Source organism: Rhodococcus sp. APC 3903, assembly GCF_030407755.1.
In the GTDB taxonomy this organism is placed as follows: Bacteria; Actinomycetota; Actinomycetes; order Mycobacteriales; family Mycobacteriaceae; genus Rhodococcus_F; species Rhodococcus_F erythropolis.
Map to the genome: position 1 here is coordinate 113,809 of NZ_JASDCV010000004.1, position 113,303 is coordinate 227,111.

Consider the following 113,303-nt stretch of genomic DNA (forward strand, 5'->3'; position numbering starts at 1 on the left):
TGTCGCAGCCGCAGAGCAGTACGACGCCGTCGATCGGATTGGCTCGAATCGACTCCTCCACGTCCATGCTGACGAGGTTCCGATAGAGCATCGTGGTGGGGCGGATGATCGTCTCACCCAATGACATCACCGGAAACTCAACTGGAAATCCGCCCGCTTCGATGACACCCAGTCGCACCTGCTCGGCCAGATCTCTGAAGTGAGCGTTGCACGGCGTGAGCTCGGAATACGTGTTGCAGATACCGATAACCGGTCGGCCGTCGAACATCCGATCAGGGATACCCTGGTTCTTCATCCACGAGCGGTGGATGAATGCATTGAGATCATTGCCTCCGAACCAATCCTGCGAGCGAAGTGTTCTACTCGTCGGTGTTCTACTCATCCGAACCCTCCAAACCAAGGATTGCCCTTGCCTCCCCAGGTGTTGCAGGCTGCATTCCGAGTCGCTGGACGATGTCGACGATGTTCTCCACCAAACGAACGTTCTCGGCCGGCTCCCCATTCGCGAGAAACGGATAGTCTTCGATTCCCACACGCACGTGCCCACCGAGCACGAGTGCATGAGTCAGACCACGCAGTTGATCTGGCCCGCTGATGCTCACGGAGAAGACCGATTTCTCCGGTAGGTGTTCCACCATCTGCTGCAAGATCTGCGGGGAGTACGGCATCGCATTCTGAAAAGTTCGATCAAGTCCCAGTACAAGATTGACGAGGTGCGGGCCAGGCTGCTCTTCGGTCAACGTACGTATCTCCTGGAGCAGATGTGACGGGCTGAAGGCCTCCCATTCAGGTTTGATTCCTAGTTCGCGCATTGACGCTGCCAGTTCGGCGGCACGACTGGGCGGCGTGTCCATCAGTACCTCACCGACCGGTGATGTCACATAGGCCGTGATGGCATCGAGCGTGCATGTGTCTGCTCCGCCATGCAGGCCCTGCAGCCTCGCGTCCCAGTCCACGACGCGCGTTCCGTCACTGCGAACACTCACCATGTCACCGTTGACTCCGCCGCCGGTCGAGTTGTTGATCACGATGTCGCAGCTTTGGCGGACAAGCGTATTCATCCGCCGATAGATTGCGGCATCACAGGTCGCTTGATCGTCCGGTCGTCGAGCATGAAGTGCTGCCACGCTGGCTCCAGCGCTGTGGCAGCGTGCCACATCCGCCGCAATCTGCTCAGGCTGAGTCGGAATGAACGGATTGTCGGCAACAGTGAGGAAGCCACCCGTCGGGGCAACTGTGACGATGACCTTGTCTCGCAGATCGCTCATGCCGGAACGCTCTTGTAGCTGGATGCGGCGAAGAACATGGCAATCGCCGATGCCCCAGGGTCCTCGACGCCCCTGGCGTGTTCTCCCACGTAGGTCGCGCGTCCGCGGCGGGCGAGCATCGCGCGAGTCGATTCGGCGCCGAGCCTCGCAGCCGTGGCCGCAGAGCTCAAGGCAGCAGACAAGGTTGCCCCGCTGACTGCCGCCTCGGTCAATGCGCTGGTTGCGGGGACCATGGCGTCGACCATGGTCTTGTGACCCACCTGGGCATTGCCGAGACGCTGCACCGCAGCTGTCGCCGTACCTAGGGCAGAAGCCAAGTCTGTTGCGGTCACTTCAACTCCAGAGACTGCTCCGATCCGGCCGAACCACAGACCGAGAAGTGGTCCGCTTGTCCCACCGATGCCGAGAAACGCATCCGACGTACGGGCGAACACTTCACCAGGACTGGTCGGCGGGTCGGAACGAAGTCGTTGCACCGCACTTCGCAGGCCCGTCCGCAGATTCATTCCGAAATCGCCGTCTCCGACAAGCCGGTCCAAATCTGTGAGGGAATCGAATTGATCTTCGGCGGCGTCGGCAAATCGATCGATCCACGCCCGAGTGTCCCCAACGCTCAACGTTGTCATCATGAAACTCTTTTCAGTAGTGCATATTCGAGTTACCAAGCGAGAGCGGGAGTGCGTACCGTTGTATCCCAGAGATCCACAAACTCCTCGGTCGAACGGAGAAGGGTGATAGAGAGCCCGTGCATATCCAATGCAGTGACGAAAGAACCTGCAATCACCCGATCCAAACCGATACCGGCATCCCCGAGGAAAGACTTCAATTCTGCAGTGGCAATCGATAATTCGAGTCCATGTGTTGCCCCTAGCCCATTCACTATCGCTATCACACCATCCCCGCGCTCCACCCCGACAGCATCGAGGATCGGCTCCGACAACTGCGCCACGAGTTCGGCGGCAGGAACCGTCGGACGCGTCTCACGTCCACGCTCGCCATGGATTCCGATGCCGAACTCCATCTCCCCCGGCGCCAGTTCGAAGGACGGACGATCCTGTCCGGGAGCCGTGCACGAGCGGAAAGCTGCACCCAACGTCGCCGACGCCGCCACCACCCGGCGCCCCAGGTCAGCGATCTCGGAAAGCGCCCAGTGCCGTTCCGCGGCCGCCCCACAAATCTTCTCCACGGCGATTACCGCAGCGGTACCACGACGTCCAGGTCCACCCTCGTCTGCAGTCGTCGTCGCGAGGTCGTCGTCGACCATCACGATCTCCACTTGCCGCTCAGTTCCGAGTAACTCGGCCGCGATCGAGAAATTCAGTTTGTCTCCGGTGTAGTTCTTCACGATGAGAAGTGCACCCCGTCCGGTCTCGACAGCATTGACCGCAGCACGGATCTGAAAGGCTGTGGGACTGGCGAAGACCGACCCAGGAACTGCGGCGTCCAACATGCCGGATCCGACGAACTCCGCGTGTAACGGCTCATGCCCGGCCCCGCCACCTGAGACCAACACAACTTTGTCTCGGGCGACAACCGCGCGAGTCACAAACAACGGATCTCGGTGGTAGGAGAGCATTTCCGGGTGCAGGATCTGAAGTCCTTCGAGCGCTTCGCGGACTACATCCTCGGGCCGGTTGACCACATGGCCGATCATGACGAACTCTCGGACGCCGACATTGGGCCGACAGGGAAGCGAACCGCAAACGCACTCACACACGTGCGAACGTTGTCACCGACCCGTATCCCAGCCGCCGCTGCGGGCTCGTTGACATACGAAACAGTTCCGTTGTGCCACATATCCATTCCATTGCTGATCTCGGCAGAGTCGTGACTGACCGCTACGCCGGCAAGTCCCGAATCTCCCATGCGGACGATTCCGATGATCCCCGCGTTGTCCTTGCCGATTCCGGCATCGTTCAGCACAGCCAACGCACAGCCCGTCGCAATCGCCATCCGCCCTGACTCTTGACCTCCGTTGGATGCCGCAACGACGATGCGGTCGCGGTCCGACCGTTCGATCTGCGACATACTGTCCATGACGACAATCTGTCTACCGTTCTCCACACCGACAATGTTCCGAAACATCAGTCGACGCTCCTCTCTATCAGTGCCAGCACTTCTTCGGAAACGCGGCTGCCCACACGCACACCCGCTGCGACTGCAGTCGGATTGGCATACGTCACGATGCCGCACTCCCACACGTCCTTGCCATCTCCGATACGCGAACTCTCGTGTCCGACTGCAATGCCGACGATCTTCTGGGCGTCGATCGCAGCCAAACCTGCGATTCCTGCCTTGTTCTTCCCTATGCCGGCGTCATTGCACACCACAACACGAACCCCGAACCCGACGGCGTACTCTCCAGCACTCGTCCCTCCGTGTGATCCGGTCACGATCACATCACCGGCCTGAGCCGAGGAAGCAAACGCAATCGAATCCATGATCCACACTCTCTTTCCGTTAGAGGAATGAACCAAAGTAGGTTCGGCACCTTCGGTTTCAACTACTCGCATGGACATCCACCCCTAGAATTCGACGTGCCTGATCAGGACTTGCGGGTTCACGCCCGTACCGCCGAGCGATCGAAACAACTTCGGCGACCAGATCAGGTGTGGAGGGGTATCCCAGTTCTTCGTAGTGGTAGTCACCGGCACCGATTGCTACATGGCCCCCGCGCTTGATCGACTCCTCCGCTGCTGCAAGAACATTGCCTCGGTAGGCCGAGACGATCCACTCCACTGGAAGATCAGTCGGCAGGAGGTCCAGTTGCGCACGTAGCCCTGCTGCTGTCGCCGGATGTGCAGCCGGAAACTCGTCACCACCGAGAATGAAAGCGATCACCAATGGTGACGACGGATTCCGCACCCTTGCGTGGGCGAAGATCGCGCGCGTCCAACTCACGTTGAATGACGTCTGATACGGCACCAGACCCAATTCACCAGCGCGCGAAAGTAACTCGATCTGTGTTCGAGTGTCGTTGACGAAGACCCTGGAATCGGTTGCGAACAAGCCTGTCGTCGCATCGATCAAGTCCATCGCCGCACAGCCCATATCGACGACCAAGAAGTCGGAACGTCGTTTCGGATCACTTTGGTTCGGGGCAAGATTCGACAGCCGCTCATCTATCGTGTAGCCGGGAACATTGGCCATCGACGGCGCAAGCAGCAGATTCGATACCGCCCGAACCCGCTCGACGATCTCTCCGTAGGTCGCCGCCGAGTGATCCACGCCGCCGTCCACGGCTCGACCGTGAAAATGCATCAACGACGCCCCCGCATCCTCACAAGCGCGAGCAGTGTCGGCTATTTCGCTGGGCGTCCACGGAATGTGGGGATTGGGTGCGCGCATGGTGTTCTCGTTGACGTGCACTCCGATGATTACCGGTTTCTCCGTTGTATTGGACGTTGCGTCAAGAGTCATGTCGCTCCTTCGCAAGATTCCAACCGGCTGTCATCGACTGACCTCCGTCGACCGTCCACGTCTGACCCGTCACGAAACCGGCGCCGGGACCAGCGACAAAGGTCACGACTTCGGCAATCTCAGCCGGCTCCGCGTAACGGCTCAACGGGATCGACTGCAAGATGGCGCTCTGCATTTCAGGGCTCTGGGCCCGACTTGCAAGCGGTGTCCGCGTCGAACCCGGTGCAACACAATTGACTCGGATCCCCTCGCCGGCGAGCTCGATCGCGAGTTGTGTGGTCAACGCGACCACGCCACCGTTCGAGGCGGAATACGCGGCACGGTCTACGCTGCCGCGTAGGCCGGAAACCGAGGCAATTGTCACCACCGATCCGCCGCCATCTCCGGCGAGCAGATCCACGAACTCCCTGACCACCGCAAACGTGGAAACGAGGTTCAGCTCGAGGGTTCGCCTGAATCGATCGGGTGTGGTGTGCCGGATCGGCGCGTTGTCCGCGGTTCCCGCCGAGGTCACAACCGTGTCGACACGACCGAACAGCTTTTCGGCGACGTCGCGAAGCCGTCGGATATCCCCCTCATCGGTGACATCCACTCGAACGCCGACTGTCCGTGTATCTGGTTCTGGCGCAGTGTCTCCGGATGTATGCGACAGGTCGGCAGAGATGACATTCCAACCCAAGTCGGCGAATCGTTTGCACGTTGCCAGGCCGATCCCCGATGCGCCACCAGTGACGATCGCTACCTTCCTACTCACGACTACAGCACCTTCCTCATGTCGCGAATGGGATTCGACCCGTCCCACTCCTTCGATGCAGCCTCGACTGCGCGAAACAGATCACCCTTCCTTCCGCTGACCTCCGAGATTTCGATGACTGTTCCCGGATACGGGCCGTCCTCGTAGTACACGAATCGCTCGTCCGGAGCGCCACTACCGGACCTACCACTCTGCAATTCGACGAGCCCTCGGTTCTTGGATTCCTCCATATATCGATCGAAATCCGTTGTCCAGTAGGCAACATGTTGAAGTCCTTCGAGCCCGCGATCGGCGAACTCGCGAAATGCCGACGGCTCATCGTTGTGTTGTTGAATCAGCTCGATCTGCGCGCTTCCGCTGTGCGCGAGCGCCACACTGAATCGAGGCGCACTCGACTTGCCACGGAAGACGAAGTCGTTCAACGGTTGGTCCTCCACGAAGAAGAAGGGGCCAACGCCGACAACGTCGATCCAATGCTTCAGCGCACTGTCGATGTCGTTGACCACAAAACCCAATTGGCGCAAAGGCCCGAAGTATCTACTCACGAAGTCCTCGTTTGTTCGTTGCCGACGAAACCACGGTCGACGACTGTGATCCTGATAAGTGATGATGTCCTGCGCATGCTCGCCTGAAGAATGAAGAATTCCCGTTGATCGGGAATCTTCCGGGCCGAGACTCGGCTCAAACCTGCTCAGGTGCAACCAAGGTTCCGGCGTCGCGCTCCGCCCGGTAATCCAGAGTCAGTTGGGCGTTGGCCTTGTCGGCCTTTCTGGTGATCACCTTGAGCAGCAGCACGATCAATGCTGCCGTCGCCAGCACCGCGGAGTACACCCCGATTGCCGGTGTGAAACTGTTGGTCGCGTCCTTGATCCAGCCGGTGACCTGTGGACCGAAATAGCCTCCGAGGTTACCCATTCCGTTGATGACACCGAAACCTGCCGCCAAGGCAGCGCCGGTAAGGAAGCTCGAAGGCATGGTGATGAAGATGCTCATCGAACTGTAGAGACCGATCCCGGCGATGCAGAATCCGAAGATGGCGACAACCGGTGTGGTGAAGAACAGCGCAGCAATAGCAAAACCGAGTGCTGCGACCGATGCGGCGATGGCGAAGTGCACGGGGCGCTCTCCGGCGCGGTCCGAATGGCGCGTCCACCAGATCATCGGTCCGATCGCAATCAGTGCAGGTAGTGCGGCAACCCATCCGATCTGATTGGTGCTCATCCCGAATTGCGCGTAAATCTGCGGCATCCAAATCTGGAAACCGTTGAGGCTGAAGGTGAAACAGATGAACACGGCGATCAACACCAGTACTCGTGGGTGCACGAGTCCCTGGAGGAAGCTGTGCTTACCGACGACCGCTTCGCGCTCTTGCGCCTCCGACTCGAGCGTATCGGTGAGCCAACCGCGTTCTTCCTCGGAGAGGAACTCCGCCTCGGAAGGCTTGTCCCGCAGAACCTTGTAGATCACAAACGCCATGACCACGGCGGGGACGCCGGTGAGAATGAATACCCATCGCCATCCGGAAAGCCCGAGAAAGCCGTCGATAGCCATCAGGTGTGTGGTGATCGGAGTACCCAGGCCGGAGATACAGATGAAGGTCACGATCCACGCCATTGCTTTGCCTCGATCCCGATTCGGGAACCACTTCGAGACGAAGAACAGCATGCCGGGCGAAAAGCCGGCTTCGGCAATACCCAACAGGAATCGTGCTGCCACCAATCCGCTGGCACCCTGAACGAACGCGGTTCCGATGGTGACCACGCCCCACGTGATCATGATTCGTGTGATCCAGCGCCGCGCACCGACCTTTGTGAGGATGTAGTTGCTCGGGGGTTCGCAGATCGTGTAACTCCAGAAATAGATTCCGGCCGCAAACCCGAACATCGAGGCCGATATTCCGAGTTCTTTGTTCATCGTCAATGCTGCAACGCCGATGTTCAATCGGTCGAGATACAGGACGATGTATGCCAATCCGATGACCGGCATGAAGCGGAGCATGACCTTCCGGACGGTCCTGGCCGGAAGGGGAAGTTGCTCGGTGACTGTTCTTTCGTGACGCATGATTCACCTCGTACTCATTCGAACACATCATTGTGATGGCTGACACAGAGACGATGCGGGTCGCGATTCGAACTTCACAGACACGATTCCCGATGATCGGTACTCGATTCGTGAGCAATCGACCGGCCGCGGTGACAAGAAGGCGGAGTGCCTGTCGGTTTCGACAGGCACTCCGCGCGGTGAAACATAGGCGTTCCGGGGGTATTCAGCCAGTCAGCTCGCTCTTGATCTCGTTCTTGAGAACTTTGCCGACCTTGGAGCGAGGTAGATCGTCCCAGACGATGACTTGCTTCGGAGTCTTCACACTTCCGATGCGAGACTTCACGAAAGCCATCACCTCGGCGCCGTCGATGTCTGCGCCGAGGTGTGGCTGCACCACTGCCACAACACGTTCGCCCCACTTGTCGTCCGGCAACCCGATCACTCCGCAGTCCTGAATCCCCGGATACGCCATGAGTGCCTGCTCCACCTCGACCGAATAGACGTTGAAACCGCCGGTGATGATCATGTCCTTCGCACGATCGACGATGAACAGGAAATTGTCCTCGTCCAGGTACCCGATGTCGCCGGTGTGATGCCAGCCGTGGGCTGACGCTTCCGCGGTTGCGTCGGAGTTCTTGTAATAACCCGCCATCACCAACGAACTGCGAATCACCACCTCACCACGCTCGCCACGTCCGAGCAGCGCGCCTTTGTCGTCCATGATCCCCACGGTCACCAGCGGCGACGGTCGACCCGCCGACGAAAGTCGTGACGTTGCGACAGTGCCGTCCGGGCCGAAATGCTCCTTCGGTGACATCGTCGAGATCATCATGGGGGCTTCACTCTGCCCGAACAGCTGAGCCATGACCGGTCCGATCTTGTCGATCGCCTCCTCTAGCCTGGTCGGGGAGATCGGTGCCGCGCCGTACCAGAAACACTGCAGCGAGCTACGATCCGTTACCGCGAGGTCCTCGTGCTCGAGCAACATGTAGATGAGCGTCGGCGGCAGGAAGGTGTGAGTCACCTTGTGCTTCTGAACGTTCGCGAGGAAGTACCCGAGATCGGGCTTCGGCATGATCACCACTTCGCCGCCGAGGGCCATGATCGGGAAGCACAAAACACCGGCGGCGTGAGTCAACGGCGCCAACGCCAGATACACCGGGCGCCCCTCGAATGGGTAACTCATCAAAGTGATTGCGGTCATCGTCTCGATGTTGTGCCCGGTCAACATCACGCCTTTGGGGCGGCCCGTCGTACCACCGGTACCGACCAGCATGGTGACGTCGTCGGGCGCCGCGACATCGAGTTCTTCTTCCCCGAGCCAGCTTTCGAGGGACTGTGCCGAATCCCATTCGCCGTCGATACAGACGAGCGTCACCAACTGTGGAAGCGCGTCCTTGATCTGGTCGACAAGCGGCGCATAGGACTTCTGGAAGAACAGAGCGCGACAATCGAACAGATCCAACAGGTCTCGGTTCTCCGCAGCTTCGTTGCGGGGGTTGATCGGGCACCAGACCGCGCCAGCCCTACTGATACCGAATACGCAGGAGAACGAGATCGGGTCATTGCCGGACAAAATCGCGACCTTCTCGCCCGCCGCGATGCCCGAAGCAGCGAGCGAAGCTGCGAAGCGTCGGCTGAACTGTTGCACCTCGCCGTAGGAGAGAGTGCGCTCCCCCATCGTCAAACACGGTGCGGTGGAACCAAGAGAGGCTCCCTTGTCGAGATAGTCGGTCAAACGCATGGGGAGCCTCCAGGGCGGGGCTCCCGGCGCGATGCACGCCGGGAGCCGTGAACATGATAACGAGGGCGACGAGCTAGGCGTTGATGGTTACTTCCGGCTCCAGAGCCAGCCCGAAACTACGTAGCGCGCCGAGTAGTTCGCGATGGCCGAACGCCTGGCAGGCCGAGGCAAGCCCGGTCCTCTTGGGCGCCTGCTGAAGCAAGGAATGCGCTGCATAGGCGTGTAGGAGGCCCGTCTGCTTGTAGTTGCAGTTTCCGTGGATCACGACGTGCGAGCGACCCAGCGGACCCGACGCGTAGACCGAGTCCAGTGAGGTGTTGATGCGCGGATTTTCACGAGGGGGCATACCCGCCTGAACCGAACCGGCGATCTCGGCCAAGGCGGCTTCCTGCTCGTCGGCCGGCAGGGTCTTGATCTGCTCCTCCACGATCTTCTGTGTCGCGACAACACCTTCCATCACGGTGCGGTCGAACACCCCGCCCGCAGCCTTGACGTTGGAAACTCGCGGATCGTTCTTGAACCACACGGGGTGGCAAGTTCCGCCCCACGGCAATGCAAGCGCAGTTTCGTGCTGGCCGGGAACGACGACGTCGAAAGTCTGGCCGGGCGCCCACTGCACGTACTTGTTCTGCTCGAGGTAGTACCAGTTCGCCTTGAGGATGGTGAAGATCGTCTGAGTGGAGGCGTAGGTGGGAAATCCCTTCCACAGCACGAGAATGTCGAGCGTATCGAGACCCGGCGTTTCCAGTGCGATGTTGGCCGCGATCTCACCGGTGGTGTACATCTGCGCGATACCGGGCGAGAGAAGCAGACCCTTCTCCTGGTACTTGTCGCCGAATTTCTCCTGGACGTCGAGTACCCAGTCCTGCTCACCGGTGGTGTCCATGTAGTGGCAACCGGCATTCAACGCAGCCTCGACGACGGTGCCGCCAAGCTTGATGAACGGCCCGACCATGTTGCTGACAACCTGTGCGCCGGTGAACAGTTCAGTGAGCGCCTCGACGGTGTGCTCGACCTCGACGACCTCGTGATCGACGGTGTCCAAACCGGGGATCTTGTCGAGGACCTCTTGGATGCGAGCGGCGTCGCGACCGGCTGCGATGAACGGGATGTTGAACTCGCGCAGGTATTCACACACCAGACGGCCGGTGTACCCGGAGACGCCGTAGACGATGACTGGCTTCTTTTCGGACATGTTCGTGGAACCTTTCGAAAACGTGAGGAGGGTGTACGTACGAATGAGGATGGCGAGTTACATGCCCATGCCACCGTCGACCGGTAGGCCGATTCCGGTGATGAATCGTGCCGCGTCGGAGGACAAGAACACCACGGCGTCAGCCATGTCGTTCACTTCACCGAGGCGGCCGAGCGGGGTGAGACCGATGACGTCGCCGACTGCCGCTTCGGCACTGGGCCACAGGCCGAGCTTCTCCATGTCCGCAGCCAGTCCGAGACCCATCTCCGTGGCGACGAGGCCCGGGTAGATGCAGTTGACCCGGACTCCGTAGCCGAGCTTGCCCGACTCGGCGGCGGCAACCCTGGTGAAGCGATCGACCGCGGACTTGGTCGCGGAGTATCCACTGATCCCGGGAAACGGAATGGTTGCGGCCACTGAAGAGATGTTGATGATGGAGCCGCCGGTTCCGGCTACGCCACCCGGACGCATGCTGCGCAGTCCGTGTTTGGTTCCGAGCGCCGTGCCGAGGATGTTGACCTCACACATACGGCGGATGTCGCCCGGATCGAGGTCGACCACCAGCGAGGAAATCTCGATGCCTGCGTTGTTGACGAGGATGTCGAAGCCGCCGAGAGTCTCCGCGGTGGCGGCGACTGCCTCTTCCCAGTTGGCGTCGTCGGTGACGTCCAGCTTTACGAACCCGGTTTTGACTCCGCCCGAACCAACGGCCTCTGCGGTGGCACGACCTTCGTCTTCGAGAACATCGCCGATCATCACCGACGCCCCCGCCTTCGCCAACGCCTCAGCCATTCCGGCTCCGAGCCCCTTGGCACCACCTGTGACCAGTGCTTTTCGTCCCTCGAGATCAAACACGCTCATTTTCGACTGCCTCCATGACTGAAACGACTCCCGCGATGCCACCGTTCACAGCGACGCTGCCAAGTGGTGTGAGTCACAGAGTATTCAACTTTGGACGAGTGTCAAGAGAAATCTTGACGACTGTCAAGATTTTGTTACACGCTCGTCAAAGACCAGGGGTTACACTGATTCGGACGCGGCGATCGTGCCGCTGTGGAAACTGCAGGGAACAGGACGTGCCATCGTGACCACGACAGTCGAGAAGCCAAGTGGGGCAGGAAAAAAGGCGGTTCCTGCCTCTTCGGAGAAGCGGTCCAACGCAGACAAGGTGTCACGTCGTCAGGTCGACAAATTCTCTGAGCGACGTGATCAACTGGCCGAGGCCGCACTGCAAACGCTGGCGGAACTGGGCTACGCACGCACGAGCCTGCGCGAAATCGCCCAGAATTCGGAGTTCTCACACGGCGTCCTGCACTACTACTTCAGCGACAAGGTCGATCTCATCACCCACTGCGTGCGCCACTACAAGGCACGCTGCGTCACCCGCTACGACGGCATCGTCGCCACCGCTCAGACGCCGGAGGAACTGAAAACGGGTTTCGGCGCGCTGCTCGCCGAGACCATGATCGACGAGCCGACGATGCACCGCCTCTGGTACGACCTGCGCGCGCAGTCGATGTTCGAGGAGTCGTTCCGAACCGACGTGGCCGCGATCGACGAGAGTCTCGAAAACATGATCTGGCGCATCGTCTCTCGCTATGCCGAGCTTCTCGACGTGGAGCCCTCTGTCACCTCGCCGGCGATGTACGCGATCTTCGACGGCCTGTTCCAGCAGAGTCTGCTGCGTCATCTGTCCGGTGATCAGACTGCCGCGAACTATCTTTCGGAGAGCGTCCAGCAGATGCTGCCCCTGGTAGTGCCCACACCCTGAGCCTGCACCACGTCCTGAGTCGGCTCAGCGAGCAGCGATGCCTTCCGCGACGTACCTGGCACCGCGATCGAATTCGCCGACCACGTCGTAATCGGCGTCTTGCCGCCAGAAGCGGACCAACGCTCCGTACGTACCGCCGATCATCTGCGCGAGAAACAGCGGCGGGTAGTCCGATCTCACTTCGCCGGCTTCGATACCGGCAGTAACGATCCGCAGAAGTTCCACATGGAACCGATGATCGTGTGCCGCCCCCGCTCCGGAGGAGGCGAAGTCGCGCTCGAGTTCTGCAGTCACCATGCGCAGATAGCGCGGATGCATGATCGCTTGTTGCGCAAAGTCCTGAAAAATCCGGGAGATCCGATCAGAGGTCGGCATCGGCGATTCCATGAGCTGATCCACCAGTGCCGCAAGCTGATCGAGATGATCACTGTGCAGCGCCTCGAGAACCGAGTCCTTGCCCTGGAAGTAATTGAAGAAGGTGGCTCGCGACACCTCGGCTCGCTCGGCGATGTCGTCGACGGTCGTGCTGGCGAAACCCTTTGCCGAGAACAGAATTCGAGCAGCTAAGAGCAACCTGTCGTTGGTATCGCGCTTGTTCTGTTCTCGTTTGGAAATCACGTCGACCTGCCTTTCTCCGCCTCAGGACACAGTCTTCGCCACAGTCCGGAATGTGTCCAATGGCGGTCTCGCCAGTTGACGCACCACCCCTTCGATAGATGGACTACAGTCCAATTATGTCGCCTGTTTCCACAGAACGCCACGACCGCGTTCTCATCGTCAGGATCGAACGCGAAGAACGTCGTAATGCGATCAATCGTGAAACTGCCGAGGGCATCGAAGCCGCACTGAACCTTCTCGACGACGACCCTGCGCTGTGGGTCGGCATCATCACCGGAACCCCCAACATCTTTTGCGCCGGAACCGATATCCGAGAGCGAGCCGACCTTCGCATGCCTCGCGGCGGTGAGTACGGCGTCATTCGGCGTCAGCGAAACAAGCCTTTGATTGCCGCGGTCGAGGGGTACGCGCTGGGTGGCGGCTTCGAAATCGCATTGGCCTGCGATCTGATCGTCGCTTCCGCCACAGCACAATTCGGCCTACCCGAAACCAAACGCGGTCTGGTTGCGACGTCCGGTGCGCTCTTTCGGGCGCCACGTGCCCTTCCGATCAATGTCGCTCGCGAACTCCTGATCACCGGACGCACTCTCGATCCCGATCGGGCCAAAGATCTCGGCGTCGTCAATGCAGTGAGTGCCCCGGGTAAGGCGCTCGACGAGGCTCTGGTGATGGCGGCCGAGATCTGCGAGTCCTCTCCGACCTCGGTAAGCCTGAGCCTGAAGGCAATCGACGCTCTCTACGCCGAGGCCGATACTGCCGGATGGACTATCACCGACGACGCCAAGGACGCGGTGCTCCGATCGCCGGACATCGCCGAAGGACTCGACGCTTTTGCGAGCCGTCGGACGCCGCAGTGGAGCGGACTGCCGCCCACATGAGCGACCACGATCCGAGACGGATTTCCTATAGGGCTGGTCGGAAAGGGTGTGAACCGGTTACAGTCTCTTCCGTGACGGGAATTGGCGCATACGAGACGGGCACGCTGCTGACGCGGCGACGCCATGTCGATTTTGCGCACGTCTGTACATCCGGGTGTCCGATCTACTGATCGGACCTACGACGTGAGCGCCGCTCACGTCGATACTCGTATGTACACCCAGATCAGGGGACATTTCTGTCATGACCACCGCTTCGATCTCGCACCTGAGTTCCGTCGTAGCAGCCAATGCCGACGCCATCGACAAGGACGTAAGCAAAGCGCACGTCGTCTTCAAGGCATCTGCTCAGGCGCACGACGCCGTTGCCAGCACCATTTCTCTCGGTAAGTACACCGTCGAGGTCGACGAGCCGCCGGCCCTCGGCGGCGAGAACACCGCAGCCAATCCCGTCGAGTACTACCTCGCATCCCTGCTCTCCTGCCAGGTGGTCACCTACCGTGTGTGGGCGGACAAGCTCGGTATCGCGCTCGACGACATCTCGGCCAGGGCAGAAGGCGACCTCGACGTTCGTGGATTCTTCGGATTCGACGATGCCGTCCGCCCGGGATTCTCCGAGGTTCGCGTCGTGGTGACCCTGACCGGTCCGGAAACTCGCGAGCGATACCTCGAGTTGCAGGAGACGGTCGACGCCCACTGCCCCGTACTCGATCTCACCCGAAATCCCGTCCCAGTGCATACAGTCGTCGAAACCGCCTGACCCGCACCAACCCACCTTCACCACGGAGTATGAATTCATGAGCGAGAACACCCCCGTCGACACCGATCCGACCGCCGATTGGTCGTTCGAAACCAAGCAGGTCCACGCCGGACAGGGCCCGGACAGCGCTACCAACGCTCGAGCGCTTCCGATCTACCAGACCACCAGCTACGTCTTCGACAACACCGACCATGCGGCGGCGCTCTTCGGCCTCGCCGAGCCGGGCAACATCTACACCCGCATCATGAACCCGACGCAGGACGCCGTCGAGCAGCGCATCGCCGCTCTCGAAGGCGGAGTCGCGGCTCTGCTGGTTGCGTCCGGTCAGGCCGCCGAGTCCTTCGCGATCCTCAACCTCGCCGAGGCCGGGGACCACATCGTCTCCAGCCCCCGCCTGTACGGCGGCACGTACAACCTCTTCCACTACACGCTGCCCAAGCTCGGCATCACCGTCGACTTCGTCGAGGACCCGGACAACCTCGATCACTGGCGTGAGGCGATCCGTCCGAACACCAAGGCGTTCTACGGCGAAACCATCTCCAACCCCAAGAACGACGTGTTCGACATCCCCGGCATCAGCGCAGTCGCTCATGAGCACGGTATCCCGCTGATCGTGGACAACACGGTTGCAACTCCGTACCTCATTCAGCCGCTGAAGCACGGCGCCGACATCGTCGTCCACTCCGCCACCAAATACCTTGGTGGACACGGCACCGCGATCGCCGGCGTCATCGTCGACGGCGGCACGTTCGACTGGACCCAGGGACGCCACACCAACTTCACGACCCCCGACCCCAGCTACCACGGCGTCACCTTCGCCGATCTCGGTGCACCCGCCTACGCCCTCAAGGCACGCGTTCAGCTTCTGCGCGACCTCGGCTCGGCCATCGCACCGTTCAACGCCTTCCTCATCTCGCAGGGCATCGAGACACTGAGCCTGCGCATCGAGCGCCACGTGTCCAACGCCCAGAAGGTCGCGAAATTCCTCGAGGGCCGCGCCGAAGTCACGTCGGTCGCGTACGCCGGACTGGAATCCTCACCCTGGCACGAGCGTGGAAAGCAGCTGGCTCCCAAGGGAACCGGCGCCATCGTCGCGTTCGAGCTCGCCGGTGGAGTCGATGCAGGCAAGAAGTTCGTCAACGCACTGACGCTGCACAGCCACGTCGCCAACATCGGTGACGTTCGCTCACTCGTCATCCACCCCGCGTCGACGACGCACTCGCAGCTCACCCCCGAGGAGCAGCTCGCTTCGGGTGTCACCCCGGGGCTCGTCCGCCTCGCGGTCGGTATCGAAGGAATCGACGACATCCTCGCCGACCTCGAAACCGGTTTGGCAGCAGCAGCTTCCTGATCGAGCATACGAAAAAGCTCGGTCCCGACAGGCGTCGGGACCGAGCTTTTTTGTTGCGTCAGAACTAGCTCTTGGGAGTGAACGCGGCCAGCGGTTCACTGTCGGACCAGTCATGGCCCCAGTAGCTGTCCGCCGTGATTTCCTCAGCGGTGTAGAAGGTTTCGTCGACAAGCGTGCCTTCGCAACCGAACTCGAGATCCCAACCACCGGGTGCGCGCACGTAGAACGAGACCATCTTGTCGTTCGTGTGGCGACCCAACGTCGAGGAGATCGAGAAGCCGAGCTTGGCAACACGATCGAGAGCCTGACCGACCGCGTCGAGAGTCTCGGCTTCCATCATCAGATGCACGAGACCGGGTTCGTCAACCGGCGGCGCCGGGCACAGCGCCAGGCTGTGGTGGCGCTGATTTACACCCATGAAGCGAACGCGGCGAGCCGGCGGCGGCGCATCGATTCCGCCGAGACGGATGGAACCGCGCGGAAGGAATCCGAGCACCTCGGTGTAGAAGGTGTACGCCTCGTCGAAACGCGTAACCGGAAGCACCACATGGCCGAGTCCCTGATCACCGGTGACAAAGCGGCCGCCGTGCGGGGTGACCAACGGGCTGTGGTCGAGTACCGGTCCGAAGAAGACCTCGACGCGGTTGCCGTTGGGATCGTCGAATGCGATGACCTGCTCGGCATCGCGGTAGCTGGCGTCGACCTCGGAAAGAACCTCGACCTCGACTCCGGCCTTCTCGACCTCTTCACGAACACGCTGGAGCGCGAACTGATCTCGCACTTCCCAACCCACTGCGAGAGCCTTGTCCGTCTCACCGGGCAGGACGATCAGTCGCGCACGACGCTCGTCCAGGCGCAAGTAGAGGCCGTCGGCTTCCGGGCCACTACCGACCGCGAGGCCGAGTCCGTCGACCACGAGCTCGCGCCAGCGAGCCACGTCCTGCGTTTGGATCCTGAGATACCCCAGGCCCCGAATTTCAGTCATGCCTAACCGTCCTTGCTTCGAGAGTGATTGTGGGACTAGATCATCGAGCGGTGGATGCCCTGCGGTTCGCCACCGAGCTGCGAGAGCGTCGACGCGTGGAAGATGGAACCGGGTACGTGGATCGCGTGCGCGAGACCGGCATGAGCGTCACGCCAGAACCGCTGCATCGGCGTGTTCAACTGCAACGCGCCACCACCGGAACGAGCAAAGATCTCGTCCACCGCCCGCACCGCACGCCACGCCGCAGCAGTCTGCGTACGCCGACCGATCGCACGAAGCTCGAACGAAACTTCCTGCCCCTTCTCGGTCATGTCCCAGAAACGATCCACCGTCTCCAAGATCGCAGCCCGAGAAGCAGCGATCTCGGCCGCAGCCTCACCGATCGCGAACAGCACGTACGGATCTTCCTTGATCGGAACACCACTGACCGTCACACGCTCACGCTGCGCCGCCATGTTGCACGCCAACGCACCCTCAGCGATACCGATCAACGACGAGGTGATCCCCAACGGGAAAATGCAGGAGAACGGGAACTTGTACAACGTCTCCGTACGGCCCGCTTCCTTCCACGCCGTCCCGTCGTACACCTTTCCGGCGTCGATCGTGCGGTAGGTGGGCAGGAACGCGTCCTTGACGATCAGGTCCTTCGACCCGGTTCCGCGCAGGCCCACGACATTCCAGCTGTCCTGGTCGATGTCGTAATCGGAGCGCGGCAGCAGTACGTGCAGGTGCTTCGGCGGCATCAGCGGCTTACCGGACTCGTCACCGACCATCGCGCCGATCATGATCCAGTCACAGTGATCGGTACCGGAGGAGAACGACCAGCGACCGTTGAGGATGTATCCACCCTCGACCGGCCTCGCCACGCCCATCGGCGCATACGGCGACGCCATCCACGTATCGGGATCGGTTCCCCACACCTCTTCCTGAGCCTTGCGGTCGAAGAACGCAAGTTCCCACGGATGAACACCGACGATGCCGCTGACCCAACCGGTGGCACCGTCCATCGCGCCGATAGCCATTGCCGTCTCGGCGAATTCACGCGGATGTGCCTCCAGGCCTCCGAACTCCTTCGGCTGGAACATCCGGATCACGCCGGAGTCGCGCAAACGCTTCGCGCTGCCGTCCGTCAAGCGCATCAGCTTGTCGCCCTCGACTCCGTCGGCGCGGATCTCGTCGGCGAACTGTGAGATGTTGTCCAGAACCTGACCCATGATTTTTCCGGCTTTCTGGTTTCGCTACCCGGCGAGTGCCTGGGCAGAATGAAAATCTGTTGGTGAAACGGTGGCAGGTAGCCCGCCGAAGTGCAGAAACGCTTCCCGGTGAGTGGGAGCACCCCCTGTGCGCCTTTTTGGTAGTGGGAGCTACCAAAAAGGCGCACGGGGGCGAAGCCCCTACTTGCCTTCTGGACGCGTCAGGAATGCCAGAACGGACGCGACCCAGGCGTCACGGGCTTCGATCATCGTCCAGTGTCCGCAGTTGGGGAAGATGTGAACTTCGCCGTTGGGGATGTCGCGCATCGGCAGTATCGCCATGTCCACGGGGCTGACGCGGTCGTCGCGTCCCCAGGTCAACAGCGTCGGCGCCTTGATCTTGTTCAGCTGCGCCCAGTACGGCACGGCGGTCGACGCAGCGGCAGCCGCGCCCATGGCGGCCATGGCCTTGCTGCTGTACATCCGGCGGGCGATCTCGAGCGTCGTCGGCTCGGTGGCCAGGGCCCAGCGCTCTTCGATGAGCTGCTCGGTGACGACCGCGCGGTCGAAGACCATCGAGTGCAGCCACCGGACCAGAGCTTCGCGGGTGGGGTTGTCGGTGAACTCCATGAGAAGTTTGATGCCTTCACCAGGGCCGGGAGAGAAGGTGTTCTTGCCCATGCCGCCGATGGTGACGAGCTTGCTCACCCGGTGCGGTTCGTCGATCGCAACCTTGGTGGCGACGATGCCGCCCATGGAGTTGCCGATCATGTGGACAGGTCCGAGGCCGAGGCCGTCGAGGAACATCCCCACCGATGCCTGCGCCATCATCATCGGGTGGTCGGGGCCGGGATCGCTGACGCCGAATCCGGGGAACTCGAGAACGTAGCAGTGGAAGTGCTCCGCGAAGTCCGCGAGAACGCCGCGGTAATTACGCCAACCCGTGACACCGGGGCCCGAACCGTGCAGCAGCAGGAGCGGCGGGCCGTCGCCGGCTTCGTGGTACCGGAGCACACCGAGATCGGTCTGCAGTTCCTTCAGGGTTCCCTCGTAGCTCAGTTCAGTCGTCATGGTCCGAACGGTGCCATCAGTACCGCTGAGCTGCTATGACTCGTCCCGATCAGCGAGACAAGTCGATCAAAATACGTCAGATCCAGTGGTCGGACGACGCTGCCAGCAGGCGATCCATCGTCTCCGCCGAGAACGTATTGGTCGGAACGGGAGGCGTCTTGCGGCCGCGTCGAGGAGCACCCAGTTCGGGGTACAACGTCCGCGAGACCTCGCGAGCCGCGTCGACGACCAGCGGAGCAACTCGCTCGAGCTGAGCGGTCCGCATGTCACCACACAACGCGATGCTGCCGACGGGACCCTCGTGTCCGCGAATTGCCGAAGCCACACATGCGACTCCACGCGCCGACTCCCCGCGTTCGAAGGCCAGTCCCCGACGCTGACGGATGCGGTTCAGTTCCTGATGGAGCACGGCGACGTCGGTGATGGTGTTCTCGGTACAGCGGGGAAGTGCCGACCCGAACAGAGCGTCGACGCGCTCGGGGTCGATCCATGCCAGCATCGCCTTGCCGCCGGCCGTCGAATGAGCGAGCACTCTGCCGCCGACGCGGGACGGCAGCGCCGCGGCGAATCGTCCGCCGACCTTGTCGAGGTAGACGCTCTCGCGTCCGTCGAGCACCGACAGGTGAACGACCATGCCGGTCTGCAGGTGCAGTTCGTGCAGAAGCGGTGCTGCGGCTTCGCGGATCTGGCTGTGGCCGCCGTCGCCACCACCGAGGCCGAGCGCGCGGCGCCCGAGGCAGTAGCCGAACGATGCGTGATCGACCCAGTCCAGCTTGACGAGCTGATCGAGAATGCGGTGGACGGTGGACCGCGGCAACTGAGTGCGGCACGCGACTTCTTCCAGCGTCAGCCGCGCGGCGCGGCCGTCGAAGGCGTCGAGAATCAATGTCATCCGCTCGACCATCGACGGCGGCAGATCCTTCTTGGGTTGCCCGGCGGCGTTCTGGACGGTGGACAGTGTGTCGTTCATGTCAACGATGGTCATGGACGCCTCCCGAAAACTGGAATTGATTCTACCGACTATAACCCAGGTCACAGTTTCTGGAAAGTGAATCGGTCGTTTCGATCCCGATCAGCGGTAATTCACCCGCCGCCGCGTCGGTGGGAGCGCTATAAACGCCCGATGCACCTGGGAATCGTCACGCCGGTCCTGATTCAGCACCCGAGCACGCGTTCGGAGTGGGAGGCGAGTGCTGACATCGGCGAGATCGCCACAGTGGCTGCCACGGCGGATCGACTCGGTTTCCATCATCTGACCTGCAGTGAACACGTGGCGGTTCCCGAAGAAATTGCCACCGAACGCGGCGGAACCTATTGGGATCCGCTCGCCACGCTGGGTTACCTGGCCGCACGCACGTCGCGGATCCTCCTGGCGACGCAGGTGCTGGTACTGGGTTATCACCACCCCCTCGAGATCGCCAAGCGCTACGGAACGCTTGATCGCGTCAGCAACGGACGCCTGATACTCGGTCTCGGAGTGGGGACTCTGAAACAAGAATTCGATCTCATAAATGCTCCGTTCGTCGACCGAGGAGCACGTGCCGACGACGCTCTGGCAGCACTTCGAGCATCACTGTCGACTCCGACTCCGGAGTATCACGGCGAGTTCTACGACTACTCCGGATTTGTCGTCGAACCCCATGCCGTCCAGAAACGTGTGCCCCTCTGGATCGGCGGCCGGACCAAGAGATCGTTGCGCCGGGCCACCACACACGGCGACGGGTGGGTGCCGTTCGAGCTGCGATTCTCCGAGCTGAAGGAAATGCTCGACGCCACGACGCTCCCCGACGGATTCGACGTAGTGCTTCCCGCCGGTGCTCCGCTCGACCCCCTCGGCAATCGCGAATCCGCCCTTCGCGCCTTGACACGCGTCCGTGACGCCGGGGCGACCATAGCCAGTTGCTCGGTCGGCGCTCGAAGCGTCGAGCACTACTGCGAACAACTCGAAGAACTTCACCGAATCGCCCTCGCCGAGGGCTCTTCTTTCACCACTTCCTGATTTGCCGACAATCCAATGCAAAGGACGTACCGATGACCGACTCGACCGCCCTGATCGAATCTCTGCTCGCCCGAGTGGAATTGCTCGAGGACAAGCTCGCGATCACCGAACTGCTGACCACGTACAGCCCTGCCGTCGACAGTGGATCAGCCGACGAGGTCGCGAACCTGTGGCTCGAGGACGGTGTCTACGACGTCGACACCGGCGCGATGCACGGCCGCGGCGAACTGCGCGCGATGGTTCACAGCGCCTCTCACCAGAACTGGATCATGAACGGCGCGGCTCACATGATGACGCCCGCGCACATCCGCATCGACGGCAACAAGGCCGTCGCGACCTGCCATTCGCAGTTGGTCATCAAGGACCCCGAGAACCCGACGGGGTTCAAGGTCCTCCGCATCACCGCGAACCGCTGGGAACTGATCAAGACCGACGGCGAGTGGAAGGTCGAACTGCGTACCAACGCGCTCCTCGACGGCCGACCCGAGGCCCGCGCTCTCCTGGCCGCCGGGGTGACGGCCTAACCCCTGTGCGCGGTTAGGGACCCTCTGCGGTCGCTGACCGCACACAGCTGTTGAAAGTTCGGTTCCCCGAACTCTATAGTTCACATATTCGAACCAACAGGTCCGAGCACGTGTGACCAGGAGACCGATGAGCACCAGTACGCAAGAGCCGACGACTCCGCGCCGACGACCCACGGGAAGATCCATCGCCCTGCTCGGTCCGGCGTTCGTCGCGGCAATCGCGTACGTCGATCCGGGTAACGTCGCCGCCAACCTGACCGCCGGCGCGAAGTACGGCTACCTCCTCATCTGGGTGCTGGTACTCGCCAATGCAATGGCCGTCCTGGTGCAGTACCTGTCCGCGAAACTCGGGCTGGTCTCCGGCAGATCCTTGCCCGAAATGCTGGGTCAGCGCCTGCGTAAGAACAACCGCCGCGCCTTCTGGCTCCAGGCCGAGATGATGGCGATCGCGACCGACGTGGCCGAGGTCATCGGCGGCGCCATCGCACTCAACCTGCTCTTCAACATCCCGCTCTTCCTCGGCGGGTTGATCACCGGATGCGTGTCGATGGTGATCCTGACGATCCAAAGTCGGCGCGGACAGCGCACTTTCGAGTTCGTGGTCATGGGATTGCTGGCCATCATCACCATCGGCTTCCTGACCGGGCTCGCCTTCACCGACGTCTCCGGCAGCGAAGCGGTCGCCGGACTGGTCCCCCGCTTCGAAGGAACCGAGACCGTACTGCTCGCCGCCAGCATGCTCGGAGCAACGGTCATGCCGCACGCGATCTACCTTCACTCCGCATTGGCACGTGATCGCCACGGCCACATCAAACGCGGGCCACGGTTGCAGCGACTGCTCAAAGTCACCCGTTGGGATGTCGTCGTCGCGTTAATCATCGCCGGCGGCGTGAACATCGGCATGCTGCTTCTGGCCGCTTCGGCGCTGCGCGGAGTACCCGGCACCGACACCATCGACGGCGCGCATGCCGCGATCGAGAATTCACTCGGTCCGGGTGTAGCCGTGGTGTTTGCGATCGGACTCCTCGCCTCCGGACTCGCGTCGACCTCCGTGGGGTGCGCGGCCGGCGCCGAGATCATGCATGGTCTTCTGGCCATTCGCATTCCGGTGATCACACGCCGAATCGTCACTCTCATCCCGGCACTGATCGTGCTCGGACTCGGCGTCGACCCGACGCTGGCACTCGTGCTCAGCCAAGTGGTCTTGAGCCTGTGCATCCCCTTCGCGATCATCCCGCTGGTGCGAATGACCTCGGACTCCGAACTCATGGGCGACGCGCGCAATGCCCCGTTCACGACCGTCGCGGCATGGATTGCGGCCGGCTTGATCGTTGCACTCAACGTCGCTCTGCTGGTTCTGACGGTGACAGGCTAGAGCACCAGAGCCACCCAACGCGTCCCTCACAAACGCGCTGGATGGCTCCGGCCGGACTAGGAAACTTGCTCGGCGAGAGTGGCCTTGGCCCAGCGATAGTCGGCCTTTCCGCTGGGAGAACGCCTGATCGACGGAACATTCATGACGGTGCGCGGCACTTTGTACCGAGCGACCTGCGACGCGCAATGCTCACCGATCTCGGCAGCGTCCGGGACGTCGAAGCCTTCGCGGGTCGTGATGACCGCAGCGACGCGCTCACCGAACTTCGCATCCGGAATTCCCGCGACCAGAGCGTCGAGCACCGCCGGGTGACTCTTGAGTGCCTGCTCGACCTCTTCGGGGTACACCTTCTCCCCGCCGGTATTGATGCACTGAGAACCACGCCCCAGCAGGACGATCGAGCCGTCGGCTTCCACGCGCCCGACGTCGCCGAGCACCGACATCCGCACCCCGTCGATCACCGGGAACGTAGCCGCGGTCTTGACCGGATCATTGAAGTAACCGACCGGCACGTGACCACTGCGAGCGATGTAACCGGTCTCGGGCGATCCCGGCTCCAGCGGCCGCATCCTTTCGTCCACGACGCGGGTCTCGTCGCGAGCGGCGATGCGCATCAGGCCGTCTTCGCCGATCTCGAGATTGCCGTCGACGCCCGACTCCGAGGAGCCGAATCCGTCGCGGATCACCAGGTTCGGAAGTATCGACTTGAGCTGCTCCCGCAGTGAGAGCGAGAACAAGGCCCCGCCGGACGAGACCATGCCGACCGTGCCGAGGTCGTAATCTGCTGCGTTTGCTGCCAATTCGTCTGCGAGCGGACGGGCCATCGCGTCTCCGACGACGGTAATGGAGACGGCCTTCTCACTCCCGGCGAGCTGCAGGGTCGTCTTCGCGTCGAACCGCGCCATGAGAATTGCGTTGGCGCCCATGAAGAATCCGGTGAACAGCGAGTACGACGCCGCACCGTGCATCAGGGGTGCGGTACTGAGCATGTTCATCGCGGGAACGTTCGACACCGCGGCGAACAGAGCCTCAGCGGTCGTGTGCGGCGGACCGAACGGATTTCCGCCGGTGAGCGCCGCGAAGTAGAAGTCTTCATGACGCCACATGACACCCTTGGGCATCCCCGTCGTGCCGCCGGTGTAAATGACAAAGAGGTCGTCGTTGCTGCGGGGCGCGAAGTCACGAGTGGCGGGCTGCTCCGCGGCAGCGTCGGCAAATCGAACGACGTCGACGCCTTCGATATCGCGGACGGCCGACTCGCCGACGACAACGACGTGTTTGATGCCGGGCGCGGCCGGGAGAACCGTCTCCACGACGGAAACGAACTCCTCGTCCACGATCAGTGCCACCGACTGCGAATCGTTGTACAGGTAGGTCAGTTCGGCGTCGACGTAGCGATAGTTGACGTTGATCGGGACCGCACGAATCTTGAGGCAGCCGAGCAAACTCTCGACGAACTCGACGCTGTTGCGCATGTGCAGAGCGACGTGATCGCCCGGCCCGACACCGACACTCGCCAAGTGGCGGGCAATGCGGTTCGATCCCTCGTCCAGTTCGACGTAGGTGCGACGACGACCATCGCACACGAGCGCCGTGCGGTCCGGAATCAGATCCGAAATGCCCTCGTACAGATCTGCCAAATTCAGTGACACTGCTGGTGCCTTCCTTGATGTCCGGCCCGGTGAATTCGGGGCCGACCGTACTGCGTTTTCGGTGAGAACTATCCGACCCTGGAGCCGACGAGTGCGGCCGAGAACTGAGCGGATCGGTGGTGACGCAAACGCGTACGCGGTGGGATCGCCGCGTCGACCCAAGGTGGCATGCAGCGCTCGTGACCCAGATCACCGCTCCCGCTGAGTGAGACTGCTCCTCAGTTGGTCAAACTTCTGCTCAAAACTAGAACTAATTCTGATTTCGTTCGAATGATTTTTTCGGAAAGACTGCCGAACTCTCGACTTCAAATTAGAATGAATACTAATTTTGCTGTACCTACCCGCCAGACCGGATCGAAGGAGCACGACATGACGCAATCACTGAGCTTGGAAGGCAAAGTTGCCGCCGTCACCGGCGCCGGCGCCGGCCTGGGTCGCGCCGAAGCACTCGGACTCGCGGCTGCCGGTGCAGCCGTCATCGTCAACGACATGGGTGCAGCGGCCAACGACGTGGTCGACGAGATCAAGGCCGCAGGTGGACAGGCGCTCGCCATCACCGGCGACGTCTCCGACTGGTCGCTCGGCGGGCGCATCATCGAAGAGGCTGTCAAGAACTTCGGATCCTTCGACATCCTCGTCAACAATGCAGGCATCCTGCGCGACAAGATGATCTTCAACCTGACCGAATCCGATTGGGACGACGTCATCCGCGTGCACCTCAAGGGCCACGCCGCCACCTCGCACGCGGCCGCAGTCCACTGGCGCGCAGCCAGCAAGGCAGCCGACGCACCGGTCTACGGCCGCATCATCAACACCTCTTCCGAGGCCTTCCTCTTCGGCAGCGCCGGACAGCCTAACTACTCGGCAGCCAAGGCCGGCATCACCGCTCTGACGCTCTCGAGCGCAGCAGGTCTCTCCCGCTACGGCGTCCGCACGAACGCGATCTGCCCCCGTGCCCGCACCGCCATGACGGCAGAAGCCTTCGGCGAGAACAACACCGGCGTCGTCGGCCTCGATCCGCTTGCACCCGAGCGCGTCGCAACCCTGGTCAGCTACCTCGCATCCCCCGATTCCGACGAGATCAACGGACAGGTCTTCGTCGTCTACGGCAAGATGGTGGCGTTGATGGAAGCACCCAAGGTCGAGAACCGTTTCGACGCAGCCGGATCCGCGTTCACCGTCGAAGAACTCGGTGGCCAGCTCTCGTCTTACTTCTCCGGCCGTGGGCCGCACGAGACCTACGCTGCCTACAGCATCGCCGGCCTCGAAAAGATCGCACTTGCAGTCGACGAGACCGCAACAGTTTAAGCAGCACTTACGAAGAGGAGCGTTTTCATGAGGTTGAACGGCAAGGTAGCGATCGTCACCGGCGGCGCCGGTGGAATCGGTCGTGCCATCACCCGAGTCTTCGCCCGTGAAGGCGCGAAGGTCCTGTTCGTCGACATCAACGACGAGCAGGGCCAGGCCCTCGAACAAGAACTGGCCGGCTCCGGCAAGTTCCTGAACGTCGACCTTGCTGCCGCCGGTTCGGCCGAGCAGATCCGTGACGCCGCGCTCGAAGCTTTCGGCAAGCTCGACATCCTGGTGAACAACGCTCACGCGTCCCGTCAGGCTCCGTTGCTCGAAACCACGCAGGACATGTTCGACCTGTCCTTCAACACCGGTTTCTACCCCGTTGTCCACCTGATGCAGGCGTGCCACGACGAACTCGCGAAGACCAAGGGTTCGGTCGTCAACTTCGCATCGGGTTCAGGTTTGGACGGAATGCCCACCCAGACGTCCTACGCTGCGGCCAAGGAAGCTGTGCGAGGCCTGACGCGCGTCGTCGCCAACGAGTGGGCGCCGGAAGGCATTCGGGTCAACGTGGTCTGCCCGTTCGCCGCCACCGAAGGCGTCGTCAAGTGGCAGGAAGCCTTCCCCGAGCGCGCAGCCGCATCGGTTGCCAAGGTACCTCTCGGACGCATCGGTGATCCCGAAACCGACATCGCTCCCGTCGTGGTATTCCTGGCGAGCGAGGATTCCAAGTACATGACCGGACAGACGTTGATGGCCGACGGCGGCAGCATCAAATTGCGCTGAGCGAAATACTTCTCGGTGGGCTCAGCTCACCGAGAAGAGTTTCGCAGCGTTGTCGTGCACGACGGCTCGCAGCCATTCGTCTCCGAGATCGAAGCGCGTAACCGCTTGCAAGGCTGTGAGATACGGGTACGGAATGTTCGGGAAGTCGCTACCGAACAGAATCCGGTCCTGCATGTCGACGAGCCGTGAAACGTCTGCCTTCGGGAAGGCGCACTGCTCTTCCGTGAAATCGGTGAACGCCATGGTCGTATCCAGGCGGACGTTGCCGTAAGCCTCTGCCAGATCGAGGAATTCGCTGTACTCGGGCATCCCCATGTGGGCGACGATCAAAGACAGGCGCGGGTACCGTGCGAGCAGCGAAGCAATGCGATCGGGTCCCGTGTACTCCCCCGGCGCCGGTCCCGATCCACAGTGAATCACGATGGGCGTCTCGGAGTCCTCGAGCTGACCCCAGACCTTGTCGAGCAGAGGGTCGTTCGGATCGTAGTTTCCGACCTGGATGTGGGACTTGAAGATTCGCGCGCCCGACTCCAGGGACTTTCCGACGTACGACGCCGCCGACTCCTCGGGATAGAACGTGGCCGTGTGCAGGCAATCAGGTGTTTGCGCGGCAAATTCGACGGCCCACTGATTGAGCCACTCGGCCATCGCGTGCTTGTGCGGGTAGATCATCGACGTGAAAGCCCGGACACCGAACTCGCGGAGACGGTGTACCCGCTCCTCCTCGGCAAGTCGGTACGCGATCGGCCATGGTCGACCGATCATCGGTCCCGCTGAATCGAAGTAGCCCCACACCTTGTCCATGACGCTCTTCGGCATGAAATGGGTATGGACGTCGATCACGCCAGGAACACCCAACTCGCGCCAGAAAGCCCGAACCTCGGCGATCTCCTCCGGTCCGGTCGATGGGACCTCTTCGGTACACACGTCTGACACCCCTTTCGTTCGCTCGACCATACCGAGTGCCGTCGCGCTCACCGGGACAGGTCGTTGACGGCCCGCGCTGAGCACCCGAATGTGAACCCATCTTGCCGATCACCGTTGGAGGTTGAATGTCTCAGGCCGAGTCCGAAGTGGGATCGATCAGTGCCGTCGAGGAACTGCTCGCAATCGAGGAAATCAAACGTGTCTTCGCCGCGCGCCTACGCTGCATGGACACCAAGCAGTGGCATGTCTACCCAACCCTGCACACCGCAGACGTCGTCAGCGAGACGTGGGGCGGACTCCCGACAGACAAGCAACCCAAGACCGGTGACACCTCGAACCAGGTAGTGGGCATCGACAAACTCACCGCGGCAATTCGGAACATGCTCGACGGCGACATCCCCCTCACCACGGCGCACCACGCACACACTCCCGAAATCGTGCTGACCTCACCCACCACCGCAACCGGTATCTGGGCGATGGAAGACATGCTGTGGTGGAACGACGGCGAGAAAGAACTACACCTGCACGGCTACGGCCACTACCACGAGGAATACCGCAAAGAAGACGGCAAGTGGCTGATCAGCTACCGAACCCTCACCCGGCTCCGTGTCGACCAGGACCCCGGATTCTTCCGATTCATGAAAGCGCTGTGACGAAGTGACCAACCCGCTGTTCCAACCGCTCCGCATCCGTTCGCTCGAATTGTCCAACCGCATAGTCATGTCGCCGATGACGCGCACGTACTCCATCGAGGGCGTGCCTGGCCGCGACGTCGCCGACTATTACCGCCGACGCGCCGAGGGCGGTACCGGACTGATCGTCACCGAAGGCGTCGCGATCGATCACGAGACTGCTGTCGACCACGCCAACGTCCCCAACCTCCACACTCCCGCTGCTCAGGCCGGATGGCGCAAGGTAGTCGACGACGTGCACGCTGCTGGCGGCAAGATCGTGCCTCAGCTCTGGCACGTCGGGCCTCTGTGGGGCGCGATGACGCAGATGGACCCTTCGCTCAAGCCGATGCGTCCCTCGGGCGAGTGGGGTCCGCTCGGCGTCACCTCGTACTCCGCGGCCTACGTCGAACGCGCGCAGGCGAGCACCGAAGCGATGACCGAGCAAGACATCCAGGACGTCATCGACGCGTATGTCCGTAGCGCGAAGCACGCCGTCGAACTCGGCTTCGACGGTATCGCGATCCACGGCGGTCACGGCTACCTCCTCGATTCCTTCTTCTGGGAGGGCACCAACCAGCGCGACGACGCGTGGGGCGGCGACCTGGAGCGTCGAACCAAGTTCCCGGCCGCCGTCGTCGCTGCGATCCGCGCGGCCATCGGACCGGATCTGCCGATCATCTACCGTTTCTCGCAGCACAAGCAGCAGGATTTCACCGCGAAGATCGCGGAGACCCCCGAGGAGTTGGGCGTCATCCTGGGCGCGCTGGTCGACGCCGGAGTCGACGTTCTCGATGCCAGCATCAGGCGCTTCGACGTCCCCGCCTTCGAAGGCAGCGATCTCTCGCTGGCCGGCTGGGCGAAAAAATTGACCGGCGCCGTCACGATGGCCGTCGGCAGCGTCGGTATCGGAAAGTCGCTGCGGGACAGCCGTATCGAAGGCGTCACCCCTGTCGTCGACAACATCCCACAGCTCGAGGAACGCATCGGCAGCGGTGAGTTCGATCTGATCGCGATCGGCCGTCTCCACCTCGCCGATCCGGCATTGGCGACAACCCTGCGCGACGGTAGTCCGCTGCCGGCATTCGATCGGGCGGTGCATGAGGGCAGCTTGATCTAGGGGCTCCGCCCTGTGCGCCTTTCCGGTAGTTCGCACTACCGAAAAGGCGCACAGGGCCGAAGGCCTTTATGTTCGACCCATGACTACTTTCAACGCCTGGGTCGCCCGCGAAAGCGACGGCACCATCGACTTCGCCCCCGAAACCGTCGACGAATCCTTCCTCCCGGCAGGTGAGGTCACCATTCGCGTCGAGTATTCGAGCGTCAACTACAAGGACGCTCTCGCGGTCACGCCGAAAGGCGGGGTGGTTCGCGAGTACCCGATCGTCCCCGGCATCGACGTCGCCGGCGAGGTCATTGCCTCCGAGTCCGACGCATTCGCCCCGGGCGACAAGGTCGTCGCACATGGCTACGAGATCGGGACCGCCCGCAACGGCGGCTACGCCGAGATCGCCCGTTTGCCTGCCGAGTGGGTCGTGAAGCTCGACGGCATTTCCACCGCCGACGCTGCTGCAATCGGCACGGCAGGATTCACCGCAGCCATGAGCGTCCAAGCCATTCTGGCCAGCGGAGTGAAGCCCGCCGACGGTCCCGTCCTGGTGACGGGCGCGAGCGGCGGAGTCGGCACCGTCAGCGTCGACCTTCTGGCAAGCGCAGGCTTCGACGTGGTCGCCTCCAGCGGTAAGCCAGGCGCGGCAGACCTTCTGACGTCACTCGGTGCGTCTTCGGTGATCGGCCGGCTCCCCGAAGATCCCGACGCCAAGCCTCGCCCGCTCGGAAAATCTCAGTGGGCGGCGGCCGTCGACTGCGTCGGTGGAAAGACCCTCGCTCACGTTCTGAGCACGATCAACTACGGCGGTGTTGTGGCCGCCAGCGGTTTGACCGGCGGCGCCGCGCTGCCAACGACCGTGCTGCCGTTCATTCTCCGCGGAGTCTCACTGCTGGGCATGGACTCGGTATTGATGCCGATCGACCCCCCGTCGCGCGCTGTGGGCCCGTCTGGGCTCCGACTTGGCCCCACGTCATCTGAAGGAGATCACGAACCTCGTTGCCGTCCGCGATGTCGTCTCGGTGATCGATCAGGTGCGCGAAGGCAAGTACACCGGCCGGGCACTGGTTCAGGTTGCCGACGGTTTCTGAACCGCTCAGAAAAGTGTGAACAGATCTGCCGGTTCTTCGGCCGTCGTGGACTTCTCCTTGTAAGGGGAGTTCACGGCGGTCGGTTCCTTCTTCACCGGGGCAGCAAGCGGGACCGATGCGATGTCCCCCGAGACGATGGCGCGTGCGGCTTCGCCGGCCAGCTTGTCTGCCATTTCGTTGTAGTGGTTGCCGACGTGCCCGCGCACCCAACGAAAGCGCACCGGACCGACCCGATCGGTGATGGCTCGGTCGATGCTCTGCACCAGTTCCAGGTTCTTGACCGCCCCGCCGCTCGCGGTCTTCCAGCCCTTGCGCTTCCAACTCGGCAGCCATTCCGACGCGCACTTGATGGCGTACTGCGAGTCGGATTCGATGAGCAGAGGATCAGCACCGGGATGGGCGACGACGGCCTCGAAGAGCGCACGCAACTCGGCAATCTGATTGGTGCCGGACGCTTCTCCGCCGGACATGCTCGGACCCTCGTGATTGACCCACGCCCAGCCGATAGCCCCGCCGGGGTTTCGCAGACAGGATCCGTCGGTGCTCACGATGATCATGGCTCGGACAATACGTTGCGCCACCGACACACGCCTTAACGGAGGATGGACGGTGGCGATACGCTGACCTCGATGACGCCGCTATCTCCGGTCGACGAAGTCACGGTGACTTCTCAGCGACCGCTCGATGCCGCGCTGACGCTCAGCCCGCATCAGCGCGGACCCGGCGACCCCGCACATCGACGGTCAGCCGACGGAGCGATCTGGCGAGTTTCCCGCCAACTTTCGGGTCCTGTGACCTACCGCATCACGCAGTCGGATCGCCATACGGTCCGGGTACAGGCCTGGGGTCCCGGCGCCACGGAATTTCTGACCGGCGCCGAAGCTCTGCTCGGTCTCGACGACGAGGCCGAAGATTTTGCGCCCGAGCATCCCAAGCTCGCCGAAGCTCATCGACGCTTCCCTCATCTGCGCATCGGCCGCACCGGACGCGTCATGGAAGCCCTCGTTCCCGCGATCCTCGAGCAACGCGTCCACGGCATCGACGCGTTTGCCGCATGGCGCCGGCTGCTGACCAAATTCGGGGAGCGCCCACCCGGCCCCGCGCCCGACGGAATGCGAGTTCCACTCACCGCGGACCAATGGCGACGAATGCCGTCGTGGGAGTTTCATCGCGCAAATGTCGATCCCGCGAGATCCAAGACGATCGTTCAGTGCGCTCGCGTCGCCGACCGCCTCGAGCAGGCGTCATCGTTCCCCAGGGCCGAAGCGACCAAACGATTGCGAGCGGTGCCCGGCGTCGGGATCTGGACTGCCGCGGAAGTGGCTCAGCGCGCCTTCGGCGATTCCGACGCACTCTCGGTCGGCGACTACCACCTCGCTGCGGTCGTCGGCTGGTCGCTCCTGGGCGAACCGATCGACGACGCCCAGATGGTGCAGTACCTCGCTCCCCTCCAACCGCATCGATACCGCGCGGTGCGGCTTCTGCAGGTCAGCGGCCAAGCCGTCAAACCCAAGTTCGGTCCGCGAACTGCCGTTGCCGACCACCGCTGGCACTGAGCACCAGGAGATAAAGAATGTCGACCCGATACGCACACATCGCCTTCTCCCCCGCTGCGGTGGAGCGTCAGCGGTCGACCGGGAGTTTCACCGTCTACGGTTCAAAGCTCGATCAGCCCGACGAAGGCCCGATGGAATTCGATTTCCGCGCTCAGGGATTCGTGAAATCCGTGGATTCCTTCTTCATGTCCACGGTGACGCCCGACGGTTGGCCGTACGTCCAACATCGCGGCGGCCCGCGCGGATTCCTGCATGTGTTGGGCCCGAATCGAATCGGATTCGCCGATCTCCCCGGCAATCAGCAATTCGTGACGCTCGGCAATCTGGAAGAGAACAATCGCATCTCGCTGTTCGTCATCGATTACCCGACGCGAACGAGATTGAAGATCTACGGGCGTGCGCACGTGATCGAAGCGGACGAGGACCCTGAACTGCTGCAACAACTCTTGCAGGTCCCCGGCGGCACCATGACAGCAAAAGCGCAGCGCTCCATCGTCGTCGAGGTCGAAGCGTTCGACTGGAACTGCAGTCGAAACATCACACCTCGCTTCGACAAGGAGCGCATGGACGAATCCCTCGCTCTGGCACGCCAACCCCTGCAAGCCGAGGTCGATCGGCTTACTGCCGAGGTCGAAGAATTGCGCGCGCGGTTGTCGAAAAACGAATGAGACTGGGCGGTTTCAGGGCCCCTGAGTCGGGTAGCCACCAAACACGGCCCGTCGCGCGGAGACGACGGGTCCCGTTGTGCCCGAGGAGGTCCGCACGATCGATCCAGACGGTGGAGTTCTGGTTAACGAACTGCACCGCCACCATTCACGACTGGTTCCACACAGACAGATTGGCCGTCCCCATGAAACTGTCCCGAACTCTCACCATGTCCGTTCTCGTTGTCGCCGCTGTCGGCGCCGGAGCCGGCACCGCGGTCGCAGCGCCCCCGAATGCGGGCTTCGATCCGTCCCAACCCCTACTGACACCGACCGCCGAGTCGAACAGCCAGGCGGCGTTGATGCTCTTCCCCGGTAACGATCCGAAGCAAGCCGCGTTCGACACGATGGCCAACGAGGTCAATATCGGCTGGAACAACGGCGGCGTGCAGTCGACGCTCATCGGAGCCAACCTCGGCGTCGGAATCGGCTGCCTGTCGATCTTCCCGAACTTCATCGCCGGCTGCATCGTCGGTGGAGTCATCGGCACGGTTGCCGGGGTCGGCGCGGGAATCACCAACGGAAACCCGAACGCTGCGCCGGCCGTCGAGAAGTTCTTCGCGACTCCTTGAGAGACGCTCAGCTGTGCGTGTGCCCGGGGGTGGGTGTCTCGTCGTGAAAATGTGTGGCGCCGATCGAATGCAACAGCTGGTGAACGGTGTCGTCCGCCAGTTGGTATCGCATCGATCGGCCGTCGCGCGTCGCGCTCACCCACCCCTGGCTACGCAGTAGCCGCAGCGCATGTGAGACGGCTGTGCCGCTCATCCCCAGCGCCACGGACAGATCCGTGACGCAGATACCCGGTGCGTGGTGAAGGCAGAGCAACAGACGCAGACGGTTGGCGTCGGAGAGAAGCTCGAAGCGACCGGACCAACTGGTGACATCGAGACCCTCGAGTGCAGCCCTGGCGCGACGAACATCCTCGACGCTCAGCGCGCCACTGGTGTCTGCTGCGCCTGCATTCGTCAACCGACTGCCTCCGTAGAACTTCCGATCCCCCGCCGCAAGTGTACCCAGAAGCGAACCTCGTCAGGCAGACTCCACCACGGCTGCCATGCCCTGGCCACCGCCGATACACATGGTCAACAGCGCTTTTCCGCCGCCGCGACGGCCGAGTTCGTGAAGCGCGGTTGTTGCCATACGCGCACCCGTCGCTCCCACGGGGTGCCCGAGCGAGATGCCGGAACCGTTGACGTTCAGTCGATCGAGGTCCTCGAAGCCCCATTCCTTCACTACGCCGAGAACCTGGCACGCAAACGCCTCGTTCAGCTCGACCAGATCGAAGTCGGCAAAGCCTGCCCCTGTGCGAGCAAACAGTTTCGAGACGGCGGCAACCGGTCCGAGGCCCATCAGCGCCGGTTCACAACCGGCCGCGGCCCAACTGTCGAGGAACCCGATGGGTTCCAGCCCCAGCTCGTCCAGACGATCCTCGGCGACCACCAACATCGCTGCCGCAGCGTCATTCTGTTGGCTGGCGTTACCGGCGGTCACGACGCCTCCCTCGGTCACCGCACGCAGCCGTGCCAGGGTTTCGAGTGAGGTATCCGGACGGATCCCCTCGTCAGCACGAAACTGTGTGACATTCCCTTTTCGATCCGTCAGTTCGACGGCGACGATTTCGGCATCGAATCGGCCGGATTCTCTTGCCAGTGTAGCTTTTCGGTGACTCTCGACGGCGAAGGCGTCCGACTCTTCCCGCGTGATCCCGCAGCGTGTCGCGACGTTCTCGGCCGTTTCGATCATTCCGCTGATTCGGCCGAAACGCCACTCGGGTTGCGAGCGCTCTCGACCACGATCGAGGCGGTCGAACAGTTGCAGCCCACCGGATTTGGTGCCCCACCGCGCTCCGGTGGTGTAGTGCTCGATCCCGCTCATCGATTCGACGCCGCCCGCGAGAACCACGTCGGCAGCACCCGTCTGGACCATCATGGCCGCGGTAACGATGGCCTGCAGACCCGTTCCGCATCGGCGATCCGTCTGGAAGCCGGCTACCGAAATCGGCAACCCTGCCTCGAGCGCCGCCCACCTTCCGATGCACGGTGCTTCCGAATTGGCATACGACTGCCCCATCGCGACGTCGTCGATGCGGGACGGATCGATTCCGCTACGACGCACGGTCTCCTTGACGACAGTGGCAGCCAAACTTTCCGCAGGCACGTCACGAAGTGCCCCTCCGAAACGGCCCACCGCGGTTCTGACCGGCGCGACCAATGCTGCTCGTTTCACAACTGACCTCGAATCTCGTTCTGGAAGAATGGAAAAGGATTCAGGAGACCAACAGGCGCACGGTATCCGCCACCAGCGCAGGTTTACCTGCTCCTTCGATTTCGATCGTGTACCGCACGACAATCGTCGCGCCCTTCGCGGTGCGCTCGAAGGAAAGAATCTCCGCACCTGCCCGCACCGAAGAACCGACCTTGACCGGTTCGGGGAATCGCACCTTGTTGCTGCCGTAGTTCACGGTCATGGAGATTCCGTCGACACGCATCACCTGAGCGCCGAGCACCGGCAACAACGAAAGAGTCAGATAGCCGTGGGCGATGGTGCCGCCGTACGGACCCTGCGCTGCGCGCTCGGGATCCACGTGAATCCACTGGCGATCCTCGGTGGCGTCGGCGAACTTGTCGATCCGATCCTGTGTGACCGGGAACCACGCGCTGTAGCCCAAGTGCTCACCGACAGCCGTCTCAACTTCGTCGATTCCGTTGAAAATTCGCATAGTTCTCTCCTGAAAGGTGTTGAACAGCAAAGAAAAGTGCAGCGTTAATGTGCGCCCCGGCGCAGCGCTAATGTGCGCCGCGGCGCAGCGTCACCCGATAGGTGTACTGCTCCGGCAAGAAATAGCTCACCGACAACTCGTTGGCAACGCCCTGCGCGTTGGAGTACAAACGGTCCACCCGCAACATGGCGTGGCCGATCTCGCAATCGACGTCCCTGGCAACGTCTGCCGTTGCCGGGGACACCGTGATCGATTGTGCTGCTTCGACAATCGGACTGTCGATCAGCGGTTCCAGCAGACCGATCACCGTATTGGCGCTCACCGCACCGGCCGCCATGGCGGGCAGGTCGATGATCTGCCGCGCGATCGCCTCCGGCAGATGCGCCGTCGTCTGCACGAACGGAACTCCCTCGTGTATCCGTCGGAAGACCACGGTGTACACGACGTCGGTGTCGAGCCGAAGCCGACTGGCCGCCTCGATGTCCACGCGCCGTTGCAGCGGTGACACCACTTCCATCGTCGTGTCCCGCGAAAGGTTCATGAGATCTTCGATGGATCCGAGATGACGGAGATAGCGGCCGCTGTTCTCGGTCACGAAAGTCCCGCGCCCGGGTACTCGGTACACGATGCCCTCGGCAACAAGATCGTGAAAGGCTCGGCGGACCGTCTGCCGACTCACGCCGTGATGCTGCGCCAGTTCGGATTCGGTGGGCAGTTGAATGCCGTCGCGGTAGGTACCGGCAGAGATCTGCTGACGAAGCTCACGAGAGAGGCGTTGGTACGCCGGCTCCGTCTCTCTTTCCTTACCGCTCATAGCGACATGATCCTACTTGCTCACCGGTCCGTCACAGACCGCCGCGGGCAACCAGCTGCGAAACGATCACGTTACGCTGAATTTCGTTGGTTCCCTCCCCGACGATCATCAGTGGTGCATCACGGAAATACCGCTCGACGTCGTACTCCGTCGAGTAGCCGTAACCGCCGTGGATGCGGACGGCGGACAACGCGATTTCCATCGCCACTTCGGAGGCGTACAGCTTGGCCATGCCTGCCTCCATGTCGCACCGCTCGCCGCTGTCGTACATCTGCGCCGCGTGCCAGGTCAGCTGCCGCGCGGCCGTCAGCTTCGTTGCCATGTCGGCGAGGTAGTTGCCGATCGACTGGTGCTTCCAGATCGGCTGGCCGAAGCTCTCGCGCTGCTGCGCGTACGCAAGTGAATCTTCGAGTGCGGCCGTGGCGACGCCCAGTGCACGGCAAGCCACCTGGATACGGCCGGTCTCGAGCCCCTTCATCATCTGCCCGAAACCCTTTCCGGGAGTACCACCCAGAATGGCCGACTCGGCGATGCGGTAATTGTCGAAGGACAGTTCACAACTCTCGACGCCCTTGTATCCGAGCTTCGGGAGGTCGCGGGACACGGTCAGCCCTTCGCCGTGCTCGACGAGAACGATCGAGATGCCCGCATGACGAGGGCTTGCGCTTGGATCAGTCTTGCACAGCAAGGCGATCACGCCGGATCGGCGGGCATTGGTGATCCATGTCTTGGCGCCGTTGACGACCAGATCTGTGCCGTCGCTCTTGGCGTTGGTCGTCATGGCCTGCAGATCGGAACCACCGCCGGGCTCGGTGAGGGCCATCGTTGCCCGGATCTCGCCGGTTGCCATTCGCGGCAGGTACTTCACCTTCTGCTCTTCGGTACCGAACAGCGAGATGAGCTTGGCAACCACTGTGTGTCCGCCCATCGCTCCTGCCAGGGACATCCATCCGCGCGACAGTTCCTGCGTCACCTGCGCATAACAGGGCATGGACACCGGCGATCCGCCGTACTCCTCGGGAATCGCGAGGCCGTAGATCCCGATCTGCTTCATCTGATCGATCCACTTCTCGGGATACTCGTTCGCGTGCTCCACCTCCTGGACGGTGGGCTTGACCTCTCGGTCGACGAACCGGCGCACGGTTTCGATCAGGAATGTCTCTTCGTCGTTGAGCTTGAGCATGAATCCGCCTCGACTTGAAATAAGTTTGTACGGCCATATTTCGATATTGTTCGCGCAATGTCAATACCGCGCCTTGACATCGATACGCAGCAACTGCCAGCATCGAGGCAGTTCGCTGCACATCAACGCCGTTCACGGCAGCACACCTATTTCACAACTGGCCGTACATTTGATCACCAGATCGAGGTAATCGACACACTATGGACGAGAACCACTACCGCGCGACCAGACGCCGTGCGTCCCTGGTCGCTCCGGGTTCAGACGAGCGCAAGGCCCGCAAGGCACTCTCTTCGAACGCAGACGAGGTGATTCTCGACCTCGAAGATGCCGTCACTTCGGCGAACAAGGACCTTGCGCGAACCCTCGTGAGCTCCTTGGTGCACGAGTTCGGTAAGGCGCGCACCATCTCGGTCCGAATCAACGGCCTCACCACACCATGGGCCCGCGACGACCTGACCGCCTGCGGCACCCTCGCAGAATCGCTGACGAGCGTGATCGTCCCTAAGGTCGAGTCCGCCGACGAAGTCCTCGAGGCCGAGCACATCCTCTTCGCTGCCGGTGGGCACCACACCACCCTGCAAGCCCTGATCGAAACTCCGCTCGGCGTCCAGAATGCCGACTCCATCGCCCGCGCGACTCCTCGTCTGCAGGCCGCGATCATCGGATACGCAGATCTCGGTGCAGCGCTGGGTCGCTCACGCTCGGCACTGCCCGAACACTGGCTTGCCGTCCAGGACAGAATCCTGATCGCCTGCCGCGCAGCCGGCGTCGCCGCCATCGACGGACCCTTTCTCGGCATCACCGACGACGATGCCTTCCGCCGCGCCGCGCACTGGACCAGCGCTCTCGGGTTCGACGGCAAATGGGTCATCCACCCGGCGCAGATCGACTCGGCCACTACCGCATTCACTCCTTCGGACGACGCCGTCAATGACGCCAGACGGGTGTTGACCGCACTCGAAGAAGCCGAAACCCTGGGTTCCGGCGCCGCCCAGCTCGACGGCCAAATGCTCGACGAAGCAGTGGCCGTGGCAGCGCGTCGTACGCTTGCCCGAGCCGAAGGAGTCACCGTATGAGCGAGCACTACGTGGGAGGACCGTACTTCGACGAACTCACCCACGGTCAGATCTTCGACGAAGCACCAGCGGTGACGTTGACCAGTGGACTCGCCGCCTCCCATCAGGCGATCCTCGGTGACCGCATGCGCTTGCCTCTCGACGCACATCTGTCGTCGAGCGTCACAGGTTCCGCTGCACCAGTGGCGAATCCAGGACTGGTCACCGACGTCGCCATCGGCCAGTCAACCGTGGTCACACACCACGTCAAGGCAAACCTCTTCTACCGTGGACTGCGATTCCACCGTTTCCCGGTACTCGGTGACACCCTGTACACGCGCACCGAGGTTGTCGGTCTACGCGAGAACTCGGCCAAGCCGGGACGCGGCGCCACCGGACTTGCCGCGCTACGGATGACGTCCGCTGATCAGAATGGCAACACGGTCCTCGACTTCTACCGCTGCGCCATGCTCCCACTGAGCCCCGACCCGATCGAGACGAGAACTCGCCACGCCGACGACCTCTCCGTGATCGGTCCGTCCGAACCGGCGCCGTACGTATCACCTGACGGTTGGGACCTCGACACATATCGAGATCGGGTACCCGGCAGGCACTTCGAGTCGGATTTGGTGGGCTCGGTATTCCGTAGCAGCGGCGACGTCGTCACCAGTGCACCCGAACTTGCCCGGCTGAGCTTGAACATCGCAGCGACGCACCACGACGATCGCGTCGGCACCCACGGTCGCCTCGTCTACGGCGGCCACACCATCGGAATTGCACTTGCCCAGGCAACTCGCGCTCTGCCCAATGTGGTGACGGTTCTCGGATGGCACTCGTGCGATCACACCGGGCCCGTTCACGAGGGCGACACCCTCACGAGCGAACTGCACGTCGAAAGTTCGTCGCCCCTCGAACACGGAACCGCAGTGCAACTGCGTTCGCTCGTGTTCTCCCACAATGCTTCTGCAACACAGACTCCAGTTCTCGACTGGCGTTTCACCGTGTTGATGGCATGATCGCACACTCTTCTACCACGAAGGATCACAGATGACTCAGACCCAAGGCCCGCTGTCCGGGCTTCGCATCGTCGAGGTCTCGAGCTTTGTCGCCGCACCCCTGTGCGGACTGACTCTCTCCCAGCTCGGCGCCGAGGTGATCCGGATCGACCCGATCGGAGGTGCCTCCGATTACAAACGCTGGCCCGTCACCGACACGGGTGAAAGCATCTACTGGACCGGACTCAACAAAGGCAAACGGTCACTGTCAGTGGACATGCGCGCCGAGCGCGGCCAAGAACTGATTCGCCAACTGGTCACGGCTCCGGGACCTGGCGGCGGAATCCTGGTCACCAATGCCGGCGGTCGCACCTGGATGAGCCACGACTCCCTGGCCCAGTTGCGTAGCGACGTCATCACCCTCGAGGTTCTCGGACGCCGCGACGGCAGCCCCGGGGTCGATTACACGGTCAACGCCGCGTTGGGATTTCCACAGATCACCGGCCCCGCCGACTACGCCGGAGTTGTCAACCACGCACTGCCCGCCTGGGACGTCGCCTGCGGGCTCTACGCCGCCCTGTCGATAACTGCCGCAGTGCGCCAACGTGACTCGACCGGACACGGCACGCAGATCACGCTGCCACTCGAAGACGTCGCATTGGCCACCGCGGGAACCCTCGGCTACCTCACCGAAGTCCAAGTGAACGGTCGCAGTCGCGAGTCCGGCGGAAACGCCGTCTACGGCACGTACGGAATCGATTTCGTCTCCAGCGACAACGAACGGTTCATGATCGTTGCACTCACTACTCGCCATTTCCGTGACCTTGCGTCGGTCACCGGCACCACTGCGGCTGTCGACGCCGTCGAAGCTGCACTCGGAGCCGACTTCTCCACCGAAGCGGATCGCTACCGTCATCGAGAGGTACTCACTGCTCTGTTCTCACATTGGTTCCGGGAACACAGCGGCGCCGAGATCGCTGCAGCGCTGGACACATCGTCGGTTCTGTTCGAGAGGTACCGCAGTTTCGAGGAAGTGGTGAATTCCGGTGAACTGGAGAACAACCCGATGTTCTCCGCACTCGATCAGCCTCGAATCGGAAGTTATCTGGCTGCCGCGAACCCAGCCTCGTTCGACGGCGCCCACCTGAGCGCCGGACCGGCCTCCGAGGTGGGCGGCGATTCGATTGCGGTGCTCGCGGATGTCCTCGGAACCACTGCCGATCACGCCTCGGCACTGATCGCGGACGGCATCGTCGGCGTTCCGGCGAACTGATCTACCTGGAGCATGTTTTCGGCCTCGGAACAAATGTTCCGAGGCCGAAAACATATCGAGAGTGCGTCAGAGACCAAGATCCTTCGCGATGATGGTCTTCATGACTTCACTTGTGCCACCGTAGATTCGTGTGACACGCGTGTCTGCGTAAAGACGCGCGATGGGATACTCGGTGATGTAGCCGTACCCGCCGTGCAATTGGAGGCACTTGTCGATCACTCGACCTGCTGCCTCGGTGCAGAACAGTTTCGCCTTCGCGGCGTCGGGAATCGTCAGAGTGCCGCGGTCATGACATTCGAGTGCGTTGTCGGACACCAGCTGGATGGCATCAACCTCGGTAGCACATTCGGCCAGAACGAATTTGGTGTTCTGGAATGCCGCGACGGGCTTACCGAACACCTTGCGGTCTTTGACGTAGTCGATGGCAAAGCGAAGCGCTGCACTGGCAGTGGCGGCCGCTCCGAAAGCGATGGTCAACCGCTCCTGAGCCAGGTTGTGGGTCAGATAGCTGAATCCGTCGCCCTCTTCTCCGAGCCGGTCCTCGACGGGCACCTGTACGTCGACAAACGAAAGCTCCGCAGTGTCGGAGGTCTTGAGACCGATCTTGTTGATCTTGCGCCCCACCGAGTATCCGGGCGACGACGTGTCGACCACCAGGATCGACAACCCGGTGCGTCGGTTCTCCGCTGTGCTCGGCGCGGTGCGGCACACCACCAGGACACGATCGGCAAGTACCCCGCCGGTGATGAACGTCTTGGAACCATTGACCACGTAGTGCGTACCGTCCTCCGACAGCTTGGCCGTCGTCGCGATGTTCGCCAGATCCGACCCTGTTCCCGGTTCGGTCATCGCAATCGCGAACATCAGATCGCCGGAGGCGAAGCCCGGCAACCAGCGGCTCCTCTGCTCGTCGTTCGCGTACTCGAGCAGGTAGGGCAGGATCAGGTTCGTATGCACCGACTGCGAGCCGAAAGACGCCCCGGCGGCAGCAACCTCCTCGGCGACGACGACGTTGAACTTGAGCGACTTCTCGCCGCCTCCGCCGTATTCCTCCGGCACCTGAATTCCGAGTACGCCCAGCTCTCCGAGTCGTCGGTAGAAGTCACGGGGCGGGTGACCGTCCTCTTCCCACTTCTCGTGGACCGGGGTTACTTCCTTCGCGATGAAATCGCGGACGGTGGCCCGGAATGCCTCGTGATCCTCGTTGAACACGGTGCGCTGCATGTATGAACTCCAGTCGGTCAAGGGAACAGGGTGATCCTGATCTCACCTTGCCTCAAGGTTCCGCATTCGATCCAACACTCATCGGCTATGCGTCCGATAGGGCGTACCAATATGGCCTGACCTGCGATACATAGGCAACCGCTATCGTTCCGATCATCGACGCGACATTGCTCAAAGTGATCCAGAACACGTTGAATGGGTCAGCCGGCAAACACAACACCATCGATCGCTTCGAGGCCGCGCTTCGAGCACGATCGCATCCGCCCACCAGTCTCGAAGGGACGCCACGTGACCCCCATCGCGCCACAGCGTAACGACGTCCAGCCCGAAGCAACAGCAACGCCAGATTCGTCAGCAGTCCCCGTCTTCGGTACCCGCAAGCGTGCGTGGACGATGACCGGGCTCGTCGTCTTCCTCTACATCGTCAACTACGCGGACAAAGCAGTCCTCGGAATCATCGCTCAGCCCCTCGCTCGCGAACTCGGACTGAAGTCTTCGCAAATCGGCATGGTCGGCTCGCTGTTCTTCCTGATGTTCTGCATCGGCGGATTTCTCGCCGGACCGCTCAACAAGTACCTGACTCTACGTTGGGCGCTGTTGATCCTGGCCGCAATCTGGTCCGTGGTCATGCTCCCCCTCGTTCTCGGTGCCAGCCTCGCGATGTTGATCGTCTCGCGCATGCTCCTCGGATTTGCCGAAGGCCCCAGCTCGGCGCTGATGCACACCGCCGCGTACTCATGGCACCCGCCGGCCAAGCGCGGCCTTCCCGGTGCAATGCTTGCCGGATCCGCCTCCGTCGCGAAGATCGCCCTCGCGCCCGTACTGACCTTCATCGCCGTTCACTACGGCTGGCGCGCAGCGGTTCTCTCGCTCTCTGTCCTCGGACTCGTGTGGATGGGTTGCTGGCTGGCCGGTTGGTCCGAAGGCCCGTACACGAGCAAGGCCGTCAAGGCGACCAAGACTGCAGATACAGAAGCAACCGAGGCGACCGGGACGGCAACGAAGGCAGTCACCGAGCCCAACGTTCCGTGGCGCAAGATCCTGCTCTCCCGCACCTTCGTCAGCTGCTGCTTCCTCATCGCCACCATCTACGCACTGACCACCGTCGTTCTCACCTGGTTGCCGTCGTACTTCGAGGTCGGCCTCGGATACAGTGCGATGCAAGCCGGTTCGATGTTCGCACTACCCTCGATCGTCGGCCTCGTCCTCATGATCACCTCCGGTTCCGTCACGGACAAGTTGATCGGCCGCGGCTTCACCTCTCGCACGGTTCGCGTCATCGTTCCCTGCGTCGGCGTTCTGATCTGCGGATCGATTCTCCTGTTCCTGCCACAGATCTCCACTCCCATCGTCGCTGTCGCCATGGTCTCGATCGGCTACGGATTCTCGGCAATCACCTTCCCGCTCATCAACGCTGCGATCTCCGAACTGTGCCCGCCGCAGCAGACTGCAGGCACCATGGGATTCTTCCTCGCCATCATGTCGATCGGCGGCCTGATTGCTCCTTACGCAACGGGAGTCATCGTGGACAACGCAGCAACCCCGGCCGACGGTTACGCCCAGTCCTTCCAGGCAATCGGCATCATCGGAGTCGTCGCCGCGGTTCTGGTCCTCGTCTTCGCCAATCCCGAGCGCGATCGCAAGCTCATCCGCGGCTGAATGCTCCACGTATAGCCATTCGCTAACAAAGCCATTCACCGAAAGACATTGCCGGGTCGACCCGCTCGTGATCGACTCGAGGTACGCCCCGACCGCACAATCGCAACACCGGGCACGAACAGCAGGAGAGATACATGCGAGATGCCGTCATCGTCGACGCAGTACGTACACCGATCGGCCGTCGAGGACGCGCCCTCTCGGAGATCCATCCGGCCGAACTGTCCGCACATGTACTGCGTGCACTCGCTGAACGGACCGGACTCGACGCGGCCACGGTCGACGACGTGATCTGGGGATGCGTCAGTCAGGTCGGCGAACAGGCCGGAAGCATCGCCCGCACAGCGGCACTCGCCGCCGGCTGGCCCGACAGCGTTCCCGGCGTCACACTGACCCGGGCCTGCGGATCGAGCCAGCAGGCAGTTTCCTTTGCTGCCGCCACCGTCATCTCCGGTCAGAACGACGTGGTCGTAGCCGGAGGCGTCGAATCGATGTCGCGAGTTCCGATGGGAACCGCCAGCAAGAACGGTGAGCATTTCCCGCCTTCGGTACTCGAACGCTACGGTGTGGACAGTTTCAGCCAGGGGACCGGCGCCGAGATGATGGCCCGGAAATGGGCACTCACACGAACGGCTCTGGACGAATATTCCCTCCGCTCACACGAGCTCGCGGCCAGCGCCACCGATGCTGGAGCATTCACCGGGCAGATCACTCCGATCGCCGGGTTGTCCCAGGACGAAGGCATTCGGCGAGGTGGAAGTCTGGAGTCGCTCGCGAAGTTGCCCCCGGCCTTCGACGCCGACGGTGTCATCCACGCCGGCAACTCTTCTCAGATCTCCGACGGGGCGGGCGCCACACTCGTCACGACCAGCGAGTACGCCCGGGCACGCGGTTGGAAGCCGCTCGTTCGTATTCACACCGCAGTGGTCGCAGCCGACGACCCGGTCATCATGCTCACCGGTCCGATTGCCGCCACCGCAAAGGCACTGGACCGCTCCGGATTGTCCATCGACGACATCGGTGCCTTCGAGATCAACGAGGCCTTCGCCCCCGTCCCGCTTGCCTGGCAGGCTGAAACCGGCGCAGCCATCGATCGTGTGAATCCGCTCGGCGGCGCTATCGCGGTCGGCCACCCACTCGGCGGATCAGGTGCGATCTTGATGACTCGCCTGGCACATCACATGCGCGACAACGGAATTCGATACGGTCTCCAGTCGATGTGTGAGGCCGGCGGCATGGCCAATGCGACCATTCTCGAATTGATCTGACCCGACAACGCTTTCGGGCCGACACGTCATCCAGCAGGAAAGAAGAATTGATCCATGAAACTCGAGGGACTTTCCACCGCGATCACCGGCGGCGCTTCAGGTCTCGGCCTGGCAACCGCTCGACGGCTGCTCGACGCCGGAGCGCAGGTCACGTTGATCGATCTGCCTTCGTCCGACGGTAAGCAGGTGGCGGCCGATCTCGGAGCTGCCGCGCAATTCGCCCCGGCCGACGTCACCGACAGCGAACAATTCGCCGAAGCACTCGACGCGGCGCACGAGCGCGGCGGCCTTCGCGGCGTCGTCCACTGCGCGGGTGCCGGGCGTCGCATGCGCATTCTCGACAAGGACGGAAAAGCCGGATCGGTCGAAGATTTCGAGTTCGTCGTCAAACTGAATCTTGTCGGTTCGTTCAACGCACTCCGTCTCGGCGCCGAGCGGATGGCAGAACTCGATGCCGTGGACGGTGAGCGAGGAGCCATCATCATGACGGCGTCGGTCGCAGCATTCGAAGGTCAGATCGGTCAGATCAACTACACGGCGTCCAAAGCCGGCATCGTCGGTATGACGGTCACCGCTGCCCGCGATCTCGCCAGCCGCGGAATCCGCGTCAACACCATTGCTCCCGGCATCATGGACACTCCCCTGCTGGCGCGCCTGCGCGAAGACGTGCGCACGGCCCTCGAAGCCTCGGTTCCCAACCCCTCACGGCTGGGTCGCCCGGACGAGTTCGGCCAGCTGGCCGTCTCGATGCTCGAGAACGGCTATCTCAACGGCGAAACCATCAGACTCGACGGCGCTATCCGAATGGCTCCCCGGTGACGGGCATCAGCGTGATCGCCAATCCACAACTGCGCCACAACATGCACTACCCGGACACCACCATGGCCTACTGGGCACCCAGCATGGCGGCGCTCTACGGTGATCGCCTCGCCGTCGTGGACGGCGAGCGCACATGCACGTTCCGCGAACTCGGTCAGCGCAGTGCACAATTCGCCGGCGCACTGCGGCAGGCCGGGGTCGGCGTCGGCGACGTCGTGTTGCTACATCTCGGGAACTGCGTCGAGTTCCTCCAGGCCTACTACGGCTGCCTGCAGGCCGGGACGACCGTTACATTGGTCAATCCGCTGCAGCCAGAACTTGGACTGCGCAAGCAGATCGAGGAGACGTCCGCCGTTGCTGCGGTCACTCAGAGTTCCCAGCTGCACACACTGCTCGCGGCCTCTTCCGGAACCTCCGTACGTACGATCGTGATGGTCCAGGACACCGAGGGTGCGCTCGACACACCGGAGTCGGTCGTCGCGTTCGACGCCTTCATCGCCGATCTACCCACCGAATTCACCCCTGCCTCCGTCCGAAGCGACGACATCGCACACATCGCGTTCACCGGCGGAACCACCGGAGTATCCAAAGGTGTTCGTGTTCTTCACCGCAACGTCGTCGGCAACATCACGCAGATGTGTGGGTGGAGAACCGGGCACGAGTTGGAGGCAGGTCCTGACGGTCTCGTCACGCCTCGACGCATCGACGGCCTCGACGTGCTCGGTCCGACGCCGGGAACAGGGGCGACCATCGTGGTCTCACCTCTCTTCCACGCACATTCGTTGCTCAACACGTCGTTCCTGTTGATTTCCGGTCTCACCCAGGTATTTGCCGGTCGGTTCGAACCCGGCCGGATGCTCGAGCTGATCGAAAAGCACGAGGCCACCTATCTCACCGGGTCTCCTGCCATGTGGCATGCACTGTCGGTTCATCCCGACGCTACGGTGCGCAACACCGACAGCGTGTGCGTCGTATCTTCGGGCGCTGCCCCGATCGACAGCGTCACGCTCGCCGCACTCCGCCGGGCATTTCCCAAAGCGCTCGTCGTCGAGGGGTACGGGCTGACCGAGGCCACCTGTGTGGTCACGGCAGCTCCGCTGATCAACGGCTCGGAGTACCGGCAGAGCAGCGTCGGCCTCCCGATCTTCGACACCGAAATCCAGATTCGCGATCAGCTGGACCGGAAGACCGTTCTGGGCGAGAACGAACGCGGCGAACTGTGGGTGCGTGGGCCTCAGGTCACCGACGGCTATCTCGGACACCCGGAAACCACCGCAGAACAGTTCGTCGACGGCTGGTTGGACACGGGTGACATCGCGTACCTGGACTCGGACGGATACCTCTTCATCTGTGACCGGGCGAAGGACATGCTCATCTACAAGGGGTACAACGTCTATCCGCGGGAACTCGAAGAGATTCTGGTTTCGCACCCGGCGATCTCGACTGCCGCGGTTGTCGGCCGCGAAGTGGGGAGCAACGGCCAGGAGCCCGTAGCCTTCGTGGTGATGATTCCGGGCGCCGAGTTCGACGCCGAGCAGATCAAGGCGTTCGTCGCCGAGCAGGTGCTGCCGTACAAGAAGATTCGCGAGGTCGTCGAGGTAGAACTCCTTCCGACATCGGCTGCCGGTAAGGTCCTCAAGACCGACCTCCGCTCGAGACTTCTCGAATCCGTCGATCAGAAAGGCGGTTCCAGGTGACGACCTTCGCAGACCTGACGTCGCAACTGCGTGTCCCGGTTCTCGCTTCACCGATGTTCATCATCTCGACTCCTGACCTCGTCATCGCGCAGTGCACCTCTGGGATCATCGGGTCCTTCCCGGCACTGAATGCTCGTCCGCAGTCGGCACTTCGGGATTGGCTCAAACTGATCACCGTCGCTCGTGAGGACCATGATCGTGAGCACCCGGATAATCCGTCGGCGCCATTTGCCGTCAACCTCATCGTCCACCGGTCCAACAACCGCTTGGAAGAGGATCTGGCGACCATCGCCGAGTTCGAGGTTCCGATCGTCATCACGTCCCTCGGCGCTCGCACCGACATCAACGACGCCGTCCACACATACGGTGGAATCGTTCTTCACGACGTCATCGACAATCGCTTTGCACGCAAGGCGATCGAGAAGGGCGCCGACGGACTGATCGCGGTAGCTGCCGGGGCCGGTGGTCATGCCGGTAGGCAGTCGCCGTTTGCCCTGATTCGGGAGATTCGTGAGTGGTTCGCCGGTCCACTGCTGTTGTCAGGTGCCATCGCTCATGGTGATTCGATTCTCGCTGCGCTCGCGGCCGGAGCCGATTTGGCATACGTCGGATCAGCTTTCATCGCAACCGAAGAGGCTAACGCGGATCCTGCGTACAAGGAGATGATCGTGGGTTCAGGGGCCTCCGACATCGTCTATTCCAACCTGTTCACCGGAGTACACGGAAACTACCTGCGGGGCAGCATCGTTGCCGCCGGCTTGGACCCCGACAACCTAGCCGAATCCGATCCTTCCGCAATGAGTTTCGCGACCACCGACACCGATACCAAGGCGTGGCGTGACATCTGGGGCGCCGGACAGGGCATCGGAGCGATCGACGCCGTACTTCCGACGCATGCAGTAGTAGAGCGTCTCGCCGCCGAGTACGCTGCCGCTCGAGAACGCATCTGCCGACTCTAGTGCTGTGACCGGTGTTCGTCAGAGAGGGATTCGTCGGACAGGTACTCGTGGATCAGGTTCACGAATACCTGTCCCACCGGCGACAACGTCGAGGGGTCGAAGGCGAGACCGTACGCACGCAGGAATCTCGGCTCACAGGCCCGTTCCACCACCTGACCAGGCATCGATTTCGCCACCGAGCGCTCGACCAACGAACCGCCGAGGCCGGCGATGACCATCGGGAGCCGTGACTCCCGTTGCTCGGTCACCACCGCGAGTTCCGTTCTGGTACCGGCCTTTCGGATCGAATCTTCGATCGCGTCGCCCATCGCTGCCCCGCGAGGAACGAATACCATGGGAATGTCCGGCATTTCCGAAAGGCGTACCGGCCCCTCGGGTAGTTCGGTTCCCGCCGGGTAGACCAGGCGGTACTCCTGCTCCCCCAATTCGACGATCTCGAGCCCTTCGCCCGCTTCGAGAGGCAGATGAGCCACCGCGAATTCACAGTGGCCGTCCCTGATGAGACTTTCCAGATTGTCCTCACGCTCGAGTTCCGAAAATCTGACTCGTGCTTGCGGATACCGTCGACAGAACTCCGCAATCAGATCGACGATCGTCCCCGAGGTCAGTGCAGGGAAAGCCATGATGTCGAGGCGACCGACGATGGCGCCATCGGATGCCGTCAACTGTTCAGCCGCCGCAGCTACGTCTCGCAAAACCTGTCGACTCGGGCCGACCAGGCTGCGACCGGCCGCACTGAGGACCATGCCGCGCCCGATGCGATGGAAAAGCCGCACTCCCAGTTCACGTTCGAGCCCGCGCAACGCTTGTGACACGGTCGGCTGAGCAACGCCCAAAGCAGCTGCGGCGCCGTTGATCCCCTTGTTTTCGACGACCGCGAGGAAGTACTCCATCTGCCGGAACTCCACAGTTCACTCCTCTTCCTTGGACGGAACGGCGGAGGTGGCCATTTCCGCAGCCGTCGCGATGAATGCAGCGGCTGCCGGGGATTGCTCGCCCGAGCGATAGACGATGCCGACGTCGCGTGTCAGCGGCGGATCGAAGGAGAAGGCGCAGACGTCTGTCATCTGCTGTTGCGCAACCCTTCTCGGCACGACAGTGGCGCCAATTCCGCGGCGAACCAGTTCCCACGTTGTCACTGGGTGAACACAGTCCACGACTACATTCTCGGCGCCTTCGCTGAGTAGACCCCGGAACTGATTCGATTGATCACCGAGATCGACCACCAGCGGCAAACTGTGCAAGAGCGTTCGCGGAACCGGATCCGCCAACGGCGTTGCAAGCCGCCCGGACAACGACGCATGGGTGGCGAGTACCAACTCCTGAGCGGCAATCGGAGCCGTGACCAAACCTTCGTACCCGATACTCAGATCGGTGACGCCGACCTCGGCCGACCCTCGCCGTAACGCATTGTCGACCCCGGCCGGGCCGTACGTGTCGAGGACGCGCACCACGATCTTCGGAAAGTTGGCCCGGAATCGACGAACCAACTCGACCATCGGATCGATGGAGAACGCCGAGTACGAGACGACGTCCACCCGGCCGAACTCGAGTTCGCGAACGGCGGTCACTTTCGCCTTCGCGCGCTCGACGTCGGCAAGGATTCTCCTGGCCGCGAGATCGAACGTGCGGCCCGCGTCGGTAAGAACCAACCGTCTGCCGGTCCGGTCGAACAGCGTGGCGCCGAGTCGACGCTCGAGCGTGCGAATTGCCTGAGACAGCGAGGGCTGCGAAATATAGAGAGCCTGAGCGGCCTTCGTTATCCCACCGTGGTCGACGACAGCGACGAAGTAGGTAACGAAATGCAGATCCACTCATCCATCATACGACCAGCGATCTGACGCTCACTCCACTCGAGTTAGCCCTGGTACGGCCCACTCTCCGGTGAAGACCGGCTCCCGCTTTTCCACGAAGGCACGAACCGCGTCGGTAGCATCCGTCGCAAAATTGACCGCTTGCGCCCTCGCCTCGTTGTCCAAGGCTTCCCGCAACGAGAGTGAGGTGTGATGTTCGAGCATGGCGGCAGACTGACTCAGTGCGGCTGGCGGACCGTCAGCGAGCCGCTGCGCAAGCTTCGACGTGTGTTCGTCCAGTTCACCCGGCTCGACCAGATAGGTCACCAGCCCGAGTTCGTAGGCTTCCTGTGCGTCGATCGTCTCGGCGAGCATCACCAGTCGCTTCGCTTGCTGGAGGCCGACCAGTCTCGGCAGGATCCACGAACCCCCGAAGTCGACAGACAACCCCCGTTTGGCGAAGATCTGGCTGAACTTCGCACCCTTGGCTGCTACGACGAAGTCGCAGAGCAACGCCATGTTCCATCCGGCTCCGACGGCAAACCCGTCGACCTTCGCCACCAGAGGCTTGGGAAACTCACCCAGTGCGATGGCCGTTGCGTTGATGACACGCATGCGATCGAGCGGGTGCGACGAGCCGCGTTTGTCCAGATCGGAGCCCGCACAGAAGGTCCCGTCCGCGCCGGTCAGGATCACAGAGCGAATCTGCGAATCCTCTTGAAGTTCGAGGACTGCTTCACGTAGAGCGATCCAGGCGTCGAGATCGAGAGCGTTGCGGCGGTGCGGCCGACACAGAACAATCGTCGCGACAGCACCGTCACGTTCGATGCTTACGGCCGCGCGCTCGATCGTCTCGGCACTCATGAGCCACTCCACACGGGAGAGCGCTTCTCGGCAAATGCCGTTGCACCTTCCTTGGCGTCACGTGAGGTGAAGACCGGATCGATGAATTCGCGTTGCGCGACAAAGGCATCCGGATCAGTGTACTTGGCGGACATTGCCAGTACCTGCTTGGTCGCGCGAACAGCCAGTGGACCGTTTGCCGCTACTCGGGCCGCAAGCTCGCGTGCGACGGTCAGTGCCTGTCCAGGTTCGGCGAGCCGATTGACCAAGCCGTGATGATGCGCCACGGTGGCACTGAGCGGATCCCCGGTGATCGCGATTTCCATGGCCAACTGGTACGGGAGGATCTTGGGCAGACGCAAAAGGCCACCGGCGGCCGCGGCAAGCCCACGCTTCACTTCGGGCAAGCCGAATTTCGCATCCGTGGACGCCACGATCAGATCGGCCGCCAACGCAAGTTCGCACCCGCCGGCGAGGGCCCACCCCTCGACGGCTGCGATCAGCGGCTTCGACGGCGGAGCCTCGGTCAGACCGGCAAAACCACGACCCGGCAGCGATGGGCGTTCCCCGCGCGCAAATCCCTTGAGATCCATACCGGCGCAGAAGGTTCCACCGGATCCGGTCAGAATACCGATGGTGAGGTCGGACCTGTTCTCGAACTCGTCGATGGCGGCAGCCAAGGCTTCGGCAAGTTCGAGATTGACCGCGTTCTTGGCCTCGGGACGATTGAGGGTGATGACGGCAACGCCGTCGGCGAAGTCGGTGAGCACGACGCTCATGTTCGGTTCCTACTTCCGTGATGAGATTCTTGAAAGGTCACTGCGCGCGAATGCTCCAGCGCACGGGTGTGCCGCCGGACGGTGTCACGATCTCCCGCTTGGCCAAAACAACGAGATGAGCATGGGTTTCGCGGACTGCCAAGCGAAGTAGTCGCGGCGACATCTGTTCGAACGGGCGAGACCAGGAGATCGTGCGTGAGAGTTCCCAGGCCGTGGATTCGGGCTCATCCTGAACCGCAGCCACGATCTCCGCCAATCGCTCCTCGTGGTGCCCCATCAATTGACGTGCACGATCGGCGATCCCACGGAATCGATATTCATGTGCCGGAAGCACTTCGCACTCGCCCAGTGTTGTCGTCGCCTCGAGCGAGAGAAGATAACGATGAAGCGGGTTCTCGAGTTCACCGGGAATCGTGGAGATGTTCGGGCTGATCCTCGGCAGCATGTGATCGCCGCTGAACAACAAGCCTCTGTCCTCTTCCACGAAGCAGAGATGTCCGGGAGTGTGCCCCGGTGTCCACTGAGCCCGGAGATTCCACCCGGGAAGATCGAGTGAATCACCATCTCCCAGAACAATGTCGATGGTTTCGTGCTCAGCGAACCGCACCAGGTCGACCCGAGACGCGTCGAGCACTTCGGCCGGTGCGCCGAGTTCGGACAATTGCAGGTTCCAGCCACTGATGTCGTCGCGGGTCTGCTCGGGACCGTGGTATCCGAGGAGCGTCGCGTCGGCCACGTGCATCGCAAGCGTTGCGCCGCTGACCTGCCGAAGACGCGGCGCCAGACCGAAGTGATCGGGATGCAGGTGCGTGATTGCCGCATAGCGCACTTCGGAAACGTGGTATCCGATCGATGCTATGCCGTCGACGAGAGCCTGCCACGACTGTTCGTGATCCCAACCGACGTCGATGAGGGCAAGTCCGTCGTCGAGCGCGAGTGCGTAGACGAGCACGTAACGCAAAGGGTTGTCCGGCATGGGAACAGGGATCGACCACAGTCCGTCCCGCACCTGTTCCACCGGTGGAAGGACTTTGTTCGCCCACGCCTCACGTTGTGCGACACCGACGTCTTCGGTCACGATCATGATGCTTCTCCGCTCGCGTTCAGCATGGTCCGCAGGCTCGACTTGAGCAGTTTCCCGCTCGCGTTGCGAGGCAAGGAGTCCACGAAATGGATCTGGCGAGGTTTCTTGTACGACGCCAACTTCGCTGTGCTGAACGCGATCAACTCGTCGACGCTCGGCACGTCGGCACCGTCGACCAGTTTGACCACCGCGGTGACGGATTCACCCCAGCGCTTGTCCGGAACCCCGACCACCGCGACCTCGGCAACCGAGGGGTGTTCGGCCAGAATGGATTCCACCTCGATCGGATAGACGTTCTCACCGCCGGTGATGATCATGTCCTTGAGGCGATCGGTGACGAACAGATACCCCTCGTCGTCCAGATGGCCGGCGTCGCCTGTTCGGAGAAAGCCGTCCTTAGTGAACAGTTCCGCGGTCTCTCGGTCACGTCGCCAGTACCCGCGAGTGTTGTTTCTGCTGCGTGCAACGATCTCACCGGATTTGTTGGGCGGCAATACCTCCCCAGTTGTGACGTCTCGAATGGAGATCTCGACGCCGATCATCGGTTTTCCCGCAGAGCGGAGCAACTCCGAACGCGGACCGCTCACATGATGGTCGAAGGCACGAAGGACGGATACCGAACCAGTTGTCTCGGTCATCCCGTATCGCTGGACGAATTTGCAGTTCAAGACAGTCATCGCATGAGCGAGGAGTGCCGGAGTGATCGGCGACGCCCCATAGGCGACCACCTCCAGGCTGGTCAGATCGAAACTGTCGAGAGTGGGCAGATCTACCAGCGTCTGAATGACGGCAGGCACCAGAAATGCGTGGGTGACATGGTGAGTCGCGATGGCATCAGCAACCCGAGTCGGCGCCATGTCTCCGAGCAGCACCAAAGGCACTCCGGCCGACAAGCACGTACTCATCCAGCCGGCGCCGGCGATGTGAAAGAGGGGAAGTGCGTCGAGTGCGACTGCATTCGAACCGAATTCGTAGACATCGAACCCCTCTGGCTCGTTGTACAGATTCCGGTGCGTGGCCACGACGCCCTTGGGCCGGCCGGTTGTCCCGGACGTGTACAGCTGCAGAACTGCTGCGTCCGGATCGTGCCCCTGTCCGGGGTCGACGCCGTTCCCGGAGGCCACGAACTCCGCCCAGGTTCGCGAATCCGGCAGGCCCCCTGCAGCTCCCACGGTTATGACCTCGATCTCCGGCAACGCTGCGGACATCGCCGCCGCCCCCGCGGCGAACTCGTCATCGACGATCAAGACGTCGAGCTCCGCGTCCTCGGCGATGTCGACGAGTTCGAGTGGGTTGAGCCGCCAGTTCAACGGGATGAACACAGCGCCTGCCTTCGCACACGCGATGAAGGTTTCCGCACCTTCGAGCCCCATCCGCAATAGCGCACCGACGCGAGCACCGGCTGCGGTCACTTCTGCCAGCGCGCTCGCCAAGGTACTGGTCTCGCCATCCAGCTCAGCCCATGTCAAAGTTCGGTCGCCGCACGTGATCGCCGGATCGGACGGCCGTGTCGACGCCGAGTGGCGTATCCGGTTGGGTAGGTGAAGCTCGCTCACATCACGCTCCTGTGTTCCAGGTACTCACCGAGCACGAACCGCGGTCGGTGGTACTGGAACAGTCGACCATCGCTATGGCCTGCGCCACAAAGACGAGAAGGCGCACAGAGCCATAGCTGAGACCTATGTCTGCAGGTCGCAGCAAGTCGCAGGCGCCAAGGCGTCGTCATCTGCGAGAATTTGTCAGATGCAGGCACCCGGGATGGACATACGCAGCGCGCAGTATCTCGTCGCCGTCGTCGATCACGGCAGCGTCACCGCCGCCGCGGACGTCCTGCGTATCTCGCAACCGTCACTCTCGCAGGCCGTACGCAACCTCGAACGAGCACTCGGAGCCACACTCTTCGAGCGCACCACTCGCGGTCTGGCTCCCACCAAAGTCGGACTGGCAATTACCGATTCTGCACGTGCGTTGCTCGCCGACGTTGCTCGGGCCGAAGCCGCGGTGGCCGCAGTAACCGCTTTGCGCGCCGGCGAACTCGCCATAGCTGTTCAGTCCGATCTTGCCATCGACCCCGTTGCAGAGGTCGCCGGACGCCTCCATCTGACGGCGCCCGGAATTCGGTTCTCCACGAACGCCGTCCCGAACGCACAGGACGTGCGCGCGCTGGTCAGAGCAGGTACGTGTGAACTCGGGTTTCTCGAGACCCACCCGGGTACCGATGTCTCCGACGGGCTTCGAGAAATTGCCGTGAGTACCCAGGAAACGGTCTTGTCGATCCCCGTTCGCCTGGCCACAGACCTACCCGATCCGGTTGCGCGCGCCGTGGTTGCGCGCCTGCCGATGGTGGTCGAGCCATCGACATTTCGGCGCGGGCATTCGATCGACGACGATCTGGAGCTCACCAACGTCGTCGTGGAAGTACCTGATCGCCTTGCCGTCCGGGAAATGGTCGGGCAAGGTGTAGGCGCCGCGCTGCTGCCCAGATCGATCGCCGAACAAGACTCCCCAGCATCTGAGGTTCGCTCGCTTCTCCCACCGATCACGCGGCAGACGATCTTGGTCTACCGCGACGGCCCGCTCTCGCCGGCCGGGTCTGCGTACATCGAGAACGTCTCCACACGTCACAAACCGTCCACGAACAGCCTGCCCAACGGCGAGAGCGTCTCCGGATCGAACTCGATGCCGTAATTCAGTGAGATCGCGGGCTCCACCGGAAATATCTCCGCGCCGGACGCGACCGATCTCTCGGCCAACGAACGCTCCATGAATGCCATGCCCAAACCCGCAAAGACGAAGGCGCCGACGGTCTCCCGCTGCGCCAACTCCGTCGACATCCGAGTCCGGGCCCCGGCGGCCTGCAGAGACGACTCGATGGCAAGCCGAGCCCGCGAGTGTTTGAGCACACCCACCACGGGGAGATCGGGCAATGCCGTCAATGACACCGGCTCTCCCGCAGCGGGTTTCACACCATTCGGCCAGACGTCAGGATGAACCCCCGACGGCACTGCCAGCCAGTATTCGTTCACCCCGATCACTTTCGTGGACAGCGCCGACATGTCGGGTGGCCAATAGCTGAAGACCACCTCACATGCGCCGTCTGCCAACACCTGCTCAGACGTTGCACCCTGCGGCAGTTCACCGACCCGAACGGTCACAGCAGGCCACCGCTCTCGAAAGTCCGCCACGATGCGTGCGATCGGACCTTCGAGACCATGTGCCGCGGAGCAGATGTCGAGCCGCCCACGAGGCTCGTCGGCCGTCCCGGTCGCGACATTGAATGCGGCCGCACTGCTGCGCATCATCTGCCGCGCCGGCCCTACCAACGCCCGACCTGCCGCCGTCAGAACCAAACCGCGACCGACACGGTGAAACAGTTCGACTCCGAGTTCACGCTCGAGACCACGAATACCCTGCGACAGCGACGGCTTGGTGACCGACAGATTCTGCGCAGCCGTCGACAAGGACTCCCCACCGGCAACGGCAAGGAAGTACTCGATCTGACGTAGGTCCACGCCATCGACTTTGCCATAAGCGCAGCCGACAGTACCGCCGGCAAGCGCGGACGGTGTTCATACACGCTTCACTAGTCGGACATACAGGACACACCTTTTTCTACCCGGCGCCACCTAGCGTAATTGGTCCAGACCAATTACGGATGGGTCTGAACCACCGCGTCGAAGACAAGGAATCCTCGTGAGACGTACGACCATCGCGATAGCAGCCGTGACCGCGGCTCTCGCCGTTCCCGGCATCGCCCCCGCCGAATCCCAAGCCGAACCCAGCTGGGGCAGTTCATCCTTCGAATGGGGTAGCTCTTCGGGCGAGAACAACACGCCGCCCGCAGCGCCCGGCGTCAGCGTCCCCGGCGGACGGTACGAGCACCCTGTCGATCTGACCTTCACCGCCGAGCGCGGCGCCACCGTCCGCTACACCTTGGACGGAACGACACCCACCACCGACAGCCAAGCTGCCACACCGGGACGTCCGCTGCAGATCGCACAGGACACCAACGTCACTGTCGCCGCTTTCCGCGGCGATCACGCGAGCGCGGCCGTCTCGTTCGGCTACCTGATCAAGACCTCGGAGAAGCCGCTGGCTCAGGTCGTCGTGATGTCCGACGTCCACGTCGGCGACCACGCGAACAACGACAAGAAGTACGAAAGCTTTTTCGACACAATCGGTTCCATCTTTCCGAAACCCGACGCGATCCTCTCCAACGGCGACATGATCAACGACAACGGAGACGGCAAGGGGCCTGACCACAAGATCGTCGCAGAAATCTTCCAGGCAAACCTCGCCAGGAAGGGCATGAACGACACACAACTCCTGATCTCCAACGGCAATCACGATGCAAGTCTCGCGGCAATCAGAGCCGGATATCCGGCGGAGTGGTTCCCGGATTCCGGTGGCGGATACTACGAATCCGACGTCAGCGGTGTCCATCTCTTCACGGTCAACACCGAGACGTACAACAATGATTCAGCGCAACGTAATTGGCTGAAGTCCCGCCTGACCGAAATAACCGCGGAGTCCGGGAACCTGACCAAACCGATCCTGGTCCAGGGACACCGGCCGGCAAGCAACACAGCCATGGACGGCCAGCAGGCGTCGAACCCTCAACTGACCGAAGACTTGAGCGCCTTCCCTCAGGCAATCTTCTTCTCCGGGCACTCACATCTGAACAACAACGACGACCGGTCGATCCATCAGCGTGACTTCACGTCGGTCAACGACGGCTCGATGTCGTACATCGAAATCGATCACGGCTACCAGATGGTGACCGAGTCCGGTCTCGCGAACCGTTTCGAATCACCCACTGCCCAAGCGCTCTTCGTGGAGGTCTACCAGGACCGCACGGAAATCAACCGCATCAACATGGCGGCAGACAAGCACGACATCTACACCGGAGGCGCGTGGTCAGCCAACTGGCAGCCGCCGTACTCGAGCGCGGGCACGCTGAGCGGCTCGGGTTGGACGGTCGAACTCGACGGGTCGACCAACCAGCAGATCAAGGACAACTTCCGCTACACCTCGGGTGCACGAAACACGAATGCACCGGAATTCACCACAGCCACCCCACTCTCGGTGAGCACCGGAGCGAACGGTGAAACTGCGCTACGGATCGCGCAGGCCAAGGACGATCAGATGGTGCACCACTACGCCGTCGAGGTCACGGACACAGCCACCGGAGCGAAGGTGGTCTCGTCGAAGGTGCTCTCCGACTTCTACTTCATGCCACGGCCGAACAGCCTCGACATTCCGATTCCCGATGCAGCAGCGGGTACCGCATACGATGCCCGCGTCGAAGCCGTTGACGCATACGGCAATCGGTCACCGGTGACGACCTTGGCCTTCACCCGCTGATATTTACCCACTGACGTCCACCCGCTGACCCGACACGACAAAGCGGCACCGCGCATGTTCGCGGTGCCGCTTCTCGGCTCAGTTGTACGTGCGAAGCAGGCCCTTGCTGATGATCTGCTTCTGGATGTCGCTGGTGCCTTCACCGATCAGAAGGAACGGCGCCTCACGCATCAACCGCTCGATCTCGTATTCCTTGGAGTAGCCGTATCCACCATGGATACGGAAGCTGTCCTGCGTGACCTCCGAGCAGAATTCACTCGCCAGATACTTCGCCATACCCGCTGCGACGTCGTTGCGCTCACCCGAGTCCTTGAGCCTGGCTGCGTTGACCATCATCAGATGTGCCGCTTCGACTTTGGTGCCCATTTCGGCGATCCGGAACGCGATGGCCTGATGCTCGGCGATCGGCTTGCCGAACGTCTCGCGCTGCTTGGCGTAGGTGACAGCCAGTTCGAAAGCGCGCTGGGCGATTCCGCACGCACGCGCGGCGACGTTGACCCGGCCGACCTCGACGCCGTCCATCATGTGCCGAAATCCCAAGCCGGGAGCGCCACCGAGAACCTCTTCGGCTCCGATCTCGAAGCCGTCGAAAATCATCTCCGTGGTGTCGATTCCCTTGTAGCCCATCTTCTCGAGCTTGCCCGGAATGGTCAGGCCCGGGAGTACCTCGCCGAAACCTGCGGGCTTCTCGATCAATATCGTCGTCAGATTGTTGTGCGGCTTCTCCGCGCCCTCGTCCGTCTTGACGAGGACTGCCACCAACGTCGACGAACCACCGTTGGTCAGCCACATCTTCTGGCCGGTGATCACGTAATCGCCTGACTCCGTACGCTTCGCCTTGGTCGATATGGCAGCAACATCGGAACCCAGGGCCGGTTCCGACATGGAAAATGCGCCGGTGAGGTCCCCGGACGCCAGACGTGGCAGGTACTTCGCCTTCTGTTCCGGCGTCCCGTGCGCGGAGATCATGTGAGCCACGATGAAATGCGTGTTGATGACGCCGGACACGCTCATCCATCCACGGGCCAGCTCTTCGACGCACAGCGCGTAGGTGAGCAATGATTCGCCGATACCCCCGTACTCGGGGTCGATGGTCAGTCCGAACAGACCCATGTCCTTCATCTGCTTGACGATGTCGGTCGGGTACGTATCGGAGTGTTCGAGCTCCTGCGCCGCGGGGATGACCACACGATCGACGAACTCGCGTACCGCCCCGACGATGTCGCTCTGGGTCTCGGTCAATCCCGCCGTCTGCGCCAAACGAGTCACTGTTCCACCTGTCTGTCGGTACTTCGTGCTCTCCTGTCGACGAAACTGATTCGACTCCAGGAACTTTCACCCCACCGCGACATGTGTGCGGCAGAGACGCTGCATCCATTCAATCCCCGAACGGTATATGTGTCAAAGTCGATTTCGCATACGAACCGTATGGCGGAAACTATGCCCGAACAGGTCGTTCCTGCTGTTGACAACCGCGCCACGCGTGCTGGATATTCGAGTGGCCAGGTCGCTATGGGGCCCTTCGATCGGCCCGTTCACGCGACGCATTCCCCACCTCTCCTCGAGACAGGCGCATTCCATGCACGACGCAGTCATCTGTGAACCCGTTCGCACCCCGGTGGGCGGATTCGGCGGAGTCTTCAAGGACGTTCCCGTCACCACTCTCGCCAGCACTGTTGTGCGTGGCCTCGTCGAACGAACCGGCATTGCGTCCACCGATGTCGACGACGTCATCTTCGGTCAGGGTTACGCCAACGGAGAGGCCGCGGCCATCGGGCGAATCGCGGCACTCGACGCCGGTCTGGACGTGTCCGTTCCCGGAATACAACTCGATCGCCGTTGCGGTTCGGGATTGCAGGCGATCATCTACGCCGCGATGCAGGTACAGACCGGGATGAGTGATCTGGTCATCGCCGGCGGCGCCGAGAGCATGAGCGGAACCGAGTTCTACTCCACCGATATGCGTTGGGGCACAAAGCGCCCTTCGGTCGAGTTCCACGACCGATTGGCCAAACCGCGCACGAACTCCGGCGGAGTCAACTTCCCGGTCGAAGGCGGCATGATCGAGACCGCCGAGAACTTGCGCCGGGAGTACTCGATCACCCGCGACGAGCAGGACCGATACGCGGTGCGATCGCACGAACGGGCCGTTCATGCCCAGGACAGCGGGTATTTCGACGACGAGACCATTCCCGTTTCGGTGCGCGGGCGCCGTGGTGAGCAGACAGTCGTCACTCGCGACGAGCATCCACGCCGAGGGATTCAGCTGTCCGATCTTGCTGCACTGCGCCCCATTCGAGGTCGAGTCGACCCCGAAGCCACAGTCACCGCCGGAAACGCCTGCGGCCAGAACGACGCCGGAGCCGCGGCCATCGTCACCACTGCGGCCAACGCCGAACGCCTTGGCCTGCGACCGTTCGCGAAACTGGTCAGCTGGGGTGTGGCGGGTGTGGAGCCGAACCGAATGGGCATCGGACCGGTGCCTGCCGTGGCGAAAGCTCTCTCCCGTGTCGATCTGTCGCTCGACGACATCGACCTCATCGAAGTCAACGAGGCATTCGCCGCACAGGTTCTCGCGTGCGCCAAGGCCTGGGGATTGAGCGCGCAGGACATCGAGGAGCGCTTCAACGTCAACGGTTCCGGGATCTCGCTCGGACATCCTGTCGGTGCCACCGGTGGGCGGATCCTCGCCAATCTGCTGCGCGAACTCGACCGGCGCCAGGGACGGTACGGGATCGAGACCATGTGTATCGGTGGCGGACAAGGGATTGCAGCGGTGTTCGAGAACCTGCGACGCTAGAAGCGTTAACCGATCGATCCGTCGCGGCGAAGGTCCGCGATCTGGTCGCCCGTACGCCCCAACTCGGCCAGTAGAGAATCCGTCTGCTGGCCGAGGGCCGGAACGTCACCCATGCGCATTTCGACGTCCGAGTACGTCATCGGAGGCAGCACGGCATCGATCGGTCCGTTTTCTGTGCCCACGGACCTCCACCTGGCACGCTTCTCCAACTGCGGATGTTCCAGTAGACCGGCCATGTCGTTGAGTGCAGCGGCCGGGACACCGGCGGCGGCAAGGCGTTGATCCAGATCTGCCGTCAAATACAGACGAGTCAGGGAACCCACCAATTCGTCTACCTCGCCGCGATTTTCGACGCGCACGATGTTGGTGGAAAAGCGCGGATGGTCGACCAGATCCTCTCGCTCGAACACGTCCACCATCAGCGCTCGCCATCCACGATCGTTCTGGACGCCGATCAGGATTTCGCCGTCGGCCGTGGGATACGAATCGTAGGGAACGATCGCGGCATGGCCGAGACCGACACGTGGAATCTGCTTGTCTGCATACATTTTCATGTACATCGGATGACCCAGCCACTCGACGGTGGAATCGAACATCGAGACCTCGACGAGCGCTCCCTTACCCGTTCGCTCTCTACGGAACAGGGCGCTCAGAATCGAAGTCAGCGCGTACATTCCTGCGGCGATGTCCGAGACCGGGATACCCGTCTTGGTGGCCGTCTCCGGTGTGCCTGTCACGGAGATCATTCCGGTCTCGGCTTGGACCAGCATGTCGTACGCCTTGCGCTCACGCCGTGGGCCGGCACTGCCGTATCCGGACATGTCGATCACGATGAGCTGTGGGAATTTCTCGCGCAGTTCCTCCGCGCCGAACCCCAGTCGCGCAGCTGCGTCGGGTGCCAGATTCTGTAGGAACACATCGGCTCGCGCGACAAGATCGAGAACGATTTGCCGGCCGGATTCCGACTTCACGTCGACAGCGATCGATTCCTTGGAACGGTTGAGCCACACGAAGTGTGATGCCTGACCGTGAACCGCCCGGTCGTAGTGACGCGCGAAATCGCCCTCGCCGACCCGTTCTATCTTGATCACCCGCGCACCCATGTCCGCGAGATGCCTGGTGGCGAGCGGTGCCGCCACCGCCTGTTCGAGTGCAACCACGGTGATTCCGTCGAGCGGAAGATCCGAGTTCGGCTGTCCCATGTCAGTAGTCACCCCAGAAGTTTCACACCCAGAAGTTTTACACTCTGAATTCTTGCACTCGAACAGGACGGATCAGATGTGGCGGCCGCCGGTGATCTCGAGAACCGTGCCGGTCATGTAGCTCGAGAGGTCGCTCGCGAGGAACAGTACAACCGACGCAACCTCCGAGGGCTCGGCCGCACGCCCCATCGGGATCTCGGCAAGCTTCTCGTTCCAGATCCGTTCGGGCATTGCCTCGGTCATCGCCGTGCGGACAAGTCCGGGCTGAACGGCGTTGACGCGAACGTTCTTGAACGCGACCTCCTTTGCCGCGGCCTTCGTCAGACCGACGATGCCGGCCTTGGCGGCCGAGTAGTTGGTCTGCCCGAGCATGCCCACCTTGCCGGAGATCGACGAGATGTTCACGATTGCGCCCGTCTCACGCTCGCGCATGCGGGCGGCGGCAGCGCGTGTTCCGTTCCAAGCACCCTTGAGGTGAACGGCGATCACGTCGTCGAAGTCCTGCTCGGTCATCTTCCGCATCGTGGCGTCGCGCGTCATGCCGGCGTTGTTGACCATGACATCGACTGGACCGAAAGCACTTTCGGCCAGATCGAGCATGGCCTCGACCTGTCCGGAATCACGCACGTCGCAGGAAGCGAAACGGGCGACCGACTCTCCACCGAGTTCGGCGACCGCAGCCGTTCCGACGGTTTCGTTGATGTCGCCGAGAACGACGGTCGCGCCTTCCTTGATGAAGGTGCGCGCAATTTCGAGCCCGATGCCCTGTGCTCCTCCGGTCACTACCGCAACCTTGCCGTCCAACAATCCCATGTCCACTCCGTTCGTGAGGTTAAAGCTCGTCAGGTAAAGGTGTCAGCGCTGGTTTTGCTTTTTCGCTTGCGCCACGAGCCCACCGCCGAGAATCAGTCGCTGGATCTCGCTGGTTCCCTCGTACAGGCGCAACAGGCGAACTTCACGGTAGATGCGTTCGACCGGCACACCGCGCATGTACCCGTTGCCACCGTGGATCTGCACGGCGAGATCCGCGACCTTGCCCACCATCTCGGTGCAGAAAAGCTTTGCCGCCGAGGGGCCGAGACGTCGATCCTCACCGCTGACGTACCGCGCAGCCACCTCACGCACCATCGCACGCCCGGCCATGACACCGGCCTGCTGGTCAGCCAGCATCGCTTGAACCAGTTGGAAGTCACCGATAGCGGTGCCGCCCTGTTCCGTGACCACGGAGAACGCGACAGATTCGTCGAGCGCTCGCTGTGCTGCTCCCACCGAGAGCGCCGCGATATGGACTCGTCCGCGCGCGAGAGACGTCATCGCTGCGCGGTATCCGGTGTCCTGGTCGCCACCGACGAGGGCCGACTCGGGAACCCGGACGTTGTCGAAGGTGACCTCGGAGGTCCAGGCACCTTCCTGACCCATCTTCTTGTCCTTGGGACCAACTGTGACTCCTGGCGTGTCAGCCGGAACCAGGAAGACTGCAATTCCCGGACCATCGGAATCCGCCGGGCGAGTGCGCGCGAACACCACGAACAGCTGTGCCAGTGGAGCATTGGTGATGAACCGCTTGTTGCCGTCGATCACCCATTCGGATCCGTCCAGAACGGCCTTGGTCCGAAGGCCGGCCGGGTTTGAGCCCGCGCCGGGTTCGGTGAGAGCAAAGGAAGCCACGACGTCGCCGGAGGCGATGCGCTCTAGCCACTGAGCCTTCTGCTCGTCGGTACCGAAGCCGACCAGCACCTGCCCGGCAATTCCGTTGTTGGTACCGAACATCGAACGCAGCGCCAGGGACGTGTAGCCGAATTCCATTGCCAGTTCGACGTCTTGGGTGAGATCGAGTCCGAGCCCACCCCATTCCTGAGGAATCGCGTAGCCGAACAGCCCGATGGCTGCGGCCTTCTTGCGTATGTCCTCAGGAATGGCGTCGGTGTCGGCAATCTCCTGCTCACGCGGAACTACTTCCTTACGGATGAACTCCCGCGCAGTCGCCAAGATATCTGCGAAGTCATCTGCATCGACCTGCATTCCCACCACTCACCTTGCTGTTTCCGAAGTCCATGCCGTCCTCCGAAGTCAATACCGTGAGGCAATCGGAGTCAAAGACCTGAAAACGAACCGAAGGTAAGGCAGAACCTATAGCAGGTGTCAGACGGTGCGCAGTTCCCGCTTGAGCAGCTTTCCGCTCTGATTTCGCGGGAGTTCGGCCACGAAACGCACGTGCTTGGGGACCTTGAACGGGGCAATTCGCTCCTTGACGTGGGCAATCAACGCCTCAGGCGTCAACTCGTCGTTGCCGTCCTTGAGCACGACGATCGCGGTGACGGCCTCGATCCACTTCTCGTCGGGCGTACCGATCACGGCAACTTCTGCCACAGCCGGGTGTGTGTAGACCGCATCTTCGACCTCGCGCGACGCCACCAAGATGCCGCCGGTGTTGATGACGTCCTTGATTCGGTCGACGACCGTGATGAACCCTTCTTCGTCCCGCACGACAAGATCGCCCGAATGGAACCAGCCGTCGCGGAAGGCGTCGGCGGTGGCTTCCGGATTTTCCCAGTAGCCGTTGCACAGCTGCGGTGAGCGGTAGAGAACCTCACCGGACTCACCGTCGGCAACGTCGTTTCCGTCGGCGTCGACGACACGGGTTTCGACGAAGAACACCGCTCGCCCGCAAGAAGACGGACGATCAGCATGCTCGCCGGGCTGGAGAACTGTTGCCAGCGGACCGATTTCGGACTGGCCGAAGCAGTTGTAGAAGCCGATGTCCGGGTAACGCTCACGCAGACGATTGAGCACCGTGACCGGCATGATCGAGGCGCCGTACTGCGCCTTCTTGAGCGAAGACAGATCGCGGGTCTCGAGGTCCGGATGGTTGGCCAACGGTACCCACACGGTCGGGGCCAGGAACAGCGATCCGATCTTTTCTGCTTCGACGCGGCGCAGAATCTCCGGGATGTCCGGCGCCTGCATCAGACTGACCGTCGCACCGACGGACAGGTACGGCAGCATGAAGACGTGCATGCCCGCGGAGTGGTACATCGGCATGCAGATCAGCGGGTTGTCGTTCTTGTCGAGCCCGAGCGCGATCACCGAGGACACGTACTCGTGAACCAGCGCGCCGTGAGACATCATGGCGCCCTTGGGCTTCGAGGTGGTGCCCGAGGTGTACAGCAGTTGCGCCAGATCCGTCGACGTCGCACGCGGTTCGAAAACAGGCACCTCGCCGGCCTCGCCGATCGTGACCACCGACAGTTCCGCGTCCCGCAGTGCGATCACGTGGTCGAGATCGAGGTCGGAGCGAACCGAGTCGAGCGTCGACGCCAATGCCGGATCCACCAACACCGCGCGGGCGCCTGACTGCGCCACGAGGTACCGGAGTTCCTCCCCCTTGAGTGCGTAATTGACCGGAACATGCACCAAACCTGCTCGCGCACAGGCAAGGAATCCGATTGCATAGGCGTCGGAGTTGGTTCCGTATGCCGCGACGCGGTCGCCGTGTTCGAGGCCCAGACCGAGCAAGTGGGCCGCGACCCGCGTCACCGCGTCGTCGAGTTCGCGGTAGGTGCGAGTGCGATCTTCGAAGACGACGGCTACGCGGTCGGGGTACTTGGCTGCCGAGCGCCGAAGCACTCCGTCGACGGTGTTGGTGCGTGGATCCAGGCTCATTCGCTCAGGTTATAGGACGTCCAACTAAACCGGAAGAGCGATCGTTACTTATTGCGCCATTCAGGCTTTCGCTTGTCCACAAAAGCTTGCATACCTTCTTGAGCGTCGCAGGTCACGGCATTGGTTGCCATCGTTTCCGCCATCGCCTCGTACGCCTGGGCTTGCGGCAGATCGATCTGGTGATAAAACGCTTGTTTACCGATCTTCACCGTCAGGGGGCTGGCCGTCGTGATCTTGCCGGCCAGTTCGCGCACCTCTCGGTCCAGGTCTTCGGGCGCGACGACGAAGTTCACCAGACCCCAGTCCGCAGCGGTGTCGGCGTCGATCGTCTGCCCGGTGAGCAACATCTGCATCGAGCGCTTGCGCCCTACTGCCCTGCTCAGGGCCACCATGGGCGTCGAGCAGAACAGTCCGATCTTGACGCCGGGAGTACCGAAGACAGCGTTCGACGCAGCAACAACCAGATCACACGACGCGGCCAGTTGGCAGCCCGCCGCGATAGCCGGGCCCTGTACTGCGGCAATCACCGGCTGCGGAATCCGCTGTACGGTCTCCATCATCTCGGTACAGCCGTCGAAGATCGCCCGCTCGTCTTCGAGGGTTCTCCCGATCATCTCCGTCAGATCGTGGCCGGCGGAGAACACCGGGCCTTCGGCGCGCACGATCACGACCCGCACGCGCTCGTCTGCAGACAATTCGAGAAGGGCAGCCGTCACCTCGCGCATGGTCTCCGCCGAGAGCGGATTGCGCCGCGCCGGCCGATCGAGCGTCAGGAATCCGAGTCCCACCGACTCCTCGACGGAAATCTTCACTGCAGTGTCTTCTACCTGTGTCTGCGACATGTGTTCTCTCTACCAATCGAATCCGTCCCGGTCAACGAGACGAAAGGGGCATCTGTTCGCGCCGCGTCGATACGGTCCGGTCAATACTTCGCCACTACGAGGAGTGCCCATGAGCACCGATGCCGCCGTCACCACCGATCTCGAAGAGATTCTGCGGGCCCAGCAGGAAGCAACTCGCGCCGCTGGTCTTCCGTCCGCGCAGACACGACGCGAGCGCATCCAACGCGTCGTCGATCTTCTGGTGGCAAACCACAAGGATCTGACCGAAGCGATCAACGAAGACTTCGGCGGCCGAATCCCGGCCTACTCGGTGATGAATGATGTTCTGGGATCCATGGTTTCACTCAAGCACGTTCGTGATTCACTCGAAGAGTGGATGATTCGCTCACCGAGAGCCACCGGGGCGATGCAGGATCAGCTGGGTGCCACGGCGTACGTGTCGTACCAGCCGAAGGGTTCGATCGGCATCATCGGAACCTGGAATGCTCCCCTTTTCACTCTCCTGAGCCCGCTCGCCTGCGCCCTCGGAGCGGGAAATCGCGCCGTTCTCAAACCGTCGGAGATCGTGCCGAACACTGCGGCGGTCCTGGCCGAGGCGGCGCGTCGAACGCTCGACCCCGTGGAGGTCGCGGTGGTGACAGGTGGACCGGAGGTCGCTGATCTGCTGACGTCGCTGCCTTTCGACCACCTCGTCTTCACCGGCAGCACAACCGTCGGAAAGCTGGTCATGGCCAATGCTGCGAAGAACCTGGTGCCGGTCACCCTCGAGCTCGGCGGCAAGTCACCGAGCGTCTTGAGCCGCAGTGCCGATATCAGCTCTGCTGCATCACGTTTGGCCATCGCGAAGTCGACCAATGCCGGCCAACTCTGCGTCTCTCCCGACCTGATCTACGTCCCGCGCGAGAACACAGAAGCGTTCATCGACGCGTTCACCGATCAGTTCACCGGACTGTTCCCCACGATCGCCGACAACAAAGACATGGTCTCGATAGTCAGCGATCGTCACCTCGCACGCATCGAGGGGTACATCGCGGACGCGGAAGAGCGTGGGGCACGAATCATCACCGTTCCCGACGAAGAACTCTCCGCAGACACTCGCCGCCGCCCACTGCGAATCGTGGTCGACCCTCCGACCGACGCGCAGATCATGAAGGAGGAGATCTTCGGACCGGCCGTCGTGATCCTGCCGTACGACCAACTCGACAGCGTCGTCGCCGACATCAATTCACGGCCGAAACCGTTGGCGCTGTATTACTTCGGAACCGACCTGGACGAGAAGGAATCCGTGCTCGAACGCACCGTCTCGGGCGGCGTCACCATCAACGACGCGATGTCACACCCGGGCCTGAGCGACGCACCCTTCGGCGGCGTCGGAGCTTCGGGTATCGGGCACTACCACGGCCGCGAGGGTTTCCTCGAGTTCAGTCACGCCCGAACGGTATTCGAAGCAGCGCAGCATGACCCGCGCGGTGAATGGGGAATGCTCCCGCCGTACGGTGAGGGTTTCGAGCAGATGATGTTGGCTCAGGTCACGCCCTGAGGCCCTCCGGCCCCGTGCGCCTTTTTGGTAGTGCACGCTACCGGAAAGGCGCACCGGCAAGGCCGCGGCTGAGGAACTCCACCAGCTGACCCGGTTCGGTATCCACCGACTCGATCAGTTGGATCAGTTCCTTCTTGTCCTCTGCTGCAAGCGGTTCGATGCCACCGAAGGTGCGCATCGTGGAGCCGGCGGGGAGAACGCGTGCACAGACGAGCGTGCCCGGCTCGAGATTGACTGAGCCCCACTCGTCCGTGACCTTCACCAGATGCCCGTTGCGGACGTCACTGAGAGTGACCGACTGCCCAGGTTCCGTCGAGGCAACCTTGTAGACCGAGCGCGGAATCGCCAACCACTGATCGGCCAGTTCGCGTTCGTCGGCAGGAAGCAGTTCTCCGCGCCGCTCGACAAATGCCGCGAAAACACCGGCATCGAACAAGGCAGCGTCGACGGCCAATCCGCCTTCGACGGCGAGCGTCAGCGCTTCTTCGCTGTTGAACTGCTCGGCACGGATGAGCGCAAGATCGAACACGGCGTCGAAGTACTCCGGTGTGCGCGAGAACAACTGAGCCTTGACGTAGAGCCAGTTGGCCCGATCATCGAACGTCACCTCGGACTTGCCCAGATGGCAGACCTTGAACTTGCGACCGGAACCGCACCAGCACTTGTCATTTCGGCCGAGTTCGGGGTGCTCGGCCGGGGCATAGCGCTGAAGAACCTCGTGCAGAACCTCGGACTCGCCACCCTCGATCCGGCCGAGAAGTGCCAGCGCGCGGGTCACGTCGCTGCGATCGGCCGCCAGCAGTGCCAGATCGAAGATCGCGGGAGTCCAGTCGGGATCGAGATCGTGCGCCGTTTCGTACGACGCCTCAGCGACAAGGATCTTGCCGAGACGATCCGAAGCCTTGCCTGCCAGCCAATGCGCTGCCGGCTTGACACGACGCGACCCTTTCTCGGCGAGAGCAGTTGCAACAGAATGCAATACGGAATCATGATCGTCGAGTTCGGACAACAGCTCCAACGCTGCCGCAGCCGCGGGCGGCTCGGCGATGCCGGCGAAGGTCTGCGGATCCTCCTTGATCTGCTTGCGCGCCCAGTCCGAGACATCCTCGACGGCTTCGGCTTTCGCGGCCATGACCACATCGACAAAGGCAATCACCGAGGCGGCTTCTTCCGGGTGCAGGTTCTCCCGAACCTCGAGCATGCGGGCTCGGTTCGCCAGGTGGTATGCCTCGAAATCGAATCCGTCGACCGCAACGTAATCACCGTCGCGGACGTAACCTGCCGCCTCGAGCATTTCGCCCAGCGGTGCGGTGGGCTGACGGAACAGCGACGGCTCGTCGAGCATCAATTGCCAGACAATGGCATCGAGGGTGTCAGCACCGATGTCTGCGAGGACCGTCCCCAGGCTCTCGCCGAATCCGGGTGCGGGATCCAGTACCTCGGGGATGGTGCAGAGCGTCAGCTCACGGTCAGCGACGAACAGTCCGATCAAATCGCCCGCAGAACATTCGGCGAGAGTATCGGTGTCGAGGAGAAAACCCTCGTCGTGCGGGAACTCCGGATCTTCGATCCCACGATCAGCCAACAGGTCGTCGTCGACCCCGCGGTGCACGACGCTGATGCCATGAATCTCGTCGTCACGATCGAGGAACACCCGCAGCATCATCAGATCAGGGTTCGCGTCGAGAACGCCGGACTTTATTTCGGCTTCGGTGAGCCGATGGGTCAGCACTCGATGCTCGAACAACGTGTCGAGTGCGGCGTACCGCTCCTCACTCAAGTAGCCGAGCAGTGGGTCCTCGACGTACTCGACGAATTCGGCCATGTCGTCGGCTGTACCGTGGCCGGCATCGGCCAACAGGGTGCCCCAGTCCGCCGCTGTCTGCGGGCCGTGCTCACGCAACAACTCCATCGCGGCTTCGGCGATCAAGTCATTGGCATCCATCGGTTCGTTCACCTATCCAACTTTAACGGGGTCGACTCGATACATCGTCACCGGTCATCGGTCGAGTGATCGGCGCCTCCACGCGACTCGCGCACCAGTTCTTCGGCGTCGAGTTCCTCGGAAGCGAGAACCTCGAGTACCCTCGCAGCCTGCGATTCCGAGGACATGACGACTACGCCCACCGCAAGCGCGCCAGTGGGGGCCGTCAGGAGCCTGGCACTGATCAGGTCGCCGGACTTTCCTTCGACCGGGTGAACAAGGGTGACGGTTTCCTCGGACACACGATCGAGCAGCACGACGCCGGTGTCGGAAGTTTCGATCACCTCGTACACCGACCTCCGGACCCCGAGCCACTGTGCGGCTGTCACTACTTCCGCCTCCGGAAGTAGTTCGCTGCGTCTGGCCAGGAAGTCGGCAAAGATCCCACCCTCGAACAGAGCCACGTCCAGTGCCGAGCCGTCGAAGATCGTGGCGGCGATCAGTTCGTCCTCGGAGAGATTCGCGTTTTCGAGATCGTCGAGCCCGGTCACGACGTCGACGAATTCGGAGGCAAACGCAAACAGGCACGCCTTCTTGTACAACCAGCGACCATCTGCCTTGACCGATTCATCGGCCTTCCCAAGGTGGCACACCTTGTACTTGCGGCCGGAACCGCACCAACACTTGTCGTTTCGCCCGAGCTCCGGGTGATCGGCTGGGACGAAGTCCTGCAGTACGGCATAGAGATTCTCTTCACTTCCGCCGTCGATCCGCCCGAGCAGTGACAGTGCCCGGGTCGCGTCGCCGCGGTCCGACGCGAACTGAGCCAGCTCGAACAAGGCCGGACCCCAACCGGATTCGGCAAGGAGCGCTTTCTCGTAGTGCGCCTCCGCTTCGAGGACGCGCCCCAGCCGATCGACGGCCTTACCGGCGAGCCAATGAGCCGCCGCCCTGACCGACCGTGGCCCTCGCTCGGCCAGTTCGGACGCAAGCGCTTCGAGGATTGCGTCGGTCACCGGGTCCTGATTCCGAAATCCGAGATCGAACACGGCCACTGCAGCACCCGGATCTGCCAGTGAGACAAAGAAGTCCGGGGCGGCGCTGACGTGACGGCGAGCCCAGTCCACGATGTCGAAGTCGGCGATGACGGCATCGGTGTATCCGCGGTCCGCCAGATCGACAAATGCAACAGCAGCGACGGCCTCGTCGTGGGTCAGGTCGTAGGTACTGGCGACCAAAGCTGTCCGAATCTGCAGGTCGTAGGCATCGAAGTCAAATCCCCGCCGAGCCAGTAGTTCACGCTCGTGCTCGTAACCTGCCGCCTCGAAGATCTCACCCAGCGGCGCAACAGGAACCGTGAAGAGAGACGGATCCTCGAGCAGGAGTTGCCAGCACACCGAATCCAGGGCCTCGACTCCGTCCTCCTCGAAGAGTTCGCCGAGCGCCGGAGCAAGATCGGGTTCGTCCTCGATCTCGACCAGACGAAACGCAAGTCTTCCGTCTTCGACTGCCAGGCCGATGAGATCACCGTCGGCGCACTCGCCGAGGGTTCCGGCTGGAAGAACCACAACTCGTCGACTCCGGAAGGGAGCAGCTCCACGTTCCAGGGCCGCTTCTTCCGCCAGGGCCACCCGGATCGCCCCGTCCTCGCCGTCGCCGAATGCCAAGATCGGCTCCAGGTCGGGGCTCGCGTCGAGGATGTCGGACGCAATCTCGAGCTCGCTTAGCCGGTGAGCGAACACGAGCCCTTCGAGGACCGTGTCGAGGGCGACGTACTTTCCGTTGGGCAGGTACCCGAGCATCGGTTCGGACAGATACTCGAGCACGTCGGCCAACTCGGTCGCAGTTCCGTACTCCTCGAGATGGGTCGCCCACTCTTCGAGACTCAGCGGGCCTTGCTCGCGCAGAACAGCCAAAGCAGCGGAGGCAATGGAACCAGCAGCGTCGGAACCAGCGGTTTCGTCGTCGAAATCAGTCACCCGCCAATGGTAGGCGACTTATTGCAGTCCACTGAGCCCCTCGCCCAGCACGGTCGCACCGAGGATTGCCAGGATGACCGTCATCATCACTGCGTTGTTCGCGGTCATCCATGACTTCGCTGATGCGAGGATCTCGTCGGCTCGCTTGCCGGAGAACACCTTGACCAGGATCGGCGACGCGATGCCGACGCTCGCGAGGACCGTGAAGATCACCGCGGCAACAATCTGTTGGGCAACAACATTCGTGGCGACCGCGATAGTGGCCGCACCGGATACTGCCAGCGCTGCATTTTTGGGATTGACCGCCGCGGACAAGAACGCCAACCCGAACGCCTTCCGCGGAGTCAAGCCGTCGATGCTCTTCATCCACTTCGGAACTGTCGGATCACTTCCGTCCCTCGGACGCGCTCGCCACTGCTTGTACGCCAATCCGAACAGAACGAGCCCCAACACGATTCGTACGACGCTCGACCACACCGAAGTCTGCGACGACTCCGACTCCGCAAACGAATAGTCCGCGATCACGATCGTCACCGCAACGACTGCCGAGATTCCGAGGACCCACCCGAGTAGAAAAGATGCCGCCCCTCGATGTGCTCCAGCGGTGATCATGACGAGCACGATCACCGCCATGGGCATCGAGACGAAAAGCAAGCCGAGGGCAATCGGAAGAGACAGACCGATCGCAGCTAGCACCGAAAACCTCCAGTTGAATGCACGATCGACGATCGATTCGAGGTCGAAATCACGACGGCGGAGGCAGCATGACCTCGATGAGATGCGGGCCGGGTTCCGCCAGCGCTGCGGCAAACTGTTCGGCCAACTCCTCCGCTGTGTTCGCCCGCGACGCGGGCACTCCCAACCCCTCGGAGATCTTGACGTAGTCCATGTTCGGAGACGACAGATCCAACATCGACTGTGCGACGACGCCGCCACCTTCTGCGCCGACTCGTTGCAGTTCGCCACGCAGAATGGCGTACGCGCGATTGTTGAGCAGAATCGTCGTGACGTTCAACTGTTCTCGCGCCTGCGTCCACAACGCCGTGATGGTGTACATCGCGCTTCCGTCGGCTTCGAGATTGATCACCGGCCGCTCCGGCGCTGCCACAGCGGCTCCCGTCGCCACCGGAATGCCCTGGCCGATGGCACCTCCGGTGAGCGTGAGCACGTCGTGGCGCGGCGCTCCGGCAAGGGCAATCGGGATCGCCCAACCGGAAGTGGCCGCCTCGTCGGAGATGATGGCGTCGTCCGGCAGCAGGGCCCCGATCACGTCGGCCCAATTTCGCACGTCGAGAGGCCCACTCGGCAGCGACGGCCGATTTGCCTCCTGCAGAACGGGTTCCACTCCGGGTGCCACGAGTTCCGCCACTGCTTCCAACGCGCCGACAACATCGTCGCTGACATTCGCCAGCGTTGTCACCGCGGCGCCGTCCGGGACCAGATCGCTCGGTTTTCCGGGATACGCAAAGAACGAGACCGGCGAAACCGCGCCGGCCAGGACCAGCTGAGTTGTTCCGCGAAGTTGTTCGGTGGCGTGCTCGGCGAAGTATCCCAAGCGCTCGAATGACGGTAGTCCCGCACCGCGTTGAAGCCTGGCCGGAAAGGTCTCGACCAGAATCTGTGCACCGGTCGCGACTGCAATTCGGGAAGCGGCGCGCAGTCCGGCTTCGGAACACGCTGCGCCGCCCAGCAGTAGCGTGGCGCGCCCCTCGGCATTGAGCGCGCCTACCACCGAGTCGATCTGTGCTGCAGTTACTTCCGCCCGCCCCGGTATGTCTCGAGGACCCGCAAGAACTCCACCTTCGCTCCACGAGACGTCGGCGGGGAGGACAAGTGTGGCAATGCGTCCGGGCGGATCCATGGAGGCGGCAACGGCGTCGGCCGCATCGCTACCGACGGTCGCGGTGGAGTCGGAACGTCGACTCCACCCCTCCAGCCACTCGGTCAGCGCGTCGATATTCGATTCGAGTGGAGCGTCGAAACCGTGGTGGTAGGTCGCGTGGTCCCCGACGATGTTCACGATGGGGGTGTGGGCGCGGCGCGCGTTGTGAAGGTTCGCCAGTCCGTTCGCCATTCCGGGGCCGAGATGAAGCAGCGTCGCGGCAGGCTTTCCGGCGATACGCGCGTACCCGTCCGCGGCACCGGTGACGGCGCCCTCGAACAAGCCGAGTACCGCACGCATCTGGGGAACGGAATCGAGTGCGGCAACAAAATGCATCTCGGACGTTCCGGGATTGCCGAAGCACACCTCGACACCCGAGTCGACCAAGCTCTGGATAAGCGATTGTGCACCATTCATTTCGGTCACCTCTTCTTCATGAAAACTGCGAAGGCTTCTTGCGCTTCGTCGGATCGCCGCCGTCTCGCGAAATGATCCGACTCCACGTCGATGGTTTCCAGCAGGGCATCGAGATGTGGGCGGCGGAGGAGCATCTTCGTCAGCGTCACCGATTCAGCCGGGGAGTCTGCAATGCGCACCGCGCGCTCCAATGCCACGTCGAGCGCGGTCTCGGCCTCCACAACGCGATTGATCAGGCCGGCTTCGGCAGCCTCCTCCGCCCCGAACATTTCTCCGAGCATCAGTAGTTCCGTTGCCCGCTTGAGCCCCGCGATCTGCGGCAACAGGTAACTCGATCCGCCCTCGGGCGAGAGCCCGAGCGGAACGAACGGCAATCGGAATCGTGTACCTCGCCCCGCGAATGCCAAGTCGCAGTGCAACAACATCGTGGTGCCGATTCCGACGGCAAACCCCTCGACCGCTGCGACAATCGGTTTGCGTGCGGTGACGAGTGCGATCAGCAGGTCTTTGGCCTCGCCGCCGTCTCTCCCGGCAGTGTCCTGGAAACTTCCGATGTCGTTGCCGCTGGTGAAGACACCACCGGCGCCCGTCAGCACCGAAACCCGCACTGCGTCATCGTCGTCAGACTCCCGGATCGCGTTCGTCAGTTCGCGGTAAGTCTTGGGGTCGAGCGCGTTGCGCCTCTCCTGGCGATCCATCGTGAGCAACCGGACTCCCGGTGCGTGCTCCTCGATCCGAACAGTCATCCGTACCTCCGTCGTGGCCGAGAGTCTCGATTCAAGCTACTCGGTCGGGAGTTCAGCGTTCATAGCCCTTGCGCATATCGTCGACGATGCGCGGCCGGTCGAGTGTCGAAGGCTCCATTTCCCGCCTCGGGCGATCGCGAGGAAACACCGAGGCCGACGCCAGGGTGGGCTCGTCGAGGAACCGCAGGTTCGGCACACCAGCGGGCAGACGAAGCTCGGGCGGCGTGGAACCTCTTTGCGCGAGCACGTATCCCCAGTCACCGAAGCTCGGCACGAAAACGTGGTAGGGCGAGACGCTCAGTCCGACAGCCGATACCGTCGACACCGTTCTCCAGTACGCATCCGGCGTCGAGTACGGACTGCCGGACTGGACGACCATCAGCCCGCCCGGATTCATCGCGGCAGCGGCAAGTCCGTAGAACTCCATCGAATACAAGCGGCCAAGTGCGGGGGTGTCAGGATCCGGGAGGTCGACGATGACCGCATCGAAGCCTGGATCCGGACGCTCGCGCAACCACCGAAACGCGTCGTCGAGTACGACGTCCACCCGTGGATCCTCGAGTGCTCCCGCGTTCAGATCACGAAGACGCGTGTTGGCCAACTCGATGACTGCCGGATCGAGTTCCACCTGAACTATCTGCTCGACGCTGTTCATTCGCAGCACTTCCCGTGCAGCGAGGCCGTCACCTCCGCCCAGAATCAGCACGCGCCGCGGGTCGTTGACCAGGGCCGGATACACCAGCGACTCGGTATACCGATGCTCGTCGACACTGGAGAACTGCAGGTCTCCGTCGAGGAACAGTCGCACGTCGTTTCCCCGCTCGGTGACGACGATTTCCTGGTACACCGATCGCTCGGCGGCCACCACGGGATCGGTGTAGAGCCGCTGCCTCGACGTGGTCTCGATGTCCGAGGCCGCGATCAGCAGCCACCCGATCAAGCTCGCCGCCAACAGCATTGCGACGACGGCGATCAATCGTGCACGCAGGCTGAGCTGCCACCGAAGAAGTATCAGCGCGACAACTGCCGCAGCCACGAGATTGATCATGCCGGTGAGTGCGGCACCGCGAATCATGCCCGCCCACGGCAACAATACGAACGGCCACAGGAGGCCGCCGATCAGCGCGCCGAGATAGTCGGCTGCATTGAGGTTGGCCAATACCTTTCCGGTGCTCTGTGCGTCGTTGTCGCTGCGACCGGACTGCAACAGCGTCATCAGCAGAGGCACTTCGGCACCCACGAGGATACCGATCAGCGCGGTCGCAGCCACCAGAACTGCTGCGCTGGAACCGAAGAACGTGAAGGTCACGTACAGCGTGACGGCACTGAATCCGCCGATCAGCCCGAGCAGGATTTCGACGGTCACAAACGAGATGGCCGCATGCCCCAACAGCGGTTTGGCGGCCAGCGCTCCGATACCCAGCGCCGCAACAAATCCCGCGACGATCAACGACGTCTGGGTGATGCCGCCGCCGGTCAGACTCACGCTGAGCGTCAACAGGGCCAGCTCGTAGATCAGACCGCACGCCGCGCACGCGGCAACAGCCGCAAGGAGAAGCACGCGTGCGCGTGAGCCGAGCATCGTCGAACGCTCGGCAACTTTCACATCGCGATCAGCGGCAACCATCAGGTGAGCGCTGCGGCGTTCACCAAACCGATGGACAACAAGCTCACACCCACCGCCCACGCGGCGCCGCACATCTTCGGATCCTGCACCAGTGCAACCAACTTGCCGGGAAGGAATGCGTTCATCAAACGCAGCGCGATCGCTTGCAACACGATCGCGAACAGTCCGTACACCGCGGAGTCGGCGAGTCCCTGGGCAAAGCCGTCCGAACTGGTCAGGATTGCCGTCACCACGATGATCGCCAGCGCAAGATGGTTGGAAGCCAACAGAATCGCAGCGTTCGGGTTCTTGTCGACGTAAACCTGGTGGCGGAGATTTCCGGGTGTCATGAGGTCGAGGACCAGGAATCCCGTCGCCAGAACCGCTACGCCGACGACGAAGTAGGCGAGTGTGCCGAGAACGCCCCCGACGAGCAATGCCGGATCCACCGTTCCGATCTCGACGGAAGTGGATGCAAAGATGTTCGTCACGCCGTTCTCCTTCTCATTGAGCACTACCGTCATTTGGCACTACCCGAGCCGCCGCTGCCACTACTTCCACCCGCCGGGGATCCCGGGTTGAAGCCCGGTCCCAGGTAAGCGTATCCGCCGCTGCGATACGTGCCGTCGATGTCCTCTACCTTGATGGTGCTGCCACCGCCCGAAGCCGAACTGACAGTGACGATGTCATCGTCGTAGCGCAGGTATTCGTTGCCGCCGTCAGCACTTCGCGCCGCTGGTTCGTCCGCGTCGACAATCCGTGAGACGGTCGTGCCCACTGGATCTTTCGACGAGTACAACACGACGTCGCCATCCTGGGACGTCTTGGAATAGTTGTCCGCGATGAAGTCTTTGGCTCCACCACCGCACGCCGACAACATAATTGCGGCTGCCACCATCACCGGAGCCAACCATGTCCGCCCCCTCACGGTCGCCACCTACTGCGCGTCTTCACGATCACTCCTGTCCCCTCCCCCGGGTACAAATGCCAACTCTGCCAACTCCACCCCTGGCGGTCTCGCACGCCACACAACGCGGTCAACGCTGTGTCGTCGCCGGGAAAGGATCCGCAGATCCAACCGTCCTGGCCGGCGGACTCTCTCAACGATGCAGCTTCCGAATCGAATTCGACTCGGTCCAGGACCAGCGAGGAAGACTCGAACCGGTAGTTTCCCGTGGACTCCACTGCCGGCAAGGGTTCACCGCCGGCGGCAAGAGCATCACACGAAACCTGCTCGGTCAGTTCCTTTCCCGATGCCCGGGCCGTCACCACGTGAGATGCCCCGAGCACTCCGAGTGTCAACGTCGCATCGGAAGTTTCGATCACCAACTCGGCGAGGGTCGGCGGCGAGGGAGCTCCCAGCACCAACCCCAGTGCCGAGGCATTCACGTCGGTCGGTTCCACATCGAGTCGATACAGACTCATTCCGGTGGGCCCGAGTGGATGACGGTGAGTTCGCTGCGGGTGACCGCACGTCCCGTGGAAACCTCCCACGACTGTCCGCGCGCCCACTTCTCGAATGCGATCAGCCCGGACTTGTCGGCGGTCGCGTAGTCCGCGTATTCCATCGAGCCGGAGGGGGCCGTACCCGTCGTACCCTCGGCCGTGAACTTCGCCGTTCCACTTTCGATCTTGCGGTGAACCTTGTCGTCGAGAATGACGTCGCCGTTCGGGACCAGGTTGGTTCCTTCTCGACGCATCCAGAGAGTCATCTCGAGTTCGCCCTCGTCGTCCTCCACTGTCAGCCAACGACGACCGGTCGACCCGTCGAGAAGGTGCTCACGCCAGATGTATCCCTCTTCGTCGAGCGTGATGGTCCCTCGAACAACGTGGTCGATACCCGCGTACGTGATGATGTCGCCGACCCCGATCTTGTGGGGGTCGTACACCTCGGGATAGTCGGCGAGCGGGTCCACGCGAGCATTCGGCTTGCCCTGGCGTCCACGCAGGACCACAAACGCGACGGCAGCGATCACTACGAGTATCAGGACAACTATCAGCACGTTGGTCAACGGTTTCTCCGAAATCGTCTCGGCAGGGTTGCCGCGGGCCATACCCTACCGATCCGTTCTCAGCCTTTTCGGATGAGACTGCCGGCAAGCTGACCCGCCGCCGGCCGGGCAGGTCTCCGGCGCCGTGGGCAGATCGAAAGACTGCCCCGGCGCACCTTTGCGTTTACGCTCAGCCCGAGGAACTCCGCGCGAAAGAAAGCCGGTCGACTGACGATGAGCAAGAACCCGGAGCCGTCTGCCCGCACCGTCATGCACACACCACGATTCTGGTTGACGCCGTTGATAGTGGTCACCCTCTTGATGTCGGCGCTGGCAGCGCTGTACATGGGCGGAATACTCGACCCCAAGAAACACCTGGACCAGTTCCCGATCGCCCTGGTCAACCAGGACGAAGGCGACACCCTCCCCGGCGGCGACCCCGCCGACCGCAAGAATTTCGGAAACGACATCGTCGCCGGCCTCGAAAACGGAATCGACCACCAGAAGATCGACCTGCAGCAGATCGGTATCGCCGAAGCCCAATCTCGGTTGAACTCCGGCACGCTGTACGGCGCGATCGTGATTCCCAGTGATTTCACGAAGAGGACGATCATCCTGGCGGAGGCCAGCGTCGTCGCCGGTGACGTAGAGCAACCGATCATCACGATCTACACCAATCCGCGCGCCGGTTCCGTATCCGCATCTCTGGTCCAGTCGATCGGAACTACAGCCCTCGCCTCGGTCAACAAGAACATGGGCGAGCAACTCACCACCCTGGTCACCCAGCAGTTGGAAGCGGGAGGCACCGGAACCCAGATCTCAGGAGCGAGCCGCCTGCTGCTCGAAAATCCGGTGAACGTACTCACGGTGGCCCACGATCCGCTTCCCGACGGCACCGGATTCGGTTTGGTTGCATTCTATTTCGCGCTGCTGTTGGTCCTTGCGGGATTCACCGGAGCAACCGTGGTCAATTCCTTGGTGGACGGCATGCTCGGATATGCGCCTACCGAATTCGGTCCGCTCTTCGTTCAGAACGACGTTGTGGGTATCAACAGGTTTCGGACGCTGCTCGTCAAATGGGCGTTCATGATCGTGTTGTCCGGCATAGTCTCCGCGTTGTTCCAGTGGATCAGTCGCGCCCTCGGAATGCCGGTCACTCACGGGCTTGCATTGTGGGAGTACGGCGCGCTGGTCATCACTGCAGTCGGCATCACGGCGATGTCGGTGATGGCCGCATTCGGCTCGTTGGGCATGTTGATCAACCTGTTCGTGTTCGTCATTCTCGCGCTGCCCTCTTCCGGTGGCACCATCCCCCTCGAAGCCAGCCCCAGGTTGTATGCCTGGCTGGCGCAATTCGAGCCGATGCACCAGATCTACATGGGTACGCGATCGATCCTGTTCTTCGGCGCACGCGGTGAGGCAGGGCTGCTGCATGCCGTCTGGATGACGTTGGTGGGTCTACTGATCGGCGTCGTACTCGGCATCGTGACCACCCGTTTCTACGACCGCAAGGGCTACGAACGCACCCATCGCCCCAAGGTGGCGTGAGATGGTACCCAGCCGGGATTTGATCGAAACCTGTTGGGCCGATTCAATGTGATTGCGCGTTTCGGGAATCTTCGACCCCCTTCCGCACGTTGTACAACTATGGCTAATTACAAAACAGTCAATCCCGCGACAGGTGAAACCGTCAGGGAATTCGATACTTTGGATGACGCCGGAGTTGAAGCCGCACTTGCGCACACGCATCGCGGCTACTTGACCTGGCGCAACAGTGCGCCACAGCAACGTGCGGCAGTCCTGAGCAAGACCGCCGCACTGTACACAGAGCGAGCAGATGAACTGGCCCGAATGATCTCGTTGGAGATGGGTAAGCCGGTCCGCGAGGCCAAGGGCGAAGTACAACTCTCGGCCGCGATCTATCAGTGGTACGCAGACCACGGTCCGGCGTTGCTCGAGGAAGAACGGCTCGACGTTCCCGGGGCCGAGGAGTCGGTTGTGTACCGGCGACCGATCGGTGCCCTGATCGGCGTCATGCCGTGGAACTTCCCGTACTACCAGGTCGCCCGCTTCGCGGCACCGAATCTCATGCTGGGCAACACGATCATTCTCAAGCACGCGTCCAACTGTCCGCAGTCGGCTCTGCTGATGGAAGAGATCTTGCGACAAGCCGGATTGCCGGACGACGCCTACGTCAACGTCTTCGCGACCAACGAGCAGATCGCGGACATGATCGCCGATCCACGAGTTCAAGGCGTGTCACTGACTGGCAGCGAACGCGCCGGCACCAGCGTCGCCGAAACTGCGGGACGCAATCTCAAGAAGGTCGTCCTCGAACTCGGCGGATCGGACGTGTTCATCGTCCTCGATTCCGACGACATGGATGCCACCGTCAAGTCCGCAACCAAGGCGCGTCTGTCCAATGCCGGCCAGGCCTGCAATGCGGCCAAGCGTTTCATCGTCACCGAAGATTTCTACGGCGACTTCACCCGCAAATTGGCGACGTCCTTCGAATCCGTTTCTGCCGGTGACCCATTGGACGAAACCACCGTCCTGGGCCCGCTGTCCTCACAGAGCGCGGCAGACACTCTGATCGAGCAGATCGACGACGCTGCGTCCAAGGGAGCGACGCTGCTGACCGGTGGAAAGAAGATCGACGGCCCGGGCGCCTACGTTCAGCCGACGTTGCTCGCAGACGTGACCCCGGACATGCGGGCTTACAGCGAAGAACTGTTCGGACCTGCCGGCGTCGTCTACAAGGTCAAGTCGGCCAGCGAGGCTGTGGAACTTGCCAATTCGTCGGTCTACGGTCTGAGCGGGTCCGTCTGGAGCAGCGATCTCGATTCCGCCCGGTCGGTCGCTGCCGATCTCGACGTGGGAATGGCGTTTGTCAACGAGCACGGAACGACGTTGCCCGGTCTGCCCTTCGGCGGAGTCAAGCGCTCCGGAGTCGGCCGCGAGCTCGGTCCGTGGGGAATGGACGAGTTCGTGAACAAGAAGCTGCTCCGCGTCTCCAAGAAGTAGCGCGGTGCAAAAGTAGCGCAATACAAAGGAAGGCCCTGATCTCTGTTGAGGTCGGGGCCTTTCCTCATATCCCACGGACCAGCAAGAGCAATGCCCTGGTCACTCGCTTGCCGGAGTGACACTCCCACGAGTGAGGCTCCACCCGAACCTCGTCGCGATGACAGCTGACAGCCAGCCCAACAGCGCACCCACCAGTGGAGCAGCGATCGCGGTGTAGATCGCCTCGTTGGAAACACCAACCGACACGGCGGAGTCACCGACAAAGGCGAAATCGGTTCGGGAGGCGACGGACGCCAACTCGATCAGGCCGGAGACAACAATAATCAGGAACCCCAGCAGGAAACCGAAGCCGGCCAGAAGAAGATGAAGTGCACGCATCCGATCAGTCTGCCTGTAACACCCATCCAGATAAAACCGACCTGCTGGTATGACACTTTCACGAATCGCTCGCACTACCGTGATCGCCGCCGCCATCAGCGCGAGCGCCGCCATCTGTTCCGCGACGTCAGCTTCCGCGGACGTGGTAGACGTCACGGTCCTTCCGGGTCTCAGCAGCGGGCCGACAACACCGTACGGGGCGGGCTGCACGTATCTGGTGGTTGCCAGGACAGCAGCGTTGGACGAGTCGAACGTCTCGATTGTCGACCTGAACCGGGCGTCGACCATGTCCCCGCAGGAATTGATCTGAGACACCGTCAATCCCTATTTCACCTTGCCGGTTGTGCTCGGCCACGCCGTCACGCTGTGGACTCCGACCGCACCCGGCGAACATTCTCTGATGGCCTACCAGACGTCAGCGGGCGGGCCGGTCACAACGGTCGATGTCAATCCGGCCACCCCGATCGGTCCGGGGTGCGTCGTCGCACCCTGATCCGCTAGCCCTCCAAGAAGTCGACGAGCACTCGGTTGAGTTCATCGGCGGGAACCATCGGAATACTGTGATGTGAAGCATCTTTCAGCACCTCGACACGTGCTGCGGGAATCCTCTCCCGCACCGACCTCGACACCGTTTCCGCATCATGCACCCGTCCGTCCTGCGCGAGGACCACCAGCAACTCGACATCCAGTGCGCTCAAGTCCTCTTTCGAAGGACGTTGAGGCACTACGAGATCGGGTCGCGGTAGATCCGAAGTGCCCACTTCCACAAGAGACAGCCAGTCGGAGTCGATACTCAACTCACCTGTCTCCCACTCCAGCAGTCGTCGTCGGCGTGCTCGCGACGGGGACAGCAACAGCGGAAGCGCACGCAGAAGGTAGCCCGCCTTCATGCCGGAGAAACTCGAATTAGGATCGAGCAGAACAAGTTTCCCGACACGATCCGGTCGATGCAGCGCAAAGGCCAACGCAATCATTGCGCCGTAGGAATGTCCGATCACATCGACGGTGTCGGCGCCGGTGCAATCGACTATCGAGTCCATCCACTCGATCAGATCGTCGACGGACTTCATCGGATCACCATTGGGAATGCTGAGTCCGGCATCGCCCAGGGTGTCGACGGCAAAAACACGCCGGAATTTCGACAGCGCCGCAACGTTGTCGAACCACACCGTCGAAGTGGCACCTCCCCCGGGCAGAAGGATCAACGGCCGCGAGTCTTCAGGTCCACAGACGTTCACATGCGTTCGGCCGAACCGGCCTGAGAGATCCACACCCAGCGGTCTTTGCGGCCATTTGGTCAGTACGGCGTCGTATGCGCGATTGAAGTCCATTCCCCACCCCCATTTTCTCTCGACTATCGAGATAGTAGACAATCGAGAGACAACACACCAGGGCTGGAGGCATCCATGAGCGTCGGCGATGCAGAAGACGAAGCGATGGCGATCGTCCACTCGCTTCGCGCACTGACCGTCGACTTGAACGTGGCGGTTTCCGGCTTTGCGAACAAATACAAAATGCACTCCACCGACGTCCGCGCACTGATCTGCCTTCTCGATGCCGAGCGCTCGGACACACCGGCGACGCCTGGTTGGTTGGGCTCACAGCTCGGGATCAACTCGGCGTCGGTGACTGCACTGGTCGACCGGATGGTCAAAGCGGGGCACGTAGCTCGGGAGCGAGATTCAGCGGACCGTCGACGGGTGTTCTTGCAGGTCACACCATCGGCGGTCACTCTGGGCGAGAGCTTCTTCGGCCCCGTCATTTCACGGGCTGCGAGCACCGTCGGGAATTACACCGCGGCCGAGCGAGCCACCATCGCGAGTTTCATCGTGGCGATGCGAGCGGACGTGGAGCGGACTCGAATCGATCGGGAGCCCTCCCTGTGACTCGCATACTTCCCGCGGGAGAACGCGCATTTCTCGTAGACCTCGATTCCGAAGCTGACGTTCTCGCGTTCACCGAAGCACTGACGCGTAACACCCCGGTCGGGGTCGAAGACTTCCTCCCCGCAGCTCGCACGGTCCTGGTCACGTGCACCCCGGCCGCAGATCTCACGTACGTCCGGAAGTGTTTGAACGATCTCGAGCAAACCAATTCTGCCGCGACCACAGACGAGCATTCCGAGACGGATGCACTCACCATCGCCGTCAGGTACGACGGGCCCGACCTCGACGACGTCGCACAGTCACTCGGAATGAGCCGTTCCGAGGTGGTTGCGGCCCATACCGGGGCGATGTGGCGTTGCGCCTTCATCGGATTCGCACCCGGCTTCGCCTACCTGACTTCAGGCGACACTCGGCTCGACGTTCCACGTCGAACTCAGTCGCGAACCGCAGTGCCAGCCGGTTCCGTCGCCCTGGCCGCTGGATACAGCGCGATCTACCCGCGGGCATCGCCGGGTGGCTGGCAGATCATCGGGAGCACCGACGCCGTGATGTGGGACCTGAACTCAACGCCACCGGCCGCCGTTCAGCCCGGGTGCCGCGTGCGCTTCGTCAACGAGGACGACCGATGAGCGGTCTGGAGATACTCGACACCGGGCCGCTGAGCTTGATCCAGGACCTCGGACGGACCGGACACCTTCGCTCGGGCGTCGGGGTTTCCGGTGCTGCGGACAGGCGATCGCTCAAACTCGGCAATCGACTCGTCGGCAACGACGAGGGCGCGGCAGGCGTCGAGGTCCTTCTGGGCGGGCTGAGCATTCGGGCGCAGCAACAAGCAACGATCGCGTTCACCGGGGCGCCCGCACAGGCCTACCGCGACGGCATTCCGGTCGGGCATTCGAGCGTGATCGCTCTCGACGTCGGTCAGACCGTCCGCCTCGACTACGCACCGAGTGGCCTGCGGACGTATCTGACCGTCCGGGGCGGCATTGTGGTTCCCGAGATCCTGGGATCGCGCAGCACCGACACCATGTCCGGGATAGGTCCGGCGCCTCTCGAGCCCAAGGTTGTTCTCCCGATCGGGCCTTCGCCGACCGCGTTCTCGCTCGTCGACCTTGCACCAGTTCCACCGATGACAAACGAGACTCTCGACATTCGAGTCGTATTCGGGCCGCGCGCAGATCGATTCACCAACCCCGAATCGCTCCTGCGGGGGCAGTGGGCGGTCTCGACCGACTCGGACCGAATCGGGGCGCGACTCGATCGTGTCGGCACCGACGAACTGCTGCAACAAACGAATGACGCCGAACTCCCCACCGAAGGCGTAGCGCTCGGATCGATCCAGGTCCCACCCAGCGGCCAACCTGTCGTGTTCCTCACCGATCACCCGATCACCGGCGGGTATCCGGTGGTCGGAGTGGTCGCGGACGCAGATATCGACCGACTCGGCCAAGCCCGCCCGGGTCAGCACATCCGGTTCGTCGGGGCCTGAGCAGCGCCGAGCGATGGCGTGTCGGACCCTGCCGTCACACTGATGTCGTGCGAGTTGTCCTGGTCCCCGGTAGTACGACGTCCACGGGAGCTGTGACGGCAACTGTCCTACGGACCGACCCCGGTGGAACGCCGCTCGCCGATCCCGTCGAATACCCCGACCTGATCGCAGCGGTGCGCACCATCGAGGAAGCCGAGCACCCGCGGTGGGTGTGGCCGAGTACGGCGACCGTGTACCCACCGCTATTGCGGGCAGGCGTACGGGTTCAGCGGTGCCACGACATCTCCCTGACCCGCGCGATACTCGGAATGCGCGTCGGCAAACCGTCACCGCCTGCCGAGGAGTTCGACGACGATCGACTCGGACTCTTCGACACTGCACCCGTTCTCGATCCCCTCGCCGTCGTCACCGAATTCGCCGAGCAGCGCGCAACCATCGGCGCGGACGCTCGACTGGACTTGTTGATCGCAGCAGAATCGGCCGGCGCTCTCAGCGCCGCCGAGATGACGCACACGGGCCTTCCGTTCTCGACGCAGAAGCATCGCGAACTCCTCGAAGAACGGCTGGGGCCGCGGCCGACGGGATACGACCTCCCCGCTCGTATGCAGGAACTTGCCGCACAGATCAGTGAGGTCTTCGGGCGCACCGTCAATCCTTCGTCTTCGGTGGAGATCACCGAGGCGTTCGGGCGTCAGGGCATCGAACTTCCGTCGACGCGCAAGTGGTTTCTGCAGGAGATCGATCATCCGGCTGTGCCGCTACTCCTTCGTCATCGCGAACTCGCCAAGCTGTACAGCACCAACGGGTGGCAGTGGATGGACAGTTGGGTGCGGGGAGATCGATTCCGTCCGATCTACGTTCCCGGTGGTGTCGTGTCCGGCAGGTGGGCGAGCCGGGGCGGCGGGGCCCTCCAGATTCCTAAGACCATGCGCTCGAGCGTCGTCGCCGATCCGGGCCACGTGTTCGTCGTCGCCGACGCCGGTCAGCTCGAACCCCGAATTCTGGCCGCCATGTCCGGCGACCGCCGCATGATGGCTGCCGCCGGCGACGACGATCTGTACGCACTTGTCGGTGCCGAAGCTTTCGGCGGGGATCGCGCAAAAGCCAAGGTCGCAATCCTCGGAGTCCTGTACGGGGCGACGGCGGGTGAAGCCAAAGCACTGCTCATCTTGTTGCGGAAGCGATTCCCGGTCGCCGTCGAGTACGTCGAGCAAGCTGCCAAGGCAGGTGAGCGCGGCGAGGTGGTGAAGTCACTGCTCGGCCGGGCCTGTCCCCCACCGTCTCCCGACTTCTACTCCCACGGCGACGCTCATGCCCGCGGTCGTTTCACGCGAAACTTCGTCGTTCAGGCCACTGCGTCCGAGTGGGCGTTGTGCCTGCTCGCCGACCTCAGGCGCCGCCTCGCCGAAGATCCGGACGGCGAGTTGGTCTTCTTCCAGCACGACGAAGTGGTCGTGCATACCCGAAATCCCGAGTCAGGTGCCGCCCACGTGCTGGCCGCCGCGGCTTCGGCAACTCGATTGTTGTTCGGCGACACAGTCGTTCGTTTTCCCATGGACGTCGCAGCCCGCGAGACTTACGGCAAAGACACTTCGTAGCGTCGTCAATTCCACTCCAAGTGGTTCCACCGCGCCCGTATTGCGTGTTCTACTGGAAAACGTTGCTTTGTTGGTGCTGGTCGACTGCGTTCGAGGAGAACCATGACCAAGCTGGATACAACTGATGCAGAACGGAACGAGCGCGGAACGGTCAAACGCCGTCGACTGCCGATCTTCACCGTGATCGCGCTTGCAATCTTTGCCTTCGTCGCAGGCGGATTCGGCGGTTCGTTCCAAGGCAAACTCGCCGAGGTTCAGAAGAACGACAACGCCTCGTACCTGCCGAGTTCCGCAGAATCGACGATCGTCAGCAATCAATCCGCGAACTTCCTCGCGGTCGAGACGATCCCTGGTTTTGTTCTGTTCCATCGAGATTCGGCCCTCACCGAGGCGGACAAATCTGCAATCAACTCGGCGTACGGCGCTATTGCCGGCATCTCCGGAGTAGACGCCGACGGAATGCAACCCACTCAGTACTCCGCCGACGGCACAACTGCGTCGATCTTCGTGCCACTCGTCGCCAAAGACGGAGACACATCCGTGGCAGGCGATGTCCTGGCGACCACCGAGCAGAACGTCATCGACGCAGCAAAACAAGCAGCTGGTGATGTCGAGGTACTCCCAGCCGGGCCAGGTGGGCTACTCGTTGCGTTCATCGACGCCTTTGCCGGTCTGGACGGAGCGCTCCTTGGCGCGGCACTCCTGGTCGTGATCCTCATCCTGCTTGTCGTGTACCGATCGCCGGTGTTGTGGTTCTTCCCGCTGTTCTCCGCGCTCCTCGCCATCGGCTTGTCGTCGATGGTGATCTATTTCCTCGCGAAAGCCGAATTACTCACTCTGACCGGACAATCTCAAGGCATCCTTTTCGTGTTGGTGATCGGTGCCGGTACCGACTACGCCCTACTCTTGATCTCTCGCTATCGCGAAGAACTGCACACGTATCCCAACCGCTTCGACGCGATGATCAAGGCCTGGCGCGAGTCTGCGCCGGCCATCACCGCTTCGGCTGTCACCGTGATTCTCGGTCTGCTCTGCCTGACGTTCTCTCAACTCAACTCCAACAAGAGCCTCGGACCCGTCGCCGCCATCGGGATCGCCTGCACCTATCTGGTGATGATGACGTTCATGCCGGTCGCTCTGGCCGCCACCGGACGGTGGGTCTTCTGGCCGCGCAAGCCCAAGGTCGATCACGCCGCAGACCTTACGACGCACGGGATGTGGGGCAAGATCGCCGAGGCCGTCGGTAGCAAGGACCGCCCACTGTGGATCGGCGCCACAGTCTTGTTGATCATCCTGTTCGCGGCCGGGATCGGCAGTCTCAAAACCGATGGCCTGACATCCACCGAAAGCTTCACCAATCGTCCCGACGCTGTTGTCGGACAAGAACTCTACGACTCGAAGTTCGATCCCGGAGCCGGCGCACCGGCTGTGATCACCGCAAACGCCGACCAGGCCGACGCCGTCATCAAAGCAGCCAGCGGAGTCGAAGGTATCTCGCAGGATCCCGGCGCCGTCTGCACCCAGGTGGACGTCGCAAAGGTCAGCGAGCTGATCAAGACCAACCCCGCTGCAGTCGCACAAGCCGCCGCTGCGGGTTGCGCCCCTGCGGCTTTCACCGTTGCACCGATCGACGGCCGAACCATGATCAATGCAACCCTCGCCGACTCTTACGATTCGCCGCAGGCACTCGAAACTGTCAAGCGACTGCGGAGTGCCGTCCACGAGGTGCCCGGCGCCGACGCGCTCGTCGGCGGCAGCACGGCCACCACCCTTGATGTCCAGGCGGCCTCGGTCCGCGACAGAAACCTGATCATCCCGATCGTGTTGGTGGTGATCTTCCTGGTCTTGGCCGCTTTGCTCCGTGCTCTGCTGATCCCGGTGATTCTCATTGTCACCGTGGTGCTTTCCTTCGCGGCGACGCTCGGTGTGAGCGGATTCTTCTTCACACACGTATTCGGGTTCGCCGGGGCGGATCAATCGTTCCCACTGTTCGCCTTCGTGTTTCTGGTCGCTCTGGGTATCGACTACAACATCTTCCTGATGACCCGTGTGCGAGAGGAGACCGGAGAATTCGGCACCCGCGCAGGTGTCCTGCGCGGTCTTGCGGTCACCGGGGGTGTGATCACCTCAGCCGGAATCGTCTTGGCCGCAACATTTGCCGTACTGGGCATCCTGCCGCTGGTCTTCCTCGCCGAGATCGGATTTGCCGTGGCCTTCGGTGTGCTGCTCGATACGATCATCGTGCGCAGTGTCCTGGTGCCTGCGCTCTCTCACGACATCGGGAAACGTATATGGTGGCCGTCCGAACTGGCCCGCGCGAAAGATTGACCACTACAGAAACGCTTCCTTGGTCCACAGATGAAAGAGTGCGTACGCTCGCCAGGGTCGCCAGCGCTCGGACAACGCTGCGGCTTCTTTGCCCGACGAGACCCCCAACGCTCGCTTCAACACCAGATCGTCGGGTACGAAGGCGTCGCGATCACCGAGAATTCGAACAGTGAGATAGTCAGCGGTCCACGGTCCGATTCCCGGTAGCGCCAACAACTCTTGTCGAAATTGGACAGGATCCGCATCCCAGGAGAGATCGAGACCGTTCGCTGCCGCAGTTGCCAACGTGTGCACTGTTCTTGCGCGCACTGTGGTCAATCCGACGGCTTTCTGTATGTCCTCCGGCGATTGCGCTGCAACCGCCTCCGGATCAGGGAAGGCAAGAAACTCCCCTTCCACCGGCGCTCCGAATGCGCTGACAAAACGACCACCGAACGTCCTCGCTGCGGCGAGCGAAACCTGTTGCCCCAGAACGGTGAGCACTGCGGTCTCGAAACCGTCCACCGAGCCGAGCACCCGCAATCCTGGACGGGCGGCAACGAGTGGGGCCAACAACTCGTCGCTACCGAACGCTGCTTCGACAGCAGTGTGATCGGCGTCGAGGTCGAGCCAACGACGCACGATCACCTCCAGCACTGCGGAATCCTCCGCCGGCACATCGGAATCCATGACGACACCGTCGTCTGTCCACGACACCGACACAACTACCGGGCCGGAAGGCAACGGTATGACTCTGGTGTGAACACCGTCGTCGTGACGCTCGAGGCCTGCGACGCAGTGAGCCCGCAAGGCACCGGTGAGCGGTTCGACTGCATAGGGCGCCTGAAAGCGCAGCGTCACTGCGCTCACCGGCCGGCTTCCAGATCCAGCAGAATCGCTTTCAGTTCGGGGCCGCCAGCGTACTGCCCGAGGCTGCCGTCGCTGCGCACCACCCGGTGACACGGGACCACCAACGGCAGCGGATTCTCTGCGCATGCGGTCCCGACGGCACGCACCGCACGCGGGCTTCCCGACGCTGCTGCGACCACCGAATAGCTTGCAGTGTGGCCGTATTCGATCTCGGGGAGATGACGCAACACTTCGCGTCGGAACCCCTTCGCGAGTTGGAAGTCCAAGCGCAGATCGAATTCTCGACGCGCACCGGCAAAGTACTCGTCCAACTCGCGAGCGACAGTGTCCAGCCTGCGCGGGTAATGAAGCACACGGGGGCTGACGGTGTCCGCCAAACGTTCCAGAACGAGGTCGTGCCCTTCGACGGCAAAGGCAACCCGCACCAGGCCGACATCGGTCGCCGCCAGGAGCAGCTTTCCGACCGGCGAATCGACGGTTCGATATGCCACGTCGATCAATTCAGCTTCGGACGCCTGCGCAGCCAGGCGCGCCCGTAGGCGGATCATGGCGTCAGCGTCAACGGCTGGAAGCGCCTCGAACACATCGTTACTCATGAGTGACTCCCTTCCGCAGCGGTAGCGGACAAGTAGGTTCTTCGTAGTGTGGCGATACCGTCGGCACCCGCGCGTCTGGCGGCCGCCGGGGTGTTGCCGAGGATGTCCGCGATCTCTGCGTACGGCAGCCCACCCAGAAAGTGATAGGCGACTGCCGCACGTTGTTTGAGCGGTAGCTTTTCGAGTGCGTCCCAGAGTTCGTGATCCCACGTTCCGGGTACGCCGATTCGCGTCGGCAACTCCGGAACCTCGTCTGTCGGCACGGCCACGCGGGCGCGCACTCGGGTGATGTCGATTGCCTTGCGGTGCGCGATGGTCACCAGCCAGGCTTCGATGTTCGCGTCCGGATTCAGATCCGGATATGCCCGCATCGCTGCGATGAACGTCTCGGACCACGCGTCCTCGGCGTCGACGGGACCGACCACCGCGCGGCAGACACGGAGGACCACTGCACCGTATTCGGTCACGACGTCTTCGAACGGTTTGAGTCTCACGATCGGTAGACGTTCCCGATCACCGAATTGTGAGCCGAGCGCATCAGAAGAGGACATCCGATTCGCCGCCGTGCTCGCGGTCGAGCAGGAACCGCTTGCGTTCGAGGCCGCCGGCGAAACCGGTCAGACTTCCGTCGCTACCGACCACACGATGACAGGGAACGATGATGCTGATCGGATTCTTGCCGTTTGCCGCGGCGGCGGCACGGATCGCAAGCGGGTTACCCAAAGTTTGCGCGAGCTCCATGTATGTCCAGGTTTCGCCGTACGGGATCGTTCGCAAGGTATCCCACACCCGCTTCTGGAACTCGGTACCCACGGGCGCCAGCGGCACGGAGAACTCCGTGCGATCACCCTCGAAGTACTCGGTGAGCTGCGATTCGACTTCACCGAAGACCGCCGCGGAACGATCACCGAACGTGGACTCGTCCGGCTTGTGGCGATGCTCCGCCATGTACAGCCCGCAGAGGTCGTCACCTGCTGCTACCAGCGTCAACGCCCCGATCGGCGAGTCGATCACGGTGTGCGTACGGATAGCCGTCATGTCTCGATCCTTCCAGGTTGCGCGGTGCAGCAGGCAGCGGGTGAATTGATTGTCCGCGCCGGCACCGACACCTCGAAGACGCCGCTGGCCTCGTGAATGTGAGATTTACCTGTACTTTGACGTCACATCAGGCAGTATCGAGGGATGGCTCTAGTTTTGCCCGGCAGCTCCACCGTCGTCCGCTCCGTCGGCGACGTGGTGCACTGGTCCCTGTCCACGGTCGCTTTTGCGGTCACCCTGCCCACTCGACTCGAGGCGCTCCTCTTCTCGGTCGAGAGGTTGGTGGCACGCATCAACCAGATCGCCGACAACGCCGACCGCGTCGTCATCGGAGCCGCCGCCGTGACCGTTCGAGCTGAGACGCTGGTCGAGGCCGTCGAACAGACCTCGGACATCGCGGGACAACTCCTCGAGATCTACGAGCCCATTGCGTTGCAGCTCGCGCCGCTGGCGGCCAGATTCGCCGACGACCTGTCCGAGGCGGAGGTCAGCGCCGCGATCAAACTGATCGACCAACTGCCGGAGCTCACCGACCGCGTGACCGCGGTGCTTCCCATCCTCGGAACCTTGGACTCCGTCTCGCCCGAGATCCACGAACTCCTCGGAGTGGTAAAGGACCTGCGTCAGGCGATCGTCGGAGTGCCCGGCTTCCACTTTTTCCGCAAGCGGGGCGAAGCCAAGCTGGATTGATCAGGCCGAGTAGCCGTTGGTTCCGGCTCGCGTCATGACGACCTTCGGAACCACTGCTCGAGACGAGAGCTTGAGCAGTCCGTCCACCAACTCCACGATGTCGTCGACCTTGATCATGGTCTCGGGTGTGATCCGATCGTGCGTCCACGCCGACATGTCCGTGTCGACGTAACCGGGAGCAATGGCCGTCGCGCTCACTCCGTTTCCGGATTCCTCGGCGTTGAGTGCCTCGACCATCGAAATCAGCGCAGCTTTGGTGGCTCCGTAGACGGCCAGGCCGCTCTCGGCATACACACCGGCCATCGAGGCGAGAGCGATCACCTTTGCTCCGCCGGCGAGGTCCGCGTCCGCCGCTGTACGCAGGAGCGGCAGCGACGCTTGCAATAGTGCGAACGGTGTCCGGAGATTGACGGCGACGGTCTTGTCGAAACGGCGCATCGGGTAATCCGCCACTCGCCCACTGGTTCCCACTCCGGCGTTGAGGACGAGGGCTCGCATGGAGCCGAATCGCTCGCCGTGCGTGGCTACGAGTGCTGCGGCGAAGTTCTCGTCCGCCATGTCGCCGGCCGAGACGACGACGTCCGGCGATCCGGCGCGCGTAAGTTCTTCGGCGACAACGGCGAGCCGTTCGGCATCACGCGCCGTGATGGTCAGCCCGTACCCTTGCGAAGCCAAGCGTGTTGCGATGCCGAGCCCGATTCCCTTGGAGGCGCCGGTGACCAGTGCTGATCGAGTCATTCGAATTTCCCTTGCAGTGCGTTGAGTCCGGCCGAGATCAGTTCCGGCACAGAAGATCCAGCCTTGTCGAATCCCCCGCCGACGGTGGCTCCTGCTCGGAATCGGTGATCGATGCCCTGCGCCACGACGGCGAGTTTGAAGAACCCGAGCGCCATGTAGAAGTTCCAATGCGCCAATTCACGACCCGAAACGGACGAATACCGTTGCGCCAGATCGACAACGGACGGTAGCGACGGGCTCGTCCACGCAGCAGGCTCACCCAGAACCAGATCCAGCGCGGGATGCCGATAGACGCACATCATCGCGATGTCCGCCAGCGGATCACCCAGCGTCGACAGTTCCCAGTCCACCACTGCGGCAACCTTGGTGACGTCGTTCGCCGCGAGAATCGTGTTGTCGATCCGGTAGTCGCCGTGCACGATCGACGAAGCCGATTCAGCCGGAATCAATTCCGCGAGGCTCGACGCCAACCTGTCCACATCGGCCGAGTCCTCGGTCTTGACGCGTGACCATTGACCGGCCCACAACTTCACCTGACGGGCTACGTAACCGTCGGGTCGGCCGAGTTCGCCGAGACCCACTGCGTTGTAGTCGACGTCGTGCAGGGCAGCGAGAACACGCACCAACTCGTCGGTGCACTGCGTGACCAGCTCTGCCGGAACAGCTTCCAACTCGGTTTTGGTCCGGATCACTTGACCGGTGACGAACTCGACCACCGTGAACGACGCACCCATCACCGAGGCGTCCTCGCACAGCACGACGGTCGGGGCGACCGGCACGGCGGTGTTCTGCAACGCCGAGGTGATTCGGAACTCGCGCGCAACGTCGTGCGCCGAAGGCGTGAGGCCGGCCGTGGGTGGACGACGCAGAATCCACTTCGAGTTGTCGTCGAAGATTCCGTAGGTGAGATTGGATTTGCCGCCTGAAATCAGTTCGGCTCGCAACTCACCGCTCACCTCGACGCCTGCGGCTTGCAGATACTTGTGGAGCGCCACGAGATCGAGTCCTGGGAAGTCCGTCACTTCGACTCCTCCCGAGCAGCGCGCTTCGCAGCGCCGACAACACGTTTCGCAATTGCCCAGCGATGAACCTCGGACGGACCGTCGTAAACGCGGAAGGGACGCACTTCGCGGGACAACCGTGCCAGCGGCAGATCGCCGGACACGCCCATTCCGCCACACATCTGAATGGAGCGGTCGACGATCCGGAAGATCGCCTCGGCCGCGTAGGTCTTGGCGATGGACGTCGCGTTGCTCGCGTGCCCGCCCTGATCGAGTTCGAAGCAGGCCTGCACCAGAAGTGCGCGACTGGCTGCGATGTCGATCTCGTTGTCGGCGACCATCTTCTGGATCATTCCGAGATCACCGAGTTTCGAGCCGAAGCCTTCTCGTTCGGCAACCCTGGCCACGGCGACGTCGTGGCCGCGGCGCGCTGCACCGAGCCAGCGCATCACGTGCGTCATCCGGGCGGGACCGAGACGAACCTGCGCGTAGGCGAAACCCTGATCGACCTCACCGAGAACGGCCTCGTCGGGAACGAAGAGATCCTCGAACGTGACCTCGCAGTGCCCGCCGATCATGGCCTTGTCGAGGGTGTCGATGTGTCGACCCACGATGAGACCCGCTGTGTCCGTCGGCGTCAGGAACATGGTCGCTCCGCCGCGCTGCCCGGGCTCGCCGGAGGTGCGCGCCATGATGATGAAGAATCCGGCGCCGTCGGCGCCGGTGATGAACCATTTCTTACCGTTGATCTTCCAGCCACCGGGGACTTTCTCGGCGCGGGTGTTCAAAGCCGAGGGATCGGATCCCGCTCCCGGCGCGGGTTCGGTCATGGCGAATGCCGACCGCATGTCCCCGCTTGCGAGCGGCGCGAGGAACTGCTGCTTCTGTGCTTCGTTCGCGACGTGGGCCAGCATGTGAACATTGCCCTCGTCCGGCGCAGCGATGTTGAGCGCCGTCGGCCCGAAGAGCGAGTAGCCGGCTTCCTCGAAGACAGGCGCGCGATCACTCATGTTGAGTCCGTGGCCGCCGTACTCGATCGGTGCATGCGGTGCGAAGACACCGGCTTCTTTTGCTGCCGCCTGCATCTCGATGCGGATGGCATCGCCACCCGCGACGGCGATGTCACCGGCGTGTTCGTCTTCGATGGGGAGCACTACGTTGCGCGTGAAGTCGCGCGTCTTCTCGATCAGCGCCACCACCTCGGGCGCGTACGTCAGATCGATTGCCACCAGCCACCTCCGAAAGAACATCCCGACCGAGCGATCGCTCGGTAACAGCACTCTCGCACATGCCGATGCGCCGGGTCAACAATCTTCGAGCATCGCCTCGCCCTGATCGAGCCGGCCGGCAACCACCATGTCGCGGTACAGATCGTCCTTGTCCATGAGCTCGTCATGGTTGCCGATGTTGCGGATCCGACCGTCTTCCATGACCACGATCCAGTCGGCGTCACGCACCGTTGAGAGCCGGTGAGCGATGGTCACCACGGCCCCGGTACGTGCACGTTCGTTGATCGCGTCGACAATCGCGGCTTCGGTGAGTGTGTCGACCTGGGCAGTGGCTTCGTCGAGCAGAAGCAAAGCACTCGGTCGCAGAACTGCGCGTGCCATCGCGATCCGCTGACGTTGGCCGCCCGACAGCGAGGTGGCCGTCAGAGCGGTGTCGAGTCCGTTCGGCAGGGCCTCGATCGCGTCGTCGAGTCGGAGCAAGCGCAGAACGGCCTGGACTTCTTCGTCCGTCGCGTCGGGATGGCTGAAGACGACGTTCTCCCGAATCGTTCCGGGCACCACCGGTGTCTCTTGCTCCACGTACGCGAGACTCTCGCGCACAGCGCGGTGATCGAGCGCGTCGTAACCGACTCCATGCAGGAGAACCTCACCCGATCGCGGTTCGACAAATCGCAGCACAGTCGAGAGCAAGGTCGTCTTTCCGGCACCCGACGGGCCGACGATGGCCATGTGCCCACGCGTCGGAATGACCAGCGAGACATCGCGCAACGCCGGCTGGTTCGACCCGTGGTAACTCACGGTGACGTCGCGCAACTCGATCAGCGGCGCGGCAGCATTTGTTTTCGCGACCACGTCCACGACCTCGTCGTACTGCTCGGTGGGCAACGACTGCATCTCGCGAATCCGGATAGCTGCCGCGATTCCCGACTGAACAGAAGTCACGTTCTGCGCAAGCTCCGACACCGGCCCCATCAGGGTGAAGGCGTAGAGCAAAAACGCGATGAGCGTCGAGACTGCCATTTCGCCGTCGGCGACTCGCCAGGCGCCGAAGCCCAGGATGGCAATGATCGATCCCTGAATGGCGGTCCACGCGACAGTCCACGCGGTTGCCGACACTCGAACCGCCGTGATCGCATGCTTTTTCGCATCGGACGCATTGGTCGTCACCAGAGCGCCGACGCGATCCTCGGCGAGGGAAACCTTGACCGTCCGGATCGCACGCAAGCCACCCTCGAGTACGCCGCCGAGCTGACCGAGCGATTCCTGGGTTCGCGCTTCGGCTGCGGAAATCCGAGGCATCAGAACGGCAAAGAGTATGGAGGCGAACACGATTGCCACCATGGTGACCCCCAACAACGGCAGATCCAGAACGCCCATCAGAACAATCGTTCCGATGGTCAACGCGGCTGCGTTCAGAATATTCACCGCGGCCGACGACGCCGCCTCCCGCAGCAGCAAGGTGTCCGACGTGACCCGGGTGACCAATTCACCCACGGATCGCGATTGCAGCGAAGGTACGGTCGCCGCCAGGAATCGCCTCACCAGCGAAGACCTGGCGTCGAAGACAACCTTCTCGGCGGCGGTTCCGAGAACGATCCACTGAGCACAACCGAGCACAGCACCGACGATCAGAAGGACGACGAGCGTGAGGATCGGTCCCTTCAGCGACGCACCGGTATCGAGGGTGTCGAGAACCCACTTGGTGACCATCGGCGTTGCCAGCGTCGCCGCCGAGCCGCACAGCGCCAGTACCAATCCGAGGAGGAGCGACGGCAGATGCGGTCGAGCGAACTCCGAGAGGACGCGGAGATTGCTCCATTTCGGTGCGGGCTGAGAAGCGTCGGATTCAAGCATGAATTTATGGAACACGAATGTTCCATAAAGGGCAAGAGAAATTCCGATTCGGAAACACTGGATACCGAAACCGGACACGGCTACGCTTCGAATTCGTGACAACGATCCACAGCGCACCAGAACAAAGCGCGACCCGCGAGCGCACACGGAAGGCCATCCTCGATGCTGCCGTTTCGGTGTTCGCATCCAAGCCTGCTGCGACCCTCAGCGAGATCGCTTCGGCCGCGAAGGTCGGCCGGACCACTTTGCACCGCTACTTTCCCGAACGATCCGACCTGGTCGACGCAGTCGCGGCCGAGGCCACTCGCGCCGTCGGTGAGGCCGCAGCAGCGGCGCGACTCGGTGAGGGCACCGGAGCCGAGGCACTGGTTCGCCTCTGCCACGAATACTTCGAACTGGCCGACCTTTTGACGGTCCTGTTCTTCACTCCCGGCGTCTATCAAGAAGATTCGTTTGCCGAGTCCGCGTCGAACGACGACGGAGTCACCGACGCCATCGAACGCGGACACTCCGACGGGTCCATCGACCCCGACATGGGTTCGGACTGGGTGCAGAACCTACTGTGGTCACTGCTTTACACGTCGATGGACTACGTGAACCGCGGTTCCGGGACTCGACTACAAGCCTTGGATCTGACGGTTCGCAGCCTCCGTCGCGGAATCGCCCCCGATCCCGCGGTCTAGGTTGTCGGCTGCTTGAACAGCGGCACGCCGCTTGGCCACACCTAATTTGCGGTAAATCGAGCGAATGTGAGTCTTCACAGTGGGATAGGCGATGCCGAGGTGCGCAGCGATCTCGTCTGCAGTCATCGTGGTGCGCAGAAAAGTGAGAATCTCGTTCTCGCGTTCGGTCAGGACTCCGGCGAGCTGGGCAGAGAGCCGGCTCCGTTTTTCCAGAATCGTGCGCAGGAGGTCCTGGTGTCTCGACCCCTGTATTGCGTGCGCGTTCAAGAGATCGACAATTACCGGATCGCCGCTGAGAAAGGGGGCGAGGATCTGCTCCGGGATTGCCTCAGCCAGCGCACGATCCAGCTGCTCGTGCGCCTGCGGCCCACGCCCTGCGACGGAGCTCAGCGCTGCAGAGGTGACAAGTGTGCTCACCAGCGCATATCGCGGCAGCGCGGCCGAGCTTGCCAACCGAAGCGCCTGCGCCGACGGTTCCGGATCCCCCAAGACTCGATAGAGCTCGGCGAGCAGCGCGTGAGCGACCGCAGCACCTGTTCTGGTCAGCGTGGGCTTCGCGATGCGGCGCGCTTGCTCGTCCTGCCCCTGAGCGTGGGCGAGCCAGGCCGTGGTGACGCGCCGCAGCGTATCCCAAGGAATGCCGTGCTTGTCCGCAGTGCTCACGCCTCGCAGCAGCCGAGCGGCGTTGTGGTACCGGTCTTTCCGGTTCAGAGCGATCAGGCTCATCACCAGGTACAGACGGGCGAGCGCCTCGAAGTTGGTTCCGGGACTGCCCTCCACAATTATCGAGTCGAACTGAGCGATCGCTTCCTCGAAGTCGCCACGCCAATAGGCGATGCACCCTCGATTCGACTGTGGGAGTCCACCTTCGAAGCGTTCCCAGTCGGATGCAACCTCTCGGGCAGGAAGGCCGTCGAGGATCTGTTCGGCTTCGGTGAACACTCCCGCGTGGGTGAGTGCAAAAGCCAAATTGGATTGCGCGAGACGCAACGTCTCCGCACGCGACTGCAACCGCGCTTCATCGCCGGCGGAGCGAAGTAGCGCGATGGCGCGAGGTAGATCACGACGAAGCCTGATCTCGGTCCACCCGAGGAGGAAAAGTGCGGACGGGTAATCGTCCTCGGCCTCGCACTGGGCGAGCGCGTGACGCGCGCGATCGGCAATGACGGCCTTGGTCGAGGTGTCCGGAGCGAGCAGTAGGTCGGTGAAACAGACGACAAAATCGTCGGACGCGACCCGTAGACCCTGCCCGCGTAGAAACTCCGCGCCGTACGGATCGCCGCTGAGGTCGCGGCAGCACGCCCGTATCAGCAGGATGTGTGGATCGTGCGGATCGGGATGCGCAAGGCAGAGTTGCTCGAGTTCCCTGGTATGAGATTCGAGAATCAGACGGAGCCAATTCTTCCGCAGGACGCGTCGAGCCTGCTCCGCCTCACCGGAGGCAAGTGCGTCACGCACGGCTTCGATCATGTGTCGAAGATACTCGAGACGTTCGACGGCCGTGGAAATCCCGTCTCATCCGCTTCGGATGAGACAGCGATCGAAGCATGCGGAAACCGGTGAGAATTGCCGGAATCAACTGAAAAGCGCGAGTCGGCGGAATGCCGATGCGCAGGCCTGACACGAACGGACAAGACACATGAGTTTCTGGGAAAGCCTCGGCTGGATGCTGTGGGCGACCGTCTTCGTCGGATATCTTTTCGCGCTGTTCGCGATCGTCGCCGACCTGTTCCGCGACCACAAGCTGAGCGGCTGGTTGAAAGCTGTTTGGATATTTTTCCTGCTCTTCCTACCCATCCTCACCGCGCTCGTCTATCTCGTCGCCCGCGGCGATGGGATGACGGAACGCAGCAACAAGGCCGCACGCGAGGCCGAGAGCGCGGCCGAATCGTATATCCGCGAAGTCGCAGGAAAGAGTCCCAGCGAGGAAATCGCCACAGCTGCAGCACTCCTCGAAGCCGGATCGATCAGCGAGGAAGAGTTTGCCGCACTCAAGCTGAAGGTGCTCTCGTGAGTGCCGCGCGTTTCGGCCCCGTCGACTTCTACCTTCTCGGTCTGCCGGGGCAGAGCCTCGACCCCGCCGCGTTCTCCGCGCTCACCGACATCACGGATACCGGCCTGGTACGACTCCTCGATCTGATCGTCATCTCCAAGTCCGACGACGGTGAACTCACCCTCGTCGAGGTCGAGGAATTGCCGAACGGCTTCGAGATCAACGTCGAAATGCTCGGCGCGTCCGGTCTGCTCGGGCATGAAGACATCACCGAACTCGCGGAGGCGATTCCCGCCGGCGCTTCAGCGCTGCTGGTCGCGCTCGAGCTGGTCTATCAGCGCGAACTCGCCGCCCGGACCGCCGAGTCCGGCGCGGTGTTACTGGGTTACGAGCGGATACCCGCACCCGTCGTCAATGCCCTCGTGGACACGATCATCCCGAAATTGGAGGTCTGACATGCCGTACATCCCGAGACGAGGACGCCCTGGACTGCTGGGCCTCGCCGCCCGCACCGCGGTCGTGACCGGTACCGCGACCGCCGTCAGCGACGGTATGGCCACCCGCCGGCAAAGGAGAGCTCAGGCCGACTACGAGCAGGCGCAGTACGAATTCGCCCAGCAGCAGGCCGTACTCCCCACACCCGCACCCCCGGTCGATCTCGTCGCCGAGTTGCAGAAACTCGGCGATCTCAAATCACAAGGCCTACTGAGCGACGCCGAGTTCCAAGCCGCGAAAGCACGACTGCTGGGCTGATTCACCCCGACGGGCCATGGATTACCGCGCCCGCTTCCGTACCCCGACACCGATTGGAATCCGCTATGTCCACGATCGCCGTCAACGTCCTGAACTTCAATCGGGCAGAATCCGATCTCATGTTCGCTCGCCTGGCCGCGGGCGTCGGCCTGGGCACGTGGAACCACACTCGCGAGCTCGGGTCACTCGACAACCAGCCGATCATCCGCCAGAACCGCGACACCCTGTACAGCAGCGCGATCATCGACGTGCGCGAAAACGTCACGATCACGGTGCCCGATACCGGCAAGCGCTACATCTCCGTCTGGGTGGTCAGTCAAGATCATTTCGGTCCCGTCATCCTGCGCGATCCGGGAGAGCACCTGCTCACACGCGAATTGGTCGGGACCGACTACGCCGCACTGATCGTGCGCATCCTCGTCGATCCGAACAGCCCCGAAGACGTCGCCGAGGTGAACCGGTTGCAGGACGCCCTCACCATCGACGGCGGCGGAACGGGCGAGTTCCCGTTGCCCGACTACGACGAACAGTCGCAGACCGAGACCCGCGACGCGCTCCTCGCACTCGCGCGTGGCATCACCACCTACGACCATTCATTCGGCACCGCGACGGAAGTCGACCCGATCAGGCACCTGCTCGGTACCGCATCCGGCTGGGGTGGCCTTCCCGAGTACGAGGCCACTTACGTCAACTTCGACGAACGTCTCCCGGTCGGGGAATACCGTCTCCGCCTGAACGTTGTTCCCGTGGATGCGTTCTGGTCGGTCTCGCTGTACAACGCAGCCGGATACTTCGAAGCGAACGCCTTGGGCGTCAACAGCATCAACAGCCTCACAGCCACCCCCGACTCCGACGGCAGCACCACCATCCGGTTCGGCGTCAATCTCGACGGCGTCGCGAACGCACTGCCCATCATGCCGGGCTGGAACTACGTACTGCGCCTGTACCGCCCCCGCCCCGACGTGCTCGACGGCACCTGGACGGCACCTTGTCCCGAGGCCCTCCAGCAAAGCGTTCCCCACGCACACACCACTCTCGGGTGACTCGACCTGATCACGGAGGTACAAGCCATGCGTCTGTTATTTCAGCTCATTTCGCAATGTGTACTCGGCGCGATCGCGCTGATCGTCGTGCATTTCGCTCTTCCCGGGGTCAGCCTGAGCGTGAACGGTTTCTTGGCCGCTATCGGTGTATTCACCCTCGCCCACATGATTCTCGGCCCATTCGTGCTCAGCGTGGCACTGCACTACGCGGCTCCGCTCGCGGGCGGTGTCGGCTTGGTCGCCACGCTGCTCGCGCTCTGGGTTGCGACCCTGGTCCCCGACGGCATTGCGATCAGCGGCGTCGGGTCCTGGATCCTCGCCCCGATCATCGTGTGGGTGATCACCGCGTTGGGAGGATGGATCTTCATGGCTCTCGTCATCGACAAGTGGATCAAGAGACGCAATGCCGAAAAGCTCGTGCGCAGTGTGCAGAAGGCATGAATGATCAGTTCGGAAACGGAACCCACAAGGAGTCAGCCATGCCAACTCACCCGCTCGATCGTCGCGTTCTCCTGAAGACCGCTCCGAACTTCCGGGATCTCGGTGGCATTCCCGTTGCTGATGGCACCGTCCGCGCCGGCGCGCTCTACCGTTCGGCGACGCTCGCGAAACTCGACGGCGACGACGTCGCCGCGGTCGCCGACTTGGACGTCCGGACGGTCTACGACCTGAGGACCGCTGCCGAGCGCGACGGCGCACTCGACAATCTCCCTGACTCGACGCGGACGGTCTGGCTCGACGTACTCGCCGACAATGCCCAAAACGCCGCGGCCACCGGACTACTCATGACGGACCCGGTCGCGTACGCCGAGACCATCAGCGATGGACGTGGGATCGCACAGATGGAGGAAGCGAACCGCAACTTCGTCAGCCTGCCGTCCGCCCTCGACGCCTACCGCGCGTTCTATCTCGACCTCATCGACGAAAAACGCACCGGTGCAGCACTTTTCCACTGCACCACCGGCAAGGATCGCACCGGGTGGGCCGCGACCTCTTTCTTGCTCCTCCTCGGCGCCGACGAAGCCGATGTACGCGCCGACTACCTGGAGACGAACACCGATCTGGCACCTATGACGGAACCGATCCTCGACTTCGCCGCAAGCAAAGGCGTTGACGGAGAACTGCTCCGGCCGCTCCTCGGAGTCCGCGACAGCTACTTCGACGCCGCGCTCGACGAAATGCGCACGCAATTCGGCGCAGTCGAGGACTACGCAATCAACGGACTCAAGCTCACCGCAGAACAAATCACCGCGCTCCGCGAGCGGTTCACATCACGATCGGGCTTCGTCAGCGCGACGTGATCGGAGCTCTTGCCGGGCAGGAATCCGTGCTCTCGTCCTGCTTCTTCGGTCGATTGTCCACCCGGGTGACCACGACGACGGCGACGATGCCCGCCGCCAAGCCGAGAGCGGTGAACGGAGTGAAGGATTCTCCGAACATCAGTGCGCCCCAGACCGCGGTGACGGGGGCGATCAAGAACATCAAGGTGTTGACGGACGTGATGCCGATGCGACGAAGCAACAACCAGTACAGCCCGTATCCGCCGAAGGTCGACAACACGATCAACCAGAGCAATGCGATCCAGAATATGCTGACACTCGGCGGTACGGCAGCACCAGAGGCGATCGCCAGAGTTGTGAAAACTATTGCGCTGGTTGAGCAGTGGATGGCCAAGGCCTGCAGTGGCGGTGTGGACGCGGGAGCGCGTTGCTGGACGAAGGTGGATGCAACGAGGCTGAGCATTCCCAGGAACGGAATCGCGTACGCCCACCACGGGGCCGATGTACCCGCCCCGGCGTCGGCTGCCGTGACCATCGCGACGCCGGCCAGTCCGATCGCCAATCCGATCCACTGCATCCGCGGGACCGCGACGCCGAGGACCGGGCCGAGCAGCGCGGCGGCCACCAGCGGCTGAATACCGTCGATCAGCGCTGTGGTTCCGGTGTTCACGCCGAGATCGACTGCCCAGTACACGGACAACAGATAGCCGCTCTGGGAGAGTATTCCGATCACCACCTGCCTGCCGAGAGCCCGCGGTGTCGGCATCGTTTTCCGGCGCCGGGCGGACAGCCAGACAATCGGGACCAGTACCGCCGCAAGCGGGAGAAAACGCCACATCAGCAGCGTGGGGACCTCTGCACTGCCGGCGCCGAGTTTGGCTCCGATGAATCCCGAACTCCAGCACGCGACGAACAGGACCGACAAGGTGGCCGTCACGGCAGATCTCGAGGTCACGATCCGAGGTATACCGATCTGTTTACTCATGGAGTCGACTATACAGATCGGTATACTTTTGTCCATGGCAGACGAATCCGTACCCGAATTGACTCCGAAAGCACGTCGCATTCTGGAGTCGGCATCGAAGCTGTTCTACGAAAAGGGAATTCACGCCGTAGGCGTGGATACCGTCGCACTGGACGCCGGGGTCACGAAGAAGACTCTGTACGAGCGGTTCGGCTCGAAAGACGGCCTCGTCGTGGAATATTTGAAGGATCGAGATCGGCGGTGGCGAGCCTTTCGCGACAAGAAGCTCGCATCAGCCGGGCACAGCCGCGCCGAGCAGTTGAGTGCGGCATTCGACGCTTCCGCCTCCTGGTCCAAGGCGAGCGGAGGCAAGGGTTGCAGCATGGTCAACGCTCACGCCGAGTTCAGCGATCGGTCACATCCGGTGTTCGCTGTCATCGCCGAACAGAAGCAGGAAATGCTGGACGTCTTTCGGCGCATTCTGGCGACGGACGGGCAAGCCGACGAACGTCTCGTCGAGGCAATCATGCTGCTTCACGAAGGCGCCCTCGTCGCAGACGGTATCGGTATCGGCACTGACCCCTTCGACGTCGGCCGGGATGCGGCCCTCGAAATGCTGAAGCATTCCGGGTGATCGCCCCTACGCCCCCACCATCCGACGGGCTATCTCCAGATACCTCTCCACCAACTCGTCCGGAGACAACTCACCGTCCGGTCGGTACCACACCGCGACGGCGACGCACATCGTCACGACAGCTCGGCTGGCATCCTCGGGATGGTCGGCCTCGAACACGCCCGAAGCAACGCCGTCGAGGACGATCCGGTCCACCTGTTTCTGCTGTTCGTCGCGCTGCGCGATGTAACTAGCCCGACTGTCGGGCTCCATGCTGCGGATCTCGGAGGAAGCGACGAACGACTGCTCGCGTCGAAACATGTGGAACCGCAACAGAGATTCGATCACCGCGTCGAAGCGGTCCGAGGGATCGTCCCCTGCATCGAGTTCGGCGGCGCGGCTTCGCTCCAACAACTCCGTCATCACCACGGTCGCCAGTCCGATCAACAGAGCCTGCTTGGACGGGTAGTGGTGGTAGAGCCCCGGCACCGACAGCCCGGACCGCGACGCGACGTCACGGATCGAAGTCCCGTGATAGCCCTGCTCGACGAACGCCTCCAGCGCCGCAGCGAGCGGTTTCGGTAGTCCCAGGTCTTCGTAATCGCGCCAGGACCCGCGTACCGGAAGCTCGTTCGTCATACCGATACCGTAGATCGCCGTTGCGCCGCCGCCGAACGCGTCGGTGCCATTGGTTACAGTCGATGTTCACCGAAAGACAGGGACCAGTCATGATCCATGTTCGCCACTCCGCGGTTGCTGCCGTGCCGGTTGATGTCGCCTTCGACTACATCGACGACTACCGCAACGTCCCGACGTGGATGTTCGGTGTTTCCGAGTTCACACCGTTCGGAGAGTTCGATCAGGGGCTCGGCGCCACGTTCGACGCGGCCATGCAGATCGGGCCAAGCACGTTGCGCTCCAAGCTCGAGGTCACCGAGTGGGAGAAGAATCGGATCATCAAGCTGTCTTCGCTCGGCGGTGTATCCAACTCGTCCACGTGGGAGTTCGCCGCGATCGACGATTCCAAGACCGAGCTTTCCGTCGACTTCGCCTACAAACTCCCCGGCGGCATTGCCGGCAAAGCTCTCGGCCGCTTGATCGGGCCGTTCGTCGAAAACGCTGTCAGGAACAGCGAGGAGACGTTGCGCCACAGCCTCGAGCAGCAGTTCGCGGCCCGCGGCGAAGGCTGAAACTACCCGCGGTCGCCTTCGAGGCCCAGCGCGTTGGCCCACACCTGAGTAGCCGTCTTGACGACGTCCTCGAACGGGACGGGGTTGCCGTCGGCGCCAGGTTCCTCGGAGACGAACGAACTGTAGGCAAGACGGCTCACCATCGCCGACAGTGCTCGGGAAGCCAACAGCGGATCCAACGAGCCGTCTGCCTTGCCAGCTGCTTGCAAGCGTTCGATGGCTCGGGCATTACGAGAAATGAAGGTCTCGGCTCGGTCCCGACGCAGTTTCGCGAAGGCCGGATCGATGTGCGATACCTGCTCGAGCAGACCCATCAGTTTGGCGTTGCGGCGAAAAGCCGTCAGGTAGGCACGGTTGCTCGATTCGAGGACCGCGTACGGATTGTCGACGTCGCGGACCCGTCCCATGCCGGGGTGCAGCATGTCTTCCTGCGCAACGTCGAGAACTGCGGCGAAGATCTGCTCTTTGTTGTCGAAGTAGGTGTAGAACGTGCCGGTGGAGCAGTTCGCTTCCTTGGTGATGTCGGTCAGCCGGGCGTCGAGGTACCCCGCTCGCTCGAACACCGTCCGGGCTGCCGCAACCAGAGAAGCCCTGGTCCGGACCCCGCGCGCCGTCACCGGCAGGTCACGCAGAAGCTCCGTCGCAGCCATGGATGGTGGCGGACGGTCTTCCCAGTTCTCCTGAGGTTCGGCGCGAGAGGTCACCAGCTACTTATACGGCAAAGCCGGCGACATCTCGGCATCGGCGTCAGGTGATGGTGATTCCTCCGTCGACGGCGATGGTCTGACCGGTGACGTATCCGCCTGCCTCGGACGCGAGCCACACCATGGTGGCCGCGAGCTCTTCAGGATCGCCCATGCGGCCGAGGATCAGGCGCGGAGCCATCGCGTCCAAGTAGCCGTCGTTGTATTGGTCGGTCATTTCCGACTTGAAGAAGCCTGGCGCGATCGCGTTGACGCGAATGCCCTTGCGCGTTCCCCACTGCTGTGCGAGGTCACGGGTCAATCCGACGACGCCTGCCTTGCTCGCCGCATAGGCGGCCTGTGGGAGTCCGGCGGTCGTCAATCCGAGAATGCTCGAGATGTTGACGATGGAGCTGCCCGGGAGCATGACGCGGCCGCAGGCCTGCGCTGCCCAGTAGGACCCATTGAGGTTGATGTCGATGACGGCGCGGAACTGGTCCGGGGTCTCACGGGTTGCCGGAACAGCGGTTCCGACGCCGGCGTTGTTGACCAGTACGTCCACGCGGCCGAACTTCTCCATCGCGGCGTCGACCATGTTCTGAGCCTGAGCCGGATCGACGATGTCGGTGGCCACGCACAACGCTTCGCGGCCTGCGTCACGCACGAGCTTGGCCGTGTCTTCGAGCTTGTCGACGCGGCGAGCAGCGAGGACGACATCCGCGCCGGCCTCTGCTGCGGCTTTCGCAAACGCCACCCCGAGGCCCGACGACGCACCGGTCACGATGACCACTCGATCGGTCAGAGAGAACTTGTCGAGAACAGACATGCGCGGTGATGCTCCTGTGTCGTCGGGTTCGGGAAGTGACGTATGGACTGCAGTGACATATGGACTGCAGTTGCGAAATTACAGGCCGAGATCGCGGCCGATGAGTTCCTTCATGATCTCGTTGGATCCGGCCCAGATCTTGGTGACGCGGGCGTCCATCCACGCGCGAGCGGCGCGGTACTCGGTCATGAAGCCGTAGCCGCCGTGCAACTGAACACAGTGATCGAGGACCTCGTTCTGAACCTGCGCGGTCCACCACTTCGCCTTGGCGGCGTCGATGGCGGTCAGCTCGCCGGCAGCGTGTGCTGCGACGCAGTTGTCGACGTAAGCCTGGGTGACCTCGATGCGGGTCACGAGATCCGCGAGAAGGAATTTGTTCCACTGCAGCGAGCCGATCGGCTGACCGAAAGCCTTGCGGTCCTTGGCATATTGCAGCGTCTCTTCGAGGATCGGAGCAGCGTGCGCGATGTTGGACACCGCAGCGCCGACGCGCTCCTGCGGCAGCATTTCCATCATGTGGATAAACCCGCGGTCGATCTCACCGATGATGTTGGTGGACGGCACGCGAACGTTCTCGAAGAACAGTTCGGCGGTATCGGACTCGTGCTGGCCGACCTTGTCGAGCTTGCGTCCGCGCTCGAAACCTTCCATGCCGGTTTCGACGGCAAAGAGCGTGATGCCCTTGGACTTCTTCTCGGGACTGGTCCGCGCCGCCACGATCACGAGATCAGCGTTGTAGCCGTTGGTGATGAAGGTCTTGGAGCCGTTGATGATCCAGTCGTCGCCGTCCTTGACCGCAGTGGTCTTGAGCGAGGCGAGGTCGGATCCGCCGGAAGGCTCGGTCATGCCGATGGCCGTCAGCATCTCACCGGTGCAGAACTTGGGCAGCCAACGCTGCTTCTGCTCTTCGGTGGTGAGCTGAACGAGGTACGGAGCAACGACGTCGGCATGGATGCCGAAGCTCGAGGCAACAGCTGCACTGGCACGCGAGAGTTCTTCGGCCAGAACAGCGTTGAAGTGGTAGTCGCCGGCTTCGCTTCCGCCGTACGCCTCTGGAACCTCGAGTCCGAGGAAGCCGTTGCGTCCCGCTTCGAGCCAGATTTCACGATCGATGAAGCGCTGGTCGATCAGCTTCTCTGCGACCGGAAGGATGTTCCGGTTGACGAATTCGCGGGCAGATTCGCGAAATGCCTCGTGATCGGGTCCGTACAGAGTGCGACGCATGACGAGTTGCTTCCTTTCGGCGTGGCAATGCCACATGTAACGATGTTCCTAAGCATCCGCTTAGAATCTAAGCATCTGCTTATAGTGAATCGAGAGCGGGATATTGTCAACATCGAAATCCGTCACACCTGGAGGAAACCGTGAGCGATTCACCTGACGTGGTGATCAGCCCCTCCAAAGCTGCGGCCCGTATCCGCGCGGCAGCCGTGGACGCTTTTGCCTCCGCGGGCTACGGCGGCACCACCACGCGTGACATCGCCGCACGACTCGACATGAGTCCCGCCGCCATGTACCCGCACTATCGCTCGAAAGAAGAGCTGCTTTTCGCGATCAGCTTCGAAGGGCACACCGAAGCGTTGAAGGTGGTCGAGGGCGCCGACAGACCGGGTGAAGAGCCGTCCGTTCGCCTCCAGGAACTGGTCAGCACCTTCGCCAGTTGGCAGGCCGGGCACCACTCACTCGCTCGCGTCGTCCAATACGAACTCACTGCACTCACACCAGAGCACTACCGAACCGTCGTCGCGCTTCGCCGCAGCACGACGCGGGTGGTCCGGGAGGTTGTCGACGCCGGCGTCCAGTCGGGCGACTTCACGATCCCCGATGCCGAAGGCGTCACCCTCGCCTTGATGTCCCTGTGCGTCGACGTGTGCCGCTGGTTCCCGGCCGGCAACTACACGGATCCGGAAGACATCGGAAAACTGTACGGAGACCTGGCATTGAGGATGGTGGGCGCCGCCTGAATCAGGTGACACCGACCGCAGAAAGGACTCGGCCAGTGGCCAACCGCACCTATCTCTACTCGACCCCTGTTGCTCCGCATGAGAAACCGGCTGCCGCTCGCGCCCGAGGTCTCACCGGTATCTCCGAGTGGTCGTACGCGATACCGCTGGTCCCGAGGATCCTTGTGTCCGTGAATCCCTTCGCCCACCAGTCGATCATCTGGGACGACACCCCAGACCTGATCGCGGTCACCGCGGCCTGTGGTCCTGGTATCGCCCGGCTCGAAGACTTCCTCGGCAGAATCGATCACCCCGAACTCGGCACGATGGCCGGCGATGCGCTGCGTTTCCTGCGCAGCCACACCGAGCCCGACCACTACTTCGTCCTCGAGTGTGGCGAGATCTTCGACATGGACGACGAACCGTTCGCCGAACAGGGCACGGCCCTGATGACCGGTCTGGCGGACATCGACGCCGAGATGGAGGCGGCGCTGGCCACACTCGCACCCGCCAAGCCGCGCTTCTGGGAGCGGCTGTTCACGCCGACTCAGGAGAGCGTCGAGGAACCGCTACGCGAGCTCGGCCTCGGTTACTGGTCCGAGACCCTGTACTTCGATCTCGACGTCCCGCGATAGGCGAACCGAGCATCCATCGGTTTCAGACCAGTTGGTCCGCAAACAGGTACCCTCGGATTTCGTGTCCGACTACGCCCCCGATCTGCCAACCTCTGCGTCCACCGTCCTCGGCGGTTGGGGTCGCACAGCCCGAACTACCTCGCATGTCGTTTCGACTCCTGATGTAGAGGCGATCGCAAAGGCCGTCGCCCGCGTCGCAGACGACAACGCGGACAAGCCGTTGCACCTCCGACGTGGAGTCATCGCTCGTGGTCTGGGCCGGTCTTACGGAGACAACGCGCAGAACACCGGCGGCTTGGTCATCGACATGACTGCCTTCCGTCGAATTCACAAGATCGATGCCGAGTCCCGTCTCGTGGAGATGGACGCGGGAGTCTCTCTCGATCAACTGATGCGCGCGGCGCTACCATTCGGTCTCTGGGTACCGGTACTCCCCGGAACACGCCAGGTAACCATCGGCGGAGCGATCGCCTGCGATATTCACGGCAAGAACCACCACACCGAGGGCAGCTTCGGAAATCATGTCCGCTCGATGGATCTGCTCACTGCTGACGGCAGTATCCGAACACTGGAGCCGCAAGGCCCGACATCCGAACTCTTCTGGGCTACCGTCGGCGGGATCGGACTGACCGGGATCATCCTGCGCGTCACCCTCGAGATGACGCCGACCGAAACGGCATACTTCGTCAACGACGGCGCACTGACCGCAAGCCTGGACGAAACCGTCGCTTTTCACAGCGACGGCAGCGAAGCCGGCTACACGTATTCGAGCGCCTGGTTCGATGCAGTCAGTGCGCCGCCGAAGCTCGGCCGGGCCTCGATCACGCGTGGTTCGTTGGCGACCGTCGACCAGCTTCCGCTGAAATTGCAGAAGAACCCGTTGAAATTCGATGCGCCACAACTTTTCACGACACCGGATGTTTTCCCCAACGGCTTGATGAACAAGCTATCGGCGTCAGCGATCGGCGAGTTCTACTACCGCACCGGTGGCAACTACGTCGGGAAGGTGCAGAACCTGACGCAGTTCTATCACCCACTCGACCTCATCGGCGAGTGGAACCGCGCGTACGGGTCCAAGGGATTCCTGCAATATCAGTTCGTGGTGCCGGTCGAGGCAGTGGACGAATTCAAGAGCATCATCCGCGACATCCAGGGCTCGGGGCACTACTCGGCACTCAACGTCTTCAAACTGTTCGGCGAGGGAAACGCTGCCCCACTGAGCTTTCCGATGTCCGGGTGGAACGTGGCCTTCGACTTCCCGATCAAGTCCGGCCTGGGTGAGTTCGTCGCTTCCCTCGACAAACGGGTACTCGAATTCGGCGGTCGCCTCTACACCGCCAAGGACTCTCGGACTACCGCGGCGAACTTCCACTCGATGTATCCGCGAATCGACGAGTGGATCCAGATGCGCAGAAATATCGATCCGACAGGTGTTTTTGTGTCCGACATGGCCCGAAGACTCGAATTGATCTGACGCGCTGATCAGTCAGATATCTCACCGAGCCGACGCTCCAAGTAGGCCCGCTCCGGTTCCGTACCAACCAAATTCAGCGCACGTCGGTATGCAGACATTGCCGCGTCGGTGCGCCCCAACCGCGCGAGCAGTTCGGCGCGCGCGAGGTGATACGGGTGGTAGTCGGCAAGTTTGGGCTCCGCTGCCAGTTCTTCCAACGCTGCCAGCCCAACCTCCTCGCCGTCGCGCATCGCCAGCGCCACTGCCCTGTTGACTGCGACGACAGGCGAAGGCGTCAACGTGAGGAGCACTCCGTAGAGCGCGCAGATCTGCGGCCAGTCGGTGCTCTCCACATCCGCCGCCTCGTCATGCAATGCGGCGATGGCAGCCTGCACCCCGTACGGCCCCGGCGCTCCCCCGGTCAACGCGACCACGACGAGGTCGCTGCCTTCCTCGATCATCGGCTGGTCCCAACACCCGCGATCCTGGTCCTCGAGGAGGACGATCCCGCCACCGGCGTCAGTACGGGCATCCCGACGCGCGTGGACGAGAAGCATCAACGCAAGCAACCCGGCGATCTCGCGCTCATCGGGAAGCAATGCGCGCAGGATCCTCGCCAGCCTGACCGCCTCTACCGCCAGGTCGACGCGTTGCAGATCCGGCCCCGAACTGGCGGCGTACCCCTCGGTGAAGACCGAGTAGATCACCTGCAGAACACCGGGCAGGCGCTCCGGGAGTTCTTCGGCGCAGGGAGTTCGGAAGGGAATCCGAGCCTGACGTATCTTCTTCTTCGCACGCACGATCCGCTGCGCCATGGTCGCCGAAGAAACGAGGAAGGCCCGAGCAACTTCGGGCGTCGTCAACCCGCCGAGGCAACGCAAGGTGAGTGCGATTCGGTCGTCCTCGGCCAGCGCCGGGTGCGAGCAGGTGAAGAACAGCTGCAACCGCTCGTCGGGAAGTTCTCCGTCGACCGTGGGCGGCGCCGGGTCGGCACGATCGGCGTCCACCTGCATCACCGCCAATCGCGCCGCATAGGCCTGATCACGACGAAGCCTGTCGACGGCTTTGCGACGCGCCGTGGTCAGCAGCCAGGCGCCGGGTTTGGCCGGCACTCCGTCCACCGGCCAGTGCACCAACGCGGCCTCGACGGCTTCGGAGGTAACTTCCTCGGCCAGATCCAGATCACCGAAACGGCGGACAAGCGAGGCCAAGAGTCGTCCACGTTCCTCCCGGAACACTGACTCGATGGAGTTCTCGGCCTGCTCGTCCACGGCGAATCAGTCCCCGAACCCGGCCAGTGGACGCACCTCGACGCTACCGCCGTCGCGCGCGCCGGGGCACCGCGCGGCCCAGGCCAGCGCCGCATCCAGATCAGGAACGTCGATGACGTCGTAGCCGCCGAGGATCTCACGGGTTTCAGCGAAGGGTCCGTCGGTGACGGTCTTTTCTCCGGACTGCGAGACCCGAACCGTTGTCGTAGTCGTCAGGTCGGCGAGGGCATCGCCGGACACCCAGATACCGGCATCCTTCATTTCCTTGTCGTATTGCTGCCAGTCCTCGAACGTGCACTGGGGTTCGGTGTCTCCGCCGGGCGCGGTGTAGATGAGCAACATGTACTTCATGACTGACTCCTTGGTCTGTTGTTTCTCTTCCGGCTTTCTTGCCTTACAACATGACGACGAACGGTTCTCCCCG

116 protein-coding genes and 1 pseudogene (1 of these 117 running past the window's edge) are annotated in these 113,303 nt (G+C 62.4%); 49 read left to right on the plus strand and 68 right to left on the minus strand.

Features of this window, described 5'->3' with window-relative positions:
* The 13 genes from QMA15_RS07225 to QMA15_RS07285 all read right to left on the minus strand — a co-directional run.
* Nucleotides 1-382 carry the beginning of an IlvD/Edd family dehydratase gene (locus tag QMA15_RS07225; RefSeq protein ID WP_019745364.1) on the minus strand. 1,349 nt of this gene lie to the left of the window's left edge, so 382 of the gene's 1,731 nt are visible here — the first part of the coding sequence; its start codon is at nt 380-382; the stop codon falls past the left edge of the window.
* On the minus strand, nt 375-1,268 hold the full coding sequence (locus QMA15_RS07230) for a 3-keto-5-aminohexanoate cleavage protein (protein ID WP_020909189.1): 894 nt from the start codon (nt 1,266-1,268) through the stop codon (nt 375-377). Before QMA15_RS07230 ends, QMA15_RS07225 begins: the two co-directional genes overlap by 8 nt.
* The gene (gene dhaL / locus QMA15_RS07235) at nt 1,265-1,897 is read right to left on the minus strand and encodes a dihydroxyacetone kinase subunit DhaL (RefSeq protein WP_020909190.1); all 633 of its coding nucleotides are present in this window, start codon (nt 1,895-1,897) and stop codon (nt 1,265-1,267) included. The genes QMA15_RS07230 and dhaL overlap by 4 nt, the downstream gene beginning before the upstream one ends.
* A gap of 29 nt (nt 1,898-1,926) precedes the next feature.
* A complete protein-coding gene (locus QMA15_RS07240; protein ID WP_290283816.1) occupies nt 1,927-2,922 on the minus strand; it encodes a dihydroxyacetone kinase subunit DhaK in 996 nt (331 codons plus the stop codon).
* Nucleotides 2,919-3,353 (minus strand): hypothetical protein, encoded by a 435-nt coding sequence (locus tag QMA15_RS07245; protein WP_020909192.1) that lies wholly within the window; start codon nt 3,351-3,353, stop codon nt 2,919-2,921. Before QMA15_RS07245 ends, QMA15_RS07240 begins: the two co-directional genes overlap by 4 nt.
* Nucleotides 3,353-3,709 carry a hypothetical protein gene (locus QMA15_RS07250; RefSeq protein ID WP_127160019.1) on the minus strand — a complete coding sequence of 119 codons (357 nt, stop codon included), beginning with the start codon at nt 3,707-3,709 and terminating at the stop codon, nt 3,353-3,355. The genes QMA15_RS07245 and QMA15_RS07250 overlap by 1 nt, the downstream gene beginning before the upstream one ends.
* 58 nt (nt 3,710-3,767) lie before the next feature.
* Entirely contained in the window at nt 3,768-4,688 is a 921-nt protein-coding gene (locus QMA15_RS07255; RefSeq protein WP_019745366.1) for a 3-keto-5-aminohexanoate cleavage protein, read from the minus strand.
* Nucleotides 4,678-5,442 (minus strand): SDR family NAD(P)-dependent oxidoreductase, encoded by a 765-nt coding sequence (locus QMA15_RS07260; RefSeq protein WP_290283818.1) that lies wholly within the window; start codon nt 5,440-5,442, stop codon nt 4,678-4,680. The genes QMA15_RS07255 and QMA15_RS07260 overlap by 11 nt, the downstream gene beginning before the upstream one ends.
* A 2-nt stretch (nt 5,443-5,444) precedes the next feature.
* The gene (locus QMA15_RS07265) at nt 5,445-5,987 is read right to left on the minus strand and encodes a VOC family protein (RefSeq protein ID WP_024488162.1); all 543 of its coding nucleotides are present in this window, start codon (nt 5,985-5,987) and stop codon (nt 5,445-5,447) included.
* 136 nt (nt 5,988-6,123) lie between these two features.
* Entirely contained in the window at nt 6,124-7,503 is a 1,380-nt protein-coding gene (locus tag QMA15_RS07270) for an MFS transporter (RefSeq protein WP_019745369.1), read from the minus strand.
* A gap of 205 nt (nt 7,504-7,708) precedes the next feature.
* The gene (locus QMA15_RS07275; RefSeq protein ID WP_046379319.1) at nt 7,709-9,229 is read right to left on the minus strand and encodes an AMP-binding protein; all 1,521 of its coding nucleotides are present in this window, start codon (nt 9,227-9,229) and stop codon (nt 7,709-7,711) included.
* 73 nt (nt 9,230-9,302) lie between these two features.
* The gene (locus tag QMA15_RS07280; RefSeq protein WP_019745371.1) at nt 9,303-10,424 is read right to left on the minus strand and encodes a DUF5938 domain-containing protein; all 1,122 of its coding nucleotides are present in this window, start codon (nt 10,422-10,424) and stop codon (nt 9,303-9,305) included.
* Between the two features lie 57 nt (nt 10,425-10,481).
* A complete protein-coding gene (locus tag QMA15_RS07285) occupies nt 10,482-11,285 on the minus strand; it encodes an SDR family oxidoreductase (RefSeq protein ID WP_019745372.1) in 804 nt (267 codons plus the stop codon).
* Nucleotides 11,286-11,592: 307 nt separating this feature from the next.
* Here QMA15_RS07285 and QMA15_RS07290 point away from each other — a divergent pair, with 307 nt between their 5' ends.
* Entirely contained in the window at nt 11,593-12,195 is a 603-nt protein-coding gene (locus QMA15_RS07290; protein WP_020909198.1) for a TetR/AcrR family transcriptional regulator, read from the plus strand.
* A gap of 24 nt (nt 12,196-12,219) precedes the next feature.
* Here QMA15_RS07290 and QMA15_RS07295 read toward each other — a convergent pair whose 3' ends face one another.
* A complete protein-coding gene (locus tag QMA15_RS07295; protein ID WP_019745374.1) occupies nt 12,220-12,813 on the minus strand; it encodes a TetR/AcrR family transcriptional regulator in 594 nt (197 codons plus the stop codon).
* A gap of 116 nt (nt 12,814-12,929) precedes the next feature.
* Here QMA15_RS07295 and QMA15_RS07300 point away from each other — a divergent pair, with 116 nt between their 5' ends.
* From QMA15_RS07300 to QMA15_RS07310, 3 genes are all read left to right on the plus strand, one after another.
* Entirely contained in the window at nt 12,930-13,691 is a 762-nt protein-coding gene (locus QMA15_RS07300; RefSeq protein ID WP_290283819.1) for an enoyl-CoA hydratase-related protein, read from the plus strand.
* A 241-nt stretch (nt 13,692-13,932) separates the two neighbouring features.
* Nucleotides 13,933-14,448, plus strand: coding sequence for an OsmC family protein (locus QMA15_RS07305; protein WP_279164233.1), 516 nt, complete (start codon nt 13,933-13,935; stop codon nt 14,446-14,448).
* A gap of 37 nt (nt 14,449-14,485) precedes the next feature.
* Nucleotides 14,486-15,799, plus strand: coding sequence for a bifunctional o-acetylhomoserine/o-acetylserine sulfhydrylase (locus QMA15_RS07310; protein ID WP_019745377.1), 1,314 nt, complete (start codon nt 14,486-14,488; stop codon nt 15,797-15,799).
* Between the two features lie 64 nt (nt 15,800-15,863).
* Here QMA15_RS07310 and bphC read toward each other — a convergent pair whose 3' ends face one another.
* The 4 genes from bphC to QMA15_RS07330 form a co-directional block, all read right to left on the minus strand.
* Nucleotides 15,864-16,784, minus strand: coding sequence for a biphenyl-2,3-diol 1,2-dioxygenase (gene bphC, locus QMA15_RS07315; RefSeq protein WP_020909199.1), 921 nt, complete (start codon nt 16,782-16,784; stop codon nt 15,864-15,866).
* Between the two features lie 35 nt (nt 16,785-16,819).
* Nucleotides 16,820-17,998: an acyl-CoA dehydrogenase family protein gene (locus QMA15_RS07320; RefSeq protein ID WP_003940250.1), complete on the minus strand. Its 1,179-nt coding sequence runs from the start codon at nt 17,996-17,998 to the stop codon at nt 16,820-16,822.
* Nucleotides 17,999-18,178: 180 nt separating this feature from the next.
* Entirely contained in the window at nt 18,179-19,048 is an 870-nt protein-coding gene (locus QMA15_RS07325) for an alpha/beta fold hydrolase (RefSeq protein ID WP_019745379.1), read from the minus strand.
* A gap of 76 nt (nt 19,049-19,124) precedes the next feature.
* On the minus strand, nt 19,125-20,033 hold the full coding sequence (locus QMA15_RS07330) for an IclR family transcriptional regulator (protein ID WP_020970849.1): 909 nt from the start codon (nt 20,031-20,033) through the stop codon (nt 19,125-19,127).
* A 138-nt stretch (nt 20,034-20,171) separates the two neighbouring features.
* Here QMA15_RS07330 and QMA15_RS07335 point away from each other — a divergent pair, with 138 nt between their 5' ends.
* From QMA15_RS07335 to QMA15_RS07345, 3 genes are all read left to right on the plus strand, one after another.
* On the plus strand, nt 20,172-21,047 hold the full coding sequence (locus QMA15_RS07335; RefSeq protein WP_290283820.1) for a TIGR03619 family F420-dependent LLM class oxidoreductase: 876 nt from the start codon (nt 20,172-20,174) through the stop codon (nt 21,045-21,047).
* 32 nt (nt 21,048-21,079) lie between these two features.
* A complete protein-coding gene (locus tag QMA15_RS07340; RefSeq protein WP_003939809.1) occupies nt 21,080-21,571 on the plus strand; it encodes a nuclear transport factor 2 family protein in 492 nt (163 codons plus the stop codon).
* Nucleotides 21,572-21,698: 127 nt separating this feature from the next.
* Entirely contained in the window at nt 21,699-22,946 is a 1,248-nt protein-coding gene (locus QMA15_RS07345; RefSeq protein ID WP_084325358.1) for an Nramp family divalent metal transporter, read from the plus strand.
* Between the two features lie 56 nt (nt 22,947-23,002).
* On the opposite strand, the gene QMA15_RS07350 is transcribed toward QMA15_RS07345, so the two are convergent.
* Nucleotides 23,003-24,598: an acyl-CoA synthetase gene (locus QMA15_RS07350; protein WP_279164231.1), complete on the minus strand. Its 1,596-nt coding sequence runs from the start codon at nt 24,596-24,598 to the stop codon at nt 23,003-23,005.
* A gap of 369 nt (nt 24,599-24,967) precedes the next feature.
* Between QMA15_RS07350 and QMA15_RS07355 the strand changes: the two genes are divergently transcribed.
* Together QMA15_RS07355 and QMA15_RS07360 are read left to right on the plus strand one after the other, a co-directional pair.
* Complete coding sequence (locus QMA15_RS07355; RefSeq protein ID WP_279164230.1) at nt 24,968-25,906, plus strand: 3-oxoacyl-ACP reductase; 939 nt, start codon at nt 24,968-24,970, stop codon at nt 25,904-25,906.
* Nucleotides 25,907-25,933: 27 nt separating this feature from the next.
* On the plus strand, nt 25,934-26,677 hold the full coding sequence (locus tag QMA15_RS07360; protein WP_019745385.1) for an SDR family oxidoreductase: 744 nt from the start codon (nt 25,934-25,936) through the stop codon (nt 26,675-26,677).
* Nucleotides 26,678-26,698: 21 nt separating this feature from the next.
* Here the strand turns inward: QMA15_RS07360 and QMA15_RS07365 are convergent, their stop codons facing one another.
* Nucleotides 26,699-27,604 carry an amidohydrolase family protein gene (locus QMA15_RS07365; protein ID WP_195849550.1) on the minus strand — a complete coding sequence of 302 codons (906 nt, stop codon included), beginning with the start codon at nt 27,602-27,604 and terminating at the stop codon, nt 26,699-26,701.
* Between the two features lie 125 nt (nt 27,605-27,729).
* Here QMA15_RS07365 and QMA15_RS07370 point away from each other — a divergent pair, with 125 nt between their 5' ends.
* The 3 genes and pseudogenes from QMA15_RS07370 to QMA15_RS07380 all read left to right on the plus strand — a co-directional run bounded on the left by QMA15_RS07370 (nt 27,730) and on the right by QMA15_RS07380 (nt 30,474).
* Nucleotides 27,730-28,257: a nuclear transport factor 2 family protein gene (locus QMA15_RS07370; RefSeq protein WP_019745387.1), complete on the plus strand. Its 528-nt coding sequence runs from the start codon at nt 27,730-27,732 to the stop codon at nt 28,255-28,257.
* Between the two features lie 4 nt (nt 28,258-28,261).
* The gene (locus tag QMA15_RS07375; protein ID WP_279164229.1) at nt 28,262-29,395 is read left to right on the plus strand and encodes a 12-oxophytodienoate reductase; all 1,134 of its coding nucleotides are present in this window, start codon (nt 28,262-28,264) and stop codon (nt 29,393-29,395) included.
* 79 nt (nt 29,396-29,474) lie between these two features.
* Nucleotides 29,475-30,474 (plus strand): annotated as a pseudogene (locus QMA15_RS07380) (acryloyl-CoA reductase).
* Between the two features lie 5 nt (nt 30,475-30,479).
* Here the strand turns inward: QMA15_RS07380 and QMA15_RS07385 are convergent.
* Nucleotides 30,480-31,031: a ribonuclease H gene (locus QMA15_RS07385; RefSeq protein WP_007729467.1), complete on the minus strand. Its 552-nt coding sequence runs from the start codon at nt 31,029-31,031 to the stop codon at nt 30,480-30,482.
* A 45-nt stretch (nt 31,032-31,076) separates the two neighbouring features.
* Between QMA15_RS07385 and QMA15_RS07390 the strand changes: the two genes are divergently transcribed.
* From QMA15_RS07390 to QMA15_RS07400, 3 genes are all read left to right on the plus strand, one after another.
* On the plus strand, nt 31,077-32,030 hold the full coding sequence (locus QMA15_RS07390) for a DNA-3-methyladenine glycosylase (RefSeq protein ID WP_019745390.1): 954 nt from the start codon (nt 31,077-31,079) through the stop codon (nt 32,028-32,030).
* 17 nt (nt 32,031-32,047) lie between these two features.
* The gene (locus tag QMA15_RS07395) at nt 32,048-32,698 is read left to right on the plus strand and encodes a pyridoxamine 5'-phosphate oxidase family protein (protein ID WP_019745391.1); all 651 of its coding nucleotides are present in this window, start codon (nt 32,048-32,050) and stop codon (nt 32,696-32,698) included.
* 110 nt (nt 32,699-32,808) lie between these two features.
* Complete coding sequence (locus QMA15_RS07400; RefSeq protein WP_019745392.1) at nt 32,809-33,306, plus strand: glycine zipper family protein; 498 nt, start codon at nt 32,809-32,811, stop codon at nt 33,304-33,306.
* A 7-nt stretch (nt 33,307-33,313) separates the two neighbouring features.
* Here QMA15_RS07400 and QMA15_RS07405 read toward each other — a convergent pair whose 3' ends face one another.
* The 5 genes from QMA15_RS07405 to QMA15_RS07425 all read right to left on the minus strand — a co-directional run bounded on the left by QMA15_RS07405 (nt 33,314) and on the right by QMA15_RS07425 (nt 37,450).
* Nucleotides 33,314-33,703 carry a metalloregulator ArsR/SmtB family transcription factor gene (locus QMA15_RS07405; protein ID WP_019745393.1) on the minus strand — a complete coding sequence of 130 codons (390 nt, stop codon included), beginning with the start codon at nt 33,701-33,703 and terminating at the stop codon, nt 33,314-33,316.
* Between the two features lie 60 nt (nt 33,704-33,763).
* The gene (locus tag QMA15_RS07410) at nt 33,764-34,960 is read right to left on the minus strand and encodes an acetyl-CoA C-acetyltransferase (RefSeq protein ID WP_019745394.1); all 1,197 of its coding nucleotides are present in this window, start codon (nt 34,958-34,960) and stop codon (nt 33,764-33,766) included.
* 40 nt (nt 34,961-35,000) lie between these two features.
* Nucleotides 35,001-35,453 (minus strand): MaoC family dehydratase, encoded by a 453-nt coding sequence (locus tag QMA15_RS07415; protein WP_070795645.1) that lies wholly within the window; start codon nt 35,451-35,453, stop codon nt 35,001-35,003.
* A 67-nt stretch (nt 35,454-35,520) separates the two neighbouring features.
* Nucleotides 35,521-36,267 (minus strand): GntR family transcriptional regulator, encoded by a 747-nt coding sequence (locus QMA15_RS07420; protein ID WP_003940169.1) that lies wholly within the window; start codon nt 36,265-36,267, stop codon nt 35,521-35,523.
* 31 nt (nt 36,268-36,298) lie between these two features.
* On the minus strand, nt 36,299-37,450 hold the full coding sequence (locus QMA15_RS07425; protein WP_019745395.1) for an acyl-CoA dehydrogenase family protein: 1,152 nt from the start codon (nt 37,448-37,450) through the stop codon (nt 36,299-36,301).
* A gap of 200 nt (nt 37,451-37,650) precedes the next feature.
* On the opposite strand from QMA15_RS07425, the gene QMA15_RS07430 reads away from it, so the two are divergent.
* The 3 genes from QMA15_RS07430 to QMA15_RS07440 are packed head-to-tail and all read left to right on the plus strand — an operon-like array spanning nt 37,651 to nt 40,773.
* Complete coding sequence (locus QMA15_RS07430) at nt 37,651-38,526, plus strand: CoA ester lyase (RefSeq protein ID WP_279164228.1); 876 nt, start codon at nt 37,651-37,653, stop codon at nt 38,524-38,526.
* A complete protein-coding gene (locus QMA15_RS07435; protein WP_047888283.1) occupies nt 38,523-39,521 on the plus strand; it encodes a MaoC family dehydratase in 999 nt (332 codons plus the stop codon). Before QMA15_RS07430 ends, QMA15_RS07435 begins: the two co-directional genes overlap by 4 nt.
* Nucleotides 39,522-39,552: 31 nt before the next feature.
* The gene (locus QMA15_RS07440; RefSeq protein WP_279164226.1) at nt 39,553-40,773 is read left to right on the plus strand and encodes a CoA transferase; all 1,221 of its coding nucleotides are present in this window, start codon (nt 39,553-39,555) and stop codon (nt 40,771-40,773) included.
* Between the two features lie 66 nt (nt 40,774-40,839).
* On the opposite strand, the gene QMA15_RS07445 is transcribed toward QMA15_RS07440, so the two are convergent.
* Nucleotides 40,840-41,997, minus strand: a complete 1,158-nt coding sequence (locus QMA15_RS07445) for an acyl-CoA dehydrogenase family protein (RefSeq protein ID WP_279164225.1) — start codon at nt 41,995-41,997, stop codon at nt 40,840-40,842.
* A gap of 288 nt (nt 41,998-42,285) precedes the next feature.
* Between QMA15_RS07445 and QMA15_RS07450 the strand changes: the two genes are divergently transcribed.
* From QMA15_RS07450 to QMA15_RS07470, 5 genes are all read left to right on the plus strand, one after another.
* Nucleotides 42,286-43,656, plus strand: coding sequence for an MFS transporter (locus QMA15_RS07450; RefSeq protein WP_020909216.1), 1,371 nt, complete (start codon nt 42,286-42,288; stop codon nt 43,654-43,656).
* A gap of 134 nt (nt 43,657-43,790) precedes the next feature.
* Nucleotides 43,791-44,921, plus strand: coding sequence for a thiolase family protein (locus QMA15_RS07455; RefSeq protein ID WP_047888285.1), 1,131 nt, complete (start codon nt 43,791-43,793; stop codon nt 44,919-44,921).
* A gap of 54 nt (nt 44,922-44,975) precedes the next feature.
* The gene (locus QMA15_RS07460) at nt 44,976-45,740 is read left to right on the plus strand and encodes an SDR family NAD(P)-dependent oxidoreductase (RefSeq protein WP_007729494.1); all 765 of its coding nucleotides are present in this window, start codon (nt 44,976-44,978) and stop codon (nt 45,738-45,740) included.
* Between the two features lie 41 nt (nt 45,741-45,781).
* On the plus strand, nt 45,782-47,437 hold the full coding sequence (locus QMA15_RS07465; RefSeq protein WP_029256319.1) for an AMP-binding protein: 1,656 nt from the start codon (nt 45,782-45,784) through the stop codon (nt 47,435-47,437).
* Nucleotides 47,434-48,396 carry a nitronate monooxygenase family protein gene (locus tag QMA15_RS07470; protein WP_279164224.1) on the plus strand — a complete coding sequence of 321 codons (963 nt, stop codon included), beginning with the start codon at nt 47,434-47,436 and terminating at the stop codon, nt 48,394-48,396. The genes QMA15_RS07465 and QMA15_RS07470 overlap by 4 nt, the downstream gene beginning before the upstream one ends.
* On the opposite strand, the gene QMA15_RS07475 is transcribed toward QMA15_RS07470, so the two are convergent.
* Genes QMA15_RS07475 through QMA15_RS07500 form a run of 6 tightly spaced genes read right to left on the minus strand, consistent with a single transcriptional unit; the run spans nt 48,393 to nt 54,451 of the window.
* Entirely contained in the window at nt 48,393-49,304 is a 912-nt protein-coding gene (locus tag QMA15_RS07475) for a LysR family transcriptional regulator (protein ID WP_021331933.1), read from the minus strand. The genes QMA15_RS07470 and QMA15_RS07475 overlap by 4 nt on opposite strands.
* 3 nt (nt 49,305-49,307) lie before the next feature.
* Nucleotides 49,308-50,210 (minus strand): LysR family transcriptional regulator, encoded by a 903-nt coding sequence (locus QMA15_RS07480; protein WP_019745405.1) that lies wholly within the window; start codon nt 50,208-50,210, stop codon nt 49,308-49,310.
* A gap of 30 nt (nt 50,211-50,240) precedes the next feature.
* Entirely contained in the window at nt 50,241-51,053 is an 813-nt protein-coding gene (locus QMA15_RS07485) for an enoyl-CoA hydratase-related protein (protein ID WP_020970866.1), read from the minus strand.
* The gene (locus QMA15_RS07490; protein ID WP_042952989.1) at nt 51,050-51,811 is read right to left on the minus strand and encodes a crotonase/enoyl-CoA hydratase family protein; all 762 of its coding nucleotides are present in this window, start codon (nt 51,809-51,811) and stop codon (nt 51,050-51,052) included. Before QMA15_RS07490 ends, QMA15_RS07485 begins: the two co-directional genes overlap by 4 nt.
* 37 nt (nt 51,812-51,848) lie before the next feature.
* Entirely contained in the window at nt 51,849-52,895 is a 1,047-nt protein-coding gene (locus QMA15_RS07495) for an MBL fold metallo-hydrolase (protein WP_003940131.1), read from the minus strand.
* Entirely contained in the window at nt 52,892-54,451 is a 1,560-nt protein-coding gene (locus tag QMA15_RS07500) for a long-chain-fatty-acid--CoA ligase (RefSeq protein ID WP_172932624.1), read from the minus strand. Before QMA15_RS07500 ends, QMA15_RS07495 begins: the two co-directional genes overlap by 4 nt.
* Before the next feature lie 187 nt (nt 54,452-54,638).
* Between QMA15_RS07500 and QMA15_RS07505 the strand changes: the two genes are divergently transcribed.
* Entirely contained in the window at nt 54,639-55,583 is a 945-nt protein-coding gene (locus tag QMA15_RS07505) for a LysR family transcriptional regulator (RefSeq protein WP_290283821.1), read from the plus strand.
* Here the strand turns inward: QMA15_RS07505 and QMA15_RS07510 are convergent.
* A complete protein-coding gene (locus QMA15_RS07510) occupies nt 55,517-56,407 on the minus strand; it encodes a LysR family transcriptional regulator (protein ID WP_020970870.1) in 891 nt (296 codons plus the stop codon). The genes QMA15_RS07505 and QMA15_RS07510 overlap by 67 nt on opposite strands.
* 181 nt (nt 56,408-56,588) lie before the next feature.
* Between QMA15_RS07510 and QMA15_RS07515 the strand changes: the two genes are divergently transcribed.
* Complete coding sequence (locus QMA15_RS07515) at nt 56,589-58,259, plus strand: chitobiase/beta-hexosaminidase C-terminal domain-containing protein (protein WP_279164222.1); 1,671 nt, start codon at nt 56,589-56,591, stop codon at nt 58,257-58,259.
* A gap of 78 nt (nt 58,260-58,337) precedes the next feature.
* Here QMA15_RS07515 and QMA15_RS07520 read toward each other — a convergent pair whose 3' ends face one another.
* Nucleotides 58,338-59,528, minus strand: a complete 1,191-nt coding sequence (locus QMA15_RS07520; protein ID WP_290283823.1) for an acyl-CoA dehydrogenase family protein — start codon at nt 59,526-59,528, stop codon at nt 58,338-58,340.
* A gap of 310 nt (nt 59,529-59,838) precedes the next feature.
* Between QMA15_RS07520 and QMA15_RS07525 the strand changes: the two genes are divergently transcribed.
* Entirely contained in the window at nt 59,839-61,059 is a 1,221-nt protein-coding gene (locus QMA15_RS07525) for an acetyl-CoA C-acetyltransferase (protein WP_020909227.1), read from the plus strand.
* A gap of 5 nt (nt 61,060-61,064) precedes the next feature.
* Here the strand turns inward: QMA15_RS07525 and QMA15_RS07530 are convergent, their stop codons facing one another.
* The 5 genes from QMA15_RS07530 to QMA15_RS07550 form a co-directional block, all read right to left on the minus strand.
* Nucleotides 61,065-62,261, minus strand: a complete 1,197-nt coding sequence (locus tag QMA15_RS07530; protein WP_279164298.1) for a CaiB/BaiF CoA-transferase family protein — start codon at nt 62,259-62,261, stop codon at nt 61,065-61,067.
* Between the two features lie 72 nt (nt 62,262-62,333).
* Nucleotides 62,334-63,074: a 3-oxoacyl-ACP reductase FabG gene (gene fabG, locus QMA15_RS07535; RefSeq protein WP_003940214.1), complete on the minus strand. Its 741-nt coding sequence runs from the start codon at nt 63,072-63,074 to the stop codon at nt 62,334-62,336.
* Nucleotides 63,075-63,116: 42 nt separating this feature from the next.
* On the minus strand, nt 63,117-64,283 hold the full coding sequence (locus QMA15_RS07540) for an acyl-CoA dehydrogenase family protein (RefSeq protein ID WP_019745415.1): 1,167 nt from the start codon (nt 64,281-64,283) through the stop codon (nt 63,117-63,119).
* A 120-nt stretch (nt 64,284-64,403) separates the two neighbouring features.
* The gene (locus QMA15_RS07545) at nt 64,404-65,924 is read right to left on the minus strand and encodes an acyl-CoA synthetase (RefSeq protein ID WP_029256328.1); all 1,521 of its coding nucleotides are present in this window, start codon (nt 65,922-65,924) and stop codon (nt 64,404-64,406) included.
* Between the two features lie 44 nt (nt 65,925-65,968).
* Nucleotides 65,969-66,766, minus strand: a complete 798-nt coding sequence (locus QMA15_RS07550; protein ID WP_029256329.1) for an enoyl-CoA hydratase — start codon at nt 66,764-66,766, stop codon at nt 65,969-65,971.
* Between the two features lie 109 nt (nt 66,767-66,875).
* Between QMA15_RS07550 and QMA15_RS07555 the strand changes: the two genes are divergently transcribed.
* A complete protein-coding gene (locus QMA15_RS07555) occupies nt 66,876-68,306 on the plus strand; it encodes a coniferyl aldehyde dehydrogenase (protein ID WP_019745418.1) in 1,431 nt (476 codons plus the stop codon).
* 37 nt (nt 68,307-68,343) lie between these two features.
* On the opposite strand, the gene QMA15_RS07560 is transcribed toward QMA15_RS07555, so the two are convergent.
* The 10 genes from QMA15_RS07560 to QMA15_RS07605 are packed head-to-tail and all read right to left on the minus strand — an operon-like array spanning nt 68,344 to nt 78,914.
* The gene (locus tag QMA15_RS07560; RefSeq protein WP_290283824.1) at nt 68,344-70,263 is read right to left on the minus strand and encodes an SEC-C domain-containing protein; all 1,920 of its coding nucleotides are present in this window, start codon (nt 70,261-70,263) and stop codon (nt 68,344-68,346) included.
* 35 nt (nt 70,264-70,298) lie between these two features.
* The gene (locus QMA15_RS07565) at nt 70,299-72,209 is read right to left on the minus strand and encodes an SEC-C domain-containing protein (protein WP_279164220.1); all 1,911 of its coding nucleotides are present in this window, start codon (nt 72,207-72,209) and stop codon (nt 70,299-70,301) included.
* Nucleotides 72,210-72,227: 18 nt separating this feature from the next.
* The gene (locus QMA15_RS07570) at nt 72,228-72,905 is read right to left on the minus strand and encodes a GAP family protein (RefSeq protein ID WP_279164219.1); all 678 of its coding nucleotides are present in this window, start codon (nt 72,903-72,905) and stop codon (nt 72,228-72,230) included.
* A gap of 49 nt (nt 72,906-72,954) precedes the next feature.
* Nucleotides 72,955-74,517, minus strand: coding sequence for an acetolactate synthase large subunit (locus QMA15_RS07575; RefSeq protein WP_319802087.1), 1,563 nt, complete (start codon nt 74,515-74,517; stop codon nt 72,955-72,957).
* Nucleotides 74,514-75,254 (minus strand): enoyl-CoA hydratase-related protein, encoded by a 741-nt coding sequence (locus tag QMA15_RS07580; protein ID WP_279164218.1) that lies wholly within the window; start codon nt 75,252-75,254, stop codon nt 74,514-74,516. The genes QMA15_RS07575 and QMA15_RS07580 overlap by 4 nt, the downstream gene beginning before the upstream one ends.
* A gap of 52 nt (nt 75,255-75,306) precedes the next feature.
* Nucleotides 75,307-76,836 (minus strand): polyamine aminopropyltransferase, encoded by a 1,530-nt coding sequence (locus tag QMA15_RS07585; RefSeq protein ID WP_232816948.1) that lies wholly within the window; start codon nt 76,834-76,836, stop codon nt 75,307-75,309.
* Between the two features lie 44 nt (nt 76,837-76,880).
* The gene (locus QMA15_RS07590) at nt 76,881-77,351 is read right to left on the minus strand and encodes a DUF350 domain-containing protein (protein ID WP_024487862.1); all 471 of its coding nucleotides are present in this window, start codon (nt 77,349-77,351) and stop codon (nt 76,881-76,883) included.
* A gap of 29 nt (nt 77,352-77,380) precedes the next feature.
* Nucleotides 77,381-77,758, minus strand: coding sequence for a DUF4247 domain-containing protein (locus QMA15_RS07595; protein ID WP_044480673.1), 378 nt, complete (start codon nt 77,756-77,758; stop codon nt 77,381-77,383).
* Nucleotides 77,759-77,784: 26 nt separating this feature from the next.
* A complete protein-coding gene (locus QMA15_RS07600) occupies nt 77,785-78,285 on the minus strand; it encodes a DUF2617 family protein (protein WP_046379342.1) in 501 nt (166 codons plus the stop codon).
* Entirely contained in the window at nt 78,282-78,914 is a 633-nt protein-coding gene (locus QMA15_RS07605) for a DUF4178 domain-containing protein (RefSeq protein ID WP_205906899.1), read from the minus strand. Before QMA15_RS07605 ends, QMA15_RS07600 begins: the two co-directional genes overlap by 4 nt.
* A gap of 171 nt (nt 78,915-79,085) precedes the next feature.
* Between QMA15_RS07605 and QMA15_RS07610 the strand changes: the two genes are divergently transcribed.
* Complete coding sequence (locus tag QMA15_RS07610) at nt 79,086-80,399, plus strand: DUF3533 domain-containing protein (protein ID WP_020909240.1); 1,314 nt, start codon at nt 79,086-79,088, stop codon at nt 80,397-80,399.
* Between the two features lie 99 nt (nt 80,400-80,498).
* Nucleotides 80,499-81,875, plus strand: coding sequence for an NAD-dependent succinate-semialdehyde dehydrogenase (locus QMA15_RS07615; RefSeq protein ID WP_279164216.1), 1,377 nt, complete (start codon nt 80,499-80,501; stop codon nt 81,873-81,875).
* Between the two features lie 99 nt (nt 81,876-81,974).
* Here QMA15_RS07615 and QMA15_RS07620 read toward each other — a convergent pair whose 3' ends face one another.
* Nucleotides 81,975-82,253: a hypothetical protein gene (locus tag QMA15_RS07620; RefSeq protein ID WP_020970886.1), complete on the minus strand. Its 279-nt coding sequence runs from the start codon at nt 82,251-82,253 to the stop codon at nt 81,975-81,977.
* Between the two features lie 49 nt (nt 82,254-82,302).
* On the opposite strand from QMA15_RS07620, the gene QMA15_RS07625 reads away from it, so the two are divergent.
* The gene (locus QMA15_RS07625) at nt 82,303-82,563 is read left to right on the plus strand and encodes a hypothetical protein (RefSeq protein ID WP_279164215.1); all 261 of its coding nucleotides are present in this window, start codon (nt 82,303-82,305) and stop codon (nt 82,561-82,563) included.
* A 33-nt stretch (nt 82,564-82,596) separates the two neighbouring features.
* On the plus strand, nt 82,597-82,746 hold the full coding sequence (locus tag QMA15_RS07630; protein ID WP_279164214.1) for a hypothetical protein: 150 nt from the start codon (nt 82,597-82,599) through the stop codon (nt 82,744-82,746).
* A gap of 4 nt (nt 82,747-82,750) precedes the next feature.
* On the opposite strand, the gene QMA15_RS07635 is transcribed toward QMA15_RS07630, so the two are convergent.
* The gene (locus QMA15_RS07635) at nt 82,751-83,584 is read right to left on the minus strand and encodes an alpha/beta hydrolase (protein WP_279164213.1); all 834 of its coding nucleotides are present in this window, start codon (nt 83,582-83,584) and stop codon (nt 82,751-82,753) included.
* Nucleotides 83,585-83,659: 75 nt separating this feature from the next.
* On the opposite strand from QMA15_RS07635, the gene QMA15_RS07640 reads away from it, so the two are divergent.
* From QMA15_RS07640 to QMA15_RS07660, 5 genes are all read left to right on the plus strand, one after another.
* Complete coding sequence (locus QMA15_RS07640) at nt 83,660-84,139, plus strand: MarR family transcriptional regulator (protein ID WP_133727145.1); 480 nt, start codon at nt 83,660-83,662, stop codon at nt 84,137-84,139.
* Nucleotides 84,136-84,768 (plus strand): allophanate hydrolase subunit 1, encoded by a 633-nt coding sequence (locus tag QMA15_RS07645; protein WP_097386833.1) that lies wholly within the window; start codon nt 84,136-84,138, stop codon nt 84,766-84,768. The genes QMA15_RS07640 and QMA15_RS07645 overlap by 4 nt, the downstream gene beginning before the upstream one ends.
* Nucleotides 84,765-85,628, plus strand: a complete 864-nt coding sequence (locus QMA15_RS07650) for a biotin-dependent carboxyltransferase family protein (protein WP_092764174.1) — start codon at nt 84,765-84,767, stop codon at nt 85,626-85,628. Before QMA15_RS07645 ends, QMA15_RS07650 begins: the two co-directional genes overlap by 4 nt.
* A gap of 47 nt (nt 85,629-85,675) precedes the next feature.
* Nucleotides 85,676-87,226 carry a bifunctional 3'-5' exonuclease/DNA polymerase gene (locus QMA15_RS07655; protein ID WP_205906904.1) on the plus strand — a complete coding sequence of 517 codons (1,551 nt, stop codon included), beginning with the start codon at nt 85,676-85,678 and terminating at the stop codon, nt 87,224-87,226.
* 102 nt (nt 87,227-87,328) lie between these two features.
* Complete coding sequence (locus QMA15_RS07660) at nt 87,329-89,554, plus strand: MMPL family transporter (RefSeq protein ID WP_019745437.1); 2,226 nt, start codon at nt 87,329-87,331, stop codon at nt 89,552-89,554.
* A gap of 3 nt (nt 89,555-89,557) precedes the next feature.
* Here QMA15_RS07660 and QMA15_RS07665 read toward each other — a convergent pair whose 3' ends face one another.
* From QMA15_RS07665 to QMA15_RS07680, 4 genes are read right to left on the minus strand one after another with little or no spacing between them, the layout of a single operon-like run.
* Nucleotides 89,558-90,403: an AlkA N-terminal domain-containing protein gene (locus QMA15_RS07665; protein WP_069145549.1), complete on the minus strand. Its 846-nt coding sequence runs from the start codon at nt 90,401-90,403 to the stop codon at nt 89,558-89,560.
* Complete coding sequence (locus tag QMA15_RS07670; protein WP_290283827.1) at nt 90,400-90,999, minus strand: methylated-DNA--[protein]-cysteine S-methyltransferase; 600 nt, start codon at nt 90,997-90,999, stop codon at nt 90,400-90,402. Before QMA15_RS07670 ends, QMA15_RS07665 begins: the two co-directional genes overlap by 4 nt.
* Nucleotides 90,996-91,550 (minus strand): sigma-70 family RNA polymerase sigma factor, encoded by a 555-nt coding sequence (locus tag QMA15_RS07675; protein ID WP_019745440.1) that lies wholly within the window; start codon nt 91,548-91,550, stop codon nt 90,996-90,998. Before QMA15_RS07675 ends, QMA15_RS07670 begins: the two co-directional genes overlap by 4 nt.
* Nucleotides 91,537-92,037, minus strand: coding sequence for a methylated-DNA--[protein]-cysteine S-methyltransferase (locus QMA15_RS07680; RefSeq protein WP_019745441.1), 501 nt, complete (start codon nt 92,035-92,037; stop codon nt 91,537-91,539). Before QMA15_RS07680 ends, QMA15_RS07675 begins: the two co-directional genes overlap by 14 nt.
* A gap of 144 nt (nt 92,038-92,181) precedes the next feature.
* On the opposite strand from QMA15_RS07680, the gene QMA15_RS07685 reads away from it, so the two are divergent.
* A complete protein-coding gene (locus QMA15_RS07685; RefSeq protein ID WP_019745442.1) occupies nt 92,182-92,727 on the plus strand; it encodes a hypothetical protein in 546 nt (181 codons plus the stop codon).
* Here QMA15_RS07685 and QMA15_RS07690 read toward each other — a convergent pair whose 3' ends face one another.
* From QMA15_RS07690 to QMA15_RS07705, 4 genes are all read right to left on the minus strand, one after another.
* Nucleotides 92,728-93,465, minus strand: coding sequence for an SDR family oxidoreductase (locus tag QMA15_RS07690; protein ID WP_020970896.1), 738 nt, complete (start codon nt 93,463-93,465; stop codon nt 92,728-92,730).
* Nucleotides 93,462-94,487, minus strand: coding sequence for a phosphotransferase family protein (locus QMA15_RS07695; RefSeq protein WP_046379354.1), 1,026 nt, complete (start codon nt 94,485-94,487; stop codon nt 93,462-93,464). The genes QMA15_RS07690 and QMA15_RS07695 overlap by 4 nt, the downstream gene beginning before the upstream one ends.
* Nucleotides 94,484-95,695 carry an acyl-CoA dehydrogenase family protein gene (locus QMA15_RS07700; RefSeq protein WP_020970898.1) on the minus strand — a complete coding sequence of 404 codons (1,212 nt, stop codon included), beginning with the start codon at nt 95,693-95,695 and terminating at the stop codon, nt 94,484-94,486. The genes QMA15_RS07695 and QMA15_RS07700 overlap by 4 nt, the downstream gene beginning before the upstream one ends.
* 75 nt (nt 95,696-95,770) lie before the next feature.
* Nucleotides 95,771-97,549, minus strand: a complete 1,779-nt coding sequence (locus QMA15_RS07705; RefSeq protein ID WP_037133785.1) for an ABC transporter ATP-binding protein — start codon at nt 97,547-97,549, stop codon at nt 95,771-95,773.
* 95 nt (nt 97,550-97,644) lie between these two features.
* Here QMA15_RS07705 and QMA15_RS07710 point away from each other — a divergent pair, with 95 nt between their 5' ends.
* Entirely contained in the window at nt 97,645-98,232 is a 588-nt protein-coding gene (locus QMA15_RS07710; RefSeq protein WP_019745447.1) for a TetR/AcrR family transcriptional regulator, read from the plus strand.
* Here QMA15_RS07710 and QMA15_RS07715 read toward each other — a convergent pair.
* Nucleotides 98,167-99,702, minus strand: coding sequence for a LuxR C-terminal-related transcriptional regulator (locus tag QMA15_RS07715; RefSeq protein WP_080909901.1), 1,536 nt, complete (start codon nt 99,700-99,702; stop codon nt 98,167-98,169). The two genes, QMA15_RS07710 and QMA15_RS07715, sit on opposite strands and share 66 nt — an antisense overlap.
* Nucleotides 99,703-99,871: 169 nt before the next feature.
* Here QMA15_RS07715 and QMA15_RS07720 point away from each other — a divergent pair, with 169 nt between their 5' ends.
* The 6 genes from QMA15_RS07720 (at nt 99,872) to QMA15_RS07745 (ending at nt 103,322) form a co-directional block, all read left to right on the plus strand.
* A complete protein-coding gene (locus tag QMA15_RS07720; RefSeq protein ID WP_019745450.1) occupies nt 99,872-100,246 on the plus strand; it encodes a PLDc N-terminal domain-containing protein in 375 nt (124 codons plus the stop codon).
* A complete protein-coding gene (locus QMA15_RS07725) occupies nt 100,243-100,680 on the plus strand; it encodes a DUF6325 family protein (RefSeq protein WP_029256345.1) in 438 nt (145 codons plus the stop codon). The genes QMA15_RS07720 and QMA15_RS07725 overlap by 4 nt, the downstream gene beginning before the upstream one ends.
* 1 nt (nt 100,681) lies before the next feature.
* Nucleotides 100,682-100,978, plus strand: coding sequence for an SHOCT domain-containing protein (locus QMA15_RS07730; protein WP_019745452.1), 297 nt, complete (start codon nt 100,682-100,684; stop codon nt 100,976-100,978).
* A gap of 65 nt (nt 100,979-101,043) precedes the next feature.
* Nucleotides 101,044-102,021 carry a DUF1214 domain-containing protein gene (locus QMA15_RS07735; protein WP_279164207.1) on the plus strand — a complete coding sequence of 326 codons (978 nt, stop codon included), beginning with the start codon at nt 101,044-101,046 and terminating at the stop codon, nt 102,019-102,021.
* A gap of 27 nt (nt 102,022-102,048) precedes the next feature.
* Complete coding sequence (locus tag QMA15_RS07740; protein ID WP_279164206.1) at nt 102,049-102,462, plus strand: phage holin family protein; 414 nt, start codon at nt 102,049-102,051, stop codon at nt 102,460-102,462.
* A 38-nt stretch (nt 102,463-102,500) separates the two neighbouring features.
* Entirely contained in the window at nt 102,501-103,322 is an 822-nt protein-coding gene (locus QMA15_RS07745; protein WP_070796057.1) for a tyrosine-protein phosphatase, read from the plus strand.
* On the opposite strand, the gene QMA15_RS07750 is transcribed toward QMA15_RS07745, so the two are convergent.
* Entirely contained in the window at nt 103,309-104,238 is a 930-nt protein-coding gene (locus QMA15_RS07750) for a DMT family transporter (RefSeq protein WP_269577147.1), read from the minus strand. The two genes, QMA15_RS07745 and QMA15_RS07750, sit on opposite strands and share 14 nt — an antisense overlap.
* Nucleotides 104,239-104,320: 82 nt before the next feature.
* Here QMA15_RS07750 and QMA15_RS07755 point away from each other — a divergent pair, with 82 nt between their 5' ends.
* Nucleotides 104,321-104,899, plus strand: a complete 579-nt coding sequence (locus QMA15_RS07755) for a TetR/AcrR family transcriptional regulator (protein WP_021331899.1) — start codon at nt 104,321-104,323, stop codon at nt 104,897-104,899.
* Between the two features lie 6 nt (nt 104,900-104,905).
* Here QMA15_RS07755 and QMA15_RS07760 read toward each other — a convergent pair whose 3' ends face one another.
* Complete coding sequence (locus tag QMA15_RS07760) at nt 104,906-105,517, minus strand: TetR/AcrR family transcriptional regulator (protein WP_020909261.1); 612 nt, start codon at nt 105,515-105,517, stop codon at nt 104,906-104,908.
* Between the two features lie 89 nt (nt 105,518-105,606).
* Here QMA15_RS07760 and QMA15_RS07765 point away from each other — a divergent pair, with 89 nt between their 5' ends.
* Nucleotides 105,607-106,068: an SRPBCC family protein gene (locus tag QMA15_RS07765; RefSeq protein ID WP_019745480.1), complete on the plus strand. Its 462-nt coding sequence runs from the start codon at nt 105,607-105,609 to the stop codon at nt 106,066-106,068.
* 2 nt (nt 106,069-106,070) lie between these two features.
* Here the strand turns inward: QMA15_RS07765 and QMA15_RS07770 are convergent, their stop codons facing one another.
* From QMA15_RS07770 to QMA15_RS07780, 3 genes are all read right to left on the minus strand, one after another.
* On the minus strand, nt 106,071-106,718 hold the full coding sequence (locus QMA15_RS07770; RefSeq protein WP_019745481.1) for a TetR/AcrR family transcriptional regulator: 648 nt from the start codon (nt 106,716-106,718) through the stop codon (nt 106,071-106,073).
* 97 nt (nt 106,719-106,815) lie between these two features.
* Nucleotides 106,816-107,577: an SDR family oxidoreductase gene (locus QMA15_RS07775; RefSeq protein ID WP_003939707.1), complete on the minus strand. Its 762-nt coding sequence runs from the start codon at nt 107,575-107,577 to the stop codon at nt 106,816-106,818.
* A 78-nt stretch (nt 107,578-107,655) separates the two neighbouring features.
* Nucleotides 107,656-108,801 (minus strand): acyl-CoA dehydrogenase family protein, encoded by a 1,146-nt coding sequence (locus tag QMA15_RS07780; protein WP_290283828.1) that lies wholly within the window; start codon nt 108,799-108,801, stop codon nt 107,656-107,658.
* A 140-nt stretch (nt 108,802-108,941) separates the two neighbouring features.
* On the opposite strand from QMA15_RS07780, the gene QMA15_RS07785 reads away from it, so the two are divergent.
* The 3 genes from QMA15_RS07785 to QMA15_RS07795 all read left to right on the plus strand — a co-directional run bounded on the left by QMA15_RS07785 (nt 108,942) and on the right by QMA15_RS07795 (nt 111,629).
* Entirely contained in the window at nt 108,942-109,541 is a 600-nt protein-coding gene (locus tag QMA15_RS07785; RefSeq protein WP_046379358.1) for a TetR/AcrR family transcriptional regulator, read from the plus strand.
* A 35-nt stretch (nt 109,542-109,576) separates the two neighbouring features.
* The gene (locus QMA15_RS07790; protein ID WP_046379359.1) at nt 109,577-110,155 is read left to right on the plus strand and encodes a hypothetical protein; all 579 of its coding nucleotides are present in this window, start codon (nt 109,577-109,579) and stop codon (nt 110,153-110,155) included.
* 61 nt (nt 110,156-110,216) lie between these two features.
* A complete protein-coding gene (locus QMA15_RS07795) occupies nt 110,217-111,629 on the plus strand; it encodes an FAD-binding oxidoreductase (RefSeq protein ID WP_069145778.1) in 1,413 nt (470 codons plus the stop codon).
* 8 nt (nt 111,630-111,637) lie between these two features.
* Here QMA15_RS07795 and QMA15_RS07800 read toward each other — a convergent pair whose 3' ends face one another.
* Nucleotides 111,638-112,879, minus strand: coding sequence for an RNA polymerase sigma factor (locus tag QMA15_RS07800; RefSeq protein WP_069145545.1), 1,242 nt, complete (start codon nt 112,877-112,879; stop codon nt 111,638-111,640).
* 6 nt (nt 112,880-112,885) lie between these two features.
* Nucleotides 112,886-113,230: a YciI family protein gene (locus QMA15_RS07805; RefSeq protein ID WP_007730031.1), complete on the minus strand. Its 345-nt coding sequence runs from the start codon at nt 113,228-113,230 to the stop codon at nt 112,886-112,888.
* Nucleotides 113,231-113,303 lie beyond the last annotated feature (73 nt).

Bases quoted from the DNA above. Each gene is read 5' to 3' on its own strand.
- QMA15_RS07230 (WP_020909189.1), bottom strand. From the start codon at position 1,268: ATGAGCGATCTGCGAGACAAGGTCATCGTCACAGTTGCCCCGACGGGT.
- dhaL (WP_020909190.1), bottom strand. From the start codon at position 1,897: ATGATGACAACGTTGAGCGTTGGGGACACTCGGGCGTGGATCGATCGA.
- QMA15_RS07240 (WP_290283816.1), bottom strand. From the start codon at position 2,922: ATGATCGGCCATGTGGTCAACCGGCCCGAGGATGTAGTCCGCGAAGCG.
- QMA15_RS07245 (WP_020909192.1), bottom strand. From the start codon at position 3,353: ATGTTTCGGAACATTGTCGGTGTGGAGAACGGTAGACAGATTGTCGTC.
- QMA15_RS07250 (WP_127160019.1), bottom strand. From the start codon at position 3,709: ATGGATTCGATTGCGTTTGCTTCCTCGGCTCAGGCCGGTGATGTGATC.
- QMA15_RS07255 (WP_019745366.1), bottom strand. From the start codon at position 4,688: ATGACTCTTGACGCAACGTCCAATACAACGGAGAAACCGGTAATCATC.
- QMA15_RS07270 (WP_019745369.1), bottom strand. From the start codon at position 7,503: ATGCGTCACGAAAGAACAGTCACCGAGCAACTTCCCCTTCCGGCCAGG.
- QMA15_RS07275 (WP_046379319.1), bottom strand. From the start codon at position 9,229: ATGCGTTTGACCGACTATCTCGACAAGGGAGCCTCTCTTGGTTCCACC.
- QMA15_RS07280 (WP_019745371.1), bottom strand. From the start codon at position 10,424: ATGTCCGAAAAGAAGCCAGTCATCGTCTACGGCGTCTCCGGGTACACC.
- QMA15_RS07285 (WP_019745372.1), bottom strand. From the start codon at position 11,285: ATGAGCGTGTTTGATCTCGAGGGACGAAAAGCACTGGTCACAGGTGGT.
- QMA15_RS07300 (WP_290283819.1), top strand. From the start codon at position 12,930: ATGTCGCCTGTTTCCACAGAACGCCACGACCGCGTTCTCATCGTCAGG.
- QMA15_RS07305 (WP_279164233.1), top strand. From the start codon at position 13,933: ATGACCACCGCTTCGATCTCGCACCTGAGTTCCGTCGTAGCAGCCAAT.
- QMA15_RS07310 (WP_019745377.1), top strand. From the start codon at position 14,486: ATGAGCGAGAACACCCCCGTCGACACCGATCCGACCGCCGATTGGTCG.
- bphC (WP_020909199.1), bottom strand. From the start codon at position 16,784: ATGACTGAAATTCGGGGCCTGGGGTATCTCAGGATCCAAACGCAGGAC.
- QMA15_RS07320 (WP_003940250.1), bottom strand. From the start codon at position 17,998: ATGGGTCAGGTTCTGGACAACATCTCACAGTTCGCCGACGAGATCCGC.
- QMA15_RS07325 (WP_019745379.1), bottom strand. From the start codon at position 19,048: ATGACGACTGAACTGAGCTACGAGGGAACCCTGAAGGAACTGCAGACC.
- QMA15_RS07330 (WP_020970849.1), bottom strand. From the start codon at position 20,033: ATGACCATCGTTGACATGAACGACACACTGTCCACCGTCCAGAACGCC.
- QMA15_RS07335 (WP_290283820.1), top strand. From the start codon at position 20,172: ATGCACCTGGGAATCGTCACGCCGGTCCTGATTCAGCACCCGAGCACG.
- QMA15_RS07340 (WP_003939809.1), top strand. From the start codon at position 21,080: ATGACCGACTCGACCGCCCTGATCGAATCTCTGCTCGCCCGAGTGGAA.
- QMA15_RS07345 (WP_084325358.1), top strand. From the start codon at position 21,699: ATGAGCACCAGTACGCAAGAGCCGACGACTCCGCGCCGACGACCCACG.
- QMA15_RS07355 (WP_279164230.1), top strand. From the start codon at position 24,968: ATGACGCAATCACTGAGCTTGGAAGGCAAAGTTGCCGCCGTCACCGGC.
- QMA15_RS07360 (WP_019745385.1), top strand. From the start codon at position 25,934: ATGAGGTTGAACGGCAAGGTAGCGATCGTCACCGGCGGCGCCGGTGGA.
- QMA15_RS07370 (WP_019745387.1), top strand. From the start codon at position 27,730: ATGTCTCAGGCCGAGTCCGAAGTGGGATCGATCAGTGCCGTCGAGGAA.
- QMA15_RS07385 (WP_007729467.1), bottom strand. From the start codon at position 31,031: ATGATCATCGTGAGCACCGACGGATCCTGTCTGCGAAACCCCGGCGGG.
- QMA15_RS07390 (WP_019745390.1), top strand. From the start codon at position 31,077: ATGGACGGTGGCGATACGCTGACCTCGATGACGCCGCTATCTCCGGTC.
- QMA15_RS07395 (WP_019745391.1), top strand. From the start codon at position 32,048: ATGTCGACCCGATACGCACACATCGCCTTCTCCCCCGCTGCGGTGGAG.
- QMA15_RS07415 (WP_070795645.1), bottom strand. From the start codon at position 35,453: ATGCGAATTTTCAACGGAATCGACGAAGTTGAGACGGCTGTCGGTGAG.
- QMA15_RS07420 (WP_003940169.1), bottom strand. From the start codon at position 36,267: ATGAGCGGTAAGGAAAGAGAGACGGAGCCGGCGTACCAACGCCTCTCT.
- QMA15_RS07425 (WP_019745395.1), bottom strand. From the start codon at position 37,450: ATGCTCAAGCTCAACGACGAAGAGACATTCCTGATCGAAACCGTGCGC.
- QMA15_RS07430 (WP_279164228.1), top strand. From the start codon at position 37,651: ATGGACGAGAACCACTACCGCGCGACCAGACGCCGTGCGTCCCTGGTC.
- QMA15_RS07435 (WP_047888283.1), top strand. From the start codon at position 38,523: ATGAGCGAGCACTACGTGGGAGGACCGTACTTCGACGAACTCACCCAC.
- QMA15_RS07440 (WP_279164226.1), top strand. From the start codon at position 39,553: ATGACTCAGACCCAAGGCCCGCTGTCCGGGCTTCGCATCGTCGAGGTC.
- QMA15_RS07445 (WP_279164225.1), bottom strand. From the start codon at position 41,997: ATGCAGCGCACCGTGTTCAACGAGGATCACGAGGCATTCCGGGCCACC.
- QMA15_RS07455 (WP_047888285.1), top strand. From the start codon at position 43,791: ATGCGAGATGCCGTCATCGTCGACGCAGTACGTACACCGATCGGCCGT.
- QMA15_RS07460 (WP_007729494.1), top strand. From the start codon at position 44,976: ATGAAACTCGAGGGACTTTCCACCGCGATCACCGGCGGCGCTTCAGGT.
- QMA15_RS07465 (WP_029256319.1), top strand. From the start codon at position 45,782: ATGCACTACCCGGACACCACCATGGCCTACTGGGCACCCAGCATGGCG.
- QMA15_RS07485 (WP_020970866.1), bottom strand. From the start codon at position 51,053: ATGAGTGCCGAGACGATCGAGCGCGCGGCCGTAAGCATCGAACGTGAC.
- QMA15_RS07490 (WP_042952989.1), bottom strand. From the start codon at position 51,811: ATGAGCGTCGTGCTCACCGACTTCGCCGACGGCGTTGCCGTCATCACC.
- QMA15_RS07495 (WP_003940131.1), bottom strand. From the start codon at position 52,895: ATGATCGTGACCGAAGACGTCGGTGTCGCACAACGTGAGGCGTGGGCG.
- QMA15_RS07505 (WP_290283821.1), top strand. From the start codon at position 54,639: ATGCAGGCACCCGGGATGGACATACGCAGCGCGCAGTATCTCGTCGCC.
- QMA15_RS07525 (WP_020909227.1), top strand. From the start codon at position 59,839: ATGCACGACGCAGTCATCTGTGAACCCGTTCGCACCCCGGTGGGCGGA.
- QMA15_RS07530 (WP_279164298.1), bottom strand. From the start codon at position 62,261: ATGGGACAGCCGAACTCGGATCTTCCGCTCGACGGAATCACCGTGGTT.
- fabG (WP_003940214.1), bottom strand. From the start codon at position 63,074: ATGGGATTGTTGGACGGCAAGGTTGCGGTAGTGACCGGAGGAGCACAG.
- QMA15_RS07540 (WP_019745415.1), bottom strand. From the start codon at position 64,283: ATGCAGGTCGATGCAGATGACTTCGCAGATATCTTGGCGACTGCGCGG.
- QMA15_RS07545 (WP_029256328.1), bottom strand. From the start codon at position 65,924: ATGAGCCTGGATCCACGCACCAACACCGTCGACGGAGTGCTTCGGCGC.
- QMA15_RS07550 (WP_029256329.1), bottom strand. From the start codon at position 66,766: ATGTCGCAGACACAGGTAGAAGACACTGCAGTGAAGATTTCCGTCGAG.
- QMA15_RS07555 (WP_019745418.1), top strand. From the start codon at position 66,876: ATGAGCACCGATGCCGCCGTCACCACCGATCTCGAAGAGATTCTGCGG.
- QMA15_RS07580 (WP_279164218.1), bottom strand. From the start codon at position 75,254: ATGACTGTTCGGATCGAGGAGCACGCACCGGGAGTCCGGTTGCTCACG.
- QMA15_RS07585 (WP_232816948.1), bottom strand. From the start codon at position 76,836: ATGCTCGGCTCACGCGCACGCGTGCTTCTCCTTGCGGCTGTTGCCGCG.
- QMA15_RS07595 (WP_044480673.1), bottom strand. From the start codon at position 77,758: ATGGTGGCAGCCGCAATTATGTTGTCGGCGTGCGGTGGTGGAGCCAAA.
- QMA15_RS07600 (WP_046379342.1), bottom strand. From the start codon at position 78,285: ATGAGTCTGTATCGACTCGATGTGGAACCGACCGACGTGAATGCCTCG.
- QMA15_RS07605 (WP_205906899.1), bottom strand. From the start codon at position 78,914: ATGGCCCGCGGCAACCCTGCCGAGACGATTTCGGAGAAACCGTTGACC.
- QMA15_RS07610 (WP_020909240.1), top strand. From the start codon at position 79,086: ATGAGCAAGAACCCGGAGCCGTCTGCCCGCACCGTCATGCACACACCA.
- QMA15_RS07615 (WP_279164216.1), top strand. From the start codon at position 80,499: ATGGCTAATTACAAAACAGTCAATCCCGCGACAGGTGAAACCGTCAGG.
- QMA15_RS07620 (WP_020970886.1), bottom strand. From the start codon at position 82,253: ATGCGTGCACTTCATCTTCTTCTGGCCGGCTTCGGTTTCCTGCTGGGG.
- QMA15_RS07625 (WP_279164215.1), top strand. From the start codon at position 82,303: ATGACACTTTCACGAATCGCTCGCACTACCGTGATCGCCGCCGCCATC.
- QMA15_RS07635 (WP_279164213.1), bottom strand. From the start codon at position 83,584: ATGGACTTCAATCGCGCATACGACGCCGTACTGACCAAATGGCCGCAA.
- QMA15_RS07640 (WP_133727145.1), top strand. From the start codon at position 83,660: ATGAGCGTCGGCGATGCAGAAGACGAAGCGATGGCGATCGTCCACTCG.
- QMA15_RS07650 (WP_092764174.1), top strand. From the start codon at position 84,765: ATGAGCGGTCTGGAGATACTCGACACCGGGCCGCTGAGCTTGATCCAG.
- QMA15_RS07660 (WP_019745437.1), top strand. From the start codon at position 87,329: ATGACCAAGCTGGATACAACTGATGCAGAACGGAACGAGCGCGGAACG.
- QMA15_RS07670 (WP_290283827.1), bottom strand. From the start codon at position 90,999: ATGAGTAACGATGTGTTCGAGGCGCTTCCAGCCGTTGACGCTGACGCC.
- QMA15_RS07675 (WP_019745440.1), bottom strand. From the start codon at position 91,550: ATGTCCTCTTCTGATGCGCTCGGCTCACAATTCGGTGATCGGGAACGT.
- QMA15_RS07680 (WP_019745441.1), bottom strand. From the start codon at position 92,037: ATGACGGCTATCCGTACGCACACCGTGATCGACTCGCCGATCGGGGCG.
- QMA15_RS07685 (WP_019745442.1), top strand. From the start codon at position 92,182: ATGGCTCTAGTTTTGCCCGGCAGCTCCACCGTCGTCCGCTCCGTCGGC.
- QMA15_RS07690 (WP_020970896.1), bottom strand. From the start codon at position 93,465: ATGACTCGATCAGCACTGGTCACCGGCGCCTCCAAGGGAATCGGGCTC.
- QMA15_RS07705 (WP_037133785.1), bottom strand. From the start codon at position 97,549: ATGCTTGAATCCGACGCTTCTCAGCCCGCACCGAAATGGAGCAATCTC.
- QMA15_RS07715 (WP_080909901.1), bottom strand. From the start codon at position 99,702: ATGATCGAAGCCGTGCGTGACGCACTTGCCTCCGGTGAGGCGGAGCAG.
- QMA15_RS07720 (WP_019745450.1), top strand. From the start codon at position 99,872: ATGAGTTTCTGGGAAAGCCTCGGCTGGATGCTGTGGGCGACCGTCTTC.
- QMA15_RS07730 (WP_019745452.1), top strand. From the start codon at position 100,682: ATGCCGTACATCCCGAGACGAGGACGCCCTGGACTGCTGGGCCTCGCC.
- QMA15_RS07735 (WP_279164207.1), top strand. From the start codon at position 101,044: ATGTCCACGATCGCCGTCAACGTCCTGAACTTCAATCGGGCAGAATCC.
- QMA15_RS07740 (WP_279164206.1), top strand. From the start codon at position 102,049: ATGCGTCTGTTATTTCAGCTCATTTCGCAATGTGTACTCGGCGCGATC.
- QMA15_RS07745 (WP_070796057.1), top strand. From the start codon at position 102,501: ATGCCAACTCACCCGCTCGATCGTCGCGTTCTCCTGAAGACCGCTCCG.
- QMA15_RS07755 (WP_021331899.1), top strand. From the start codon at position 104,321: ATGGCAGACGAATCCGTACCCGAATTGACTCCGAAAGCACGTCGCATT.
- QMA15_RS07760 (WP_020909261.1), bottom strand. From the start codon at position 105,517: ATGACGAACGAGCTTCCGGTACGCGGGTCCTGGCGCGATTACGAAGAC.
- QMA15_RS07765 (WP_019745480.1), top strand. From the start codon at position 105,607: ATGATCCATGTTCGCCACTCCGCGGTTGCTGCCGTGCCGGTTGATGTC.
- QMA15_RS07770 (WP_019745481.1), bottom strand. From the start codon at position 106,718: ATGGCTGCGACGGAGCTTCTGCGTGACCTGCCGGTGACGGCGCGCGGG.
- QMA15_RS07775 (WP_003939707.1), bottom strand. From the start codon at position 107,577: ATGTCTGTTCTCGACAAGTTCTCTCTGACCGATCGAGTGGTCATCGTG.
- QMA15_RS07780 (WP_290283828.1), bottom strand. From the start codon at position 108,801: ATGCGTCGCACTCTGTACGGACCCGATCACGAGGCATTTCGCGAATCT.
- QMA15_RS07805 (WP_007730031.1), bottom strand. From the start codon at position 113,230: ATGAAGTACATGTTGCTCATCTACACCGCGCCCGGCGGAGACACCGAA.